The sequence below is a fragment of the Tsukamurella ocularis genome (assembly GCF_965138335.1).
Classification (GTDB): Bacteria; Actinomycetota; Actinomycetes; order Mycobacteriales; family Mycobacteriaceae; genus Tsukamurella; species Tsukamurella ocularis_A.
In genome coordinates this window covers 1-109794 of record NZ_CBCSDV010000011.1, presented here as the reverse complement: position 1 = coordinate 109794, position 109794 = coordinate 1, and the positions used below count along the sequence as shown (strand labels likewise).

General features: G+C 71.5%; 115 protein-coding genes, 1 tRNA gene, 1 rRNA gene and 1 pseudogene. 39 read left to right on the top strand and 79 right to left on the bottom strand.

Going from position 1 to position 109794, the window contains the following annotated elements; all coding sequences use genetic code 11:
• Positions 1-196: 196 nt before the first annotated feature.
• On the bottom strand, positions 197-448 hold the full coding sequence (locus tag ACNAYW_RS12245; protein WP_415849975.1) for an HNH endonuclease: 252 nt from the start codon (positions 446-448) through the stop codon (positions 197-199).
• A 98-nt stretch (positions 449-546) separates the two neighbouring features.
• Positions 547-738: a hypothetical protein gene (locus tag ACNAYW_RS12240; protein ID WP_415849974.1), complete on the bottom strand. Its 192-nt coding sequence runs from the start codon at positions 736-738 to the stop codon at positions 547-549.
• Positions 739-1192: 454 nt separating this feature from the next.
• Between ACNAYW_RS12240 and ACNAYW_RS12235 the strand changes: the two genes are divergently transcribed.
• Entirely contained in the window at positions 1193-1669 is a 477-nt protein-coding gene (locus ACNAYW_RS12235) for a hypothetical protein (protein ID WP_415849973.1), read from the top strand.
• 16 nt (positions 1670-1685) lie between these two features.
• Here the strand turns inward: ACNAYW_RS12235 and ACNAYW_RS12230 are convergent, their stop codons facing one another.
• The 31 genes from ACNAYW_RS12230 to ACNAYW_RS12080 form a co-directional block, all read right to left on the bottom strand.
• Positions 1686-2357 carry a DUF7341 domain-containing protein gene (locus tag ACNAYW_RS12230; RefSeq protein WP_415849972.1) on the bottom strand — a complete coding sequence of 224 codons (672 nt, stop codon included), beginning with the start codon at positions 2355-2357 and terminating at the stop codon, positions 1686-1688.
• Between the two features lie 3 nt (positions 2358-2360).
• Positions 2361-3215 carry an NUMOD4 domain-containing protein gene (locus ACNAYW_RS12225; protein ID WP_415849971.1) on the bottom strand — a complete coding sequence of 285 codons (855 nt, stop codon included), beginning with the start codon at positions 3213-3215 and terminating at the stop codon, positions 2361-2363.
• Positions 3216-3557: 342 nt separating this feature from the next.
• Positions 3558-3896: a hypothetical protein gene (locus ACNAYW_RS12220; RefSeq protein ID WP_415849970.1), complete on the bottom strand. Its 339-nt coding sequence runs from the start codon at positions 3894-3896 to the stop codon at positions 3558-3560.
• The gene (locus ACNAYW_RS12215) at positions 3893-4165 is read right to left on the bottom strand and encodes a pyrophosphohydrolase domain-containing protein (RefSeq protein ID WP_415849969.1); all 273 of its coding nucleotides are present in this window, start codon (positions 4163-4165) and stop codon (positions 3893-3895) included. Before ACNAYW_RS12215 ends, ACNAYW_RS12220 begins: the two co-directional genes overlap by 4 nt.
• The gene (locus tag ACNAYW_RS12210; protein WP_415849968.1) at positions 4162-4728 is read right to left on the bottom strand and encodes a hypothetical protein; all 567 of its coding nucleotides are present in this window, start codon (positions 4726-4728) and stop codon (positions 4162-4164) included. Before ACNAYW_RS12210 ends, ACNAYW_RS12215 begins: the two co-directional genes overlap by 4 nt.
• Positions 4729-5038: 310 nt before the next feature.
• Entirely contained in the window at positions 5039-5485 is a 447-nt protein-coding gene (locus ACNAYW_RS12205) for a hypothetical protein (protein ID WP_415849967.1), read from the bottom strand.
• Positions 5482-6411, bottom strand: a complete 930-nt coding sequence (locus tag ACNAYW_RS12200) for a hypothetical protein (RefSeq protein ID WP_415849966.1) — start codon at positions 6409-6411, stop codon at positions 5482-5484. Before ACNAYW_RS12200 ends, ACNAYW_RS12205 begins: the two co-directional genes overlap by 4 nt.
• Positions 6411-6797 (bottom strand): HNH endonuclease, encoded by a 387-nt coding sequence (locus ACNAYW_RS12195; protein ID WP_415849965.1) that lies wholly within the window; start codon positions 6795-6797, stop codon positions 6411-6413. Before ACNAYW_RS12195 ends, ACNAYW_RS12200 begins: the two co-directional genes overlap by 1 nt.
• Complete coding sequence (locus tag ACNAYW_RS12190; protein ID WP_415849964.1) at positions 6794-7033, bottom strand: hypothetical protein; 240 nt, start codon at positions 7031-7033, stop codon at positions 6794-6796. Before ACNAYW_RS12190 ends, ACNAYW_RS12195 begins: the two co-directional genes overlap by 4 nt.
• Positions 7030-7794 (bottom strand): hypothetical protein, encoded by a 765-nt coding sequence (locus tag ACNAYW_RS12185; RefSeq protein ID WP_415849963.1) that lies wholly within the window; start codon positions 7792-7794, stop codon positions 7030-7032. Before ACNAYW_RS12185 ends, ACNAYW_RS12190 begins: the two co-directional genes overlap by 4 nt.
• A 78-nt stretch (positions 7795-7872) precedes the next feature.
• Positions 7873-8331, bottom strand: coding sequence for a single-stranded DNA-binding protein (ssb, locus tag ACNAYW_RS12180; protein ID WP_415849962.1), 459 nt, complete (start codon positions 8329-8331; stop codon positions 7873-7875).
• Between the two features lie 4 nt (positions 8332-8335).
• Positions 8336-8698 (bottom strand): hypothetical protein, encoded by a 363-nt coding sequence (locus tag ACNAYW_RS12175; protein WP_415849961.1) that lies wholly within the window; start codon positions 8696-8698, stop codon positions 8336-8338.
• Complete coding sequence (locus ACNAYW_RS12170) at positions 8695-9045, bottom strand: hypothetical protein (protein WP_415849960.1); 351 nt, start codon at positions 9043-9045, stop codon at positions 8695-8697. Before ACNAYW_RS12170 ends, ACNAYW_RS12175 begins: the two co-directional genes overlap by 4 nt.
• The gene (locus tag ACNAYW_RS12165) at positions 9042-9317 is read right to left on the bottom strand and encodes a hypothetical protein (RefSeq protein ID WP_415849959.1); all 276 of its coding nucleotides are present in this window, start codon (positions 9315-9317) and stop codon (positions 9042-9044) included. Before ACNAYW_RS12165 ends, ACNAYW_RS12170 begins: the two co-directional genes overlap by 4 nt.
• Positions 9314-9550 carry a hypothetical protein gene (locus ACNAYW_RS12160; protein WP_415849958.1) on the bottom strand — a complete coding sequence of 79 codons (237 nt, stop codon included), beginning with the start codon at positions 9548-9550 and terminating at the stop codon, positions 9314-9316. The genes ACNAYW_RS12165 and ACNAYW_RS12160 overlap by 4 nt, the downstream gene beginning before the upstream one ends.
• The gene (locus tag ACNAYW_RS12155; RefSeq protein WP_415849957.1) at positions 9547-9729 is read right to left on the bottom strand and encodes a hypothetical protein; all 183 of its coding nucleotides are present in this window, start codon (positions 9727-9729) and stop codon (positions 9547-9549) included. The genes ACNAYW_RS12160 and ACNAYW_RS12155 overlap by 4 nt, the downstream gene beginning before the upstream one ends.
• Positions 9726-10484 carry a hypothetical protein gene (locus ACNAYW_RS12150; RefSeq protein WP_415849956.1) on the bottom strand — a complete coding sequence of 253 codons (759 nt, stop codon included), beginning with the start codon at positions 10482-10484 and terminating at the stop codon, positions 9726-9728. The genes ACNAYW_RS12155 and ACNAYW_RS12150 overlap by 4 nt, the downstream gene beginning before the upstream one ends.
• Complete coding sequence (locus ACNAYW_RS12145; protein WP_415849955.1) at positions 10481-11329, bottom strand: hypothetical protein; 849 nt, start codon at positions 11327-11329, stop codon at positions 10481-10483. The genes ACNAYW_RS12150 and ACNAYW_RS12145 overlap by 4 nt, the downstream gene beginning before the upstream one ends.
• A complete protein-coding gene (locus tag ACNAYW_RS12140) occupies positions 11326-11883 on the bottom strand; it encodes a hypothetical protein (protein WP_415849954.1) in 558 nt (185 codons plus the stop codon). The genes ACNAYW_RS12145 and ACNAYW_RS12140 overlap by 4 nt, the downstream gene beginning before the upstream one ends.
• The gene (locus tag ACNAYW_RS12135) at positions 11880-12017 is read right to left on the bottom strand and encodes a hypothetical protein (protein ID WP_415849953.1); all 138 of its coding nucleotides are present in this window, start codon (positions 12015-12017) and stop codon (positions 11880-11882) included. The genes ACNAYW_RS12140 and ACNAYW_RS12135 overlap by 4 nt, the downstream gene beginning before the upstream one ends.
• Entirely contained in the window at positions 12017-12514 is a 498-nt protein-coding gene (locus ACNAYW_RS12130) for a hypothetical protein (protein ID WP_415849952.1), read from the bottom strand. The genes ACNAYW_RS12135 and ACNAYW_RS12130 overlap by 1 nt, the downstream gene beginning before the upstream one ends.
• Positions 12511-12807: a hypothetical protein gene (locus tag ACNAYW_RS12125; protein ID WP_415849951.1), complete on the bottom strand. Its 297-nt coding sequence runs from the start codon at positions 12805-12807 to the stop codon at positions 12511-12513. The genes ACNAYW_RS12130 and ACNAYW_RS12125 overlap by 4 nt, the downstream gene beginning before the upstream one ends.
• Positions 12807-13187, bottom strand: a complete 381-nt coding sequence (locus tag ACNAYW_RS12120; RefSeq protein ID WP_415849950.1) for a hypothetical protein — start codon at positions 13185-13187, stop codon at positions 12807-12809. Before ACNAYW_RS12120 ends, ACNAYW_RS12125 begins: the two co-directional genes overlap by 1 nt.
• The gene (locus ACNAYW_RS12115; protein WP_415849949.1) at positions 13187-13372 is read right to left on the bottom strand and encodes a hypothetical protein; all 186 of its coding nucleotides are present in this window, start codon (positions 13370-13372) and stop codon (positions 13187-13189) included. Before ACNAYW_RS12115 ends, ACNAYW_RS12120 begins: the two co-directional genes overlap by 1 nt.
• Positions 13369-13557, bottom strand: a complete 189-nt coding sequence (locus ACNAYW_RS12110; RefSeq protein WP_415849948.1) for a hypothetical protein — start codon at positions 13555-13557, stop codon at positions 13369-13371. The genes ACNAYW_RS12115 and ACNAYW_RS12110 overlap by 4 nt, the downstream gene beginning before the upstream one ends.
• Before the next feature lie 160 nt (positions 13558-13717).
• Entirely contained in the window at positions 13718-14089 is a 372-nt protein-coding gene (locus tag ACNAYW_RS12105; RefSeq protein ID WP_415849947.1) for a hypothetical protein, read from the bottom strand.
• An 82-nt stretch (positions 14090-14171) separates the two neighbouring features.
• Positions 14172-14429, bottom strand: a complete 258-nt coding sequence (locus tag ACNAYW_RS12100) for a hypothetical protein (protein ID WP_415849946.1) — start codon at positions 14427-14429, stop codon at positions 14172-14174.
• Positions 14426-14632: a hypothetical protein gene (locus ACNAYW_RS12095; protein ID WP_415849945.1), complete on the bottom strand. Its 207-nt coding sequence runs from the start codon at positions 14630-14632 to the stop codon at positions 14426-14428. Before ACNAYW_RS12095 ends, ACNAYW_RS12100 begins: the two co-directional genes overlap by 4 nt.
• A complete protein-coding gene (locus tag ACNAYW_RS12090; RefSeq protein WP_415849944.1) occupies positions 14629-14928 on the bottom strand; it encodes a hypothetical protein in 300 nt (99 codons plus the stop codon). Before ACNAYW_RS12090 ends, ACNAYW_RS12095 begins: the two co-directional genes overlap by 4 nt.
• Entirely contained in the window at positions 14925-15809 is an 885-nt protein-coding gene (locus ACNAYW_RS12085; protein ID WP_415849943.1) for an ORF6N domain-containing protein, read from the bottom strand. The genes ACNAYW_RS12090 and ACNAYW_RS12085 overlap by 4 nt, the downstream gene beginning before the upstream one ends.
• 56 nt (positions 15810-15865) lie before the next feature.
• Positions 15866-16123 (bottom strand): helix-turn-helix domain-containing protein, encoded by a 258-nt coding sequence (locus ACNAYW_RS12080; protein ID WP_415849942.1) that lies wholly within the window; start codon positions 16121-16123, stop codon positions 15866-15868.
• 262 nt (positions 16124-16385) lie between these two features.
• Here ACNAYW_RS12080 and ACNAYW_RS12075 point away from each other — a divergent pair, with 262 nt between their 5' ends.
• The 8 genes from ACNAYW_RS12075 to ACNAYW_RS12040 all read left to right on the top strand — a co-directional run bounded on the left by ACNAYW_RS12075 (position 16386) and on the right by ACNAYW_RS12040 (position 22150).
• Positions 16386-18431 carry a hypothetical protein gene (locus tag ACNAYW_RS12075; RefSeq protein WP_415849941.1) on the top strand — a complete coding sequence of 682 codons (2046 nt, stop codon included), beginning with the start codon at positions 16386-16388 and terminating at the stop codon, positions 18429-18431.
• Entirely contained in the window at positions 18428-19003 is a 576-nt protein-coding gene (locus ACNAYW_RS12070) for a hypothetical protein (RefSeq protein ID WP_415849940.1), read from the top strand. The genes ACNAYW_RS12075 and ACNAYW_RS12070 overlap by 4 nt, the downstream gene beginning before the upstream one ends.
• A gap of 76 nt (positions 19004-19079) precedes the next feature.
• Complete coding sequence (locus tag ACNAYW_RS12065; RefSeq protein ID WP_415849939.1) at positions 19080-19487, top strand: helix-turn-helix domain-containing protein; 408 nt, start codon at positions 19080-19082, stop codon at positions 19485-19487.
• A gap of 41 nt (positions 19488-19528) precedes the next feature.
• Positions 19529-19945, top strand: a complete 417-nt coding sequence (locus tag ACNAYW_RS12060; protein ID WP_415849938.1) for a hypothetical protein — start codon at positions 19529-19531, stop codon at positions 19943-19945.
• A 60-nt stretch (positions 19946-20005) separates the two neighbouring features.
• Positions 20006-20440, top strand: a complete 435-nt coding sequence (locus ACNAYW_RS12055; protein WP_415849937.1) for a hypothetical protein — start codon at positions 20006-20008, stop codon at positions 20438-20440.
• Positions 20434-20760: a hypothetical protein gene (locus tag ACNAYW_RS12050; protein WP_415849936.1), complete on the top strand. Its 327-nt coding sequence runs from the start codon at positions 20434-20436 to the stop codon at positions 20758-20760. Before ACNAYW_RS12055 ends, ACNAYW_RS12050 begins: the two co-directional genes overlap by 7 nt.
• Positions 20757-20975: a DUF3263 domain-containing protein gene (locus ACNAYW_RS12045; protein WP_415849935.1), complete on the top strand. Its 219-nt coding sequence runs from the start codon at positions 20757-20759 to the stop codon at positions 20973-20975. The genes ACNAYW_RS12050 and ACNAYW_RS12045 overlap by 4 nt, the downstream gene beginning before the upstream one ends.
• Entirely contained in the window at positions 20975-22150 is a 1176-nt protein-coding gene (locus tag ACNAYW_RS12040; protein WP_415849934.1) for a site-specific integrase, read from the top strand. The genes ACNAYW_RS12045 and ACNAYW_RS12040 overlap by 1 nt, the downstream gene beginning before the upstream one ends.
• A 200-nt stretch (positions 22151-22350) precedes the next feature.
• On the opposite strand, the gene ACNAYW_RS12035 is transcribed toward ACNAYW_RS12040, so the two are convergent.
• The gene (locus ACNAYW_RS12035) at positions 22351-22884 is read right to left on the bottom strand and encodes a hypothetical protein (RefSeq protein ID WP_415849933.1); all 534 of its coding nucleotides are present in this window, start codon (positions 22882-22884) and stop codon (positions 22351-22353) included.
• 236 nt (positions 22885-23120) lie between these two features.
• On the bottom strand, positions 23121-23363 hold the full coding sequence (locus tag ACNAYW_RS12030; RefSeq protein WP_415849932.1) for an aromatic acid exporter family protein: 243 nt from the start codon (positions 23361-23363) through the stop codon (positions 23121-23123).
• 101 nt (positions 23364-23464) lie between these two features.
• Between ACNAYW_RS12030 and ACNAYW_RS12025 the strand changes: the two genes are divergently transcribed.
• The gene (locus ACNAYW_RS12025; RefSeq protein ID WP_415849931.1) at positions 23465-24685 is read left to right on the top strand and encodes a L,D-transpeptidase; all 1221 of its coding nucleotides are present in this window, start codon (positions 23465-23467) and stop codon (positions 24683-24685) included.
• Here ACNAYW_RS12025 and ACNAYW_RS12020 read toward each other — a convergent pair.
• Positions 24623-25960, bottom strand: coding sequence for an NAD(P)/FAD-dependent oxidoreductase (locus ACNAYW_RS12020; RefSeq protein WP_415849930.1), 1338 nt, complete (start codon positions 25958-25960; stop codon positions 24623-24625). The genes ACNAYW_RS12025 and ACNAYW_RS12020 overlap by 63 nt on opposite strands.
• A 124-nt stretch (positions 25961-26084) precedes the next feature.
• Between ACNAYW_RS12020 and ACNAYW_RS12015 the strand changes: the two genes are divergently transcribed.
• A complete protein-coding gene (locus ACNAYW_RS12015; protein ID WP_415849929.1) occupies positions 26085-26951 on the top strand; it encodes a LysR family transcriptional regulator in 867 nt (288 codons plus the stop codon).
• Between the two features lie 18 nt (positions 26952-26969).
• On the opposite strand, the gene ACNAYW_RS12010 is transcribed toward ACNAYW_RS12015, so the two are convergent.
• The gene (locus ACNAYW_RS12010) at positions 26970-27353 is read right to left on the bottom strand and encodes a hypothetical protein (protein ID WP_415849928.1); all 384 of its coding nucleotides are present in this window, start codon (positions 27351-27353) and stop codon (positions 26970-26972) included.
• Between the two features lie 19 nt (positions 27354-27372).
• Here ACNAYW_RS12010 and bcp point away from each other — a divergent pair, with 19 nt between their 5' ends.
• From bcp to ACNAYW_RS11995, 3 genes are all read left to right on the top strand, one after another.
• On the top strand, positions 27373-27846 hold the full coding sequence (bcp, locus tag ACNAYW_RS12005) for a thioredoxin-dependent thiol peroxidase (protein WP_415849927.1): 474 nt from the start codon (positions 27373-27375) through the stop codon (positions 27844-27846).
• A 16-nt stretch (positions 27847-27862) separates the two neighbouring features.
• Positions 27863-29008 (top strand): acyl-CoA dehydrogenase family protein, encoded by a 1146-nt coding sequence (locus ACNAYW_RS12000; protein ID WP_415849926.1) that lies wholly within the window; start codon positions 27863-27865, stop codon positions 29006-29008.
• A gap of 168 nt (positions 29009-29176) precedes the next feature.
• Entirely contained in the window at positions 29177-29995 is an 819-nt protein-coding gene (locus ACNAYW_RS11995; RefSeq protein ID WP_415849925.1) for a transglutaminase-like domain-containing protein, read from the top strand.
• A gap of 108 nt (positions 29996-30103) precedes the next feature.
• On the opposite strand, the gene ACNAYW_RS11990 is transcribed toward ACNAYW_RS11995, so the two are convergent.
• From ACNAYW_RS11990 to ACNAYW_RS11980, 3 genes are read right to left on the bottom strand one after another with little or no spacing between them, the layout of a single operon-like run.
• Complete coding sequence (locus ACNAYW_RS11990; protein ID WP_415849924.1) at positions 30104-35557, bottom strand: ATP-binding protein; 5454 nt, start codon at positions 35555-35557, stop codon at positions 30104-30106.
• 20 nt (positions 35558-35577) lie between these two features.
• The gene (gene acpS / locus ACNAYW_RS11985) at positions 35578-36003 is read right to left on the bottom strand and encodes a holo-ACP synthase AcpS (protein ID WP_415849923.1); all 426 of its coding nucleotides are present in this window, start codon (positions 36001-36003) and stop codon (positions 35578-35580) included.
• 17 nt (positions 36004-36020) lie between these two features.
• Entirely contained in the window at positions 36021-45317 is a 9297-nt protein-coding gene (locus ACNAYW_RS11980) for a fatty acid synthase subunit beta domain-containing protein (RefSeq protein WP_415849922.1), read from the bottom strand.
• 308 nt (positions 45318-45625) lie between these two features.
• Between ACNAYW_RS11980 and ACNAYW_RS11975 the strand changes: the two genes are divergently transcribed.
• Entirely contained in the window at positions 45626-46444 is an 819-nt protein-coding gene (locus ACNAYW_RS11975; RefSeq protein ID WP_415849921.1) for an SIR2 family NAD-dependent protein deacylase, read from the top strand.
• A 331-nt stretch (positions 46445-46775) separates the two neighbouring features.
• Here the strand turns inward: ACNAYW_RS11975 and ACNAYW_RS11970 are convergent.
• Positions 46776-47720 (bottom strand): annotated as a pseudogene (locus ACNAYW_RS11970) (hypothetical protein); the annotation flags it as partial.
• 78 nt (positions 47721-47798) lie between these two features.
• Between ACNAYW_RS11970 and ACNAYW_RS11965 the strand changes: the two are divergent.
• Positions 47799-48605, top strand: a complete 807-nt coding sequence (locus ACNAYW_RS11965) for a shikimate 5-dehydrogenase (protein ID WP_415850008.1) — start codon at positions 47799-47801, stop codon at positions 48603-48605.
• A 41-nt stretch (positions 48606-48646) separates the two neighbouring features.
• On the opposite strand, the gene ACNAYW_RS11960 is transcribed toward ACNAYW_RS11965, so the two are convergent.
• Positions 48647-52864 (bottom strand): AAA domain-containing protein, encoded by a 4218-nt coding sequence (locus ACNAYW_RS11960; protein ID WP_415849920.1) that lies wholly within the window; start codon positions 52862-52864, stop codon positions 48647-48649.
• A 109-nt stretch (positions 52865-52973) separates the two neighbouring features.
• Entirely contained in the window at positions 52974-54785 is a 1812-nt protein-coding gene (locus ACNAYW_RS11955) for a DEAD/DEAH box helicase (RefSeq protein WP_415849919.1), read from the bottom strand.
• Positions 54786-54885: 100 nt separating this feature from the next.
• Between ACNAYW_RS11955 and ACNAYW_RS11950 the strand changes: the two genes are divergently transcribed.
• On the top strand, positions 54886-56670 hold the full coding sequence (locus tag ACNAYW_RS11950; protein WP_415849918.1) for an AMP-dependent synthetase/ligase: 1785 nt from the start codon (positions 54886-54888) through the stop codon (positions 56668-56670).
• Here the strand turns inward: ACNAYW_RS11950 and ACNAYW_RS11945 are convergent.
• Together ACNAYW_RS11945 and ACNAYW_RS11940 are read right to left on the bottom strand one after the other, a co-directional pair.
• Positions 56612-56851 carry a hypothetical protein gene (locus ACNAYW_RS11945; RefSeq protein WP_415849917.1) on the bottom strand — a complete coding sequence of 80 codons (240 nt, stop codon included), beginning with the start codon at positions 56849-56851 and terminating at the stop codon, positions 56612-56614. The two genes, ACNAYW_RS11950 and ACNAYW_RS11945, sit on opposite strands and share 59 nt — an antisense overlap.
• Positions 56848-57309: a transcriptional regulator gene (locus tag ACNAYW_RS11940; RefSeq protein WP_415849916.1), complete on the bottom strand. Its 462-nt coding sequence runs from the start codon at positions 57307-57309 to the stop codon at positions 56848-56850. Before ACNAYW_RS11940 ends, ACNAYW_RS11945 begins: the two co-directional genes overlap by 4 nt.
• An 85-nt stretch (positions 57310-57394) precedes the next feature.
• Here ACNAYW_RS11940 and ACNAYW_RS11935 point away from each other — a divergent pair.
• A tRNA-Leu gene (locus ACNAYW_RS11935) sits at positions 57395-57476 on the top strand.
• A gap of 103 nt (positions 57477-57579) precedes the next feature.
• On the opposite strand, the gene ACNAYW_RS11930 is transcribed toward ACNAYW_RS11935, so the two are convergent.
• The 4 genes from ACNAYW_RS11930 to ACNAYW_RS11915 all read right to left on the bottom strand — a co-directional run bounded on the left by ACNAYW_RS11930 (position 57580) and on the right by ACNAYW_RS11915 (position 61178).
• Positions 57580-58110, bottom strand: a complete 531-nt coding sequence (locus ACNAYW_RS11930) for a TetR/AcrR family transcriptional regulator (protein WP_415849915.1) — start codon at positions 58108-58110, stop codon at positions 57580-57582.
• Positions 58111-58371: 261 nt separating this feature from the next.
• On the bottom strand, positions 58372-59028 hold the full coding sequence (locus ACNAYW_RS11925) for an isochorismatase family protein (RefSeq protein ID WP_415849914.1): 657 nt from the start codon (positions 59026-59028) through the stop codon (positions 58372-58374).
• A gap of 12 nt (positions 59029-59040) precedes the next feature.
• Positions 59041-59907, bottom strand: a complete 867-nt coding sequence (locus ACNAYW_RS11920) for an NAD(P)-binding domain-containing protein (protein WP_415849913.1) — start codon at positions 59905-59907, stop codon at positions 59041-59043.
• 845 nt (positions 59908-60752) lie between these two features.
• Entirely contained in the window at positions 60753-61178 is a 426-nt protein-coding gene (locus ACNAYW_RS11915; protein WP_415849912.1) for a hypothetical protein, read from the bottom strand.
• 342 nt (positions 61179-61520) lie between these two features.
• Here ACNAYW_RS11915 and ACNAYW_RS11910 point away from each other — a divergent pair, with 342 nt between their 5' ends.
• Complete coding sequence (locus ACNAYW_RS11910; RefSeq protein ID WP_415849911.1) at positions 61521-61877, top strand: hemophore-related protein; 357 nt, start codon at positions 61521-61523, stop codon at positions 61875-61877.
• 73 nt (positions 61878-61950) lie between these two features.
• On the opposite strand, the gene trbK is transcribed toward ACNAYW_RS11910, so the two are convergent.
• From trbK to clpS, 11 genes are read right to left on the bottom strand one after another with little or no spacing between them, the layout of a single operon-like run.
• Positions 61951-62232 carry an entry exclusion lipoprotein TrbK gene (trbK, locus tag ACNAYW_RS11905; protein ID WP_415849910.1) on the bottom strand — a complete coding sequence of 94 codons (282 nt, stop codon included), beginning with the start codon at positions 62230-62232 and terminating at the stop codon, positions 61951-61953.
• Positions 62233-62289: 57 nt separating this feature from the next.
• The gene (locus ACNAYW_RS11900) at positions 62290-63537 is read right to left on the bottom strand and encodes an LCP family protein (protein WP_415849909.1); all 1248 of its coding nucleotides are present in this window, start codon (positions 63535-63537) and stop codon (positions 62290-62292) included.
• Between the two features lie 27 nt (positions 63538-63564).
• Positions 63565-64182: an RdgB/HAM1 family non-canonical purine NTP pyrophosphatase gene (gene rdgB, locus ACNAYW_RS11895; protein ID WP_415849908.1), complete on the bottom strand. Its 618-nt coding sequence runs from the start codon at positions 64180-64182 to the stop codon at positions 63565-63567.
• The gene (gene rph / locus ACNAYW_RS11890) at positions 64179-64961 is read right to left on the bottom strand and encodes a ribonuclease PH (RefSeq protein ID WP_068526358.1); all 783 of its coding nucleotides are present in this window, start codon (positions 64959-64961) and stop codon (positions 64179-64181) included. Before rph ends, rdgB begins: the two co-directional genes overlap by 4 nt.
• 34 nt (positions 64962-64995) lie before the next feature.
• Complete coding sequence (locus tag ACNAYW_RS11885) at positions 64996-65757, bottom strand: cyclic nucleotide-degrading phosphodiesterase (protein WP_415849907.1); 762 nt, start codon at positions 65755-65757, stop codon at positions 64996-64998.
• 28 nt (positions 65758-65785) lie between these two features.
• Positions 65786-66442, bottom strand: coding sequence for a rhomboid family intramembrane serine protease (locus ACNAYW_RS11880; RefSeq protein WP_415849906.1), 657 nt, complete (start codon positions 66440-66442; stop codon positions 65786-65788).
• 36 nt (positions 66443-66478) lie between these two features.
• Positions 66479-67447, bottom strand: coding sequence for a PLP-dependent cysteine synthase family protein (locus tag ACNAYW_RS11875; RefSeq protein WP_415849905.1), 969 nt, complete (start codon positions 67445-67447; stop codon positions 66479-66481).
• Complete coding sequence (locus ACNAYW_RS11870) at positions 67448-67720, bottom strand: MoaD/ThiS family protein (RefSeq protein ID WP_415849904.1); 273 nt, start codon at positions 67718-67720, stop codon at positions 67448-67450.
• The gene (locus tag ACNAYW_RS11865; protein WP_415849903.1) at positions 67720-68160 is read right to left on the bottom strand and encodes a M67 family metallopeptidase; all 441 of its coding nucleotides are present in this window, start codon (positions 68158-68160) and stop codon (positions 67720-67722) included. The genes ACNAYW_RS11870 and ACNAYW_RS11865 overlap by 1 nt, the downstream gene beginning before the upstream one ends.
• Positions 68161-68188: 28 nt before the next feature.
• Positions 68189-68797 carry a DUF2017 domain-containing protein gene (locus ACNAYW_RS11860; protein WP_415849902.1) on the bottom strand — a complete coding sequence of 203 codons (609 nt, stop codon included), beginning with the start codon at positions 68795-68797 and terminating at the stop codon, positions 68189-68191.
• The gene (clpS, locus tag ACNAYW_RS11855) at positions 68798-69145 is read right to left on the bottom strand and encodes an ATP-dependent Clp protease adapter ClpS (protein WP_415849901.1); all 348 of its coding nucleotides are present in this window, start codon (positions 69143-69145) and stop codon (positions 68798-68800) included.
• Between the two features lie 18 nt (positions 69146-69163).
• On the opposite strand from clpS, the gene ACNAYW_RS11850 reads away from it, so the two are divergent.
• Positions 69164-70498 carry a nicotinate phosphoribosyltransferase gene (locus tag ACNAYW_RS11850; protein ID WP_415849900.1) on the top strand — a complete coding sequence of 445 codons (1335 nt, stop codon included), beginning with the start codon at positions 69164-69166 and terminating at the stop codon, positions 70496-70498.
• A complete protein-coding gene (locus tag ACNAYW_RS11845) occupies positions 70495-71043 on the top strand; it encodes an isochorismatase family protein (protein WP_415849899.1) in 549 nt (182 codons plus the stop codon). Before ACNAYW_RS11850 ends, ACNAYW_RS11845 begins: the two co-directional genes overlap by 4 nt.
• Before the next feature lie 16 nt (positions 71044-71059).
• Here ACNAYW_RS11845 and ACNAYW_RS11840 read toward each other — a convergent pair whose 3' ends face one another.
• Positions 71060-72031, bottom strand: a complete 972-nt coding sequence (locus ACNAYW_RS11840) for an alpha/beta fold hydrolase (protein ID WP_415849898.1) — start codon at positions 72029-72031, stop codon at positions 71060-71062.
• A gap of 71 nt (positions 72032-72102) precedes the next feature.
• Between ACNAYW_RS11840 and ACNAYW_RS11835 the strand changes: the two genes are divergently transcribed.
• A complete protein-coding gene (locus tag ACNAYW_RS11835; protein ID WP_415849897.1) occupies positions 72103-72648 on the top strand; it encodes a TetR/AcrR family transcriptional regulator in 546 nt (181 codons plus the stop codon).
• Here ACNAYW_RS11835 and ACNAYW_RS11830 read toward each other — a convergent pair.
• Both ACNAYW_RS11830 and ACNAYW_RS11825 read right to left on the bottom strand, forming a co-directional pair.
• On the bottom strand, positions 72629-73018 hold the full coding sequence (locus tag ACNAYW_RS11830; RefSeq protein WP_415849896.1) for a helix-turn-helix domain-containing protein: 390 nt from the start codon (positions 73016-73018) through the stop codon (positions 72629-72631). The two genes, ACNAYW_RS11835 and ACNAYW_RS11830, sit on opposite strands and share 20 nt — an antisense overlap.
• Entirely contained in the window at positions 73011-73253 is a 243-nt protein-coding gene (locus ACNAYW_RS11825) for a thiamine-binding protein (RefSeq protein ID WP_415849895.1), read from the bottom strand. Before ACNAYW_RS11825 ends, ACNAYW_RS11830 begins: the two co-directional genes overlap by 8 nt.
• Before the next feature lie 113 nt (positions 73254-73366).
• Here ACNAYW_RS11825 and uraD point away from each other — a divergent pair, with 113 nt between their 5' ends.
• From uraD to ACNAYW_RS11785, 8 genes are all read left to right on the top strand, one after another.
• Positions 73367-73888, top strand: a complete 522-nt coding sequence (gene uraD / locus ACNAYW_RS11820; protein WP_415849894.1) for a 2-oxo-4-hydroxy-4-carboxy-5-ureidoimidazoline decarboxylase — start codon at positions 73367-73369, stop codon at positions 73886-73888.
• The gene (uraH, locus tag ACNAYW_RS11815; RefSeq protein WP_415849893.1) at positions 73885-74232 is read left to right on the top strand and encodes a hydroxyisourate hydrolase; all 348 of its coding nucleotides are present in this window, start codon (positions 73885-73887) and stop codon (positions 74230-74232) included. Before uraD ends, uraH begins: the two co-directional genes overlap by 4 nt.
• Positions 74233-74237: 5 nt before the next feature.
• The gene (gene pucL / locus ACNAYW_RS11810) at positions 74238-75143 is read left to right on the top strand and encodes a factor-independent urate hydroxylase (RefSeq protein ID WP_415849892.1); all 906 of its coding nucleotides are present in this window, start codon (positions 74238-74240) and stop codon (positions 75141-75143) included.
• Between the two features lie 12 nt (positions 75144-75155).
• Positions 75156-76529: a nucleobase:cation symporter-2 family protein gene (locus tag ACNAYW_RS11805; RefSeq protein ID WP_415849891.1), complete on the top strand. Its 1374-nt coding sequence runs from the start codon at positions 75156-75158 to the stop codon at positions 76527-76529.
• A gap of 304 nt (positions 76530-76833) precedes the next feature.
• The gene (locus tag ACNAYW_RS11800) at positions 76834-77670 is read left to right on the top strand and encodes a hydroxypyruvate isomerase family protein (protein ID WP_415849890.1); all 837 of its coding nucleotides are present in this window, start codon (positions 76834-76836) and stop codon (positions 77668-77670) included.
• A 58-nt stretch (positions 77671-77728) separates the two neighbouring features.
• Positions 77729-78610: a 2-hydroxy-3-oxopropionate reductase gene (locus ACNAYW_RS11795; RefSeq protein ID WP_415849889.1), complete on the top strand. Its 882-nt coding sequence runs from the start codon at positions 77729-77731 to the stop codon at positions 78608-78610.
• A 23-nt stretch (positions 78611-78633) separates the two neighbouring features.
• Complete coding sequence (gcl, locus tag ACNAYW_RS11790; protein ID WP_415849888.1) at positions 78634-80454, top strand: glyoxylate carboligase; 1821 nt, start codon at positions 78634-78636, stop codon at positions 80452-80454.
• Between the two features lie 8 nt (positions 80455-80462).
• Positions 80463-81605, top strand: coding sequence for a glycerate kinase (locus tag ACNAYW_RS11785; RefSeq protein ID WP_415849887.1), 1143 nt, complete (start codon positions 80463-80465; stop codon positions 81603-81605).
• Between the two features lie 36 nt (positions 81606-81641).
• On the opposite strand, the gene ACNAYW_RS11780 is transcribed toward ACNAYW_RS11785, so the two are convergent.
• From ACNAYW_RS11780 to ACNAYW_RS11770, 3 genes are all read right to left on the bottom strand, one after another.
• Positions 81642-82742, bottom strand: a 1101-nt coding sequence (locus ACNAYW_RS11780; protein WP_415849886.1) for an oxygenase MpaB family protein, incomplete at its 3' end; no start/stop codon positions are given.
• A gap of 66 nt (positions 82743-82808) precedes the next feature.
• Positions 82809-83471: a hypothetical protein gene (locus ACNAYW_RS11775; protein WP_415849885.1), complete on the bottom strand. Its 663-nt coding sequence runs from the start codon at positions 83469-83471 to the stop codon at positions 82809-82811.
• A gap of 32 nt (positions 83472-83503) precedes the next feature.
• On the bottom strand, positions 83504-83863 hold the full coding sequence (locus ACNAYW_RS11770) for a nuclear transport factor 2 family protein (protein ID WP_415849884.1): 360 nt from the start codon (positions 83861-83863) through the stop codon (positions 83504-83506).
• Positions 83864-83933: 70 nt separating this feature from the next.
• Here ACNAYW_RS11770 and ACNAYW_RS11765 point away from each other — a divergent pair, with 70 nt between their 5' ends.
• Positions 83934-84902, top strand: coding sequence for a LysR family transcriptional regulator (locus tag ACNAYW_RS11765; protein WP_415849883.1), 969 nt, complete (start codon positions 83934-83936; stop codon positions 84900-84902).
• Here the strand turns inward: ACNAYW_RS11765 and ACNAYW_RS11760 are convergent.
• A complete protein-coding gene (locus ACNAYW_RS11760) occupies positions 84806-86053 on the bottom strand; it encodes an MFS transporter (RefSeq protein WP_415849882.1) in 1248 nt (415 codons plus the stop codon). The two genes, ACNAYW_RS11765 and ACNAYW_RS11760, sit on opposite strands and share 97 nt — an antisense overlap.
• An 89-nt stretch (positions 86054-86142) precedes the next feature.
• Here ACNAYW_RS11760 and ACNAYW_RS11755 point away from each other — a divergent pair, with 89 nt between their 5' ends.
• The 5 genes from ACNAYW_RS11755 (at position 86143) to ACNAYW_RS11735 (ending at position 93988) form a co-directional block, all read left to right on the top strand.
• Positions 86143-86793 carry a GntR family transcriptional regulator gene (locus tag ACNAYW_RS11755; protein WP_415849881.1) on the top strand — a complete coding sequence of 217 codons (651 nt, stop codon included), beginning with the start codon at positions 86143-86145 and terminating at the stop codon, positions 86791-86793.
• Between the two features lie 50 nt (positions 86794-86843).
• A complete protein-coding gene (locus tag ACNAYW_RS11750) occupies positions 86844-88889 on the top strand; it encodes an ATP-dependent DNA helicase (protein ID WP_415849880.1) in 2046 nt (681 codons plus the stop codon).
• 119 nt (positions 88890-89008) lie between these two features.
• A complete protein-coding gene (locus ACNAYW_RS11745) occupies positions 89009-91009 on the top strand; it encodes an alpha-1,4-glucan--maltose-1-phosphate maltosyltransferase (protein WP_415849879.1) in 2001 nt (666 codons plus the stop codon).
• A gap of 43 nt (positions 91010-91052) precedes the next feature.
• Complete coding sequence (glgB, locus tag ACNAYW_RS11740) at positions 91053-93248, top strand: 1,4-alpha-glucan branching protein GlgB (RefSeq protein WP_415849878.1); 2196 nt, start codon at positions 91053-91055, stop codon at positions 93246-93248.
• Entirely contained in the window at positions 93248-93988 is a 741-nt protein-coding gene (locus ACNAYW_RS11735) for an MBL fold metallo-hydrolase (protein WP_415849877.1), read from the top strand. The genes glgB and ACNAYW_RS11735 overlap by 1 nt, the downstream gene beginning before the upstream one ends.
• Here the strand turns inward: ACNAYW_RS11735 and ACNAYW_RS11730 are convergent.
• Positions 93975-94454 carry a lipoprotein LpqH gene (locus ACNAYW_RS11730; RefSeq protein WP_415849876.1) on the bottom strand — a complete coding sequence of 160 codons (480 nt, stop codon included), beginning with the start codon at positions 94452-94454 and terminating at the stop codon, positions 93975-93977. The two genes, ACNAYW_RS11735 and ACNAYW_RS11730, sit on opposite strands and share 14 nt — an antisense overlap.
• A 63-nt stretch (positions 94455-94517) precedes the next feature.
• A complete protein-coding gene (locus ACNAYW_RS11725; RefSeq protein ID WP_415849875.1) occupies positions 94518-95912 on the bottom strand; it encodes a malate:quinone oxidoreductase in 1395 nt (464 codons plus the stop codon).
• 92 nt (positions 95913-96004) lie between these two features.
• Between ACNAYW_RS11725 and ACNAYW_RS11720 the strand changes: the two genes are divergently transcribed.
• Positions 96005-96880, top strand: a complete 876-nt coding sequence (locus ACNAYW_RS11720; RefSeq protein ID WP_415849874.1) for a LysR family transcriptional regulator — start codon at positions 96005-96007, stop codon at positions 96878-96880.
• 34 nt (positions 96881-96914) lie between these two features.
• On the opposite strand, the gene ACNAYW_RS11715 is transcribed toward ACNAYW_RS11720, so the two are convergent.
• From ACNAYW_RS11715 to ACNAYW_RS11685, 7 genes are all read right to left on the bottom strand, one after another.
• Entirely contained in the window at positions 96915-98333 is a 1419-nt protein-coding gene (locus ACNAYW_RS11715) for an acyl-CoA synthetase (protein ID WP_415850007.1), read from the bottom strand.
• A gap of 38 nt (positions 98334-98371) precedes the next feature.
• Positions 98372-99304, bottom strand: a complete 933-nt coding sequence (locus tag ACNAYW_RS11710; RefSeq protein WP_415849873.1) for an alpha/beta hydrolase — start codon at positions 99302-99304, stop codon at positions 98372-98374.
• A 429-nt stretch (positions 99305-99733) separates the two neighbouring features.
• On the bottom strand, positions 99734-100993 hold the full coding sequence (locus tag ACNAYW_RS11705) for an ABC transporter substrate-binding protein (protein ID WP_415849872.1): 1260 nt from the start codon (positions 100991-100993) through the stop codon (positions 99734-99736).
• A 42-nt stretch (positions 100994-101035) separates the two neighbouring features.
• Entirely contained in the window at positions 101036-101971 is a 936-nt protein-coding gene (locus ACNAYW_RS11700; RefSeq protein WP_415849871.1) for a tetratricopeptide repeat protein, read from the bottom strand.
• Positions 101972-102073: 102 nt separating this feature from the next.
• A complete protein-coding gene (locus ACNAYW_RS11695) occupies positions 102074-105019 on the bottom strand; it encodes an alpha/beta fold hydrolase (RefSeq protein WP_415849870.1) in 2946 nt (981 codons plus the stop codon).
• Positions 105020-105085: 66 nt separating this feature from the next.
• On the bottom strand, positions 105086-105451 hold the full coding sequence (locus ACNAYW_RS11690) for a DUF3817 domain-containing protein (protein ID WP_415849869.1): 366 nt from the start codon (positions 105449-105451) through the stop codon (positions 105086-105088).
• 13 nt (positions 105452-105464) lie between these two features.
• Positions 105465-106691: an acetyl-CoA C-acetyltransferase gene (locus tag ACNAYW_RS11685; protein ID WP_415849868.1), complete on the bottom strand. Its 1227-nt coding sequence runs from the start codon at positions 106689-106691 to the stop codon at positions 105465-105467.
• Positions 106692-106742: 51 nt separating this feature from the next.
• Here ACNAYW_RS11685 and mce point away from each other — a divergent pair, with 51 nt between their 5' ends.
• Both mce and ACNAYW_RS11675 read left to right on the top strand, forming a co-directional pair.
• The gene (gene mce / locus ACNAYW_RS11680) at positions 106743-107258 is read left to right on the top strand and encodes a methylmalonyl-CoA epimerase (RefSeq protein ID WP_415849867.1); all 516 of its coding nucleotides are present in this window, start codon (positions 106743-106745) and stop codon (positions 107256-107258) included.
• Positions 107259-107334: 76 nt separating this feature from the next.
• On the top strand, positions 107335-108393 hold the full coding sequence (locus ACNAYW_RS11675) for a coiled-coil domain-containing protein (protein WP_415849866.1): 1059 nt from the start codon (positions 107335-107337) through the stop codon (positions 108391-108393).
• Here the strand turns inward: ACNAYW_RS11675 and ACNAYW_RS11670 are convergent.
• The 3 genes from ACNAYW_RS11670 to rrf form a co-directional block, all read right to left on the bottom strand.
• Positions 108390-108686, bottom strand: coding sequence for a hypothetical protein (locus tag ACNAYW_RS11670; protein ID WP_415849865.1), 297 nt, complete (start codon positions 108684-108686; stop codon positions 108390-108392). The two genes, ACNAYW_RS11675 and ACNAYW_RS11670, sit on opposite strands and share 4 nt — an antisense overlap.
• Entirely contained in the window at positions 108686-109381 is a 696-nt protein-coding gene (gene nucS / locus ACNAYW_RS11665; RefSeq protein ID WP_415849864.1) for an endonuclease NucS, read from the bottom strand. Before nucS ends, ACNAYW_RS11670 begins: the two co-directional genes overlap by 1 nt.
• Before the next feature lie 185 nt (positions 109382-109566).
• Positions 109567-109683, bottom strand: a 5S ribosomal RNA gene (gene rrf / locus ACNAYW_RS11660).
• Positions 109684-109794 lie beyond the last annotated feature (111 nt).

Below are 109794 nucleotides of genomic sequence, written 5' to 3'. Positions count from 1 at the left end.
CTTCCAACCCGTACAGGCCGGATTCCGCAGTACGTTGCGGCTGCGGCTGGCTGCCGGGGGGCGGGGTGGTGCCCCTGGGGGCTAGCACAGGTTGGCGTCGGGGTCAAGCTTGGGTCGCGTTCTGTTCTGGTCGTTCGATGAGGTTTGATTGTGTCGAACGTTGTTCGATGGTTTGTGTTGTCTGCTGTTCGAGTGTTCAGGCGCGGTCGGTGGTGCGTGCCTTGTGCTCGTTGCATGGCCGGCATGCGGCTTGCAGGTTGTTCGGGTCGAGGCGGGCGCCGCCTCGGGCGGTGGGGACGATGTGGTCGACGCAGGTTGCCTTGGTCGTGCATCGTCCTGGGATCTGGATGCGACATCGGTGATGGTCGCGGTCGAGTACCTCGAGGCGGATGCGCCGGAAGTGGTGGTCCTGCGTGGCCTGGCTGGATGCGGTCTTGGTGCGCCACATCCAGTCTCGGGTGTGCTCGGTGCAGTACTTGGCTGGTGGGTGGATGCGCTCGGTGCAGGTGCCGTTGCCGCCTGGGCATCGGCGTGGTGCGCGTGGCATCAGAGCTGGTACCTGACGATGTGGTCGCGCATGTAACCCTGCGAGTCGACCTCGGCGCGGTGCAGCTGTGCGCGGATCATCTTGCAGGGCATGAAGACCGTGTCGTGGATGGCTTCGATGGGCCAGCCGTTCGCGTGCATCCTCACCGCTGCGGTGGGCTCATGCCACTCGCCGTCGTGCTTGGTGCTCATGGTGCGACCTGCGCTTTCCCGAGTGCCACCTGCGACGACGCCGCATATCTACTGGTCGGTAGCTTGGTGCCCCCGCCTGTGAGCCCGGAGCTCTGGGCGGGGACGGTTGCCAGCCACGGTGTGGTGTGATCCCCCGGCGGGTGCAGCAACCCAGCCTCGCGCGCGTCGCATCAGCCCGGCCCGGAGTAGGGCGGTCGGGATGAGGTGGGGGTCGACGGTGCGCGGGGCCGTGGTGGGGTGCTTACCGTGATGAGCGGCAGGACACCCGGCCGGGAGGATCGTGCTGCACCGTGCGCTGGCTGGCGGCTGTCGGGGCAGCGTCCGCCGGGGGTGACGATGCCCGGGGCGGAAGACACGAATGCGGCCAGGTTTTGAAGACAACTGTGCCGCACCTCAGATACTACCTGATCGAATCCGTACCCGCGCCGCGACACGTCGAACTACCGTGCGTCACGTGGTTGAGAAGAAGCCATCCGCGGCGCGGAATTGGGTCCCTGGACTGTTGGTCGCTGGTGCGATCACCACTGCTGAGCTGTTCGTCTTCCGAGCAACTCCTGAGGTCAGGGAGGTCATCCTCGCCGGCCTCGGGAAGTTCGCGGTCTCCCCCGGGTTCGGTGGCGCGATGGCTCTCGCGGCTGCTGTTGTCGCGTACCAAGGCGTCATGCGGAAAGTCGTAGCGGACAACGAAGCACACGAGAAGACGATCGCCGCCGAACGGGCGAATCACGAAGCGAAGCTTGATCGTGATCGTGCCGAGGCGGAGAACGATCGATGGTGGAAGATCGTCGAGTGGATGAACACCGGAGTTCTCGCGGGTCGTGAAATTGAATGGATCGAGCTACTCGCCGAATCGAGCGGCACGACCCTTCAGGACAAGGTTGTCGACTCGATGATCGCCCAGCAGATGAAGGAGCGAGGTCGTAGCACCTGACCTCGACGTGAGGCGCCTAGTCGAGGACTCCGGCCGGGAGGGCGCAGCCGATGGTGCGGGCGAGGTGGGTGAAGTAGTCCGGCGTCCACGTGTAGTGGCAGCACAGGCAGGTGCAGCCGTCGGAGCTCACCTGCAGCGCGGCAGAGCGCACCGTCTCCCCTGCGCTGTCCCGGCGGTACGCAATGGACTCCCCGCACGCCGGGCACGGTGCGGCGAGGTCGATACGCGGGGGCGGGTCGAGGAGGTCGTCGATCTGCTTTGCCCAACGTTCGAGCGCCTGCGCGGCCACCGTGAGGTCGGTGGTGTTCGCTGGCGCCCACGGTCTGGCCTCGAGGAGGCGGAGGCGGCGGACGGTCTCCGGGGTCGGTGCGTGGGTGAGGTCGCCGTCGAACGGGCCCGGGTCGGGCTGCCACGCGGTGACGGTGGCGTCGATGTCGGCGAGGACGTCGACAGCGTCCGCCCACACCGCGGGGAGGCTGCGGTGTGTGTTCCCGTTGCCGCTCCCCTGCTGGCCGGCGAGGTGGGCGCGGAGCTGCTGATACCGACAGTCCTGCTGGTGGATGCGGTTGGTGCCGTCGTCGAGGGTGAAGTTCTGGAAGCGGGCGCCGATGAGGTCATGGATGGCGTCGCGGAACTGGTGCAGGCGCTGCTTGAACTCCTGCTCGGGGATCTCGTGGGGTGCGGTCACAGTTCAGCTCGCCTTCTCGGTGTTGAGGTCCCAGCGGATGACCAGCCACGCGGCGGGCTCCTGGCCAGGTCGGATCGGGTGCTGCACAGCAGGTGTGCGGGTCATGTGCGCGCGGGTGTCATCCGCGACCACGGGGTGCTTCCAGCCCTTCCCGCGGGCGTGGAGGGCGTCCGCTGCCGCCTTCCACAGGCCGGCGCCCCACACGTTGTCGTCGTCCCACTCGCGGGCGGGGCGGAGGTGGAACTCGACGTGCACGTGGTCGAGGCCGGTGGGGATGCCTGCTTGGCGGGCGCGGAGTGCGACGACGGTGCGGATCTCGTTCACGGCGCGGTTGCGGCTGGACCAGTGGAGTCGGCTGTTCGGGTTCAGGGTGGGCAGGCCGGTGAGGTCGATGACCGCCTCGGTCGGCGGCGCGGGTGCCGGTTTCGGCGGGCGGGGCGCGCGGACCGGGGCGGCGCGCTTCACGGCCGCGCGCGGGATCCTCGGCGTCTTCGGCTTCGGGGGCGTCGGTCCCGCCCACTCGAGGTTCGCCAGACGGACATCGCTGCGGTCGCCGTTGATCACCCTCGGCCGTGCACCCTGCGGTGCGGGGCCGGCGTGCGCCGCGAGCACCAGCGCAGCGATGCGGCGGTTCGTCGGCCGGTCAGCGGCGTCCCGGCGGATCGACACGTACGGGGAACCGTTCTCAGTGGTGAGGCGGGCGATCGGCTTCCCCTCAATGGTTCGGGGGATGCCGTTGCTCGCGACGCTCCTGTGCGTGACCGAGCGGACGTTGCCGAGGTCGGACACCTCGTAGTGGGTGGAGTCGGGGATCGGCGCCCAGGACTCGGCGGGTTCTCCGTTCACAGGCAGGCACATGTGGTCTCCTCGGCGAGTAGGGGCAGGTGTCGGCCGGCGCTCCGTGTCGGTGCCGGCTCGTACCGTCCCGGGCATGCCCGACGCACGACGCCCCACCCGCGAGGCGTGGTCCACCTACCCCGTGACGTGTGTGCGCCTGCCGGGCGGCGGGTGGATCGGGCTGATGCCGCTGTCGTGCCCGCGGTGCGCGCTGCCGTGGTCGCACTACGGGTGGGCGGCGTACCGCGGGAACAGCAGGAGCGGGTGGGGTGCGCGGCCGGATGGTGAGGGGTCGGCGGTGTTCCGGGAGTGCGTGGGGTGTGGGCATCGGGCGTATGGGATCGCGTGAGGGTCATCGGTCGCTCACCGCCTCCGCAGCCCTCGCGGCGGCCAGGATCGCGGCGGCCACACCAATGGCGTCGTCCGCTGTGTGCTCCCAGTCGTGGACCGCACGTCGTCCTCCCCTGTGAAGGCCAGGACTTTGCCGTGCGACGTGCCCCACTGGCTCCACGCTTCGCCGCCGCTGTCCGGCTTGGGCAGCGAGACCACGGCGAGGTCGTCGGCGGAGGCGATCACGGCAGCGACGTGGGCCGGGTGATCGTCGTACGCCACAGTCGGGTCACCGCACGCGCAGATGGAGTGGAACACCCGCCACTGGTGCTTCGCCAGCGTGGCGGCGAGACGGGACTCGACGGCGCTCATCGCTCCACCACCTCGGCCCAGCGGTTCGTGACCACCCGCGAGACGTTGCAGCCGCGAGCCTGGATCGCGCCCATCGCGGCAATGATCGTGTCCGCCAGCTCGTCCAGCACGTCATCGACGGTGCGACGGCCCTCGCGCTCCTTGATCGCGGCACCGACCACCTCTCCCGCCTCCTCGGCGACCTTCGCGGCCTGCGAGAACGGTTCACTGGACGGCCACCTCTGCGAGATGTGACCCCACACGTCGGGGATCTCCATGCGTTCGGTCACTGTCCCGCCTCCTGACGTGCACGCTCAGCACGAATCCCGGCGAGGTGCTCGTCGACGCACTCCCAGTAGTTGGTCGTGTCGAACTCCCACCGCGTACCGGCGTACTCCTCAGCCCGCTTGCGGTCGGCGCCGTCCTGCTCGGCGGCGGCGATCTTGTGACGCAGGGTGACCGCGCCGCTCCGCAGCACCCCTTGCGTCTCCCGCACGTGATGAAAAGCGCTGCCGTTGACCTCATCGGCGACGAGGCTCAAGAAGTCCGCCACCAAGTCCCGGTGTTCGGGGTTGCCCGGGTCCAGCGGGGCGGGCTCGAACTTGAGGTCTGTGATCGTCAGGTACGGCCGGCCAGCGAACCGCGAACGCAGAGCCTCCGACCATGTGGGGATCAGCGGCACCAGGCCCGCGGCCTCGGCCTCCTCCTGCGAGCGCTCGTGGTGCATCCCGTAGGCGTCGAACATCGACCACGGGATGACGTAGTCCATGTGCCGCCGCACCCATGTTCCGCCGTCGGGGTCGGTGCCACGCCAACCCGGCTGGGCGGTGGCGGCGGGGTTCGGCGCGGTCATGACGCGCTCCGGTAGTCCTGGCCCGCCGGGGCGGTCGCCACCGAACACAGAATGCACATTTCCGGGGCCTCAGCCGCCCCGTGGCGGACTTTCCGACCACACACCGGGCACTCACCCCATACCGACTCCGCGAGCGCTTCGCGGGCCGCCTGGTCCACCGCGCGCTGCCGATCCGCACGAGCCGACTCCTCCGCCCACATCAACCCATTCGGGGCGTAAAACCTTGAGCTTCTTCGCATTCCGACCACCTCCGGTCCATTCATTCTATCGGCGCACGCGCCTCTACCCGTTGTCCGAGAACACATTTCGATCACGATTCCGTCCGCGACTTACACGGCCTCCGCGCGAAGATCACCCGGCCCGAGTCCACGTCGATCCGGCACAGCTCCCCCGCCGGCGCCTCGCACTCCGGGCACACCACCGCGAGCGCTGCCGCCGGATACACCTCCGCGCCGTCCGAGCCCGCGCCGATCGCCCGGCGGTCGATGGCTGCGTTCACCCGCCGCGACCGCACCCGCAGACCAGCAGCGATGACCTCCGCCAACTCCGGAGCCGACGCCGACGGATCCGCCATCGCCCGCTCCTCCACGCCGGCCAACGCATCCGCCAGCGACACCCGCCGGTCGTTCAGGGCCTTCGCCCACACGTCCGCGACGAACTTCACTGCGTCCTCGTCGTCCACCCGCGGTGCCGTCCGCGTGTGCCAGCCCGTGATGAACATCTGCACCCGCAGCGCGCCCGCCCGATCCACCGTCATGAGATCCCCTTCTGGTCGTTCGACTCCTCCTCGGCGATGAGCCGCGCGAGGGTCCTGGTCTTGTGCTCCGGTCTGGCCGCCCCGGCCTTGCCGCCCTGCCGGGCCCGCGCCGCATCCGCCACCAGGTGCGGCAGCAGCCCCGGGCCGGCGTCGGATCTTCTGGCCCACTCCGTCAGCGCCGCCTCGAGGTCCCGGCGGTCCACGTTCGGGTCGTTCGCGAGCCGCTGCGCCTGCTCGGCGACCTTCCGCTGCACGTCCTTCGGGATCCCGGCAGGCACGTGCTGGCGGACCAGCGTCTGCACCGACGAGCCGATGTGGACCTTCGGGGCGCGGCTGCCGATCTCCACGACCGGCGCATCGTCGGTGACGAGCACGAGCTCGGCGCGGTCGTCATCCGGCTCCGGTGGGATCGGGGTGCCATCACCGAACGCGGTTGTCCCACCGGGACGCCCACCGTCCGCGCGCGCGTCAGGCAGCACGCCGTTAGGCGTGCTGGGTCGGGTCGGGTCGGGTCGGGTCGGGGAACCGTGACGCCCACCGGGACCACCCCCCGGACTGACGCCAGGTGTCCCACCGGGACGCCCACCGTCCGTCCCTGATCTTTTCGACTCGCGCCACGCAGCCTTACGCTCGCGCTCCTTCCGGCGGTCCTCATCCACCTGGGCCTTCGTCGGCTGATACAGCCGCCAGTCGTGGAACATCCAGCCGCCGTCCGGGTGGGTGTCCCACAGCCCCGCGTCGACCAGGCGGCCGGCGAGCGCCACGCCATCGGGCCACGACTCCACGACCCACCGCTCCACGTACCCATCCGTCAGGTACGCCATGCAATGCGAGCCCGCGAGCGCCCACAACCCGATCGCCGCGAGGCCCGCGCGCCGCGCCTTCGGATGCGAGTGCAGCGCGTCGTCGACCTTGAACCACACCATCAGGCCACCTCGATCCGTTGCCCGTCAGGCAGGTACATCACGCGCCCCCAGAACGACTCGACCTCGATGCCCGCCGGGTCCGCGTCGGGCCCGTGCAGATCCCGCAGTACCGTCCAGCCGTCGGCGGCCGAGGCGCGCGGGTTCTCCGTCACCCAGCCGTGGCACCCGGTGGTCCCGGAGCCGCAGAGGGTGACGATGTTCTCCGGGGACCACTGGCCGCGCTGGGACCGGTTCAGCCGGTGATGCATCGACACCGGGCCCAGCAGCCCGCAGCGCTGGCAGCGACCGTCGTCCCGGGCGGCGACGATCCGCCGGCAGCGCGACTCGGGCATCGAGCGTCGGACGGGCTTCGTCAGGCGGTCCGGCCGCGGCTTGATCTGGCTCACCACAGCACCCCCTGCCCGGCGAGCTCCCCGGGAATGTCAGCGAGCTCAACTTCGGCCGGCGCGGGATGCTCGGCGCGGTGCGTCATCGCCTCGAGTACGGTCCAGCCGCAGCGGACGCACGGGAAGTCGCCGGCCGTCCCGCCCTTGATGTGCCACACGTCCTCGCTGCAGCCTGTGGTGCACACGGGTGCGTCGAGGCGCTCACCCCGGGGGAGGTACTCCCCCTTGGCGGTCATGCGGCGGCCCCCATGCGCAGGCGGGCCTTGTCCCGCTCCACCGTCCGAGCGGTCACGCCGTGCGCCGCCGCGAACTCCTCGACCGTGCCGCGCAGCTGCTCCGGACGCGCGAGCCACTCCTCGAGCGCCGCGACCCGCGCCGCCGCGGCCTGCCGCTGGTTCGGCACCTCGTCGAGCTCCGGGCGCGATGGCCCCACCTTCGGATCGTCGATCGCGTCCTCGTCCCACTCCATCGGCAGCGGCCACCCGAACTCCGCACCACGACGCCGAGCCCACGCATTCGAACCGGGCGTCATCTGCAGCCCGTCGAACAGCGCCGCGACCTTCCGCGCCGTGTCCGCCGACACCTGTCCGGTGCCGTGCACGAGCGGGCTCAGGTTCTGCTGCGACCAGCCGATCGCCGCCGCGAGCTCGAGCTGCGTATGCCCGTCGGCGATGAGCGCCTGCAGACGCCGGCGCGTGCCGGTCGCGTCCACCGGTGTCGCGGCCGCGGCGGACCGCCACGTCACGGCGGGCACCTCGACCGCGAGCAGCTTGTCCGCGGTCGACCGCATGAGCTTCTTCGTCGGCCCAGTGCCGCGATCGGTGCGCCCACGCAGGAGCTGCTGCACCGACTTCCGGCCCACGCCCGACAACTGGGCGATGCGGCGAATACCGATGCCAGCGGCGATGAGCTTCTGCACGTGCTCGCGGGCGGGCTGCGCATCGACGTGGCCGGATTCCCACCGTCCGTATGCGGTCTCCCGCGAGAGCACGGTCATGTAGCAGGGGTTGCAGAGCTTCCGGCTCCGCCACGGTCGTCTTCTGCACCTCGTGCAGATCCTGTCGCCGGTCATGGCCTAGAAGGGGGCGTCGGAGTTGGAGCCGCCGAAGTCGGAGGCGGGGGCCGAGCCCCACGGATCGTCCTGCTGCTGCGACGGCCGCTGGTACTGCCCGCCGCTCCCCTGCTGCTCCCGCGGCTTCCACTTCGGCAGCGGCAACGCCACCTCCTGCACATCCTTCACCTCGTACACCGACCGCTTGTTGCCCTCGCGGTCCTCGTACTCCCGCTGCCGCAGCCGGCCGATCACCGTCACCAACGCGCCCTTGCGGACCTTCTCCGCGCACTCCTCCGCGAGGTGCTCCCACACCTCGACGGGCAGGAACGTGGTGCCGTCCTTCACCCACTCGTTGCTCGAGCGGTCCCGGTGGCCGTAGTCGTCGGCGAGCCGGAACGTGGCGACGGCCTTGCCCGCAGGGGTGAAGCGGAGCTCGGCGTCGGCTACGGCCCGGCCCGTGATCTGGATGGTGTTGCTCATGGGCCTATGCCCCTTCCCCGCGGCCAGCGACCGCGAACATGGATCTGATGGATGCGCCGACGGACTGCATCGCGCGCAACTCGTCGGTGAGCGCGCGGGACTGCCGGACCGCGTACTGATAGGCGGCGTCGGCGTTGTCCTTCGCCTCGCGGAACGTGATCGTCTCGACCATGGCCGCGTACTTCTTCTCGTGCGCCGGCCCGTCGAACGATCGGTAGGCCAGCGCGAACTGGTAGTCGTAGTCCCGCTCGGCGGTGAGGAACGCCTTGTGCCGCTCGGAGCAGACCTTCACGCCGTTGGCGATGCGGTTCGAGATGTCCCGGATCGCCTGCTCCACCGACACCGGGTTCATCACCTCGTCGCTCACGAGATCACCGCCGCGCCGGGGTGCACGTCGTGGAACGTCAGCACCTCCACCCGGCCGGATCCGTCAGTGGAACGGCGGATCACCTGGTCCTTGGCGGCGGTCAGATCCGCGCCCGCGTCGCGCATCCCCCGCAGCCGAGCGGACCGGATGTCGGCGGCGGTGTGCCCGGCCCAGCGGACCGTGTTCACCGTGACGTACTCGTGCTCGCCGTCGGACACCGCGGGCCAGCGGGTGACCACCCTGAGCCAGGCTGTCGCGCCCGGTGACGGGGGCGGTGCGCCGAGGCCGGGTGCGCCGACGCCGATACCGAGGCCCGCGGTCCGCGGCTGTGCTGCATCGCCGGTCACCGGTCGACCTCCTCGTCGAGGCGAACGTGGAAGGTCCGCGACCGCGGGTCCTGGTAGGCGACGCCGCCGACACGATCAGCCGCCCGTTCGGCCTGGGTACGGTTCGCCCACACCTGCAGTCGCCCGCCGCGCGCGAGGTGCGGCACGCCGTCGACGACCACCACGCCCTCGGTGCGGGCGGCACGACGATCCGCCGCGAGGTGCCGGTCGATCTCCGCGTCGACACCTCGGCGTGAGGCCGGGACGTTGATCGCGGCGAGATCGCGGCTCACGACTCGACTCCCATCACCACGCGGGCGAGCGTCAACCACTCCCCCTGCTCCTCCGCGTCAAGGGAATCCCACGCGGGTGCTGCGACGGTGAGGTCCGGTGCGGGCCGGCCGGGGAGGCTGAGGTCGTACGCCTGCTGCGCGCGCTTCGCCCCGGCGAGCACCACCCGGTTCGGCGGCATCGCGTCGTCGCGCTGCATCCGGCCGTGCGACAGCAGATCCTGCGGGGCGGTCATGATGAGGCTCCGGCGACGAGATTGAGCCCGGTCAGGACACCGAGGGCGAGGAGCAACGCAGCGGTGAGGAGCGCGGCCTCACGCCAGGTGCATTGGTAGTGGTGGTGGATGAGCGCGGTCAGGCCGCCGCACAAGATGAGCACGGCAACACACGCCGCGACGACAACGAGGGCGATCATGCCGGCACCTCGGTTCCGCCGAGCTCGCCCTGCACCGCGGCCTTCGCCTCATCCGGCGTCGGCTCCGCGAACCCACCGTCCCGCACCCGCTGCGCCAACGCGTCGAACACCTTCGGATCCGTGCACACGTTCAGCGCGACACCGCCGTTCGGGCCCGACGGGGTGATCGCCCAGTCGATGACCGTCTGCGGCGCCACGCCGGCGGTGCGGCACGCCGCGGCGAGCCGGTCCTTCGCCATCTGCAGCGGATCCGGCGGCGCGGACTGCGGCGCCGGGTCGTCCTGCTGGTTCCGCTGCTCCTCGGCGCCGTGCAGGTCCTCCTTCGACCACAGATCCAGGGCGCATCCGAACCGCATCGCCGCGTTCCGCAGTGCGTCGCCGATCGCCTCCTTCACCGCGTTCCCGCCCGACTTCCCCTGCGCGTCCCCGTAGCCCGGTCTGGTCACGCCGAGCACAGTCAGCCGAATCCACAAGCCGCCGTTGCGGTCGAGGATCGGGGCGCCGAACTGGTCGACCGCCTGGTGCTCCCACGTCCACTCCGGGTCGACCTCGAGGAGCCGCTGCGTCAGCGCGGCGTGGCCGACGTAGTCCAGGTGCACCGCCGGCAGGCCGTGCCAGCCGTTGCACACGTCGCAGCGGCCCTTCGGCGCATCCTTCGATCTCGGCTTCGGGAGCACGCCGATCTGCTCCTTGGGGAACGGATCGCGTAGCCGCGCGAATCCCTCGGCGCGCGGGTCCGTCTTCGTCGCGGTCATTCGCCGTCCCCCGATTCCGAGTCGTCGCCGTCGTCCGACTGCTCGGGCTCATCACCCGGGATCGGAGGCTGATCTGCGGCCTGCACCGGCGGGATACCGAGGCCCTTCATCAGCCGCTCCGACCAATCCGCGACGACCTCCGGGGACTCCTCCACGTCAGACTCGACGTTCAGGTCCGAGGTCGGCTCATCGAGGTCCACCTCGTCCGGGTCGACCGTGCGGGCGAAGATGAACCCTCTCCACTCGTCACCGATCTGCACCAGATGCCGGCCCGTGCCGGGCAGCTTCCACAGCCGCAGGTTCGCGGCCCGGCGCTTCTCCACAGCGAGCAGTGCGCGCATCGCGGCACCAGCCCACGTTGTGTGCGGCGCCTGACGACCATCGTTCCCGGACACCGTGACAGCGCCATCGGCGGTGAGCGCCTGCGCGACCGGACCGTACGGGTAGTCGGCGGGATCCCAACCGCTGAACGCCAGCTCGGAGCCCGCGTCGAACAGCGCCGGGGTCTCACGGACGGTGATGTGCCGTTCCGAATCGACCTCGATGTCGACGGTGTGGTTCGGGCCGTGCAGCTTCACCGCAGGCTTGAACACCGCGATCACAGCCTTCGCGTCGTCGACGCTCCACACCATCGGCTCGAGCGTCCCCGCAGCGAGCGCCCACGTGTGGCCACCGACGACGCCGGACGTCGACACCCCGGCGAGCAGGTTCGTACGACCCGGCTCGTCCCGCCAGTACCCCGCCATCGTCCGGAGGTGCACGGCGCCAAGCGGTCCATCACCTGCCGTCTGGATGAGGTCGATCAGCAGGCCGACCAGATCCTTCGTTGCGATCGTCGCCTTCATGCCGCACCGCCCAGCTCGGGCATCGCGTCACCCTGCAGCAGCGCGCGGGCCCGGTCCGTCGCCGCATCCTCCAGCCGCACCTGCAGCACCGGCGCCTTCTGCGACCGCTTCACGCCCGGCACCACCGCCGACTCACTCGCGGCCGCCGCGGCGAGGACCTTCGCCTCGAACGCCGCCGCCACCGCCGGCACCTGCTCCACGTACTCCACGGCGAGGCCCTCGTCGAACTCGGCGAGCACCGCCGCCACGTCCTCCCACGTCACGCCGGGGCGGGGTCGCCACGACATCACCACCTCCGTCGGGTGGTCCTCGACGACGTGCGCCAGGAACTGCGCCCGGTCCGTCACCGTCGCCTGCCACGACGGGTCGGTCAGGGTGACCGCGCCCAGCTTCACGCCGTCGTGCCGGGCAGCGCGCCGGTCCCCCGGCTGCAGGCTGGACGCCGCGAGCGCGCGGGTCGCGTCGACCTCGCCCTTCACGACCTTCGCCACGGCGGTCTGCATCGCGAGCCGCCCGTACACGTCGAGCGTCTCGACCTCGTTGGTCTCGCTCATCTCTCGTCCTCCTCGTAGTTCTTGGGCGGCAACACGTCCAGCCCCGTCTTCGTCGGCCCCGTCGGTTCCCCCGCCGCAAGCCAGCCCAGGACCAACGCGAACAACAGCCATCCGGCGAACAGCAGATTCCCCATCACGACGCCTCCCGCAACCGCTCCACCGCGTACTCCACCTGCAGATACGTCAGCCCCAGATCGGCAGAGGCCTTCTTGATCGCGCCCCGCGGCAGCTTCCGCAGCGGGTCCACGCCCGCCCCCGTGAAGTAGTCGCCGATCACCGCCGCCCTGGCCGCGATCACCGGGTCCCGCGGGCGGCCCGTCTTCGGCCGGTCAGCGCGATCCGTACGCGCGCGGATGGACCGCATCGACCAGTCGAACGCCTCCACCGACCCGATCCCCAGCGCCGCCATCGCGCGCGGCCGGGTGCCCCTCGGCAGAGCCTCCTGCGGGTCGATTCCCTCGGCGGCGAACCACTCCCGCATCCGCTGCTCACGCACCACGACCTCGGCGCTGCGTTGCTTCCGCTCGTCAACGTGCTCCGACCACTCCGGGCGGTAGCCGATCATCCGCCGCAGCGACTGCACCTCCCGATCGGTGAGCCGGGCGCCGCGGTCGATCGCCGGGGCGGTCATGACACCTCCGGTGCGGGCTCGGGCGCAACGTCGGTGACGACGGGCCGAATGAGGTTCGCGGGGTCGATGTCGACGGCGAGGTCGGCGGTGATCGGCGAGAACACGGCGGGGTCGGTGCCGACGGTGACGCGCACGGCGATCTGGTCGCGTGTGAGCTTCGTCGGCCGGCCCTGCCGGATCGCGACGACCTTCATCCCACACACGGTGGGAAGCTCGCCGGCGCGGACGGTCCACGACGGGCGGCGCTGCGCCTCGATGATCAGGTACGTGGTGGCGGTGACCTGCTCGCTCATCAGCACAGCTCCCGACCCGCGTTGATGCAGTCCCGGTACGCCTTCGCGATCTGCCGCGCCCGTTCCAGCGACTCGGCCTGCGTACGCGCGGACACCTGCGCCTCGTGCGCGGCGAGCGCCTTCGCGTACGCCTCAACCTCCGCGGGCGTCGCGCCCGGCCCCGGCTTCGACGGCTTCTCCCCCACACTCGGGATCGACACCGGGGTGTCGAAACTCGGGCCGGGCGTACCGGATCCGTCCTCGATCTCCGCGCCCACCGACCGCGGTCCCGAACCGTCGTCGATCGGCGCCGGCTCCGCCCACGCCGGGACAGCGCAGCTCGCCGCCACCATCACGCCCGCGGCCGCCAACCACAGCCGGTTCATCGTCTTCTTGCTCATCACAGCTCCTCCGTCGTGTTGCGCCCCTCGGCGCTCGTCAGTACGTGCTCGGGCACCCACACCGGCTGCCCTGTCATCAGTTCGATCGGCCACTCCCGCAGCCGCTTCCGTGTCCTGTGCGGCCCCATCACGCGGCCGTACGTGTGCGGAGCGATCCGCACCAGCTCATGCGTCCGGAACCTCATCTCGGGTGCGTCTCCTCTGCGAGCTCCGCCATCTCCCGGCCCAACCGGGCTTCGACCGCCGCGTCCGCCTCGGCCTCCGCCCGATCCGCGCGCCGCTGCAGCACCGCCATCGCGGCGGACAGCGCTGCCACGACCAGCGCGCCGACGACGAACACCCACAGCGCCAACTGCGCCTCCGCGCTCATGCGTGGTCTCCGTCCGTCGCCTTGGGGCACGCGTGCCGGGTGGTGGGCAGAAGCACCTGGCCGCAGTCAGGGCAGGTAGGGCAGCACGACAGGTGCATCACGTTCTGGCCGCAGAGCATGGGTCGCTTGCACTTCGAGCACGCCGGACCGTTCACGGCCGTCATGACCGAACCGCCTTCAACGCCTCGCCCTGCTTCTGCAGCAGCTCGATCACCGTCTCCACCTGCTGCACCAGCCCGAAGTCCGACAAGTCGTCCGCCGTCCACTGCGTCAGAAACTTCTCGAGGTCGCCGGCCAGGTTGTGCACCCGCCCCGCGATCCGGAGACGCTCCGCCCGCTCGTCGAGCAGCTCCTGCGCCAGCGCGGTCGCCGCGCCCGCGTTCAGCTCGCACCGATCCCACGGGCCGCCGAGCGGCGTCGGCACCGACTCCATCCGGGCCCGCGCGAGAGCCACCAGATCCTGCGCCGTCAGCGCGCGAACCCGGGCCTGCGCCGCGACGACCAGATCCACCTGCTGATCCGCCGGCGTCATCGCCCGGCCTCCCGCTCGTGCAGGCCGTAGATCAGCAGCCACGTCGGGACCAGCGCCGCCAGCCCGAGGAACGTCAGCCCGTTCACGCCGCCACCCCCAGCCCGAGCGCGGCGCGCAGCGGCGCCGTCGGCACCGAATACCGGCCGCCGATCCGCAGCACCGGCACACCCGCCGCCAGAAACCCACGGCCCTCCGCGTTGTCGCACGCCTTCCGCGCCGCCGCGTACATGTGCGTCCGGCCCACACCCAACGCGTCCGCGGTGACCATCAACGTGGTCGCCGCGTACGTCGCCAGCTCGTGCTCGATCTGCGCGGTCGTCATCCGCTCCGGCTCGCTCACGCGATCACCTCGATCCGGTCCGCCGGCAGCGCCATCTCGTACGGCTCCGCGAAGTCCTTGTGGTTCAGCACGACCGCGCCCATCAGCGCGCCGTCCGCGCCGACGAACCAGTGCGCCAGATCGACGACGTTCATCGGCAGATCGAGCTGGTCGTCCGGGCCGCCGTCCTCCCGCGGGAGGGCGCGGACCAGCGCCGCGGTCACCGCGCACCACCCTGCGCGGCGCGTGCCCCGGTCATCGCCGCGTCGAACAGCGCCTCCCGCAGCCACGACGACATGTCCTCCCACGCCGGCAGAACCGTGTGCGGGATCGAGTCCGGCATGAACTTCGCGCGGCGCGGGTCACGGAACTGAGCCGCGACCGCATCACGGACCGCGGTCTCGAACTCGTTGATCCACGTGAGCGCCGCGTTGACCTCGGGAAGCTCGAAGTCGGTGCTGTGGGCCAGGACGTGCCGGGCCTGCTCGTACTCGTCGAACGACGGGATCGTGGTGGTCATGCCGCACCGCCGATCTGGCGCGGCAGCGCGAGAGTGCCGTTCGCGTCGATGTACCGGACACAGCGGTCCCAGGCGTACTCCTGCCCGGTCGGGGTCAGCGTCGACCGGACGTAGTTGTGCCCGTTCGGCGCGGTGTCCTCGTCGTTGTGGGCGAAGCCCTTCTCGATCGCCCACGCGGTCGCCTGCCCGGAGTCCAGGCGATCTCCTCGCGTGAACATCCCGAGCTTGCGGGTGGACAGGAACTCCATCACCTCGGCCTGCTTCACGACCACTCCGTGCGCGTCCTGCGCCCACTGCTTCAGCTCGCGGAAGAACTGCTGCCGCGTCTTGGCGCCGACGCCGGCGGCGTGGGTCTTGGCGCGCTCGACGAGCGGCCGCTCGCGCTCGATCTGCTCGGTGGCCGCGACGAGCTGCCGTGCGGTGGCCGCGAACATGTCGGCCATGACGAGGACGCCGCCCGGCGTGGAGATGTCCGGGAGTGCCGCGGGGCGCTCCGCGTCGAGCAGGTAGGTGCGGACCTCGCGGGCCGTCTCGCTGTCGCGCAGAAGCATCCCCACGCGAAGGACCGCGCGACGGGGGAACAGCGCCAGCGACGGTGCCGTGGCGGGCATCCCCAGGTCGTCGGGAGTGACTGACAGGATGTCAGCAACTTCCCCGCGCCGGATCACGCGGTACCCGTCGGCGGCGACCTCGTCGCGGTTGCGCTTCACGAGCTGGTAGATCGTGTCCACGTCGACGCCGTAGAACTCGGCGGTCATAGCGGTGGTCACGTGCGTCCGATCGGGCAGTGTGCGCAGTACGCCCACCCGGTCGAGCACATCGGTCCGCGAGGCGAGCTGATCGCGCTCGCCCCTCGCGTCCGGTAAGGTCAGGTCCTGCATAGAGACTCCTAGTTCTCGTTGTTCCCGGAAGGCCCGCCCGGCATGGCGGGCCTTCTTCATGCGGCAGAAATCCGCTTATTGCGTGTGCTACGTCCGCTGTCAGCGGATCCGTAGGCCACGAAAAGGAGATCCACGGGCACATCAAGCGCCTCCGCGATACGAACCGCCAACTGCGGCGTACATGTGGTCTTCCGCCCTGAACAGAGGTGCCCGATGAACGACTTCGAGCACCCTGCATAGCGAGCCAGTCGCTGCATCGAGAATCCCCGCTGACGCATCAGCGCCCGGAGCGTCTCGATCGACGTCAACTTCATCCAGCTCCCCTTCGGCCATCGCTGCTGTGCAGCCACTACATCCTCCCTCGGTACACGGTGTGGTGTCAACTGTCTGCGGATGATTCAACCGCAGTTGGTAGACACGGGTCAAGTAATCACATGGCTGTAGTTCCGCACGCTGCGGATATGGGGCACGATTGGGGCGGATCATTGGTAGACGTAACCGGCCCGATCGGACCCGTTCGGCGGTAGACGACACGGTGGGCAAGCGGATTGCACTGCGACGGGAGGACGGAGAAACGTGGCTGAGGTGTCAGAACTGTGGTCGCTCATCCAGAGCCACCTCGACCAGTACGGAGTCACCGATGCCGAATTCGCTCGCCGCATGGGAGTCAGTCCTCAAACCCTCAACTCATGGAAGAAGCGCGGAGTCCGCAAGCTGCCCGATCGCGACAAGCTCGAATCCGTCTCCGAGCTCACGCGAAACACGTATGCCCACGTACTCGATGCGGCGCTGGTTGATTCTGGGTACAAGGACGAGCTCCGCGACGAGCTCGTCGAGATCGGGCAACGGATCCGCGATCTTGACGACCCCGGCAGTTGGGACGCTCTCCGGGACCTTGTTGCGGAGCTCCTGGACGCCTACTACCTGGAGGCGGCGGAACGGCGACCGAAGCTCAGCGAACTCATTGGCAGCGGACCCCGACGGACGACCGTTGCGCCGGCCGCGCCCGCGGACGCCACGTACCCGCCGCGTGCGCTCGAGAAGACCAAGTCGGGGCGCATCGCCCACCCCGCGAACGAGACCGAGCGGCTCAGCCTCCTCGAGTTCTACGGCTTCACACCCGACCGCCTCGACCTCTACAACCTGGGAGACGGCAAGGTCCTCACCGGCTTCCTCATGACGGTGCACACGGACGCTCTCAAGCGCGAGCAGCCGGACCTGTGGGCGAAGGCGATCACGCCCGGGTTCGACGAGCAGTTGAAGGCAGCCGGCGCAGCATCCGTGCGCGGCATTCGATACCTCGCTGCACCCGCGTGGGTCCGGCGCGCGCTCGCGCGTGCGGGCTGGGTTGCGCCGACGCTGCTCTCATCACCACGCCCAACGCCATCGGCTGTCGCAGAGGCTGAGAAGCACCTCCGCTACGACCCTGACGCCGCAGCCGAGTACATCGAACTCACAGATGCCGTGGGGGTGCAGGAGCAAGAGCCGATACACGAGCAGGTCCATTCTGCGGACCAGCCTGCTGCCGCTGCGTCGGCCAGGACCGAGGTCGCCGAGGACCAGGCGAGTGCGCGCGAGAAGACCTGGGTGGTGTTCAGTACCACCATCCGGCCCGGCGGTACACCGGCAATCGCCAGCGACGAAGTGACGGCGCCGTCCTACCGGCAGGTTCTCAACCACCTCGAAGAGGAGCTGAAGGCGCGCGGCTGGGACATCGCGCGGGAGGATGGCCAGGACGCCGGGTACGACCTGCTCGCAGTCGACGACGACGGAACGCCCACGTTCTACGACGTGAAGCACCCCGTACCCGCAGAGAAGCGCGTCGCCCGGAACAACCTGCTGATCCTGTGGACACCTGACGGATGGGATCGAGTAGCCGGCGCCGTCGACGACATCGTCGAGCGCCGGCAACGCCGCGCAGCGACTGGCGGCGGACCAGCGCCCACCCCGCGTGAAGTCGAGAACGTCCTCGTCGAAGCTGACCAGATCAAGCGAAGCTTCGTCGAGGAAGCCTCGACCGTCGACCTCACGAACGTCGACGCGCCGCCGGATCTCGTCAAGGCCGTCGACCTGTACGCCGCACAGATCCGTTACATCGACCCGCCGCAGGCACCGCGCGAACCGTTCATCATCGCCCGCGCGATCGCCGCACCATTCCGCAACGGAGCACAGGTCACGGCCACCATCGACCGGATCGAAAGCGACGTCCCTTGGGACCGGCCCGGGGCCGTCGCGGGCACGCTGTCCGCGTTCCCCGCGATGCTCGAGGCCGCGAGGAATGCCCTGATCGCGCTCGATCACGCCAGCCAGCGGGCACTCAACCTGGCGGCTACCCGCGAGATGGGTCAGCGCCTACGCACCACCCGCACCAGCCAGATCGGGGATGGGTCCGACGCCTATCGCCTGACTGGCGTGGACGTGTCCATCCCGACACCGTGGGTAGAGCTCCCCGCCGACCTGGGCGAGACGCTGGCCGCCTCGGCGCCACAGGACCCGCGCCAGTCCGACTACGCCGGTGCCGCGCGCGACCTCGGTGACGAGCCCGTCGGCCGGAAGCTCCGCCGCCGCCAGGACGAGGCCGGCGAGCTCCCTGATCCCGAGGGGCCGGAGGGCGGCGCGTGAGCAAGCAACGCCGCAACCGCAAGCCGAAGGCTGAGCCTCCCGCGACCCCCGAACAAGTCATCACCAGCCGTATCCACGCGCCTGGGTGTGCCTGGATCTTTACTCATGACTGTGCGGAGGCTCTCGCTGCCCTCCGTTCCGTTGATCACGCCGCGTGCGACCAGCTAGAAGCGCTCCCTCGTGCAGCGGAGCGTTTCGGTCTTCCCGCCGAGAACAACGGCGAGCACCCTGACAGGCATCACGAGAGCCACCGCTGCCCCGTCGGCTCCCAGGTACCGAACCTGAAGGGCTTCGCCTTCTCTGAGACACTCCCCATGCCCTGGGCTGGAGAGCTGAAGACGATCTCCTCGGATGGACGGACTCTCTATCGTCTGTACTTCATCGAGGGTCGACCGGACTGGCCGCCTCCGACCGACCTGATTATCGGGGCTGGCGTCGGTCAGAAGCCGGTCGATGAGAACACTGCCTGGTGCAGCGACGACCAGACCGAGGATATGCACAGCGCGATGGTCTCGGGCGTGACCTACTGCACCAATACCGGGCGGCGTTGGCGACGCTGGAACACAGCTTGATACCGTTTGCGTTATACGTCATGCATAGGCAGCCAGTGTCATGCAAGCTGGTGGAGGAAGAGCCGAGGAGGCCAATGTGGCTACAGACATGTTCCCGAGCATTGCCGAGCCAACACCGCAGGATCGCGTCGGGGCTGAGATCGCGGATGAGCAGATGAACCTCATCTTCGGGCTTCGACAGGTGAGGATGCGCCGCAAGATGTCCATCTCGGATGTCGCTGCGGAGATGGGAGTGGACCCCGCGCAGGTCTCCCGCTTTGAAACTGGCGGCACGAATCCAACGATGTCCACCATCCGCCGGTACGCGAAGGCAGTGCGCGCCGTCTTTCGTGTGCAGGTCCGCGAGTACGAGCTCGACCAGACCGAGCGGATTCGGCACGCCGCAGACTCCGCGCTGAAGAACAACTCTGACGACCCTGTGGGCGGCACGGCGGGCGAGACCAGGGTTGCGAGAATGCGCTACGAACTTGCGGGGCGGTGCTAGTGGAACCAACTGCAGTCGCGTTGCGGTGGCATACCCGCAGCGTGGAGCGGAGGTTTGATGATGAGGTCGCGCAGTGGTCCGCAGACCCGGATGAGGACGGTCTAAGGCTCTCGGTCGGAGCGGCGCTGTCGCACGCGAGTGAAGACGACCACGATGACGAGAGGCCTGTAGGCGCCCCGTCAATCGCACTGCGCGTGGTACTTCAACTCGACAGGGATGACCTCTCTATCAAACTTGACTGCGCGACGCGATTCACGTTCGCGGAGAACATGGACATGACTCCGGAGGAAGCTGCCGACTTCGCGACCACTGCCGGGCTGGCGTATGCCTTCGGGTTCGTGCGCGGGGCTATGTGTGACCTCCCTCGAAGCGTTGGGCTCGCTGGTGTGATGCTTCCCGCGCTCTACCCCGAGGAGATGATCAGCGACATTCGCGAGTGGGTGCTCCGCAGCGAATAACACGGGTGTAGTTCCTGGTCAGAGCGTTTTCTGTCGGTCCGTACGTGTACAACATCGGGCATGACGATCGAACGAGGAACCTGGCACCCGTGGAGGGAGGCTCGCGCCCGGAACTGGCTGGAGATCCGCTTCGGCGACATCGGGCACACCACGCTCGCCGGGTGCATCAACGGCCGCCGGATCCAGCTGGCCGACGACCTCACCCAGGCCGAGCGGCGCTGCACCATCGCGCACGAGCTCGTGCACGACGAGCGCCGCGTCTACCCGCGCGACCCCGTGCTGCAGGCCCGCGAGGAGACCGCGGTCCACGAGATCGCGGCACGCCGGCTCATCGAACTCGAGGACCTCGTCGACGTGCTCCGCTGGGCCCGGCACGCCACCGAGGTCGCTGACGAGCTGTGGGTCGACGTGCCGACGCTCCTCGCCCGCGTCCGCGCACTCACCGACGACGAACGAGCCTGGGTCGACGCCCGGGTGGAGGACCGGCCATGCTGACCAACCACGACGCCCCGCGCCCCGTGAGCACCCCGGACGGCCCGTTCCGCTGGCCCGACGGCGCGATCGTCTTCAGCGACACCTGGTCGCAGTGGTGGACGTGGCAGCGCGCGGGCGCGCCGGCCGACACGTGGCAGGAGTTCCGGGCCGCGACACCGGAGCTCGCTCCCCCGAGCCTGTGCCGCCGCGGCCTCGACTTCAAGGGCGTGGACCTCCGCGGCCTCGACGACGGCGACGAAGGCGGAGCCGACACCAGCGACCACCTGCCGTGGCCGCTCGGCGACGAGCCGGACCCCGACGGCCCGGAGTTCGGCGCATGACCGAGCTGACCGACCGCGAGCGCGCCATCCTCGACTTCGAGGCCGGGTGGTGGCAGCAGCGCGGCGCCAAGGAGGACGCCATCCGCGCCCAGTTCGACGTCTCGCCGATCCGGTACACGCAGCTGCTGAATCAGCTGCTCGACCGGCCCGAGGCGATCGCCTACTCCCCCACCGTCGTGAACCGGCTCCGCCGCATCAGCAGGAAGGCGCCCTGATGGCCCGACCACCGCTCCCCCTCGGCACGTGGGGGGAGATCACCCGCGCCCAGACCGCGTCCGGGCAGTGGCGCGCCCGTGCGAAGTACCGCGACTGGGACGGGCGCACCCGCACCGTCGAGCGGTTCGGCGCCTCGGGCGCGAAGGCCGAGGCCGCGTTGAAGATCGCACTCCGCGACCGCGCCCGCCCCGCCGCCGCGCCAGCCGACGTCACCCGCGACACCAACCTCGCCGACCTCGGGGCCATCTGGCTCGACACGAAACGCCGCCAGAACCTCGCGCCGAAGACGATCGAGCTGTACGAGCAGACCATCCGCACCCACGTCACGCCCGCCGTCGGCGAGCTCCGCGTCGGCGAGGTCACCATCGGCGGCCTCGAGCGGTTCCTCGACACGAAGGCCGGCACCGTGAAGAAGCGCTGCCGCCTCGCCCTGTCCGGGATGATGGGGATCGCAGCGAAGCACGACGCCGCGGACCGGAACCTCGTGCGCGACACCACCCCGGCCGCGGTGCAGCGGAAGAAGCCGCGGGCCATCAGCGCAGCGGAGCTGACGATCCTCCGCGCGCGGGTCGCCGCGTACGCCGGCACCCACGGCGGAGACGGGAAGCCGACCGGCCCGCCGCGCGCCGTCGACCTGCCCGAGCTGTTCGAGGTGTTCATCGGCACCGGCGGCCGGATCAACGAAGTCCTGCCGCTGGCGTGGTCCGACGTCCTGTGGGACTCGAAGCAAGTGGTGCTGAACCGCACGAAGGGCGGCGAGAACATGCTGGTGCTGACCTTGCCGCAGTTCGCGATCGACGCGCTGAAGGCCCAGCGGGCCCGGATGCTGCCCGGAGACCTGGTGTTCCCGTCACGGGCGGGGACGGCGCGCCTGGCGGCGAACGTGCGGCGGCAGCTGCGGGAGGCCCGCAAGCACGTGGTGCGCGACGCTCGCGGGACGGCGGATGGGCCGGCGGGGATGTTCGAGTGGGTGACGCCGCACAGCTTCCGACGGACCGTCGCGACGGTCCTGGCGGAGGAGCTGGGCGAGGAACGCGCCGCCGGACAGCTCGGGCATTCGGGGCCGGACGTGACGCGCGCGCACTACATTGAGCGGAAGGCGGTGGCGCCGGATTCGTCGGTGGAGCTGCAGCGGAGGTTGGCCCCCAGCCCACCTTTTACCCACCCGAAATGAGCGAAATCAGCGGCATTCGGGAGACTGTCCGTCAGTTCGGGTCCACGGAACACCGTACACTCCAACACTTCTCGACATCACCACCCGTCAGCGACAGGGCGGAACGCGGTCAGCGGGTTCGGGGTTCGAGTCCCTGATGGCGCACAACCGAGAAGCCCCCTCCATATCGGAGGGGGCTTTTTCGCGCTTACTCGGTTGATCTACGCAGCCGCCCGACAGCCGCCTTTCATTCGAGCGGAGACCGGCGCCGACCTACCCCTGGGCGCCTGCTCGCGATACAGCGACAGCGTCGCGCGGCACTGGACCGCGCGACCGGCTCCCGTCACCGCGGCGAAGTCGACCAGGTAGTCGAGCCCCTCCCCCTGGTACGGGACGTCGAGCGTGGACCCCGCCACGTGCTCGGAGGGCTGAACCACGATCGCCGTTGCCCTCGTGACCGGCGACGGACGCGCGGAGAGCACCTGGGCCACAACACCATCGGCGTCCACCTTCGCGTGGTTGTCACCGAGGATCGCGTCTGCACCGCCGGCGACCACCGGGATGGCGATGCAGAAGAACCCGACGAAGAAGAGCACCGACTTCCACCACTGCCAGGCGGCGACCCACCGCTCCTTCCACACCATGATCGGCCCGATGAGCAGGAGCATGGCGGCGCCGACGACCACCCATTCCCAGGCACTGGTGTCGGGATTGGTGACTCCGGAGACCTTCGTCCACGAAATGCCGATCAGCACGACCCGCTCGCCTTCACCACTGACGCCAATCGATTCACATCAGTAAATACTACACGATGCGCAGCGGAATCGGACACTCGGCGATGAGTGATCACCCTCGCAGAATTGAACCTTCTAAATTTACCTACGCTAAGTTAAGCTTTGATCCGAGCCTGGGGAGCAACCACCTCACCTGCCGCCCGCAGCGTTCTCCCCAGGCTCTCCCCCAGGTCGGGAGCCCGGCTCCGGAGCCGGGCTCAGTCCTCGTCGTCCTTGCCCGCCCGGTAGCCGAGCGCGGAGGCGAGCGCGATGCCGAGCGCCAGGCCCACCCCGATGCCCAGCGCGGGATTCCCCAGCGCCGTCCCGATGCTCGCGCCGAGAACCACCCCGATGGCGATGCCCAGCGCCAGCTTGTTGTACCCCTTGTCACCCCACGGGCCGACGGGGCGCTCGTCGCCGTCCTGGGCACCGGACTCGGACCGGCCACCGTCGTCGCTCACACCCGCACCGTACCGGCAGGGCCCGCTCCGCGCCCGGTAGAATCGGGAGCAATCGGTCCCTGCGGGCCGAGTCCCGACTGAGCCTTTTCTGGAGCTGAGCCATGCGCAACCGTCCCGCCGTGTATCGACGTATCCCGACGGCGGTGACGGCACTGGTCGTCTCCGCCGCCCTGGTCGCCGGGTGCACGTCGTCCACGGGTGACGCGTCGCTGCCGGACGAGAGCCAGAAGATCACCGACTCGACGCCCTTCTTCGATCTGCTCCGCCCGCAGATCACCTCCAGCGTGCGCAACGGCACGCTGGACGTGCAGCCCGGCGTCCCGGTCAAGGTCACCGCGAGCGGCGGCACGCTGACCCGGGTCGTGATGACGAACCCGGACGGCAAGGAGGTGGCCGGCAAGCTCGCCGAGGACGGCCGCTCCTGGGTCAACGCCGAGCCGCTCGGCTACAACAAGACCTACAAGCTGCGCGCCGAGGCGAACGGCATCGGCGGCGTGAACGTGGCGAACGAGACCTTCAGTACGCAGTCGCCGAACAACCTGGCGCAGGCGTACTTCACCACGGCCGACAATTCGACGGTGGGCGTCGGGCAGACGGTGGGCGTGAAGTTCGACGAGCGCATCGCCGACCGGATGGCGGCGCAGCGGGCGATCAAGGTCGTCACCGATCCGCCGGTCGAGGGCGCCTTCTACTGGATCAGCCCGTCCGAGGTGCGTTGGCGGCCCGAGAGCTACTTCAAGCCCGGCACCAAGGTGAGCGTGGACGTGAAGATCTACGGCGTGGACCTGGGCGGCGGCACCTTCGGCCAGAAGGACGCCTCCACCCGGTTCACGGTGGGCGACGAGGTGATCACGACCGTCTCCGACAAGGACAAGATCGTCCGCGTCACCAAGAACGGCAAGCTCATCAAGACGATGCCCACCTCGATGGGCGGCCCCGGCAACGAGACCCCGAACGGCGTCTACCTCATCGGCGATCACCGCGAGAACATGATCATGGACTCGTCGACGTACGGCGTACCGGTGAACTCCCCCAACGGATACCGCACGCTGGTCGACTACGCCGTGCAGATGTCCTACAGCGGGATCTACCTGCACAGCGCGCCGTGGTCGGTGAACCAGCAGGGCTCCACCAACGTCAGCCACGGCTGCCTCAACGTGAGCACCGAGAACGCCCTGTGGTTCCTGCAGAACACCAAGCGCGGCGACATCGTGAAGGTCACCGACACGTCGGGGCCCGTACTGGAGGGCACGGACGGCCTAGGCGACTGGAACCTGCCGTGGTCCGTCTGGCGTGCCGGTAACGCCAAGTCCGCCGGGTAGCTCCTCCCCCGCGTCCGCCTCCGGGGCTCCGACGGTGACCGTCGGCGCACCGTCGGGCAGCGCGATGGCGGCGAACCCGGGCCGGGCCGTGCCGACGAAGGCGCGCAACCAATCCCGGAGTACGGCGACGCGGTTGCCCATGCCCGCCAGGTAGTACAGGTGCACGGCGAGCCAGCCGGCCCAGGCGAGGATGCCGGTGAGGCCGGGCAGGCCGAGCGGCGGCTGGATCACGGCGTGCGGGGTGTCGATCATCGCCATGCTGCCCTTGTCCAGGTACTGGAAGTGCGTGCCGGGGCCCTTCTTCCCGCGGATCACGTCCGCGGCGTGCCGGCCCTGCTGCATGGCGACGGGGCTCTGCCCGGGCAGGCCGTTCAGGCTCGTCATGTCGCCGAGGGCGAAGACGTCGGCCCGGCCACCGACCGTGAGGTCGCGGTTGATGAGGAGTCGACCGTTGCGGTCGGTCTCGCTACCGGTGGCCTCGGCGATCACCCCGGCGAGCGGCGTGGCCTTGACGCCGGCCGACCAGACGACCGTGCCCGCGGCGATCTCGCGCTCGACGCCCGCCTTGTCCTTGACGGTGACGACGCCGTCCTCGATCGCGGTCACGAACGTACCGGTGTGCACCGTGACACCCGCCTTCTCCAGCGCGGCGAGGGTGTAGCCCGAGAGGGTGCCGCCGTAGAAGGGCAGCACGTCGTCGGCACCCTCGACCAGGTGGATGCGGATCTCGGCGTCGTCGTGGAAGCGGCGCGCGAGCTCGGCGACCTGGCCGGCCACCTCGACGCCCGTGGCGCCCGCGCCGACCACCACGAGGGTGCGCGCGGGGCTCTCGGCCGGGGCGTCGAACGCCGCGCGCATCCGGTTCCGGAGGTTCTCGGCGTCCTCGAGGGTCTTGAGGGCGAAGGTGCGGTCGGCCCACTCGTCGTGGCCGAAGTACGCCTGCGCGGCGCCCGCGGCGACGATGAGGTAGGTGTAGCCGATCTGCTCGATGCCCTCGCCGGTGGCGTAGGTGACGACCTTGCGCTCCGCGTCGACCTCGGTGACGTAGCCCGTGACGACGTCGACGGCGCGGCGGCGCCGCAGGACCTGCGCGATGGGCGGCGCGATGCGCTCGCCGGCGGTCACGCCGGTGGCCACCTGGTACAGCAGGGGCTGGAAGAGGTGGGTGCCGTTCGCCGAGATGAGGGTGGTCTCGATGTTCGATTTGGCGAGCTGCTTCGCGGCGGCGAGGCCGCCGAATCCCGAGCCGATCACCACGACGTGGGTGCTGCGCATGATCTTCTCCTCCTTCAAGACGTCGTTGTCTACTACCAGGTTGGTGCATGGATGAGAACGCTTCAACCTGGTAGATCGCCGTCCTGATGATGCGATCCATCTCTTCTGTTCATACAATGGCGGTATGGAATTCCGGCAGCTCGAGTACCTCGTCGCGGTGGCCGATCACGGCGGCTTCTCCCGCGCGGCGAAGCAGTGCTTCGTGTCGCAGTCGGCGGTCAGTCACCAGATCGCGGCGCTGGAGAAGGAGTTGGGGGCCGAGCTCTTCGAGCGGGCCGGGCGGCGGGTGCAGCTCACGGACGCCGGCGAATCGCTGCTCCCCCGGGCGCGTGAGCTGCTCCGGCAGCGCGACGAGGCGATCGACGCGGTGCGCCCCCGGCCCGACCGGATCCGGCTCGCCGCGAACATGTCGTTCGCCCGGTCCGCACTGGCCGCGGCGTCCGACGTGCGCGAGCGGCACCAGGGCGCGGAGATCGACTTCCTCATCAAGCCCTTCGCGCAGCGCATCGCCGCGGTGCGGTCGGGCGAGGCCGATCTCGCGCTCATCCGCGGCCGCCTCGACGAACCGGGCCTCTACCTGGAGCCGCTGTGGGTCGACAACCCGCTGATCGCCTTCTCCACCCGGCACCCGCTCGCGGCGCTCGGTCGGGCACCGTCGACCGCGGAACTGGCGCAGTACCCGCTGCTCCTGCCGCCCCCGCACCAGCAGGTCCTGCTGCACCGGCTCGTCGACAAGGTCTTCACCGCCGACGGACTGGAGGTGCGGTTCGGCCCCGAGATCCGCGACGACCACCCCGTCGCCTTCGAACTGATCAACCACCCCGAGGGATGGACGCTCCTGTACGAGGACCCGCGCCAGCCCGGCATCGCCAGCCGGCCCGCGCCGGGCTTCACGCTGCCCGTCTCCGCGGTGCTGCGGACCGACGCCACGCCGAACCCACTGGTCGCGGAACTGCTGGTCGGGCTGTCGAACGGCTACCGCCGAGGCTGATCCGGTCCGACGGTGCGGTCAGGGCTTGCCGCGGAACCGCTTGGTCACCTCGGTGGGCACCGCGAGCACCCGCTCGGCGACGGTGACCGCCGCCCCCGGCACCGAGAGCAGCGCGTTGAGCTTCTCGAGCGCCGCGTCGGTCTTCTCCAGGGTGGCGGAGAACCGGGCGGTGAGCTTCTCGAACTCGTCGAGGTTGCGGTTCACCCGGGCCACCGTCTCGTCGAAGGTCGACATGGTGGTGCTCATGTTGTCCATGGTCACCGCCATGCCCTCGAGCATCGTCGTGGCCTGGTCGATCGTCATATCGGCGTTGAGCGCTGCGCTCGCCAGGTTGCGGATGCGCGCGCGTCCGCGGCCACCCGCGCCGCCGGAGTACCCCGAGCCCTCGTCCTGTGCTGCCATGACCGTTACGGTAACCGGCATGACTACTTCGACGCGGCTGGAGCCGGGAGTTAATGCACCTTCTTTCACTTTGCCGGACCAGGACGGGAAGCCTGTTTCGCTCTCCGACTACCGTGGCCAGCGGGTCGTCCTGTACTTCTACCCGGCGGCGATGACGCCCGGTTGCACGAAGCAGGCCTGCGACTTCCGCGACAACCTGGCCGACTTCGGCGACGCCGGGCTCGCCGTGCTCGGCATCTCCCCCGACAAGCCCGAGAAGCTCAAGAAGTTCCAGGAGCGCGACTCGATCACATTTCCGCTCCTCTCCGACCCGGATAAGCAGGTGCTTACCGAATACGGGGCCTTCGGTGAGAAGATGATGTACGGCAAGACCGTGACGGGCGTCATCAGGTCGACGTTCGTCATCGGCGCGGACGGCACCATCGAGGTGGCGCAGTACAACGTGCGCGCGACCGGCCATGTCGCCAAGTTGCGCCGCGACCTGAAGCTCTAGAGAGGAACCCACCGACGTGGAACGCACCATCTACTCCGAGGACCACCTGCAGTTCGGCTCGGCGGTCCGGGACTACCTGCAGAAGCAGGTGCTGCCGCACGCCGAGCAGTACATCGACGACAAGCTGATCTCCCGCGACGTGTGGCGCGGCCTCGGCGAGCAGGGCGTCCTCGGGCTGGAGATCCCCGAGTCGTACGGCGGCGGCGAAGCGGAGGACTACCGCTTCAACGCCATCGCGCAGGAGGAGCTGGCCGCAGTCTCGATGGCCTTCGCGAGCTCGGTGGGCATCGACTTCGACATCACCACGCCGTACATCGTGCGGCTGGGCACCGACGAGGCGAAGCAGCAGTGGCTGCCCGCCATCGCCGCCGGCGAGGCCGTCGCGGCGATCGGCATGACCGAGCCCTCCGCGGGGTCCGACCTGGCCGGCATCAAGTCGACCGCGGTGCGCAGCGGCGACGACTGGATCCTCAACGGCTCCAAGACCTTCATCACCAACGGCTACACCTGCGACGTCGCGGTGATCGCCGCGAAGACGAATCCGGACGCCAAGGCCCGCGGCATCTCGCTGTTCGCCGTGGACTGCACGCTGCCCGGCTTCGAGCGCGGCCGCAAGCTCGACAAGGTGGGCCAGCCCGAGGCCGACACCGCGGAGCTCTTCTACTCCGACCTGCGGGTGCCCGCCAGTGCCCTGATCGGCGAGGTCGACCGCGGCTTCTACCACATGATGGAGAAGCTGCCACAGGAGCGCATCGGCTCCGCGGTGGGCAACGTGGCGCACGCCAAGCAGATCCTGGCCGAGACCATCGAGTACGCCCGCGAGCGCAAGGCCTTCGGCGCGTCCATCGGCTCGTTCCAGCACAACAAGTTCCTGCTGGCCGACCTGGTGACCAAGATCGAGATGGCGCAGGCCTACGTGGACCAGGCGGTCGTCGCGCACGCCGAGGGCACGCTGACCGCCGTCGACGCCGCGAAGGTCAAGTACATCTCGGCCGAGATCCAGAACCAGGTGCTCGACTCCTGCGTGCAGCTCCACGGCGGCTACGGATACATGCGCGAGTACCGCGCCGCCCGCGCGTGGATGGACGCCCGCGTGACCCGCATCTGGGCGGGTTCCTCCGAGATCATGAAGGAGATCATCGGGCGCGACCTCGCGCTCTAAGTTCTTCGACGGTGACGGCCGGGTTGCGCTCCGCGCGGCCCGGCCGTTCGTCGTCTCCCGGGTTCGACGGGTAGTGACACTGTTCGCCGCACGACTCTCGGATTCTGTCCGTTCCGGACAGCGCCGTCCGGCGGACCTTTCGGTACCGAGCTGGTTACGCTCGTCGGTGTGACGATCGCGTACGACCGGCCGGGACGACTGACCGACCTGAACGGAGTGCACTCAGAAGCGATCGGGCTACTCGCCACCGAACCGGTGGCGATCTGCACGCCGGTGCAGGGGTTGGTGATTCAACCGACCGATCCGGGGGCGCGTGATCTCCCCGAGGATCGTCAGGCGGAGAATCAGGTCCGGCCGGCCGCCGACCTCGTCGCCCGGCTGTACGAACTCGCTCCGAAACCGATCGCAGAGCCGCGGGAACCGCACCTGCGCGTGGTCGGCACATGTCGCCATTTCGCGGTTCTCGCGTGTTCCCTACTGCGCCATCGCGGAGTGTCCGCCCGGGTCCGCTGCGGATTCGCCACCTACTTCGTGACGGACCGAGCAGTCGATCACTGGATCGTCGAGTACCGCGACCACGGTGATGGCCGGTGGATCCGCCTGGATCCGGAAGTTCTCGGGCAGGGAGTGGTCGAGCATCCCGAAGATCTTCCACCAGGCCACTTCCTGTCCGGGGCCGAAGCGTGGATCGCCTTCCAACGCGGGGAGAGCAACGCAGACCGGTTCGGCGTATTCGGCACTGAGAACTGGGGGCCCGCCGAGATCCGCGGAAATCTGGTGAAGGATCTCGCGTCCCTGAACAAGGTCGAGATGCTCCCCTGGGACGAGTGGGGGCGGATGACCGAGGCCTACGAGGGAACGACCGGACCGGACTACGACTCCCTCCTCGACGACGTCGCCGCAGTCTGCGTCGCCGACGATACGGCCGCGATCGCCGCCATCTACGAGCATCCGGACCTCACGGTTCCGGATCCCCTGATCCGCTGAAGGGCCTGCCGGGCTCGGCGAAGCACGGCCAGCGGTTTCGCTTCGAGTGGCCGTCCATGCCGAAGGGCACCGCCCGGATGTCCCGACGGTGCCCCTCGTACGCGAAAACTACTGCGCGGCCTCGATCACCGAGATGATCTTGGGGCGCAGGTCGGCGGCGGCGATGATCTCATCGACCGAGCCGACCTCGACGGCGCGACGGATGCTGTGCACCCCGTCGAACTCGGAGGCGACCTCGCCCAGCTTCTCGGCGCGGACGGAGCCCCGCACCTCGTCGAGCTCGGCGAGCAGTGCCGCCCGCTCGGTGCCGGTGGCCTCGGCCACCTGCGCCTCGAGGTCCTTGACCCGCGCGTCGCCGGCGGTGCGCGCGTTGACCTCGCCCGAGAACACCACGGCGGCCGCAGGGGCGCCGCCGAGCACCGAGGCGAACGAGCCCTCGATGGCCAGCACCGTCATGTTCGGGTTCAGCTGCTTGCTGAACACCACGAACGCGCCGCCGTGGTACCGCGAGATCACGCAGAACACGATGGGGCCCGAGAAGTTGACGATCGCGCGGCCGATCTCGGCGCCGTACTCCAGCTGGAGCTTGCGCAGCGACTCGGGCGAGCCGTCGAAGCCCGAGAGGTTGGCGAGCACGACCAGCGGGCGGTTGTCGCTCGCCGCGTTGATCGCGCGGGCCGCCTTCTTCGACGACTGCGGGAACAGCGTGCCGGCCGTGTAGGTGTCCGGGCCGTCCGTCGCCGGGAAGCCCAGGCGCGGCACCGACTTCGACTCGATGCCCAGCAGGCAGACCGGGATGCCGCCGATGTGCACGTCCTGCACCACCGCGGTCTCGGCGTCGGCCATGCCGGCCCAGCGCTCGAGCACCTCGTGGTCCTGGTCGGACAGCGCGCGCATCACGGTGCGGATGTCGAAGGGCTTCTTGCGATCCGGGTTCTTCTCCGCGGAGAAGATGTCGCCCACCGTGGTGAAGTCGCTGTCGGCCAGGACGTGCGGGAACTCCGTGATGTCGCGGTCCGACGGGTCGGTGGTCGCGGCCCGGCGCGGTGCCTGCTCGCCGGGGGCGATGTAGGTGTGCGCGTAGTGCCCCATCAGGATCTGGTGCGCGCCCATGAGATCCGCGGCCCAGTACTGCGCCTGGCCGTTCGGGCCCATGATGCGGTCGTAGCCGCCGATGCCGAAGTTGTCCTCCGCCGAGACGCCGCCGGAGAAGTCCAGCGACTGCTTGCCCGTGAGCACCATCGCCGACTCCGGCGTCATGATCAGGACGCCCTTGGTGTGCATGAGCATCGTGGCCTCGGCGTTCCAGTACGGCTGCGCACCCACGTTGATGCCGGCGGAGACGATGTTGATCTCGCCGCCCTGCTGGGTGAACTCGACGATCTTCTTCAGCGCCGCCGCGACCCAGTCCATGTTCTCGGTGCCCGAGTCCATGGAGATGCGGGCACCCGCGGAGAGCGCGTACCACTCGACGGGCAGCTCCATGCGGTGCGCGAGGTCGATCGCCGCGCTGATCCGGCGGCACTCCGCCTCGGCGAGCGCGCCCAGCGACTTGGTCGGATCGCCGAGCAGCAGAACGCGCTTGACGCCCTCGGGGTACAGCTCCGTCGCGGTCGAGATGACACCGACCACGATGCCCGCGGTGTTGCGGCCCTTCGGCCGGTCGGTGGGCACCAGCACGTCGGCGATGTCACCCTCGGCCAGCTCGTACTCGACGAAATCACCCAGCGCGGAGGTCAACTCGTACGGGTAGACGGTGTTGCGGCTCGCGGCGCGCAGCACCTTCTGCCGGTAGCCGTCGATCGGCTCGACGGTGTCCTCGATCGGCTCGCCGATGTGCAGGTCGGCCCGGCCGGTGGGGCTGAAGGACACCCGCACCTCGGTCTTGACCAGCTCGCCGGTGGCCGCATCACGACGCCGGCCGATCAGCAGCACCTCCTCGAGGCCCGCGCCGACCGTGGTCGACCCGATGTGGCCGGCGAGCGCCTCGAGCTCGGCGTCGCTGAGGTCCACCGGCGGCCAGATGTACATGACGATCCGGTTGGTGGGCAGCCGCTTCGCGCTGGGGCGGGCGGCCTGCGCCCGGCGGATCGAGTCCACGCACGTGGCGAGGGCGATCTCGGCGGTCGGCAGGGCCAGCAGGCGACCCTCGCCGTCGCGCACGGCGGCCAGGTCTCGGACCTGGGCGAAGGCGACGAGGCGGTCGTCGGCCGGGTTCTCCTTGGCGACGGCGCGGTACAGGTACACCTCCTCGTCGTCCGACGAGGTGAGGCGCGTCAGGTCGAAACGGCGCAGCCGCTCCAGCTGCATGCGCTGCGCGATGTACGGATGCAGGCCGCGGATCAGGCGATCCTCGACGACCCCGTTGGTGGCCGCGCGGAACGTGAAGTGGTGGTGCATGACCGCGCCGCCACTGCCCGCGACGGTGATCGTCACGCGGCGGACCTGCGCCGGCAGCGGGTGCGCCGACAGCACGCTGTCGAACGCGGCCACCATCTCGTCCTGGTCCTCCGGCTGCTGCTCCCAGCTGAGGTAGATGTCGGCGTCCACCGACGCCGCGCCCTCGGCGACCTGGGCCAGCCCGGCGACCGCGTCGCTGAGGCCGTCGTAGGCCACGGCGGCGGAGGCGAGGAGCGCACCGTCGCGCTCGGCGACGACCCACTCCGTGCCGGCGACGTCCTGCGTGCGGACCTCGGTGAGGCCCTTGTTGCCGTAGTAGCGACGGGTCAGGACCTCGAGCATGACCGCGTTGTCCGTCGGGTGATCCCCCGCCAGGCGCTCGCCCAGCAGCAGCACCAGCGGCTCGGTGCTGCGCACCATCTCCGCGACCCGCTCGGAACGATCGGCGGCCGTGGGGTTCTCGTCGAGGTGCGTCAGGTGGGCCCGGACCGCCGAGTACACGCCCTCGCGGTTCCCGCGGAGCAGCGGCTGCCCGAACCAGGCGAAGACCACGCCGCGGGCGAGGTCGGCGATCACCGGATAGCGCGACTGCGTCGCGTCCATGAGCCGCTCGAGCACGGCGCGTGCGTCGCCGCCCTCCTCGGCCGACGGTGCCGGCTCGCGCAGCCACTTGCGCAGCAGCGCCGTGAGGACGCGGACGCCGACCTTGGGCCGCTGCTGCGCCAGGAAGATGCGGAAGACGGCGGACTCCAGGTCCGCGGTGCGGTCAAGCTCGGCCACGCCGTAGTGGCCGAGCGCCGCGGCGAGCTTGGCGCGGTACGAGTCCGGCAGGCCGGCGCGGTCGGCGTCCAGGCTGCGCAGGTAGGTGTGGAAGTGCTCGCGGGGGCTGTGCACCTCGTCGTCGCCGCCCACGGAGCGGCGCAGGCCCAGCTCGGCGAGATCGGCGAAGACGCTCGCCAGTGCGAGCTCGGCGCCCGCCGGGGCGGCACCTTCGAGCTCGGCGGCGACGCGGTCCACGAGGTACTCGTCGAGCAGGCGGCTCTCGTCCGCCGGGTCGACGTCGAAGCCCAGCAGCTGGCTGCGGAGGGCGTCGCGGCCGGCGGCGGCCCGCTCGACCGCGCCGACCTGAGCCGGCTCCTCGGGCAGGTCGATGGGGCCGGCGGCCGAGCCGGCGGCCTCTTCGTCGCCGTCGCCGAGGGGCTCGAGGCGCAGCATCGCGGCGCCGGCCTCGACCTGGCTGCCGACGGTGACCGCACACTCCTTGAGGCGCGCGGAGAACGGCGCGCGGAGCACCGTCTCCATCTTCATCGACTCGAGCACGAGGAGCGGCGCGCCGGCCTCGACCTCGTCGCCGACGGCGAGCGGCACGGCCACCACCAGGGCCGGCGCGGGCGAACGGACCACGCCGCCCTCGTCGCGGCTGACGCGGTGGGTGACGCCGTCCACGTCGACCACGTGGACGGGGCCGTGCGTGCCGGTGGTGAGCCGGTACCGGACCCCGTTGACCACGGCCTGGCCGGTGTGGTTGTCGAAACGCTCCAGATCGACGTCGGCGGTGCGGGTCTCGGCGCCGGTGTCGATGACGAGCCGGAAGCTGTGCGCGCCGGTGCGGGCGACGCGGACGCGGTAGCTCGCGCCGCGCAACTTGAAGTCCAGCGGGGTGCCGCTCTCGTGCTGCACCTGCGGGCGGCCGCCCGACGCGGTGGTCAGCAGGCGGGTGAGCTCGGTGCGCTCCTCGTCCTCGTAGGCGTCGATGGCGGCCGAGGCCAGGGCCACCGAGGTGTGCCGGTCGGCGACCAGACGACCCTCGCCGCGGACGCGGTCGATCCAGCCGGTGTCGGCGCTGCCGTCGATGACCTCGGGCTGGTTCAGCAGGTCGAGCACGAAGCTCTTGTTGGTGGCGCCGCCCTCAATGATGACGCGGGTCTCGTTCATGGCGCGCCGGAGGCGGCCCAGGGCCTCGTCGCGGTCGCGGCCGTAGGCGATGACCTTGGCGATCATCGAGTCGAAGTCGGCGGGGATGGTGTCGCCCTGCGAGACGCCGGTGTCGATGCGGATGCCGGGGCCGGCGGGCAGGTCGAGCAGCGCGATACGGCCGGGGGCCGGCGCGAAGTCGCGATCCGGGTCCTCGGCGTTGAGGCGGGCCTCGATCGCATGGCCGCGCTCGACGGGGCGCTCGCCGTCGAGCTTGCCGCCCGACGCGACGTGCAGCTGGGCGCGGACCAGGTCGAAGCTGTTGGTGACCTCGGTGATCGGATGCTCCACCTGGAGGCGGGTGTTCACCTCGAGGAACGCGAGCAGGTCGTCACCCGGGTGGTAGAGGAACTCGACGGTGGCGGCGCCCCGGTAGCCGACCTTGATGGCGAGGCGCTCGGCCGACTCCTTGAGCTGCTGCACCTGCGCGGCGCCCAGCACGGGCGACGCGGACTCCTCGATGACCTTCTGGTTGCGGCGCTGCACGGAGCAGTCGCGCACACCGAGGGCCCAGGCGGTCTCGCCGTCGGAGATGACCTGCACCTCGACGTGGCGGGCGCCGGTGACCAGGCGCTCGAGGAAGACGACGCCGCTGCCGAAGGCGCGCTCGGCCTCGTCGCGGGTGCGCAGGTAGGCGTCCTCGAGGTCGGCGTCGGAGGCGACCATGCGGATGCCGCGGCCGCCGCCGCCGGCGGTGGCCTTGAGCATGAGGGGGTAGCCGATGTCCTTGGCCTTGGCCTTGGCGTCCTCGAGGGTCTCGACGGGGCCGCGGCTCCACGGCGCGACGGGGACACCGACCTCCTCGGCGATGAGCTTGGCGCCGATCTTGTCGCCGAGCTGACGCATCGCGTCCGGGCTCGGGCCGACGAAGACGACACCGACCTCCGCGCACTTCTCCGCGAAGACGGGGTCCTCGGCGACGAAGCCCCAGCCGACCCACGCCGCGTCGGCGCCGGTCTCCTGCAGGGCCTTACCGAGCAGCTCGTAGTTGAGGTACGGCCGCGCCGCGGCGGGCCCCAGGTCGTACGCGATGTCGGCCTCGCGGACGAAGGTCGCAGTGCGGTCGACGTCGGTGTAGAGGGCGACGGTCTCGATCTGCTGCCCGGTCTCGGCGGCCAGGTCGCGGACCGCATGGATGAGGCGCATCGCGGCCTCACCTCGGTTCACGATGGCGATTCGGCTGAACACTCGCTTGTTCCCTTTCGGCTCTATCCGGTGCGCTCTTGCAGTCCGTTCGGACCGCCGCGCTCTTCAGTTCTCTCGATCACCGCGAACGCCGCCGCGGTGTCACCGTCGTGGGTGAGTGACACATGGATCGTCGCATCCGGCCCGAGGTCGGCCGCCATGCGGCCGTACACCCGTACCGCCGGCCGTCCCCAGGCGTCGGAGACGACCTCCACCTCCCGCGCGCCGATCTCCTTCTCGGCCGGCCGCTGGGCGTAGAACCCCGACGAGAACGCCTTGAAGACGGCCTCTTTGGCCGCCCACCGGGCGGCCAGAGAGCGCACGTCGCCCGCGGCGTCCCGTCGTTCGGCGGGACTGAACGACGAGAGCATCGTGGTCCCGGGCTGCGCGAGTTGTTCCGCGAACCCGGGCACGTGCACCACGTCGATCCCGACTCCCACCACGGCCATGGCGGAAGCCTAGCGGGCTACCGGCATCCGTCGGCGCAGTACGTGCCGTCGGGCCCGAGCCGCACCGCCTCGTCGAGCAGCAGGGCCGCCTCGGTGCGGTCCGTCGCCTCCGACGTGGCGTCGGCGCCGAAGCGTCGGCCCGCCGGGGGCTTGCGGTACAGGCCCGAGCGACCGCACATGGCCGAGAGCACCGCGCGGGCACCCGCGACCTCGCGCTCCCGCGCCGCCGCCAGGTACTCGGCGCGTGCCGCCGGCTCCAGCGACGCGAGGAAGGCGTCGCGGTGCACGACCGCGATGAGGCCCGAGACGTGGCCGAAGCCGAGCGAGGTGAGCAGGCCCGCCTTGGGGCGGAAGCTCTCGTCGAACCGGTGGCTCTCCCGCAGCCACACCAGGTGCGGGAACTTGCGCATCTCGTCGTCCACGCAGTCCAGGCTGCGGTTGGGCGGGAGCACCTGAGCGTTGAGCATCTGGCACATGCCGATCAGCTGGAAGGCGGCGGCGCCGCCCTTGGCGTGACCGGTCAGCGACTTCTGCGAGACCACGAACATCGGGGCGCCCTCGGACCGGCCGATCGACGCGGCGATCCGCTCGTGCAGGTTCGCCTCGTTCGGGTCGTTCGCGTTGGTCGACGTGTCGTGCTTGCTGATGATCGAGACGTCGTCCGCCGCGACACCGAGCTGCCGCAGACTGCGGGCCATCGGGGCCTCCGGGCCGCCGGCAGCCACGGACAGCGCGCCCATGCCCGGCGCCGGGATGGAGGTGTGCACGCCGTCGCCGAAGCTCTGCGCCCAGGCGACCACGCCCAGCACCGGCAGGCCCATCCGCGCCGCGACGTCGCCGCGGGCCAGGAGGACCGTGCCGCCGCCGTTGGACTCGACGAAGCCGCCGCGCCGCCGGTCGTTGGCGCGGGAGAAGCGGCGCGGGCTGATGCCCTTGGCCAGCATCTTCTCGCTGTCCGCGGTGGCCTGCATCATGCCGAAGCCGGTGATGCCCTCGATCGACAGGTCGTCGAAGCCGCCGGTGACCGCGAACAGGGCCTTGCCGACCTTGATCTTGTCGACGCCCTCCTCGACCGAGACCGCCGCCGTGGCGCACGCCGCGACCGGGTGGATCATCGCGCCGTAGCTGCCCACGTAGCTCTGCACGACGTGCGCGGCGACGACGTTCGGCAGCGCCTCCTGCAGGATGTCGTTCTGGTTCGGCTCGCCGAGCAGCGTGTTGATGAACAGGTCGCGCATGGAGCTCATGCCGCCCATGCCCGTGCCCTGCGTGTTGGCGACGTGCGAGGGGTGCACGTACTCCATCAGCTCGGCCGGCTCGAAGCCCGCGGAGATGAAGGCGTCGACGGTGGCGACCAGGTTCCACAGGGCCAGGCGGTCGACCGACTCCATCATCTCGGGCGTGATGCCCCAGTGCGTGGGATCGAAGCCGTCCGGCACCTGCCCACCCACGCTGCGCAGCAGCTTGGTGCGGCGCGGCACGCGGATCTCGGTGCCCGCCTTGCGGGTGATCCGCCACTCGCCCGACTCCATCGGCACCGCGACCGTGTTCTCCGGGTCGGCGTCCGAGAAGGCGCGGGCCTCGGCCTCGTTCGCGACCACGAAGGACATGTCCTCGGGCAGGAAGACCGACACCAGCAGCGGCGCGGACTGGTCGACGATGTCGCCGTCGTCGCTGAACTCGCGGATGCCGCAGCGCTCCACGACCGCGTCGTGGTACTTGTCGGCCAGCTCGGCCTCGGGCACCAGGTCGCCCGACTCGGCGTCGTACCAGCCCGGCTCCGGGTCGTTCTCCCACGTGATCATGCCGGTGACCCAGGCGAGCTCGGCGACGCCCGCGGCGGAGAGCCGCTCGTCGACCTCCATCTCGAAGCGGGTGCGCGAGCTGCCGTACGGGCCGACCTCGCCGGCGCCGACGATGACGACCATGTCCTCGGGCCGGGCCTCGATCGAGCCCCAGTCCGGTTCGCGCAGGGTGGCGACCGGGGCACCGGGCAGGGCTGCGATGGTGCCCTCGTCCTCGGCCTCGGCGGCCTCCGCCAGCCGGGCCTCCATGGCCTGCTCGGCGAGCGCCTTCATGTCCAGGCTGACGCCGCCCAGACCACCGGTGAGGTCGTCGAACAGCGGGGCCGTCGCGGCCCGCTCCCGCGACTCGGCGCTGGCGTTGGCGAGCAGCTTGTCGGCCATCTCGAAGGTGGACCACGTGCGCACCCCGGCCGCCTCGACGGCCTCGACCAGCGGGTCGTTGCCGCCCATGAGGCCCGTGCCGCGCACCCAGCCGATGATGGCGTGGGCCAGGGTCACGCGCTCCGACCAGGACTTCTCGGCGTTCCAGCGGGTGACGAGGGCATCGAGCGAGGCCTTCGCCTCGCCGTAGGCGCCGTCCCCGCCGAACATGCCGCGGTTCGGGGAGCCCGGGAGCACGACGTGCAGCCGCGAGGCCAGGTCGGTGTCCTTGCCGATGGCGGCGAGGCCGGCGATGAGCCGCTCGACCGACCACAGCAGGATCTTCATCTCGAGCTCGGCCCGCGGCCCGGCGTCCGACATGTCGCCGGAGACGCGGGGCGCCGCGAACGGGAACAGCATCGTCGGGACCAGGGCCTCCTTGTGGACCGTGGTGTACGGGCCCACGGTCTCGGCCTGGCGCTGGCCGATCCACTCGACGAGCCCGTCGACGTCGGCGTAGCTCCCCATGTTCGCCGGGACGACCCACAGGGCGGCGTCGGTCCGGGCGCTGGTGCGGTAGAGCTCCTTGAAGAAGTCGAGCCGCTTGTCGTCGAGCCGGCTGGTCGTCGCGATCACCGTCGCGCCGCCCGCGAGCAGTCGCGCGGCCACGGCCGCGGCGATCGATCCGGCGGAGGCGCCGGTGACCACGGCCACCTCACCCGCGTAGACGCCCGGTTCCGGCGTGGACTCGGCGAGCCCGGCCAGGAAGGCGTACGCCCGAGCGTGCTCCGGCCGGCCGGCCGCGGTGGCCTTCTTCTCCCACCAGCGCGCCTGGTTCACGAGCACCGGGCCGGCGCCCTTGGCCGTCTCCAGGATGTGCTTGCTGTAGGTCGGGAAGGTCGACGGGTCCATGTTCCACACACGGAGCAGGTCCTCGCGGGCGCTGGCCCACCGGTCGTCGATGAGCACGGCCTTGTTGGCGTCGAAGGCCGGGGCGACGGCGTTCGTCCAGTCGTCGCCCAGCTCGGTGGCGATCAGCGCGGCGAGCCGCTCCGACTCGTCGTCGAGCGAGGGCAGCGCGCCCTCGGCGGTCTCCAGGCCCAGCTTCTGCAGCAGCACGCGGGCCGATGCGGCGAGCGCGCCGTCCTCCCCCGTGATCGCGGAGGTGAACTCGGCGAGCGCCGCGGCGTCGACGGTGGCGCCGCCGCCACCGCCGCCGGCGGAGGGCTTGCCGACGGGCACGCCCTGCGCGGCGCCGACCTCGGCGACCGCGCGGTCGATCAGCGCGTCCAGCGCGGCCGCGTTGGAGACGGGGCCGTCGAGCAGCGTCGCGAGGTCGCCGCCGCGGACCGAGGCGCCCTCGCGGGTGCCGGTGGCCAGGGCGAGCACCGTGTGCTGCGCCCAGCCGGGGCCCAGCTCCCAGGTGCCGGTGACGTACTCGGTGATGTAGTTCGGGCGCTTGCCGGTGGAGCCCAGCAGCTTGCGCAGCTGGTTGCCGACGGTCTCCGAGAGCACCGGGCCGAGCGGCTTGTAGGTGCGCGCCAGCTTGGTGACGGTGCCGGCCAGCGTGGGCAGGTCGGCCTCCGCGGCACCGTCGATGGCGCCGAGGTTGAGCTCCGAGCCCAGGTCCAGCAGCAGCTGGTTGCGGCGCGAGCTCACGCCGTCGCACAGCGTCTCGATGGTGTCGGTCTTCTCCAGCTGGTCCGGACGCATCTTGGTCCAGATCGCGATCATGGCGCGCGTGGCGTCCGCGGCGTCGAAGCCGAGGTCGGCCGGGCGGGGGCCGCCCGACGGTGCGCTCGCCACCGGCGCCGCGGCCGGCGCCGCCGCGGGGCTCGCGGCGGGGGCCGCGGCCTCGGCGGGCGCGTCGTCGCCCTCGTCCTCCGGCACGTCCTCGTCGGTCGCGAAGACCTTCGCGGCGTCGCGCTCGGCGTTGAGCACGGTCGCGGCGGCCCGCTGGTACGAGGCGAGCGCCAGGGTGCGGCTCGCGAGGTTCGCCAGGGTCGGCGCGGACGCGAGGCCCACCTCGATGAATCGCTCGACGCCCAGGCCGCCGTGATCGGTGTCGATGAGCAGCTGGTCCTGCGTCTCGATCCACCGGACGGGGCTGGCGAACTGCCACGCGAGCAGCTCGATGAGCAGCGTGCGGGCCGTGGCCATCGGGTTCGCGGCGGCCGCGTCCCAGTCGGCGACGAGCGCGCGGACGGGCTCGCTCGGCACCACGTCGAGGATGGAGACCGCGAAGTCGGCGGTCAGCTCGAACGGGCGGGCCACCAGGTTCGGCAGGTACTTGCCCACGAGCTTGGTGTAGTCGAACTCGGCGGGCACCAGCTCCTGCAGGCGGGCCGCGAACTCCGGCACACCGTCGCGCAGGACCGAGGAGTGGAACGGGATGTCGATGCCCGGCACCAGCTGGAAGGCCTTCGGGCTGCCGGTGCGCTCGGCGATCGCCCTCTCCAGCGCGTCGAGGCCCGCCTTGTTCCCGACGACGACGTACTGCGCGCCACGGAGGTTGAGGTTCACGATCTCGGCGAACTCGTCGGCGCCCTCGAGGTTGCCCTCGACCCAGTGGGCGATCTCGGCGTCGTCGACGTCGAACAGCTCGGGGCGGAGCGCGGCCATCGCGTAGGGGCTGCGGCCCTGCTCGTCGCGGGGCACCAGCTGCTGCATGATGCGGCCGCGGTGGAAGACGGTCTCGAGGATCGTTCCCAGCGGCAGCACGCCGGCGGAGGCCAGCGCGTTGTACTCGCCCACGGAGTGGCCGGCGATGATCGGATCGTCCACGCGGGCGCCGATCTCGGTGAGCTCGGCGAGCTGCGCGCACGCCACGGTGGCCATGGCGACCTGCGTGAACTCGGTCAGGTACAGCACACCGTCGGGGTGGGTGTAGACGGTGCCATTGGCGCGGATCGAGAGCGGGTTGTCGCGGACCACGGCGAGGATGGAGAAGTCGAGCTTCTCGCGGGTGTGGGCGTCCGCGGCGTCCCAGACCTCGCGCGCGGCCTTGCTGCGCGAGCGCTGGTTCAGGCCCATGCCCTTGCCCTGGATGCCCTGGCCGGGGAAGACATACGCGGTGACGGCCGGGAAGGCCACGGCCGAGGCGGCCATCACGAGGTCGTCGCCGACCCGCGCGGTGACCTCGAGCAGCTCGCCGCCGCGGTCGATGCCGACCCGCTCGACTGTGAACTGCACCTCGTCGCCGGGGAGGACCATGCCGAGGAAACGGGTGGTCCAGCCGCGGATCTTGCGGTGCATGACGTCGCCGTTGGATGCGGACGCCACCTGCTGCGCGGCGGCCGAGAGCCACATGCCGTGGACGATCGGGCCGGGCAGGCCGGCCAGGCTCGCCGCGACCTGCGAGGTGTGGATCGGGTTGTGGTCGCCGGAGACGGCGGCGAAGCCGCTCATGTCCTGCGGAGCGTTGACGACGGCCTGCCGGACCCGCTTGCGCGGGGTCTCGGTGGCGGTCTCGCCGCGCGCGCCGCCCGCGGGCTGCGGGTCGGCCAGTTCGGCCTCACCCGTACGGCCGCGGATCGCGAAGCGCTCGGTCATGACGACGGCGGGGGCGTCGGCGCCCGGCGTCCGGACGTCGATGCCGACGGTGACCACGGTGCCGATGTCGGTGGCGGTCACGTCCTCCAGGCGCGCGGTGGCGCGGTAGGCGCCCGGCGTCGGGTTGGTGGCCAGTTCGATCGCGTGATCGAGGTGCACGAGGTCGAGCATGCCCTCGACGACCGGACGGCCCTCGGCGGTGGTGGCGGCGCCGACCACGGCGAAGGAGGCCGGCCAGCACAGGCCGACGAAGGCGTCCGGCACGGCGAGCTGCTCGTCGCCGTAGAGGGCCGACAGCCCCACGGGGAGGCTGTCCGCCGTGATCGCCGCGTGATCGGCGGCGTCCTCGGCGCGGAACTCGAAGTCGATGGTCGCGGCACCGTCGGTGACGGCGGGCAGGTTGCCCGCGGCGGCGAGGGCGACGAGCTTCGACATGGCCTCGCTGGCCGCGCCGAGCTCGATGACGGGCACGCCGCCGTCGGCGCAGCTGTCCGGGACCTGGATCGGGATGACGAGATCGGTGCCGGCGACCGGGATCTCGAGGACCACGGCGTTCGCGCCCGTGACCCGCAGACGGGCGCCGGTCGCGGGCTGCACGGCGGAATCACCGTCGGCATCGACGGTCCAGGTGCTACCGGCGCCCAGGCGGGCGATGGGGCTGTGCACGAGCCGGCCGGCCCAGAGCACGTTGGTGGCGGCCAGCGCCCGCGCCAGCGGCACGGACTCGACGCCCGGCACGACGCGGCGACCGGCGACCGCCTCCGCGACGGCGCCCTCACCGAGGCGGCGGCGGACCAGCTCGGCCTCGAAGCGGTCGAGCAGATCGCCGACGGGCTCGTCGACGCGGGTGATCCCCGCGACGGCCTCCGGGCCGGGGATGATGCAGACCTCGTCGGCCGAGTAGCGCGGCGAATGCGCCTGCCACAGCGAGTCGGAGCGCCACCAGCGGCGGACGTCCTTGTCGACGACGGGCACGAAGTTCACGGGCTTGCCGGGGGTGCGGCACAGCGAGACGAAGAAGGGCACGTCGGCCGGGTGCAGGCGGGTCGAACCGGCCTCCGGGTAGCGCTGCAGGAGCCGATCGAGCGCGGCGTAGGCGTCGTCGGTGGCGGCGACGCCGGCGAAGGCGGTCTCGATGGGGCCGCGGTCCTCGGGCGCGAGGCGGGCCTCGGCACGGTGCAGCATCGACAGGAACCGGTCCTGGTGCGTGATGTCGAGCCAGCCGTAGTCGCCGAAGCGGCTCGGGTCGGCGGCGGCGACCTGCTCGCGGGTGCCGACCGACAGCTCGAGGTAGCGCTCGAGCCACTGCGCGTAGGTCATCGCATCCGCATCGCCGAAGTAGGGCTTCGCGGTGCCGGCCATCGCGGCGACGATCTCGTCGCGGCGCTCGGCGACGGCATCGCCGTCCCCGGCGACCTCGTCGAGCAGGCGGCCGCACGCGGAGGCGGTGTTGTCGATCTCGTGGATGTCGGCGCCCAGCTGGCTGCGGCCCGACGCCATGCCGCCGCCGGCGTGGCCGGCGCCGATCCAGGCGGGGGTGCCGGGGATCTCGGCGAGCAGGCGCTTGACGTCGTCCGACGTCGTGGCCTCGAGCGTGGCCATCGCGGCGGTGCCGACGAGGATGCCGTCGACGGGCATCGCGGGGGCGCCGTACTTCCGCGACCACTCGCCGGAGAGGTACTGGGCCGCCAGCTCGGGCGTGCCGATGCCGCCGCCGACCGCGAGCACCACGTTGTTGCGGTCGCGCAGCTCGGCGTAGGTGACGAGCAGCAGCTCGTCGAGGTCCTCCCAGGAATGGTGTCCGCCGGCTTTGCCGCCCTCAACGTGCACGATCACGGGGAACTGCGGGACCTCGGCGGCGATCCGCGCGACCTGGCGGATCTGCTCGACGGTGCCGGGCTTGAAGGCGACGTGCCGCATGCCGGCCTCGGTGAGCTCCTCGACGAGGGCCGTGGCCTCCTCGAGCTCGGGGATGCCGGCGGTGATGATGACGCCGTCGAGCGGGGCGCCCGCGGCGCGGGCCTTCTGCACGATGCGCTTGCCGCCGAGCTGCAGCTTCCACAGGTACGGGTCGAGGAAGAGCGAGTTGAACTGCGCGGCGCGACCCGGCTCGAGGAGCGCGGTCAGCTTGGCGATGTTGTCGGCGAAGATCGGCTCGGTGACCTGGCCGCCGCCGGCCAGCTCGGCCCAGTGGCCGGCGTTGGCGGCCGCCGCGACGATGCCGGGATCGACGGTGGTCGGCGTCATGCCGGCGAGCAGGATGGGGCTGCGGCCGGTGAGCTCGGTGAAGCGGGTGGACAGCACGGTGCGGCCGTCGGGCAGGGAGACCAGCCGCGGCGAGAACTCCGACCAGGCGAGCGGCAGCTCCGGCACGCCGCCCGGCGAGAAGAGGTTGCGGGCGCCGCGCAGCGTGGTGGCGGGCACGAGGCCCACGCCGCGACCGCGCGCGGGGGCGGCGGAGAGCTTGGTGGCGATGTCCTCGGGGCCGAGGTCGATCAGCCAGCGCGCACCCTTGCCGATCGCGCCCTCGACCTCGGCGACCCAGTCGACCGGCTCGACGAGCACGGCGGCGGCGAGGCGGGCCGCGGTGTCCACGTTGAGGCCGCAGCGCTCGGCCCACTCGGTGACCAGGCCGACACCGTCGGCGAGCGCCGGGTGGTGGAAGCCGATGTCGACCGCGACGTCCTCGAACTTGGGGGCGAAGGCGGCGCCGCCGGTGAGCTTCTCCTTGCGCTGCTCCTCCTCGGTCTCGGCGACGGACTCGCAGAACTCGCGGAAGCCGGCCAGCAGCTTCGGGGTGCCGGTGAGCACGAACGAGTTGCGGTTGTTGCGCACGGCGAGCACGGGGCCGCAGGCGTCGAAGGAGACGGTGGCGGTGAAGTCGGCGAGCAGGCTCTCGAGCTTGTCCTGGCGGACCCCGGCGACGGCCATCATCGGGGTCGCGCCGCCGAGGGCGACCAGGCCCTTGCGGCGGGCGACCACGCGGCCCGCGGCGCCGATGAGGCGCGCGATGGCGAGCAGGTCGCCCTCGTTGCCGCGCGAGGCGAACGCGGAGACGGCGAGCTGGCCCTGCGAGTGGCCGATGGCGGCGACGGGCGGCACGTCCCACGGATCGAGGCCCTGCGCCTCGAGGCCGTACAGCGCGACGAGCTGGCTGAACAGGACGCCGGGGACGGAGAACACGGCACCGTCGACCTGCGGGGCGAGCAGCCGGCGCGACGGGGTGCCCGCGGCGGCCTGCCCCGCCTGCTCCTCGTCCTCGTCGGTCGTCTCGGCCTCGGAGGCGGCGATCGAGGCGTCGCGCCAGCGCAGCGGGTCGAAGGTCAGGGCCTGCGCGCGGAGCAGCTCGGCACGGACCGGCTCGAGCACGCTGTCGGCGCGCGCGACGAAGCCGTCGAAGAGGTCGCGGTACTCGGGATCGTCGGCGAGGCCGGTCTGCTCCAGGAGCGAGACGAGGCCGGGCAGCCACGGGCCGCCCTGGCCGCCGAAGGTCAGCGCGTACTGCTCCCCCGCTGCCAACCTGTCCACCAGCGCGTCGTTGCTCCGCGGTCCCTTCGCGGTGCGTGCATTGGCGGTGACGAAGTCGTCGACAGTCATGAATCTCCTCGGATCAGCTCGCTGCGCGCCGCTATGACGGCACGTCCGCGGCAGGCCCGCGGAAAACCCGTATTCCATGAGACCACAGGATTCGCACCAGCTCTGACGTGCAGATATGTAACCAGTCGGTATACCGGCGAGTAGCTTGGAGATATCGATTCACGGGTGTATCCGACTGCCGATACACGCATGAATCCACGCAGGTCCACCGGCAGGTGACGGCGATCACCGATGTTTCCCGCGAGTAGCAGTTGTTATCGAATCGTTACCTGCCGCCTCGCCCCGTCGGCGGTCGGTAGTCTGTGCCGATGCCGCCCGGAATGCACCCTTCCGACCGCCCCGCCGCAATCGACGTTCCCGCCGCCGTGCTGGAACTGGTGCGCTCCGCCGAGTCCATCGCGGTGCTGACGGGCGCGGGCATGAGCCGCGAGTCCGGCATCGCCACCTTCCGCGAGGCGCAGACCGGCCTGTGGGAGCAGTACGACCCGGAGGCGATCGCCTCGGTCGACGGCTGGCACCGCGACAACGCCCTGGTCTGGGGCTGGTACCAGTGGCGCGCCCACGTCGCGCGGCAGGCCGATCCCAACGACGGCCACATCGCGCTCGCCGAGCTGGCCGCGCAGCGCGCCGTCTCGATCGTCACCCAGAACGTCGACGACCTGCACGAGCGGGCGGGCTCGCAGGTGCTCTCCCACCTGCACGGGAGCCTCTTCGCCCCGCGCTGCGAGCACTGCGGCACCCCCTACCTCGGGTCGGACGCCTTCCTCCCCGACGACGCCGAGGTCGCGCCTCAGCTGCGCGCGACGCCGCCCACCTGCATGCACTGCCTCTCGCTCGTCCGCCCCGGGATCGTCTGGTTCGGCGAGGCGCTGCCGATGGACGCCTGGAGCCGGGCCGAGGCCGCGGTCGTCATGGCGGACGTGGTTCTGGTGATCGGCACGTCGGGGATCGTCTACCCCGCGGCGCGCCTGCCGGAGACGGCGGTCGCCGCCGGGATCCCCGTGGTCGAGATCAACCCGGAGGCCACGCCGCTCAGCGAGGCGGCCTCGTACCACTGGCGGGGCACCGCCGCGACGACGCTGCCCGCCCTGGTCGCCGCGATCAACGCGGGCGCGGCGCACTCGTAGCCGGCGGCGACGCCGGGCGCGGCGCGTCGGGCGGACCGTCGGACCTCCACTGGCCGATCACGCCCGGCCCGACGAGCGGCATGCCGCCCACCAGCTCCTCCCCGTTCTTCCGGTCGATGAGGTAGGCGGGTACCCGGTGGCGGCCGTCGCCCTGGCCGCGCTGCGCGCCCGCGCCGGCCGCGGGCATACCGTACGGCCCCGTCGAGGGCCGCGCGCCCGTCGTGGTCGTTCCCGTGCCGACCTGCGGCGCCGCGGACCGCGCCACCGCGGTGTCCTGCCGCAGGCCGAGGGGCGAGGCGGNNTGCGCGACNTCGCCCCGCCCGCCGCCGCNCGAGAGGCCGACGCCGGTCCGGTTCGCCGCGGTGATCGGGACCGCGGCGGACGGCGAGAGCAGCGACGACGGCGTCTCGGGGTCGGCCGGCGCGTCGACGGTGCCGTCGTCGAGCGCGGGGTCGGTGCCCGCGCCGGTGTCGAGCCCGTCGCCCGCACCCTGGTCGCCCGCCCCCGTTCCCGTCCCCGTGCCGGCGCCCGCGTTCGTCCCCGTGCCCGCGCCGCCGGTGCCGGTCCCGTTGCCGGTGCCGGTGGTGGACTCGTCGGAGACGGTGTCCGCTCCGGTCGTCGCGGTGTCGACGGTGCGCGTATCCGTCGTCCCGGTGCCGGTACCCGGGTCCGTCGTGCCGCCGCCAGTGCTGGCACCGTCGGTCGGCGAGACCGTTCCCGGGTCCGTCGGCGCGCCGGTTCCGGCGGCGTTCCGCCTCGTGATCCCCGGCCCGATGTGGTGGAAGACCGTCGTCCCGCTCGCCTCCCCCAGCGGCAGCGTGGACGCGGACGTCTGCACCGGCGAGGTGTAGGTGCTGCGCACCTCGCCCGCCACGGTGTTCCGGTAATCGGACGCCGCCTCGCCCGACCAGCCCCCTCGGGACGGCGGATCGGGCAGGTCGCTGAACCGCTGGTTCGTCTCGGTCGCGGTGGCCGACAGCGCGTCGACGTTGCCCACCAGGCGGCGCAGCGCGACGGCGTTGGTGTACGACCGTCCGACGTAGTCGCCGAGCTCGACGTACGACCGGTCCTTCGCCTCACCGCGCCACCGCTCGCTCAGCGCCGCGGTGTCGCGCTCCAGCTCGGCGAGGCTGTCGGCGTGCGAGTTCCCGGCGCTGCCGATCGCGCGCGCGTCCGCCGCGACGCCCGATCCGGAGAGCCCGCGCGCGAAGTGCCGCACCTCGGAGGTCGACATCCGCTCCCACGCGGTCTGCCCGATGCCCTGGAAATCCGTCACATCAATTGGACGCACCAGGTACGTCCGCGGTTCCCGGCACACCGGATTAGGGTGATCGAGGTGAACGATTCGATCGCGATGCCCGACCGCGACACCGTGCTGTGCATGTCGCTGTCCGGCCGCCCCAGCAGCATCGGCACCCGATTCCACAACTACCTGTACCGCGAGCTCGGCCTGAACTACCTGTACAAGGCCTTCACCACCACCGACCTGGCCGCGGCGATCGGCGGGGTCCGGGCGCTCGGCGTGCGGGGCTGCGCGGTGTCGATGCCCTTCAAGGAGGCGGTGATCGAGCTCGTCGACGTGATGGAGCCGTCGGCGAGCGCCATCGACTCGGTGAACACGATCGTCAACGAGGCCGGGGTGCTCCACGCCTACAACACCGACTACGCGGCGGTCGCCTCGCTCCTGGATTCACACGGCGTCGACCCGGCCCTGCCCGTCGCTGTGCGCGGCTCGGGCGGCATGGCGAAGGCGGTGGTCGCGGCCCTGCGCGATCACGGCTGCAGCGACGTGACCGTCGTGGCCCGCAACGCCGAGGCCGGCTCGGCACTCGCGGGGCTGTACGGCTTCGAGCACGCGACCGACGCGCCCGACGGTGCGCGGGTGCTCGTCAACGCCACACCCGTCGGCATGACGGCCGGCCCGGCCGCCGAGGACCTCTCCTTCCCCGCGGCCCTCGTCTCCGCCGCCGATACCGTCTTCGACGTGGTGGCGGTGCCGCCCGAGACGCCGCTGGTCCGCGCCGGCCGCGCCGCGGGTACGACGGTGATCACCGGGGCCGAGGTCATCGCGTTGCAGGCGGCCGAGCAGTTCGTGCTGTACACGGGCATCCGCCCCGACCCCGAGCTGGTGCGGGTCGCCTCGGAGTACTCGCGCTCCTAGCCGCGCCTCGGCCGGCCGGTGTGCGACCTCCGGCGAATCCGCTACTCGGTGTCGATGTCGAGGCCGACGGGCTCCCACAGCTCGACGGAACCGTCGGACGCGCGCTCCCCGACGGTGAGCGCCCGCTGCAGGGTGAGCGGGTGCACGCCTCGCCGGTTCAGCGCCTGCACCACGACGGACATCGCGGCGTCGGCGTCGGTGGCGAAGACGGACTCGCGGACGCGGACGAACTCCCAGCCGCACCGTCGCAGCTCCCGCTCGCGCTCGATGTCGGACCGGGCCTGCTCGGGCGTCGACGCGAAGTCGGCGCTGTCGCACTCGACGGCGAGGCGACCCTGCTCGCCCGTCACCACGAGGTCGATGGAGCGGTTGTTCACCACGACCTTCGGGTTGACGTGGTAGCCCATGTCGCGCAGCCGCACGAAGACCTGCTGCTCGAAGAGGTTGTCGAAGGGCTCGACGCGACGGTCGGTCGGCACGTCGACGGGCATCGGCTGCGCCACCTCGACGTCCGCGCGCGTCACGTACCGCAGCAGGGAGGCACGCAGGTCGTTCGCCTTGAGGTCCTGCTCGTCGACGGACGTGAACAGCCACAGCTGATCCCGCGCGCGGGACGCGGCCACGTTGAACCGACGCTGGAAGTCGCGACCGGTCAGTGCGCGGAAGCGGTAGTCGGGCGCCACGACCATCGACAGGAGCATCACGTCGCGCTCGTCGCCCTGGAAATCGGGTGGCGTGCCCACGCGCAGGCGGCGGGCGTCCCACTCGTCGGGGTCGATGCTCTCGCGCAGCCGGCGGTACAGCTCGTCGACCTGGCCCTGGCCCTGCAGCGCGATGACGCCGAAGGTGCGCCCGGCGTACAGCGGGTCGGCGAAGCACCGCACCAGCTGATCGACGACGGCCTGTGCCTCGGTCGGGTTGCTGATCCGCGCGCCCTCGCCCACGACCTTCGCCTTCGGCACGTGCGTCACGCGCAGCGGGACGGGACGGTCGGCGCCGTAGTGCCGCACGGGGATCAGGGGCGCGTCGCTGTAGAACTGCCGCGAGCTGAAGTCGATGATCTCGGGCATGCACCGGAAGTGCTCGCGCAGCCGCACCGTGTGCCCGAACCGCGTGCGCAGCAGGGTGAACAGGCTCGACCGCGGGGTCAGCGAATCGCGCAGGTAGGGAGGAACGTCGGGCAGCTGGGCGTCCAGCCGCGCGAACACGTCGTCGAGGCTGACGCCGGTGAACGCCGAGGGCGCGCACTGGTTCTCGTCGCCCACGACGATCACGCGCGGCGCGAGCCACAGCAGGAACGAGCTGGTGATGTCGGCCTGGCTGGCCTCGTCGACGATCACCACGTCGAAGGCGTTGCGCTCCGGGGAGATCGAGGCGACGACCTGCGAGATCGGCATGATCCACGCGGGCACGGCCGACTGCGCCTGGCGCATCGCCTCGCGGGCCGCGACGCGGAAGCGCTCCGCGTGGCGGCCGGAGCCGCGCCCGATCGAGGAGACGTGGTCGCGGTAGGCGTGCAGTGCCTGGATCTCGTCGAAGGTCATGCGGCGCAGGCACTGCCGCCACGCGCTCGCCGTCGCGATGCGGGTGGTGTAGTGCGCGACGTCCTGCTCCGCGGCCTGGAGGTCGGCCTCGAGCTGGGCGTCGTCGCCGGGGTGCACGCGGGACGCGGCCCAGGTGACCGCCCGCCGCCACGACCAGGCCGCGGCCAGCTCGGGCACCCGCACGTCCCACACGGGATCGTCGGCGGTACGGGCGACGAGGTCGAACAGCGCCGGTGCCTTGGTCCGCAGGCGGAGCGCGAGGAGGTCGAGCGCGCCGCGGTCGTCGCGCTCGGCGCGGGCGGCGTCCCAGGCGCGGCGGGCGTCGCGGATGGCGGCGTACTTGTAGCCGCGCAGGGCCGCGACCATCGCGTCGCCCTCCGGCGAGGGACCGCGCTCGACCATCTCCTGCACCTGCACCCGGACGGCGTCGAGCCGGCTGTGCGCGTCGCGCGCGCCGGCGGCCGCGGAGATCGCGATGACCTGGCGCGCAGTGCGATCCGTCTCGGCGAGGTCCTTCGGCCGCGGGGCGTGTTCGGAGATCCCCTGCATGGCGTCCACGAGGCGGTCGCGCTCGGCGACGAGCCGCACGACGGTGCGCGCACGCAGGAGCTGGTCGGCGGCCTGGCTGAGTCGCTCACTGCGGCCGCGCGTGGCGGTGCGCCCGGACGGATCGGTCGCGGGCGCCTCGAGCCCCAGGGCCCGGAGCACGTCGCCGACCCGGCCGATGACGTCCTCGACCTTGAGGTGCTGCGCGGCCGCCCGCAGATGCGCCTTGTCGGCACCGTCGACGCCGTCGACGACGATGCCGAGCCCGGTCTCCTCGAACTGCTTCTGCTCGGGCTTGCGGAACCGCTTGCGCGGCTCGTTGCCCAGCGCGAGATGGCGGGCGTAGTCGTCGATCGCGGCGCGGTCGTTGGCGTCCGGGGTGTCGCTGAGCTCGACGACGACGCCCTCGAGCTCGCTGTCGGCGGTGCGGGCCGTCGCGATCTGCTCCTCCAGGCCGGTCAGGCGGGAGGCGAGGTGCGCGCGGTCGCCGATGAGCATGTCCTCGGCGAGCAGCTGCGCGGACGGCGGGTAGCGGCGCACCCGCTCCACGAGCTCATGGATCAGGTCGGCGCGCGCCCGGATCACGGCGAGGCGGTCGGCGTCCACGCCGCCGAGGACGTGCGTCAGCGCCCCGCTGTCGGTGCCCGCCAGGGGGGAATCGGCGAGCGTCGCGCACAGCGCCTCGAGCTCGTCGGCGTCGGGGACCTCGGCGAGGTCCGGCAGGTTGTGGGCGAGGCGCCGCGAGAAGAGCTCGTCGTTGCGGCGGAGCAGGGCGACGAGGCGGTCGAACTCACGGGTGTCGAGCGGGGGCACGGCGCCGTCGACGGGTCCGGGCAGCCACGAGTACTTGTCGGCGTCCCGGCGGACCTGCGCCACGATCTCCGCGGGCTTGCCCGAGTACGCCGACGCCAGCCAGTCGGATTCCTCGCTCTCGGCGGTGCGCAGCGACCAGACCTCGCGGACCAGCTCCTCGCGACGCTCGATCGCCCGGTCCCGCTTGGCCCGCAGGTCGCGGATCTCGGCGTCCGCGAGAGCCTCGGAGTAGGTCGACTTGCGGGTGGCGATCTCGGTGACCGACGCGGCGAGCGAGGCCGAGCCGTCCTTCGTCACGTCGGTGACCGAGACGACGAGCTGGCGCACCTCCGGCGGCAGCTTCTCCTCGAGCACGGCCAGTGCCTGCGCCTTCTCGGACACGACGAGTACCCGCTGGCCCTTCGCGAGCAGCGCGGCGAGCAGGTTCGCGATGGTGTGGGTCTTGCCGGTGCCGGGCGGGCCCTCCACGACGACGCCGGAGTCGGCGCCCATGTGCGCCAGGATGTCCCGCTGCTCGACGTTCGACGGCAGCACGTAGTACGCCTCGTCCAGCAGGTCGAGCGGGCTCATCGCGCCGTCGGCGGCGAGCCGGCGGATCCGCTCGTCGGAGCCCACGCTGTCGACAAGCTGCGCGAGGCCGATCGGCACCTCCCGCGCGGGGTCGGAGACGTCGGCCTTCATCGCGTCGTAGAAGCCCAACAGGGGCGCGGAGCCGCGGGTGCGCAGCACCAACGCGGGCGCGAACTCGACGTGCGCTCCCCCGTCCTTCGCCGCGGCGCCGAGCCACGTCTCGGTGAACTCCCGGCACGCCGGATCGAGCACCGTGCGGGCGTTCTCCCGCAGCTCGGTCTGCAGTTCGGCGGAGCCCGAGAGGTCGAACGACGGGAGCCCGGCGAGCAGCAGCGAGTCCTCGACGCGGGGCACCGAGTCGCGCGGCAGCACGACCGTCAGCCGCTTGCCGCGCCGGTCGCGCTCGAGCAGCACGGGCTGCGTGAGCAGGTGGGCGCGGATCGCGGTGTCGCCGTCGCGGGCGGTGAGCAGCCCGGAGGCCAGCACCAGCTCCACCGACTCCGGATGGTCCGCCAGCTCGTCGAAGACACGCAGCAGCCGCGCGTGGGGCGAGTCGGGTGCGTCGTCGCGCGGCACCGTGAAGATGGTGCCGCCAGGCTTGGCGTCCGCGTCCCAGCTGTCGGTCAGCGCGCCCTCGCCCGTGAGCGGCAGCACCGCGAGGTGATCGTCGAGGTCCCGGGTCACCACGGACCGCGAACGGATCAGCTCGTCCAGGTACTGGAGCAGGCGGACGACGCGATCCCGACGGCCACCGGGGCCGTCGCCCTGGTCACCGGCGGCGGTCATGCGCTCCTCGAGTCTCTCGGGTCGGCCGCAGCCGACAGTCGGCGCGCCCGGGTCGAGCTACACCTTGACTAAAGGTTAATACATCTGTGAGCAAACGCCGACCGGGTCGTCAGCGCTTGCGGCCCGCCCGGAACCGCTGCTTGCCCGCGGCGGGCCGCCCCGACGGTGCGCCGGGGTCCCGCTCGAGGTTGATCAGCTGTCCCGAGATGCGGGTCCGCTCCAGCGCGTCGAAGACGTCGCGGTCGAGGTCGTCCGGCAGCTCGACGATGCTGTGGTCCGGCCGGATGCTGATGTGTCCGAAGTCGCTCCGGCGCAGCCCGCCCTCGTTGGCGATCGCGCCCACGATCTGCGACGGGGTGGCGTGCTGCCGCTTCCCCACCGCGATCCGGTACGGCACCATCGGGCGGCCCGTCTTGCGGTGGGTCGACGGCTCGCGGTCGCGATCGCGGTCCCGGCCGCGCGCGGGACGCGCATCGCGGTCGCCGAAGTCGCGGTCCTTGCGGTCGCGGGCGTTGCGCTCGCGCTCCGGCGGATCCGGCTTGAGCAGGAAGGAGGCACCGTCGCGCGACTGCAGCGCCAGCGCCGCGGCCACGTCGACCAGGGGCACGTCGTTCGCGCCGACGTAGTCCTCGATGAGCCGGCGGAACATCTGCAGGTGATCGTTGGAGAGGTTCTCGGTGATCGACTCGCCGAACTTCTCCACGCGGTGCGCGTTGACGTCCTCGACCGACGGCAGGCCGATCTCGGTCAGCGGCTGGCGGGTGGCCTTCTCGATGGCGCGCAGCAGGTGCCGTTCGCGCGGGGTCACGAACAGCAGCGCGTCACCCTTACGGCCGGCGCGGCCCGTGCGGCCGATGCGGTGCACGTAGGACTCGGTGTCGTGCGGGATGTCGTAGTTCACGACGTGACTGATCCGCTCGACGTCGAGGCCGCGGGCCGCGACGTCGGTGGCGACCAGGATGTCGATCTTGCCGTCCTTGAGCTGGCCGATCGTGCGCTCGCGCTGCGCCTGCACGATGTCGCCGTTGATCGCGGCGGCGGCGTGCCCACGCGCCCGCAGCTTCTCGGCGAGCTCCTCGGTGGCCGACTTCGTGCGGACGAAGATGATCATCCCGTCGAACTCCTCCACCTCGAGGAGGCGGGTGAGCGCATCGAGCTTGCGCTGGTGCGCGACCTGCAGGTAGCGCTGCGTGATGTTCGAGGCGGTCGCGGTCTTGGCCTTGACGGTGACCTCGACCGGGTCGTGCAGGTACTTCTTGGAGATCTTGCGGATCGCCGGCGGCATCGTGGCCGAGAACAGGGCGACCTGCTTGAACTCCGGGGTGTCGGCGAGGATCCGCTCGACGTCCTCCTGGAAGCCCATGGTGAGCATCTCGTCGGCCTCGTCGAGCACCAGGAACTCGAGGTTCGACAGGTCGAGGGTGCCCTTGGCGAGGTGGTCGATCACGCGGCCCGGAGTGCCGACGATGATCTGCGCGCCACGGCGCAGGCCCGAGAGCTGCACGCCGTAGCTCTGGCCGCCGTAGATGGGCAGCACCGTGATGTTGGGCATGTGCACGGCGTACTTGCCGAAGGCCTCGGACACCTGGAGCGCCAGCTCACGGGTGGGCGCCAGGACGAGGGCCTGCGGCTTGCGGCTCTCGCCGTCGATCTTGGACAGCACGGGCACGGCGAACGCGGCGGTCTTACCCGTGCCGGTCTGCGCGAGGCCCACGACGTCGCTGCCGGAGAGCAGCGGCGGGATCGTGGCGGCCTGGATCGGCGAGGGGTTCTCGTAGCCGACCTCGGCGAGGGCGCGCAGCACGCGCTCATCGATTCCGAGGTCGAGGAAGGTCACCTGTTCGGCTTCGTTCTCCGGAGCCTGCGCGTCTTCGACGACGGCGGCGGGGGCGGTGCGCTCAGCACCGAATTCATCAGACATTGTTTCCCCAGCATATGCGGTATCCGCCGCGCACGCGAAACACTATCGGAATCGGACATCCTCCGATAGGTTGTGCTCATTCCACTATCTGCATGAGGAGATGAAGTTGCGCATCGAGTCCACGGAACCGACCCGGACCCACGCACCATCGGACAATCTGACCACCCGGGTCCGCGATCTCGCCGCGTCCGCGCCGTCGACCGAGCTGTTCCTGCGCCCCTCCGGCTCCGGGTGGTCCCCCGTGACCGCCGCGCAGTTCAACGAGCAGATCACCGCGGTCGGCAAGGGCCTCATGGCCCGCGGCGTCGAAGCCGGAACGCGGATCGCGATCATGAGCCCCACCCGCTACGAGTGGGCGCTCATCGACTACGCGAACTGGTCCGTCGGCGGCTCGACGGTGGCGGTCTACGAGTCCAACTCGGCGGCCCAGGTGGAGCACATCCTCACCGACTCCGCGTCGATCGCGCTCATCACCGACTCGCGCGCGACGGCCGACCGGATCGCCGAAGGCGTGCCCGCGGCCGCGCAGGTGTGGGTGATCGACGAGGGCCTCATCGACGCCCTGGTCGCCGACGGTGCCGGCGTCTCGGACGAGGACTACCTCGCCCGCGCGACCGCCGTCGAGGCCGCAGCCGAGGCCACGCTGGTGTACACCTCGGGCACCACCGGCAAGCCGAAGGGCGTGGTGCTCACGCACGACAACCTGCTCAGCGAGTACGACGCCATCCACGAGGGCCTCGACAAGATGGCCGGGAAGAACGCCAGCACGGTGATGTTCCTGCCGTTGGCCCACATCTTCGCCCGCGCGATCTCGGTGGCGGCCGTGCAGCACTCGATCCGGGTCGCCCACACCGCCGACCTCTCGAACCTGACCGGGCTGTTCGGCGAGCTCAAGCCGACCTACATCCTCAGCGTGCCCCGGGTCTTCGAGAAGGTCTACAACACGATGAGTGCCAAGGCCGAGGAGGGTGGCAAGGGCAAGATCTTCCACGCCGCCGTCGAGACGGCGATCGAGTTCAGCAAGGCCCAGGAGACCGGCGGCGCCGGTCTCGTCCTCAAGCTCAAGCACGCCCTCTTCGACAAGCTCGTCTTCTCCAAGCTCCGCGAGGCGCTCGGCGGCAACTGCACCTGCGCCGTCTCGGGCGGCGCCCCGCTCGGCGCGCGCCTGGGCCACTTCTTCCGCGGCGCCGGCGTCACCGTCTACGAGGGCTACGGCCTCTCCGAGACCAGCGCCGCCATCACCTGCAACACCCCGACGGAGCAGCGGGTCGGCACCGTCGGCCGGCCCGTGCCGGGCAACGAGGTGGCGATCGCCGACGACGGCGAGATCCTGCTGCGCGGCCCGGTCGTCTTCGGCGGCTACTGGGGCCTGCCCGAGGCGAACGCCGAGGCGCTGCAGGACGGCTGGTTCCACACCGGCGATCTGGGCTCCCTCGACGCCGACGGCTACCTCTCGATCACGGGCCGCAAGAAGGAGATCCTGGTGACCGCGGCGGGCAAGAACGTCGCGCCCGCGCAGACCGAGGACGCGCTGCGGCAGCATCCGCTGGTCTCGCAGGCCATGCTCGTCGGCGATAAGCAGCCCTTCGTCGGCGCACTGATCACGCTGGATCAGGAGGCGCTGCCGGGCTGGCTCTCGGCGCACGGTCTGCCGGCGGGGATGACGCTGGAGGAGGCCGCCTCGAACGAGACGCTGCTCGCCGAGATCGCGTCCGCCGTGGCGACGGCGAACGCGCTGGTCTCCAAGGCCGAGCAGGTGAAGAAGTGGAGCGTGCTCGCCACGGACTTCACCATCGAGGGCGGCGAGCTCACTCCGACGCTCAAGGTCAAGCGCAACGTGGTGATGGACAAGTACGCCGACGACGTGGCCGAGATCTACGCCTGAGCCACTCCCCTAAGTCGAACGCCGGGGCCAGCAGGTACTTGTAGATCATCTCGGCGCACAGGATCAGCAGGAAGTAGCCGGTGAAGTTCGCCATGAAGCGGTAGCGCTTGAGCGCGCCGCCCACCTGGTCACGGCGCTTCGCCGCCAGCTTCTCCGCCGTCGGCGCGGGTGCGTCGGTCACTTCTTCTCCTCGGTCTGCTCGCTCCCCGCCAGTTCGGCGAGGAGCTTGTTGTACTCGTCGTGCGCCGGGTCGTCCGGCGCGGTGTCCGGGGCCGACGGTGCCGTGGCCCGGCTGGGCAGGAAGCCCTCGGGGATCGCGGTGAGCGTGCGGGCCGTCTGCGCCGCGGGCATCGCCGCGGCGGGCTGTTCCGGTGCCGCGTCGGCGGGATCGGCGGCGATCTCCCCCTCGGCGACGAGTCGGTCCTGCAATTCCGCCTCGTCCTCGAGCTGGACGAACCGGCGGTAGCCCCAGACGGCCGCGACGGCGAACAGCGGCCACTGCAGGGCGTAGCCGAGGTTGCGCGCGGACCCCGCAGTGGACTCGAAACGACCCCACTGCCACCAGCCGAGCGCCAGGAACGCCGCGGCGGCGACCACCACGAACGCGATCAGCGCGGGACGATGGCGACGACGATTCACGACCTCGACGGTACCCGTCAACCCGGCGGTGTCCGAATGCCGGTATCGTGACCTGCGCCGCAGCGACGTTCCGCCGCTGCCGCATGCGCCCGTGGCGGAATTGGCAGACGCGCTGGATTTAGGTTCCAGTACCTCAGGGTGTGGGAGTTCAAGTCTCCCCGGGCGCACCGCACTCGCCCCTGTGCCGACGCAGCCCCGTCTCCGACCGTCGCTCCGGTTCACGAACTCCGTGACGCCTGCGTCCCGCCCGTCCGCGCTGGCGCGGCGCGATCACCTGATGGCGCGGACGAGGATCCGATGCACGCGTTCGACGTCCGGCGGAACGGTCCCCAGGAGGACGGCGGTCGAGAGCCCGTCCGCAGTCGCGGTGAACGCGACGATCGTGTCCGGGTCGGAAGTGACGGTCGCGGCGAGACGTTCCACGTTCGCACGCCATCGTCCCGCGACCGGAAGGAGGGCGGGACGACGGACCGAGAGCGTGCACAGTTCGCGTTCGGCCAACGCACGTTCCCGGCCTTCGCCGGCGCATTCCACGATGAGTTCGGCCAGTCCGCGCAGATTGTCGCCGGGTCCGTCGAGTATCGCTTCGATCCTCGACGCGTACTCGTCAGCCACGGAGGACAGGGCCGCGACCAGCAGATCGTCCAGCGACGCGAAGTAGTAGACGCTGAGCCCGACCGCGATTCCGGCCTCCTGGGCGACCGCCCGGTGAGTGACCCCGGAGACTCCGTCCCGGTACACCACCGCGAGCGCTGCATCGACGATCTGGGCGCGCCTTCTCTCCCCGCGGAGGCTGCGCATCGGGCCGCGCTCCCCCTTGACGTGATCCATAGCAGTTCAGGATAGGCGAGGTACCCGGCACCCGGTCCGCCATCAGCCGCCGGGTTCTTCTGATGAACGGGCGACCGTCCGCCGACCGCCGTCGGCAGGAACGGAATCCGGAGCATGTACTTCCGCGTCGACGACGCGCCCGGCGCCCTCGCCCGAGGGATCATGGACGACGGTGCGTGTGACCTCCGCGAGGTGGTCGGGAGTCGGTGATCGCATACGCAGCGCCTTCCGTTAGTGGAACAGCTCGCCCGTGGCCTGTCCCGATGCGCGCTTCCGACCGAAGTAGTCGTTGATGACGGCGCGGTAGAGATCCGCGTCCGAGCGCGCCCAGTTGCGCATCAGTTCACATCCGAAGGCCAGCGACGTGATCGGTTGCGCCCCCGCCTGGATCATCCGCTCGATCGCCGTCCGATGCGTCACCTCGGATACTCCGCCGACCGCATCGATCACCGGATAGATCTCATACCCCTCGAGAAGCATGTCGATGGCGGGGAACGCCAGACACACCTCGGTCCACAGTCCCGCCATGACGATCTTCTTGCGGCCGGTCGCTTCGATAGCAGCCCGGAAGTCGGCGTCCTCCCACGAATTCACCCCGGTCCGATCGATCTCGGGCACTCCGGGCAATTCCCGAGCGATGACGTCGACGGTGGGCTTGTTGACACCCATCTCGACGGCGACCGTGGTCAGGACGGTCGGAACGGCATAAGAGGCGGCCAACTTCGCGAGCGTCACCGCGCCGAGATCGATCTCTGCTCGACTCGCCGACCCGATGGTCGCGTACTGCCCCTCCTGATAGTCGATGAACGCGACGGCACAGTTCTGCGGCGTCAGGAGGTGATCGGCTTCCGGATCTCGGATCGGCTCCGGCGCTGTCTTCTTCGTCATGTCGTGGTGTCCTCAGTTCGTTTCGGTCGTACGGAACTCTGCGCGCGATGTGGTCTTCCGGGTCAGGTCCACGAAGTCCGGTTCGCACCCTGGGGCGACGGTGACGGCGTCCCACAGCCGTCGTCGACCGGCGCTGGAGATCGGAAGAACCGCGTCCGCATCGACGACCGCCGAGAGCAGCGTGTCGTCGTCCTCCGCAGACCGACGCAGCGGGCGCGGATTGGACTCGTCGAGCGACCTTTCCACGACGGCCTTCATCGGGCCGTTCGACATCAGCCGCAGCGCGGTCTCGTAGTCACGACCGAGGACGTCCGTGAGGTCGAGTGCTTCACGTAGTCCGGCCTCCGCCGCCATGATGGCGACGTTGGTGATCAGCTTGTAGTCGACCCCTGCACCGAAACCGCCTACGTGCACCGGCTTCCCGGCGACTTCGAGTACGGCCGCCACGCGATCGAAGACTCCCTCGGGTGCCCCCACGAGGAACGTCACCGATCGTTCCCGCGCGTATCGCACGCCGCCCACGATCGGTGCGTCGACGACGATGACGCGATCCGGCGCGGCGGCGGCCACCTGCGCGGCCAGGGCCGGCGTCGTCGTCGAACAGACGACCACGACGGCGCCCGCATCCACCCCCGCGAGCACTCCGTCCGCTGCAAGGTAGGCCGCTGGAATGTCCTGCGACATCACCAGGCCCAGTACGAGATCGGCACCGTGGGCCGCAGCCGCAGCCGATGCCGCCGTCGCGAAGCCCGCTGCACCGGCCGCGCTCTGCCGGGCCGGATCGGCGTCGAAGACTGTGACGGCGTGCCCTCCCTCACGGAGATGGGGGGCGATCTCTGCGCCCATGTCGCCGAATCCAATGATCGCTATCTCACTCACTGTCAGCTCCCAGCTGTCGACCGACCATCGATCATCGATTTTGAACATTAGTTCAAAATGATCAACGGGTCAACAGCTCAGCCCAGGTGAGGTTTACCTATGCGGTTCGCGCACGTCGTCACCGTCGCCCTCCCTCAACTCCCGATTCCGACCGTCGCACTGTTCGCCTGCGCCACCTGGGGCCGAGCGGCGCCGGCGGGCGACTGCGCCGACGATGTGCGCTCTGATGCCCGAGTTCACCGCGAGGGAGCGGCGCCGCGGCACTGGTTCTCGCGGCCGTCTTCCTCGCCTCGCTGCTCGCGACGATGTTCGTCGCCACCTGGACCTGGATCGACGGAGTCCACGCGTCGGGATTCCTGCAGGCCTACGGGATGGCCTTTGCGACGCTGTTCGCGTTCCACCTCGTCGATCTGGTCGTCGTCGACTGGATCGTCGTGTGCTGGTGGCGCCCGTCCTGGGTCGTCATCCCGGGAACCCTATCGGCTGCGGACCGGGGCGACTACCTGTTCCACGTGCGAGCAGCTGAGCCCGACGGGGCTGGCCGCGATATTCGGCCTCCCGCTCGTGATCGCCGGGCAGCATCGGCGCTGCGTTTGCTGCTCCGACGTCGAGTTGCCGCCCCATGGGAAGGCCCCTCCGGCTCGGGCGACCCGGCCGGTGCAGCGAAACGCTCCGGGCATCGATCAGCTCATGCTCCACAACAGCAGTACCGCCGTGAGCCCGCCCACGATCCACGGCCACCTGCGTCTGCGTTTCGGCGCAGTACCGTGCTCGTCCACCATCTCCCCTGTTTACCAGTCCTGAACGCTCACCGCTGTGCGCCGCCGAAACACGCGGCGGCGCCGTCAGGCCTCGCGCGACGGTGCTCCGTCGCCGCTCCCGGGTCGAGCGACAGTCGCCAGGCGGACCACGAACGCCACACCGGCGGCCGCCAAAGCAACCGCCACCACCTGACCGAGCCCGACGGCGAAGCCGGGCACCTCGCCGCCCGTGATCGCCGACAGGGCCGATGCGCCGGCGATCATCGCTCCGATGTCGCAGAGCCCGAGCACGACGGCGACGGAGCCGAGGATCCCAGCACCTCGACCGAGCGACAGCAGGCCCACCCCGCCCAGCGTGCAGACCGCCAGGCCGATCAGCACCAGGTCGATGCGCACCTTCGACACCAGCTCGGAGCTCACGCCGTCGAAGCTGGACAGCAGCACCATCGCGACGAGAGGCGAGGAGAACGCCGAGGCCGCAGCGACCTCCGACCGATGACCGTGATTCATGATGATCAATCGAACCCAACACACCAGTGAATACAGCAGGTGAGGGGCCCTACACCTCGGCGAAACGGCGCGTCTCACCGCCGGTTCTCGCCACCGGCTACCACACCTCGCGTCAACAACCGGCGGACAAAGCACAACACAGGATGCCGTTCGAAGAGATCTCGCCACCGATTCTCATGAAGGAAACTCCAGGCAGCGCGTCGTTTTCCCGCCACCACGTCCCGCAGTCTGTGAATGCCTGTGAAATCTCTTCGCCGGTACTCAGATTCGCGACGCTACGTTCGAAGAAGTGGCTCGGACCGCCCACCGGCGGCAACCGCGTCACGACGAAGGGAGAACGACATGCTCACACGATGGAAGATCGCCGCCACCGCCGGCGCTGCCGGCGCCCTCGCCCTGGCGCCCGCCGCCATGGCCCAGGCGGCACCGTCCGACCCGGTGCCCGGGACGAACTGCACCGTGGCCCAGGTCGAGCGTGCGCTGGTCGCCACGGCACCGGAGGCGGCCACGATGGTCGATCAGGTCCCCGGCGGCCGCGCCGAGGCGGAGCGGATCCTGACCCTGCCGCCCGCCGAGCGCACCGCCCGGATCCACGAGCTCGGCCGGCAGAACCCGCAGCTCGCGGCGTACTACAACCAGAATCAGGGGAAGATCAACCAGACGATCGGCGTCGTTGCGAAGACCTGTTCGCAGTACTGATCGACCCGAACCGAGTAACACCGAAGGCGCCNACTCCCGAAGGAGTCGGCGCCTTCGCCGTGTGCGCGGGCTATCAGGAGATCGGGATCTCCTTGATCTTCGAATCGGGCTTCCCCGCGGTCTTGCAGTAGACGACCGCCTGCTGCTGCAGACCCGAGATCACGAGCGCGGAGGGCTCATCGCCGTGCTTGTCCTTATACAGCTTCGTCACCTGCTCGCGCTGGTCCGCGTCGGACATCTTCTGGTAGTTCTCGCAGGTGGTGTCGCCGCCCTGCTTGGTGCAGCCGGTGAGGGTGAGCGCGGCGACGGCGAGGACCGCCGCACCGAGACGGATTCCGTTCGTGGACTTCGACATGAGGCACCTTCCGGCTGGATGACGGGACTGCTCGACCCTACCCAGGGACGGCCGCGGTCAGTCGACGCAGGGGATCTCGCCGCCGCGCAGGGTGGTCCCGGCGTCCGGCACGGGGCCCGCGGCGGCCGTCGTCGGCATCGACGTCGTCCCCGGCGCGCGGGGCGCGGTGAAGCCCACGGGCTTCGGGGCGGGCGTCGCGCCGGACGCATCCGCGTCGTCCGCGGGCTCGTCGGCGTCGTCGGGCTCGGGGACGGACTGTCCGAACGCCTTCTGCACCTGCGCGCGAATGGCCTTCGGGTCCACCAGGTTCACGGCCTGCTGGTCGATCATGTCGTACCCCAGCACCGGCAGCGTGGTGAAGGTGAGGTTCGTGCCCGCGATCTGGCCGGCCTGCTGGGCGAACTCCTGCAGGTCCCAGCCGTCGGAGACGACGACGTCCTTCTGCGCCACCGCGATCAGCGACTGCAGCTTGCGGACGTCGCCGAAGACGCCCTGTTTCTGCAGCTGCACCATGACGCCGGCGATGAAGGCCTGCTGCCGGTGCGTGCGGTCGAGGTCGCCGTCGGCGAGGCCGTGCCGCTGCCGCACGAAGGCCAGCGACTGTGCGGCGTTCAGCTTCTGCCGCCCGGCGGGGAAGGCCGCGCCGGAGTAGCTGTCGCGCACGGGGTTGTTGAGGCACACCTCGACGCCGCCCAGGGTCTGCGCGAGGTCGTAGAAACCGACGAGGCTGACCTCCGCGAAGTGGTCGATCGGCACCCCCACGAGCCGCCCGACGGTGGCGATGGTGGCGGCGCGCGCCGACTCCCGCGCCCGGCTCTCCAGCTCCTTGCGGTCGGAGACGCCCTTGGCGGCCAGTTCGTCCTCGACCTCGGCCTTGCGGGTGCCGTAGGCCTCCTTGATCTTCCCCTTCTTCCGCGACTCGACGCCGACGAAGGTCACGTAGTCGTCGCGCGGAATGGAGAAGGCGGTCACCTTCTTCCCGTCCGCCGGCACGTGCAGGAGGATCAGGGTGTTGGTGTTGTAGCCGCCGTTGTCACTGGTACCGGCGTGCAGCTGTTGGAGGACGTCGGCGGGGAGCGGGTCGCCGTTCTGGTCCCGCCGGGTGTCGAGGCCCATCAGCAGGATGTTCTTCGCTCCGCCCGTGGACTTCGCGACCTTCGCCTCGGCGAGCGCGCGGGAGACGTTGAAGCCGCCGATCACCAGATTGGTGCTCCACCAGACGGTTCCGGTGACGGCGAGGACGACGGCCGACAGCAGCGCGATGGCCACGCGGCCACCCCGCGCTCCCGACGGTCTGCGCTTCACGCGGCGACATTACCGCGCGAACCGCGCCTACTCGGGGACGCGCGCCGCGAGCGCCCGCAACGGCTCCACCAGCTGGGCCAGCGCCCGAGCGCGGTGGCTGATCGCGTTCTTCTCCTCCGCGGTGAGCTCCGCGGCGGTGCGGTCCGAGCCGTCCGGCAGGAAGACGGGGTCGTAGCCGAATCCGCCCTCCCCGCGGGGCTCGCGCAGCACGGTGCCCCGCCATGTGCCGCGCACCGTCAGCTCACCACCGCCGTCCACGAGCGCGCAGGCCGAGACGAACTCCGCGCCGCGCCGCTCGTCGGGGGTGTCCGAGATCTGCGCGAGCAGCAGCGCGGTGTTCGCCGGATCGTCGCCGTGCCGGCCGGACCAGCGCGCGGAGAGCACCCCGGGCATGCCGTTCAGGGCGTCCACGCAGATCCCGGAATCGTCCGCGAGGCACGGCAGTCCGGTGCGCTCGTAGCCCTGCCGGGCCTTGATCAGCGCGTTGCCCTCGAACGACGGTGCGTCCTCCGGCAGCTCCTCGAAGGCGGGGACCTCGTCGAGCCCGACGACCTCGAGGCCGACGATCCCGGCGTCGGCGACGACCTGCCGCAGCTCCCGGAGCTTCTTCGCGTTCCGGGAGGCCAGGAGCAGCCGCACGGTCACTGCCCGAACTTCTTCTTCTGTTCGCCCTCGAACTCCGGCAGCACGCCGGGGTACGGCGCCGCGAGCGCCTCCTTCTGCACGGCGAAGAGCTTCTCCGTGCCCGCGATCGCGGAGTCGAGCATCCAGTCGAGGGTGGTGCGCGCGAAGGTCGCGCCCTCGCCGGTGCCCTGCACCTCGACGAGGGTGCCGGTGTCGGTCGCGACGACGTTCATGTCGACCTCGGCGCGCGAATCCTCCTCGTACGGCAGGTCCAGCCGGACCCGGCCGTCGACGACGCCCACCGAGACCGCGGCGATGGCGCACGAGATCGGCTGCGGGTCGGTCAGTTTGCCCGCGGCGCCGAGGTACGTGACGGCGTCGCACAGCGCGACGTAGGCACCGGTGATCGACGCGGTGCGGGTGCCGCCGTCGGCCTGGAGCACGTCGCAGTCGAGAGCGATCGTGTTCTCGCCCAGGGCCGCGAGGTCGATGCAGGCGCGCAGCGACCGGCCGATGAGCCGGGAGATCTCGTGGGTGCGGCCGCCGACCTTGCCCTTCGTGGACTCGCGGCGACTGCGCTCGTGCGTGGCGCCGGGGAGCATCGAGTACTCGGCGGTCAGCCAGCCCTGGCCGGAGCCGCGGCGCCATCCGGGCACCCCCAGCTCGACGCTCGCGGTGCACAGCACCTTGGTGTTGCCGAACTCCACCAGCACCGAGCCCGCGGGGTTCTGCGTGAATCCCCGGGTGATGGTCACGGGGCGGAGTTCGTCGTCGGCCCTGCCGTCTGCGCGTCTGCTCACGCGCCCAGCCTATCGCCTCCGGTCGACGGCGGCGTCAGAGCTCGAAGACGTCGCCACCCGTGACGGCGTGGACCGGGCCGTCGTACACGGAGCGGGCCTCGGCGAGCACCGCCTCACGGGAGGTCCAGGGCGGAATGTGGGTGAGGAGCAGTCGGCCGACTCCCGCGTCGGCAGCGGCCTGCCCGGCCTCCACGCCCGAGAGGTGCACCCCGAGCGGGCGGTTGCCGGGATCGTGCGTCCAGCTGGCCTCGGCGAGCATCACGTCGGCACCGCGGGCGAGTTCGACCAGGTTGTCGCACACCCCGGTGTCGCCCGTGTAGGCGAGCACCCTGCCGCTGGGCGCGGTGATCCGCAGGCCGTGCGACTCGGGCGGGTGGAACATCCGGAAGGGCCGCACCGTGAACCCGCCGACCGCGTGGTCCTCGTCCTCCGCCCACGCGGAGAAGTCGAAGGTGTCGGAGATGTCGTCGAGCATGTCCGCCGTTTCGGCGGAGGCGCGCCCCAGCCGCTCCGGGGTGTCGGCGGGTCCGAGCAGGCGGGCCCGGCCGGCGGCGGGCACCGGATGGTAGCGGCGCCACACGAGCAGCGACGGCACGTCGAGGCAGTGGTCGGCGTGCAGATGCGAGAGCATCACCGTGACGGTGTTGGGGTCCACTCGCTGTTGCAGCTCGCCCAGTACTCCGGGGCCGAAATCCATGACGACCGGATCGTGTCCGTCCACCTCCAAGAGGTATCCCGAGCAGGCCGCCCGAGGACCGCCGACGCTGCCGGAACACCCGAGGATGGTGAGACGCATGAAGCACATGCTGCCAGATGCGCGATCGTCACGTGGCGATCGCGCCGACCTGACGAGAATTGCCAGGTCCGGACTCGCTGCGGGCGCGGCGCCCGAGGAGCACCGCCGCGAGGACGCCGCCGACCGCGCCCCAGAGGTGCGCCTGCCAGGACACTCCGGGCTGACCGGGCAGCACGCCCCAGAGCATGCCGCCGTAGAGCACCATCAGCGTCACGCCGACGATGAGGTCCAGGGGCTTGCGGGTGAACAACCCGCGTGCCGCGAGGTACGTCATCCAACCGAACAGCACCCCGGACAGTCCGATCACCACGGTGCCGGAACCGCCGGTGACCCAGACCCCGATGCCCGACACCAGCCAGATGATGGCGGTGGCGAGCAGGAATCGGCCCGCGCCGGCGATCAGACCGAGGAAGCCGAGGATGAGCGCGGGGACGCTGTTGGCGGCCAGGTGCTCCCAGCCGCCGTGCAGGAGCGGGGCGGCGGCGATCCCGCGGACCGCGTCCGCGCCCTCGCGCGGGTGGATGCCCCACTGGTCGAGGGAATTACCCGCGACGCTGTCGACGACCTCGATGCCCCACAGCGCGGCGACGAAGACCGCCACCACGATGGCGGACCGTCCGGCCGTGCTCCCCGCCATCCGCCGCGCGGGCGAGCGCCCCGCACCGTCGTTGCCGGATACCGTCATGGCGACCTCCTCGCGCGAGCGGAGGCGACGCTGCACTCACGCCCAGAGCTGGCCGTCGAGGGCCTCCTCCGCATCTTCCAACGTACCGTCGTACGCGCCGGTCGACAGATACTTCCATCCCGCATCGGCCACGACGAAGGCCACGTCGGCCCGCTCCCCCGCCGCCAGGGCCTTGTTCGCGACGCCCAGGGCGGCGTGCAGCACCCCGCCCGTGGAGACCCCGGCGAAGATCCCCTCGTCGTCGATGAGCTGCCGCATCCGGCGCACCGCGTCGTAGGAGCCGACCGAGAACCGACGGGTGAGGACGGACTCGTCGTAGAGCTCGGGGACGAAGCCCTCGTCGAGGTTGCGCAGCCCGTAGACGAGCTCGCCGTACCGCGGCTCGGCGGCGACGATCTGCACGTCCGGGACGTGTTCACGCAGGTAACGGCCGGTGCCCATGAGGGTGCCGGTGGTGCCGAGGCCGGCCACGAAGTGCGTGATCTCGGGCAGGTCGGCGAGCAGTTCCGGTCCCGTGCCCGTGTAGTGCGCGCGGGCGTTCGCGGGGTTGCCGTACTGGTAGAGCATCACCCAGTCGGGGTGCTCGGCCGCGAGCTTCTTCGCCTCCGCGACGGCGCGGTTGGAGCCGCCCGCGGCGGGGCTGGGGATGATCTCGGCGCCGTACATGGTGAGCAGCTGGCGGCGCTCGGCGGAGGTGTTCTCGGGCATCACGCAGACCAGCCGGTAGCCCTTGAGCTTCGCGGCCATGGCCAGGCTGATCCCGGTGTTGCCGGAGGTCGGCTCGAGGATGGTGTCGCCGGGGCGCAGCCGGCCGTCGGCCTCCGCCTCGGTGATCATCCGCAGCGCCGGGCGGTCCTTGATCGAGCCCGTCGGGTTGCGGTCCTCGAGCTTGGCCCACAGCCGCACGTGCGGCGCACCGTCGGAGTCCTCCCAGCGGGGCGAGAGGCGCGGCAGCCCGACCAGCGGCGTCCCGCCGAGCGAGTCGAGCAGCGAGTCGTAGCGCACCTATCCGCCTGCCACGGCGGGCAGCACCGTGACGGTCCCACCGTCGGCGACGGGGGTGTCGAGGCCGCCGGTGAACCGCACGTCCTCGTCGTCGACGTAGACGTTGACGAACCGGTGCAGCGCGCCGTCGGCGATGAGCCGGTCCCGGATCCCGGCGTGCCGGGTCTCGAGGTCGTCGATGACGGCCGAGAGCGTCGCCCCGTCGGCGGGCACACGCTTCTGATCGCCCGTGAGCGGGCGCAGGATGGTCGGGATGGACACGGTGACGGACATCAAACCTCCAGGATGTGGACGGGCTCTTCGGTGATCACGGCATCGACGATGCGGTAGCTGCGGACCTCGGCGTCCGGCCCCAGCTCGTCGCGGGTGGAGATCAGGACGTAGTGGGCGTTCGGCTCGGACGCGAACTTCACATCGGTGCGCGAGGGGTACGCCTCGGTGGCGGTGTGCGAGTGGTAGATCACCACCGGCTCCTCGTCGGCGTCGTCCATGCCGCGCCACACGCGCAGCTGCTCCGCCGAGTCGAACCGGTAGAAGGTGGGCGAGCGCTCCGCGTTGAGCATCTCGATGAAGCGCTCGGGGCGGTCCGATCCCTCGGGCCCGGCGATGACGCCGCACGCCTCGTCGGGGTGGTCGCGCCGCGCGTGCGCGATCATCCGCTCGATCAGGTCGCGCCTGATCCTCAGTCCGCCCGGCGGGCCCGGCTCCGTCATGTGCCGTGCAACCGCGCCCGGGCGCGGGCTATTCCGGCTCGCGGTCGAGCATCACCGAGACGAGCACGTCGAGCATCGCCGAGAGCCAGTGGTAGACGTCGACGTGCCCGGCGCGGGCCGGGTCCTCCGAGGACGGCCCGTCGGGCAGGTCGGCGGTGATGCCGAGCAGCGTGCCCAGCGCGAGCCGCAGGTCGTTGATGCAGGTCAGCCAATCCTGGGCCTCGGACTCGGTGAGGGTCACCGTGCCGGCCCGCTCGGGAAGCGTGGCGAGCACGGTCTGCGCGGCGTCGCGCTTGGCGTCGATCACCTCGGGCTCGTTGAGCGACCGGAGGGCGCCGTTGAGGTCGCGGGCCAGTTCGCCCGACGGTGCCTCGCTCGCGCCCGGGGCGTTCGCGTCGGGGCGGTAGAAGTCGGGCAGCAGCCGCTGCAGCACGGTCTCCTGCGGCGGCTCGGCGTGGCCCGTGCGCAGCCCCGTGAGCTCCGCGAGATCGTCGTGCGGGGCCGAGTCCTCGCGCTCGTCGAACAGCTCGACGAGTGAGCCGACGAGGGACCGGACGAGGCCGACCTCCTCCGGATCCATTTTCGAGACGAAGCGGACATCGCCGCGCACGCCCCGCTTGACCTGCCAGTTACGCACTCAGTCGTCTCGCTGCATCGTCGCCCACAGGCCCGCCGCATGCAGCTTGCGGACGTCGGCCTCCACCTTGTCGCGGTCGCCCGTGGAGACCACGGCCTTCCCCTCGGTGTGCACCTGCATCATCAGTTCCTTGGCTTTGGCCGTGCTGTAGCCGAACAGCTTCCGCAGCACGAAGGTCACGTACGACATGAGGTTCACCGGGTCGTCCCAGACCACGGTGACCCAGGGCTTGTCGAGCGCCTCGTCGGTCTTGCGCTCGAGCACCGCGGACGTGCCGGGCTGGGCAGCAGTGGATCCTCCGCCCGGACCACCGTCACTTCCCGGGGCCGCTGCGCTGCTGTCGGTCATGGTTCTAGGGTACCCAGTGTGACGGTAGATGAAAACGGGGCCGACTCCTCCTGGCGCAGCTCCGCCCTGCTCACGGATCAGTACGAACTGACCATGCTGGCGGCGGCCCTGCAGGACGGCACGGCGCACCGGCCGTGCGTCTTCGAGGTCTTCGCGCGGCGCCTGCCCGCGGGGCGCCGGTACGGCGTGGTGGCCGGCACCACGCGAGTGCTCGACGAGCTCCGCCGGTTCCGGTTCGGACCCGCGGAACTCGCGGTCGTCGAGCGCTTCCTCGATGCGGAGACGCTCGCGTGGCTCAAGGACTACCGATTCACCGGGGAGATCGACGGCTACCGCGAGGGCGAGCTGTACTTCCCCGGATCCCCGCTGCTGACGGTGCGCGCCACCTTCGCCGAGGGCGTGATCCTGGAGACCCTGATCCTGTCGATCCTCAACCACGACAGCGCGATCGCGTCCGCGGCCGCGCGCATGGTCTCCGCCGCCGCGGGGCGGCCGCTGATCGAGATGGGCTCGCGACGCACGCACGAGCGCGCCGCCGTGGCGTCCGCGCGCGCCGCCTACCTCGCCGGGTTCGCGACCACGTCGAACATGGAGGCGGCCCGGACCTACGGCGTCCCGTCGGGCGGCACCGCGGCCCACGCCTTCACCCTGCTGCACACCGGCCCGGACGGCCCCGACGAGGAGGCCGCCTTCGCGGCCCAGGTGGCGGCGCAGGGCCCCGGCACGACGCTGCTGGTGGACACCTACGACATCACCGAGGGCGTGAACCGGGCCGTGCGCGCCGCGGGGCCGGAGCTCGGCGGCGTGCGGATCGACTCGGGCGACCTGGGCATCATCACCCGCCAGGTCCGCGCGCAACTCGACGGCCTGGGCGCGACGAGGACCAAGATCGTGGTCTCGGGCGATCTCGACGAGTACGCGATCGGCGCGCTCCGCGCGGAGCCGATCGACGTCTACGGCGTGGGCACCTCGCTGGTCACCGGCTCGGGCGCGCCGACCGCCGGCATGGTCTACAAGCTCGTGGAGGTCGACGGGCTGCCGGTCGCGAAGCGCAGCTCGCACAAGGAGACCCAGGGCGGGGAGAAGCGGGCCGTGCGGCTCGCGCGGAGCACCGGCACCATCGTCGAGGAGCTCCTGCATCGGCCCGGCGCGACCCCGACGGTGCCCGCGCATCTCACCGCCACGCCGCTGCAGATCCCGCTGGTCCGCGGCGGCGAGCAGGTGGACGGCCTGCCCGGCCTCGAGGATGCGCGCGCGCACCTGCGCGACGCGCTGGTCACCCTGCCGTGGGAGGGCCTCGGGCTGTCCAACGGCGAGCCGGCGATCCCGACCCGGTTGGAGGAGAAGCGATGACGACGGCCCTGATCGTCGTGGACGTGCAGAACGACTTCTGCGAGGGCGGCTCGCTGGCCGTCGCCGGCGGCGCGCAGGTCGCGCGGCGCATCCACGACGACCTGCTGGAGTCCGCTCCGCTGATCGTCGCGACCCGCGACTGGCACATCGATCCGGGCGCGCACTTCTCCGCGACCCCCGACTTCGTCGACTCCTGGCCGGTGCACTGCCGGGCGCGCACGGAGGGCGCCGAGTTCCACCCGAACCTGCGCCTGCCGCTGCGGGTTCCGGTGTTCAGCAAGGGCGCGTACTCCGCGGCCTACTCGGGCTTCGAGGCCCACGACGCCGACGGCGCCTCGCTCGCGGAATGGCTCGCGGCGCACGATGTCTCGTCGGTCGACGTGGTGGGCATCGCCACCGACTACTGCGTGCGCGCCACGGCACTCGACGCGCTGGCCGCCGGCCTGGCGGTGCGCGTGCTCGCGGATTACACCGCGGGCGTCGCCGAGGACTCCACCCGCGCCGCGCTGGCGGAGTTCACCGCCGCCGGGATCACGGTGGCCTGAGGGGGTTCGGCGGCGACTACGACGGTTGCCGGGCCTGCACGGCCGACAGTTCGGCGAGCAGCTCGTCGGGGTACTCCATCGGCAGGGAGTGCGTCCCGTCGGGCCAGACGCGGACCGTCGCGTTCGGGAGGGAGCGGGCACGGTCCGCGGCCGCGGCGGTGTCCGTCACGGCGCTCCGGCCGCCCAGGCCGACGAACACGGGCATCGTCAGCCGCGCGAGCGCGGCGTCCTCCGGCTGCGCGGGCGTCGGGAGCGCGGCGCGGTAGCCCGCCGCGCCGGCGTCGATCATGGCGCCGATCGGGCTGCTCGAGGCATCGGCCTCGTCGGCGCCGCCGATGGACGCGAGCCCCTTCCGGCGCCACGAGTCGGGCAGGAAGGGCAGCGCCGTGGGCAGCGTCGCGATGTACATCTGCCAGCGCAACCCGGCGAGGACGAGGATCGGCTCCCACAGCGTCAGCGTCGCGACCCGGCCGGGGTACCGGGCCGCGAGGTTCGCCGCGCTCCACGCGCCGAAGGAGTGACCGACGAGGTGCGCGCGTCCCAGGCCGAGCGCCGTCATCGTCTCCGCGAGCCACGCCGCCTGATCCTCCGCGCCGGTCAGGGGCCGGTCCTGCACGCTCATGCCGGCATCGCCCAACGCGTCCACGGCGTAGACCTCCTGATCACGCAGGCGCGCCAGCACGTCCGCCCACATCGGAACACCGGACGAGCGGCCCGGCACCAGCAGCACGGGCGCCGTCCCGGGCCGGGGCGCGCCGAACCGGTAGGCGCGGACGATGCCGAATCCGGTGCGCACGTCCCGCGTCTCGGCGGGGATCGGTAGGTCGCGGAAGGCACGGTCGTACCGCTCCACGTACGCGGCGCGCGCGCCGGCCGACCGCCAGTATCCGACGGGGCTCGGGTCGCGCACCAGGTACGCGCCGATGCCCGCGAGGACCGTCGCCGCGCCCAGTCCGACCGCGGCGACGCGGCGGCACCGTCGTCCCATGGGACACCTCCTTCACAATGCATACGCATTGTAACAGCGATGCAATGCGACCGCATTGCTACTATCGGCGGATGCCGAAGCAGGTGGACCACGAGGAGCGACGCGCGGAGATCGACCGGGTGGTGTGGACGATCATCGCGGAGGACGGCATCGCGGCCGTCACCCTGCGCGCCATCGCGGCCCGCGGCGGGATCTCGATGGGGCGCGTGCAGCACTACTTCCCCACCCGCGAGGCCATCGTCGCGCACGCACTGACCTCGTACCTCACCCTCGCCGAGCAGGCGAACCCCGTCCCCGACGACCGCGATGCCGCCCTGCTGATGCTGCTCACGCACGCGATTCCACGGGACGGGACGCAGCGGCTCGGCGCGAAGGTCTGGTACGCCTACCTCGCCGAGGCGGTCACCGACCCCGGCCTCCGCACGATCGTCAACGAGGCACTCCGGGGCGCAGAGGATCTCGCGACCGGGTTGCTCGCCGGGGACCGCGACCGGGCGCGGGTCCTGCTCGCCGCCGCGGACGGCCTGGCCTACCGGGCGCTGATCGGCGTCGTCACCGCGGACGAGGCCGAGGCGGCCGTGCGCGCGCTCGCCGGCGTCAGCCCCGGATCCGGTTGAGGTAGTTGTAGACCGTGAAACGGGTGACGCCGAGCGCCTCGGCCACGGCCTCCGCCGACTTGCGGTAGGCGAACGCGCCGCGCTCCTCGAGCAGGCGCACCGCGCGCTGCTTCTCACCGCGCCCGAGCTCGGCCAGCGGCGAGCCCAGCTCGTCGGCGACGCTCGCGAGCAGCGCATCCAGGTCGCCCGCGGGCGCCTCGGCCGGCGGGAGGCGGACGCCCGCCACCGTCTCGCCCTCCCACACCAGAGGAACATCGCCGCGCCGCAGGGCATCGGGCCCCACGATCTGGGCGTCGAGCCGCACCGCGAGCTCGCGAACGGCCTCGACCAGGGGATGATCGGGCACCCGGCGGACCCCGCGTTCAGCCATCGGCGCGGTCGATCTGCACCGTGACCCGGGTGGCTCCGCCGGCGAAGGCGCCGGCCAGCGCCTCACGGAGCGCGTCGAGCACCGCGCCGGCCTCCCCCTCCACGGAGGTGCCGAGCGGCCCGAAATCGTGGTCGAGACCGCGGGCGCGGAGCACCCCGACCGCGCGCTCGGCGTGCGAGGGCACCGACCCCTCGCCCTCGAAGGGCTCGCTCGTGAACTCCGCGGTGAGACGCATGTCCGCATGGTAGCCCCCACGAATTTTCAACAAACTGTTGACGTGACTCAGATCACATGTCATTCTTCGATGAGTGGAAAACCTCTTCCGCAGACCGAAAGAAGGCAGGTCAGATGGACCTCGAAGACTTCAACTCGGCGCCTGAGGCCGATATCCGGGCGACTCTACTCGCGTGTTGCGATGTGCGCGCGTGGAGCGACGCGGTCCTGGCGGGGCGGCCCTACGCCGATGCCTCGGACGCGCTCCGCGTGGCCGGCACTGCGGCCCTGGCGTTCACCCCGGCCGACGTCGACCGCGCCCTCGCCTCCCACCCCCGGATCGGCGAGCGCGCCGCCGGCGCCTCCACGGAGGCGGGCTGGTCCCGCAAGGAGCAGTCCGGGGTCGCCACCGATGCGCACACGCAGGCCGCCCTGCTCGCCGGTAACAGCGCCTACGAGGAGCGGTTCGACCGCGTCTTCCTCATCAACGCCGCCGGCCTGGACGCGACGACGGTCCTCGCCGAGCTGCACCGGCGCCTCGAGAACTCGCCGGACGCCGAGGCCGCCGAGGTGGCCCGCGAGCTGCGCGGCATCGCGCTGCGCCGCCTCGCCCGCGTACTGGAACTGGAAGACGAACTCGCAGAGAGGCGCTCATGAGCACCGTCACCACCCACGTCCTCGACACCGCGCGCGGCGTCCCCGCCGCCGGGGTCCCGATCCGGATGGACCGCCTCACGCCGGACGGCACCGTCGAACCCGTCGCCGGCGGCGTCACGGACGACGACGGCCGGATCCGCGACCTCGGCCCGGACGACCTGGCCGCCGGCGTCTACCGCCTGACCTTCGACACCGCGAGCTACTCCGCCGCCACCGGCCAGGAGAACTTCTTCCCCGAGGTCGCCATCACCTTCCGCCTGCGGGCCGAGGGCGGCGCCGTCCCGCACCACCACGTGCCCCTCCTCCTCAGCCCGTTCCACTACTCCACCTACAAAGGAAGCTGACCACCATGGCAATCCACTTGGGCCCCAACCAGTACGGCAAGGCGGAGAACCGCGTGGTGCGGATCTACCGCGACACCGCCCGGCACACGATCCGCGACCTCAACGTCTCCTCCGCGCTGCGCGGCGACTTCACCGACGCGCACATCAGCGGCGACCAGGCGGCGGTGCTGCCCACCGACACCCAGAAGAACACCGCCTTCGCCTTCGCCAAGGAGAAGGGCATCGGCGCGATCGAGGACTACGCCCTCGCGCTGGGCGATCGCTTCCTCGGCTGCACCCCGAACGCCACCGGCGCCCGCATCGAGGTGCACGAGTACCCGTGGGACCGGATCCAGGTCGACGGCGCCGGCCACGACCACGCCTTCGTCCGGTCGGGCGGCGGCGTGCGCTCCACCGTCGTCAACGTCGACGGCCGCGGCGCCGACCGGCGCGCCCACGTGGTCTCCGGCATCCACGACCTGACGCTGCTCAAGTCCACGGGCTCGGAGTTCCACGGCTTCCTCAAGGACGAGTACACGACGCTGCAGGAGACCGACGACCGGATCCTCGCGACGTCGCTCGTGGCCAAGTGGCGCTACGACCACACCGACGTGGACTGGGACAAGTCGTTCGAATCGATCCGCGCGATCATGCTCCAGCGATTCGCGGAGATCCACAGCAAGGCGCTGCAGCAGACCCTCTACGGCATGGGCCAGTCCGTACTCGAGCAGCACCCGGAGGTCGCGGAGATCAAGTTCTCGGCGCCGAACAAGCACCACTTCCTGGTGGATCTCTCCCCCTTCGGCACGGAGAACCCCGGCGAGGTCTTCATCGCCGCCGACCGGCCGTACGGCCTCATCGAGGCGAGCGTGGTGCGCGACGACGCGTCCGACGCCGGCTCGGCGTGGCACGGCGTCCCCGGATTCTGCTAGTCAGGCGCCGACATGACCACAGCCACCGAGGTACGCCCCGAGGACGAACGGCTCCCCCTGGGCAAGACCTTCGTCTACGGCCTCCAGCACATCCTCACGATGTACGGCGGCGTCATCGCGCCCCCGCTCATCGTGGGCGGTGCCGCGGGCCTCTCCGCCACGGACATGAGCCTGCTCGTGACCGCCGGCCTGTTCGTCAGCGGCCTCGCCACGATCCTGCAGACGATCGGCATCGGCCCGCTCGGCGCGCGCCTGCCGATCGTGCAGGGCCTCTCGTTCGCGAGTGTCTCGACGATGACCGCCATCGCGCAGGACGGCGGCGTGCGGCCCATCTTCGGCGCGATCATCGTCGCCGGGCTCATCGGCCTCGTCCTGAGCTCGGTGTTCGCGAAGCTGGTGCGGTACTTCCCGCCGGTGGTGACGGGCACGATCATCACGGTGATCGGGCTCTCGCTCCTGCCCGTGACGTTCAACTGGGCGCAGGGCGGCAACGCGAAGGCCTCCGACTACGGTTCGATGGCCAACATCGGGCTGGCCGGCGCCACGGTCCTGATCATCCTGGTGATCAGCCGGCTGTTCCAGGGCGCCATCTCGCGGCTGTCGATCCTCATCGGCATCGTCGTCGGCACGGTGATCGCCGCCTTCATGGGCAAGCTGGACTTCTCCAAGGTCGGCGACGGTCCGATCTTCTCGCTGCCGCCGGTGATGCACTTCGGCAGCCCGACCTTCCAGATCGGCGCCATCATCTCGATGACGATCGTGATCCTGGTGATCATGACCGAGACCACGGCCGACATCCTGGCCATCGGCGAGATCGTGGGCACCCCCGTCGACTCGAAGCGGGTGGCGAACGGACTGCGGGCCGACATGCTCTCCACTGCGGTCGCCCCCGCCTTCAGCGCGTTCCCGTGCAGCGCGTTCGCGCAGAACGTGGGCCTCGTGGCGCTCACCGGGATCAAGAGCCGGTACGTCGTGGCGATGGGCGGCGGCATCCTCGCCTTCCTGGGGCTGCTGCCCGTCGTCGGCCGCGTGATCGCCGCGATCCCCTATCCCGTCCTCGGCGGCGCGGGCCTGGTGCTGTTCGGCTCGGTGGCGGCGAGCGGCATCAAGACACTCTCGCGCGTCGACTTCGACGGCAATCTCAACATGGTGATCGTCGCCGTCTCCATCGGCATGGGAATGATCCCCGTTGCGGCACCGGACTTCTGGCACGCATTCCCGACCGCTGTCGGCACCGTGATGCATTCGGGGATCAGCGCAGCGGCCGTGGTGGCAGTGGTCCTGAACTTCCTGTTCAACGAGATCACCACGGGCAACCGACCGGACGTCTCGGTGTTCGCCGCCGCGCCCGACGAACGCGGCAACCCGATCCCGAACGGCGAGTGACGGCCGCCCGGCGCAGCCGTGGATCCCGAGCCCCGAAGCCCGAAGCCGGAGCGCGCCCCGCGCGCTCCGGCTTCGCCGTNTTCGGGCCGGCCGGCCCACCGCTCGGGCCCGTCGATCCGACGGTCCGCGCAGCCGCCCCCGCGCTCGCCGCCGAGCCCCCACGGGGGGGTTGACGTGACCGCCATCACATGGAACAATTCCATAGTACGGAAATGAACTTTCCAACAGGCGAAAGCTTGCAGGTCGTACCGGACCTCGCCAGAACCTGCATCGCCCGTACGTCCTGCCTGACGAAGGAGCCCCCATGAACGCGAACGCCCCCGCCAAGTACACGGTCAACTGCTCGATCCTGCTCGCCGACACCCCGATCTTCGAGCGGCCCCGCGTGGTCCGCGACGCGGGATTCGACGCCGTGGAGTTCTGGTGGCCCTTCCCCAGGTCCGTGCCGAGCGACCGTCAGGTCGACGCCTTCGTCACGGCGATCGAGGACGCCGGCGTCCGGCTCACCGGCCTCAACTTCTCCGCGGGCGACATGCCCGGCGGCGAGCGGGGCATCCTCTCCGACCCCGCTCGGGTCTCCGAGTTCCGCGACAACATCGACGTCACCATCGGCATCGGCGAGCGCCTCGGTACCCCGGCCTTCAACGCCCTGTACGGCAACCGGATCGACGGCGTCGACCCGGCCGAGCAGGACGCCGTCGCCGCCGAGAACCTCGCCGCTGCGGGTCGCGCGGCCGCCCGGATCGGCGCCGTCGTCCTGATCGAGCCGGTCAGCGGCGCCCCGCGGTACCCGCTGCTCACCGCCGCCGATGCGGTGACCGTCATCGACCGGGTCCGGGAGCAGACCGCCGTCGATTCCCTGCGCCTGCTCGCCGACCTCTATCACCTTCAGGTCAACGGCGACGACGTCGCCGCGGCCATCGACGCCCACGCCGATCGGATCGGCCACGTCCAGATCGCGGACGATCCCGGCCGCGGCGAGCCGGGCACCGGCACCCTCGACATCGACGGCCACCTGGCCCACCTCGAGCGCGTGGGCTACCGCGGGCCGATCGCGCTGGAGTACAAGCAGACCCAGGACGATCCCTTCGCCTGGCTCCCCCGCGAGCAGCGCAGCGCCCGGGTCTCCGCCGCGTCCTGAGCCGGCCTCCGCCCACCCGAACCCCGATCCCCGATCGACGACCCCGACAAGGAATCTCATGACGAACATCGCCTTCATCGGACTCGGCATCATGGGCAGCCCCATGGCCGTGCACCTCGCGAATGCGGGCCACACGGTGGCCGGCTTCAACCGCACCCCGGAGCGGGCCAAGCCCCTCGTCGACGCGGGCGGCCGCGCCGCCGCCTCGATCGCCGACGCGGTGGCCGACGCCGAGGTCATCGCGGTGATGGTGCCCGACTCCCCCGACGTGCAGGCCGTGCTCGCCGGCGAGGGCGGCGTCTTCGACCACGCCCCTGCGGGCGCGCTGATCATCGACTTCTCCAGCATCCGGCCCGACGTGACGACCGAGCTCGCGCGGCAGGCCGCCGAGCGCGGCCTCCGCCTCATCGACGCCCCGGTCTCGGGCGGCGAGGCCGGCGCGATCAATGCCGCGCTGTCGATCATGGTCGGCGGGACGCCCGAGGACTTCGCGGCGGCGCGTCCGGTGCTGGACGTGGTCGGCAAGACGATCGTGCACGTGGGCCCCAACGGTTCCGGGCAGACCGTCAAGGCCGCGAACCAGCTCATCGTGGCGGGCAACATCCAGCTCCTGGCCGAGGCGATCGTCTTCCTCGAGGCGTACGGCGTGGATACGGCCGCCGCCGTCCAGGTGCTCGGCGGCGGGCTCGCGGGCTCCGCCGTCCTCAACCAGAAGGCGCAGAAGATGCTGGACCGCGAGTTCGAGCCCGGCTTCCGGATCGAGCTGCACCACAAGGACCTCGGCATCGTGACCGCCGCGGCCCGCGAGGCCGGCGTCGTCGCGCCGCTCGGCGGACTCGTCGCCCAGTTCATGGCCTCCGCCCGCGCCAACGGCGACGGTGCGCTCGACCACTCCGCGCTGCTGCGCGGCGTCGAGCGGCTGTCGGGCCGCACGTCCTAACCCGAAGACATTGGAGAACTGACATGGCTCGTATGCGTGCCGCCGAAGCAGCGGTCAAGATCATGGAGCTCGAGGGCGCCACCCAGGCGTTCGGTGTGCCCGGCGCCGCCATCAACCCCTTCTACGCCGCGATGCGCGCGCACGGCGGCATCGGCCACGTGCTCGCCCGGCACGTCGAGGGCGCCTCGCACATGGCGGAGGGCTACACCCGCGCCGAGGCCGGCAACATCGGCGTCTGCATCGGCACGTCGGGCCCCGCCGGCACCGACATGATCACCGGGTTGTACTCGGCGATGGCCGATTCCATCCCGATCCTCGCCATCACCGGCCAGGCGCCCGTCGCACGCCTGCACAAGGAGGACTTCCAGGCGGTCGACATCGCGTCGATCGCGAAGCCCGTCACCAAGATGGCCGTCACCGTGCTCGAGCCCGCGCAGGTGCCGGGCGTCTTCGCGCAGGCCTTCCACCTCATGCGTTCGGGTCGGCCCGGCCCCGTCCTCATCGATCTGCCCATCGACGTGCAGCTCGCCGAGATCGAGTTCGACCCGGACACCTACACCCCGCTGCCCGTGCACAGGCCCGCCGCGACCCGCGCGCAGGCGGAGAAGGCGCTGGACATGCTGGCCGCGGCGGAGCGCCCGCTCATCGTGGCCGGGGGCGGCATCATCAACGCCGACGCCGCGGATCGGCTGGTCGAGCTCGCCGAACTGCTGGACGTGCCCGTGGTCCCGACCCTGATGGGCTGGGGCACGATCCCCGACGACCATCGCCTCGCCGCCGGGATGGTGGGGCTGCAGACGGCGCACCGCTACGGCAACGCGACCATGCTGGCGTCGGACTTCGTGCTCGGCATCGGCAACCGCTGGGCGAACCGGCACACCGGCGGGCTCGACACCTACCGCGAGGGCCGGACGTTCGTCCACGTGGACATCGATCCCACTCAGATCGGCCGGGTCTTCCCGCCGGACTACAGCATCGTCTCCGATGCCGGCGCGGCGCTCGATCAGCTCGTGGAGATCGCGCGCGAGCGCCGCTCCGCGGGCACCCTCGCGGACCGCTCGGCCTGGGTCGAGGCCTGCGCCGAGCGCAAGCGGACCATGCAGCGCCGCACGCACTTCGACGACGTCCCGATCAAGCCGCAGCGGGTCTACGAGGAGATGAACAAGGCCTTCGGCCGCGACACCCGGTACGTCAGCACGATCGGCCTCTCGCAGATCGCCGGCGGGCAGTTCCTGCACGTCTTCAAGCCGCGGCACTGGATCAACTGCGGGCAGGCGGGCCCGCTCGGGTGGACCATCCCCGCGGCGCTCGGCGTGGTCAAGGCCGTGCCCGGAACCGACGTGGTGGCCCTGTCGGGCGACTACGATTTCCAGTTCATGATCGAGGAACTGGCGGTCGCGGCGCAGTTCAACCTGCCCTACGTGCACGTCGTGGTGAACAACTCCTACCTGGGACTGATCCGGCAGGCGCAGCGCGCCTTCGACATGGACTTCCAGGTCCAGCTCGGCTTCGACAACATCAACTCCGATGTCGACGACGCCCACAGCACGAACGGCTCGGACCCGATGCCCCTGGCCCCCAAGGGGTACGGCGTCGACCACGTCAAGGTCGCCGAGGGCCTCGGCTGCAAGGCGGTGCGCGTGACCGATCCGGCGGACATCGCCTCGACGCTCACCCGCGCGCAGCAGATGGCGCGGGAGCACAAGGTGCCCGTCGTGGTCGAGATCTTCCTGGAGCGGGTCACCAACATCGCGATGGGTACCGAGCTCGACAACGTCGCCGAGTTCGAGGACCTCGCCACCGTCGGCACCGACGCGCCCACCGCGCTCCTGCTGCTGGATTAGGGGGCGACGTGACCCGCCGAACCACCACGGTGCTGCTGGCGCCCGACAAGTTCAAGGGCTCGCTCTCCGCCGCGGGCGTGGCCGACGCCCTCGCCCGCGGCATCGCGGACGTCGCGCCGGACTGGGTGTGCGTACGCGCCCCCATCGCGGACGGCGGGGACGGCACCGTCGACGCCGCCGTGGCCGCCGGGTGGGAGCGGGTCGAGGTGGAGACGACCGGCCCGACGGGGGTACCGCACACCACGTCGTACGCCCGCGGCGGCCCGACGGCGGTGGTCGAGCTCGCCTCCGCCGTCGGCCTGGAACTCCTGCCCGGCGGCGAGCCGGACGCGCTCGGCGCCACCACGTTCGGGCTCGGCACGGTGATCCGGCACGCCCTCGAACACGGTGCGCAGGACATCGTGCTGGGCCTGGGCGGCAGCGCCTCGACCGACGGCGGCGCCGGCATGCTGCAGGCGCTCGGCGTGACGATCACCGACCGCGCGGGCGAGCCCGTCCGGCCCGGCGGCACCGCGCTGCTGCAGGCCGCGCGGGTCGACCTCGCGGGCCTGCTGCCCGCAGCCCGCGCCGCACGGTTCACGCTCGCCTGCGACGTGGACAACCCGCTGCTCGGCTCCCACGGGGCGGCCGCCGTCTACGGCCCCCAGAAGGGCGCCACCGCCGCCCAGGTGACCCTGCTCGACGGCGCCCTGCGCACGTGGGCCGACCTGATCGCGGAGGCGACGGGCACCGACCTGCGGGACACCCCCGGGGCGGGCGCCGCGGGCGGCACGGGCTTCGGCGCGATGGCGGTGCTCGGCGCCGTGCCGCGACCGGGCGTCGACATCGTGCTCGAGCTGGCCCAATTCGGTGACAAGGTCGCTGCGGCCGACCTCGTGATCACGGGCGAGGGGTCGCTCGACGAACAGTCGTTGCACGGCAAGGCGCCCGTCGGCGTCGCGGCGGCGGCCCGTGCCGCGGGGGTCCCCGTCATCGCGGTCGCGGGACGCAGCGTGCTCACCGCGGAGCAGATCCACGCGGCCGGGTTCCGGCGCGCGCTGGCGCTGTCCGACATCGAGCCCGACCCCGCCCGGTCGATGGCGAACGCCGCCGACCTGCTGCGCCGGGTGGGTCGCTCCATCGCGACGGGCACGGCCGACCTGCAGGGCTGATCCGCTCGCCCAGGTCGGGCCGGCGCGCCNGGCGNNGGGCGACAGCCGGGCCGCGACCTGCACCGGCAGGTGATTCGCCCAGGCGACGGGGACGGCCCAGGGCGCCGCGGCGGGCAGGCCGAGGTCGCGCAGGCCCTGCGGGCCGGCGAAAACGCCCTCCAAGCTGCCCAGATAGCGCTGATAGAAGGCCCGCCGCAGCCCCTGGGCGAGCGGGTAGTCGTGCCGGCCCCAGTTGCCGTAGAGCGCGCGGCCGAGCACCGCGGAATCCGCGTCCGGCCCGGGCGTGTACTGGCCGATCTGGACCATCCGGCGCCGGCCCTCGGCCTCGGTGGCGGGGAGGACGTGCTCGTCGATGCCCAGGAGCCAGCCGATGTACCGCCAAAGGGCCATCACGTCGCGCCCCTCGGCCGCGGAGACCGGCATGCCCAGCGCGCGCACGCCGAGCAGGAAGGTCGTGGAGAACAGCCCGAGCGTGCCGAGCTGGTCGGACTGGTTGATCGGCACGCCCCATTCGGCCACGTCCCAGTCGTCGCGCCGCAGCAGGGTCGTGTTGGCGAGGCCGTGGATCACGCGGACCTTCACGGCCGACCGCCACGCGAGGCCGTGCGGGCGGACGTCGCCGCCGATGATCTCCGACCACCACTGCGTGGTCTCGTGGATGCGGGCGTCCACCCCGTCGACGAGGCGGCCCGTCGCGACGAGCTGGCGGGTGGTCGCCGAGGTCGTGTAGCCGGTCATGAGCGACGCCGTCGCGAGAACGTCGAGCCCGAGCGAGCCCGAGCGCCGGCACACCGCGGCCCCGCGTTCGCAGGCCTCGACGTCGACCCATGAGGGCGTCGCGGCGGGGCCGACCGCATCGAGCAGCTCCCGCAGCAGAGGGTGCGTCGTGGTGCCGGACTCGAGCGCGGCGTCCACGTCGCGCATCGTGACAGCGCGGTCGTCGATCATCGCGCGCCCGAGCCGGTTGCCGAGCTCGTCGCCGCGGTTCACCGCCTCCCGCGCCCAGGTGATCTCGTCGGGGGTGAACGGGCGGCGGTCCTTCTGCAGGATCCGGAGGACCCGCACGCTCCCCGCGGCCCACTCGGGGTCGCGGTCGAAACGTGCCGGGGTATCGACGGTGCGGACGGCAGGGGTCATGACCCGAGCGTATCTCAATCTGGCCACAGTATGTAGCCAGAAATCTTTCCCTTCCGTGTCGCCGCCCTATTCGGACCCCGCGCGCAGTCGTCCGAGCACGCCGCGCAGGTCGCGATTGCTGAGGATGCCGGCGACCATGATCTCCTCGACGAGCTGCGGCGACGCATCCACGCGCCCGGCGCGCGCGGCGATCGCCAGATGCATGCCGCCGACGGTGATCAGCCGGGCCGACAGCCGCGCGTCCGCGGGATCGGGCGGATCGTCGAGAAGCTCCTCCGCCTGGGCCACCATGGCCGCGGCGAGCAGGTCGGTCAGCGCCTCGCGCCGCTCCCACAGGCCGGGGTGCACATCCGCGCTCATGAGCAGCGCGGCGCGGCGCGGGTCGTCGCCCAACGGCCGGAGGGAGCCGTGCACACCGGCCCGGACCTTGCGTTCCACGGCGTCGGCGGCCCCGGTCGGCACGGCCGCGATGGAGTCGGCCGCCCCCTGCAGGACCGCCGCGGCCATCGCATCGAAGGCCTCGGTCAGCACCTGATCGGGAGTGTCGAACGCCTCCCGGAAGTAGCGTGCGTGCAACCCCGTTTCGGCGCACAGGGACCGCGCACTCACGGCGGCGACGCCGTCTCGGGCGACGACGGTCAGCGCCGCGTCCAGGAAGCGCGCCCGCCGCTCGTCGCGGCGGGCAGCCGCACTCGCGCCGCTGTACCGCCGCCCCTCGGTCTCGGTCATCGGACCAGCGTATCGCCCGTCGCGGCGCCGGCTCAGGAGGTGGCGGCGAGGATCTCGCGGGGGTCGAAGGTGACGTTCACGGCGGTGATCAGGCCGTTCGCGACGCGCGTCCAGTTCGCGACGGCGGTCGCGGGGGCGCCGCCCATGCCCAGGTCGAACCACGTGATGACGTCGCGGTCGTCGGCCAGGCGGGCGCGGACCGCCAGCGAATCGGTGGCGGCGGCCATACCGCTGAGCCCCTGGAGGAACTCGTCAGGACCGTGTGCGACGCCGAAGACTCCGGTGAAGGTGCAGTCGTCGGCCAGGTAGGGGCGAAGGGGAGCGAAATCCTTCGCCTCCCAGCAGCGGAAGTAGGTCTCGGCGATGGCGCGGGGTGTCGTGTTCTCGGTCATGACTCCACCCTGCGGCGCGCGACCCCATAAGTCCAACAGCTGGATCTGATGGTGGCTATCATCATCAGTGATGGAACTGCACCAGCTGCGCTACCTCGTCACCGTCGCCGATCACGGCTCCTTCACCGCCGCCGCCGAGGCACTGCACGTCGCCCAGTCCGGTGTGTCCGCACAGGTCGCCAAACTCGAGCGGGAACTCGGCCACCGCCTGCTCGAGCGCGGCGCGCGAGCCGTCGCCCTGACGCCCGAGGGCGCCGAACTGCTCCCGCACGCCCGGGCCGCGCTCGCCTCCGTGGACGCCGTGCGCACCGTCGCCGACGAGCTCACGGACGTCGTCCGCGGCCACGTCCGGCTCGGCACCGTCATCGGCTGCACGATCCCCGGCTACCTCGCCGGCTTCGCGGCGTTCCGGGCCGCGCACCCGACGGTGACCGTCGAGGTCGCGGAGGGCAATTCGGACGACCTCATCACCGGGCTCACGACGGGCGCGGTGGACGTCGCCCTGGTCGCGCACGCGCAGCCACTGCCGGAGGCCCTCGCGGCGCACCGCCTGATCCGCGAGCCCCTGGCCGCCGTCGTCCCGGACGACCACGAGTGGGCCCACCGCGACGCCGTGACCTGCGCGGACCTCGCGAGTCGGACGGTGCTCTGCCTGCCGCCCGGCACGGGCGTGCGCGCCGCGCTCGAGATCACCTGCGCCGCCGAACGCGTCGCCGTCGAGCCCGCGGTGCAGGCCCACTCCCCCGAGGCGCTGCTCGCGCTCGCGGAGCGCGGCGCCGGCGTCGCGGTGCTCACGGCCTCGATGGCGGCCGGGCGCCGGGGATCGACGACGGTGCCGATCGCCCGGTCCGCCCGGACGAACCTGTCGCTCGCGACCCGGGCGGCACCGTCGGCGGCGGCGGCCGCGATGACCCGCACCCTCCGCGAGCACCTGACGACCGATCAGGCGGCCGCTCCGGCCGCCGGACGCCAGCGGGCGACGGCGGCACCGAGCGCGACCACGGTGAGCGCGGCGACGCCGAGCCCGAGCGCGGGGTAGGTCCACGCGGAGACGACGACACCGGACGCCAGACCGCCGCCCGCGCCGGACAACGCGATCAACACGTCGACCTTGCCCTGCACCCGGGCCCGATCCGCGAGCTCGGTCCCGTCGACGACGAGGGCCGTTCCGGCGACCAGGCCGAAGTTCCAGCCGATCCCGAGCAGGACCAGCGCGACGATGTTCGCCCACAGCGTCTCGCCCGGGCCGAGCGCCGCGAGCAGACCGGCCGCGGCGAGCACGACGCCGGACGCGACCACCATCGGTATCCGCCCCACCCGATCGACGAGCACGCCGGTGATCGGCGAGGGCAGGTACATCCCGGCGACGTGCAGTCCGATCACCATGCCGACGGCGCCGAGCCCGTGATGATGCGCCTGCATGTGGACCGGCGTCATCGTCATCACGGCGGTCATCCCGATCTGGGTCACGACCATCACCGCCGCGCCGAGGTACACCGCGGGGCCCACGCCCGCGGTCGTCCGGTCCCGGACGGCCTCGGGCACCGCGCCGAGCTCGCGCGCCAGCAGCAGCGGGTCGGGCCGGAGCAGGAGGAACAGCACGGCGCCCGCGGCGGCGTAGGCGACCGCCGCGAGGAGGAAGGGGCCGGCCAAGGGCGGGAGCCCGAGGTTCCGGGCGAGCGCGCCGAGCGGCGCCACCAGGTTCGGGCCGGCGACGGCGCCGACCGTCGTCGAGACGAGCGCGAGGCTGATCGCGGTCGCACGACGCGCCGGCGTCGCGAGATCCGTACCCGCGTAGCGCGCCTGGAGGTTCGTCGCGGTCCCGGCGCCGTAGGCGAGGAAGGAGGCGAACAGCAGGGGCACGTTCCCGATCGCCGCGGCGAGGACCACCCCGGCCGCGCCGGCCGCACCCGCGGCGAAGCCCGCCGCGAGGCCGATGCGCCGGCCGGCGCGCTGGCTGATCCGCCCCACGAGGTACGCCGCGAACGCCGAGCCGAAGGTGAACATCGCGATCGGAAGCCCGGTGAGCGAGGCCGAGCCGAGCATGTCCTGCGCGAGCAGCGCACCGACGGTGATCCCGGCCGCGAGCCCCGCCCCGCCGAGCACCTGCCCCGCCATGACCACCGCCAGCGTCCGGCGCTGCACCCGCTCCCGCGACGACGCGACTCCGCCTTCGACGTCCACGCTCATGTCCCGCCCTTCCCAACTGGTATCCCAGTTGTATCCCACCGACCCGGGTACTGTCCAGAGGTCCGACGACACCGCAGCGAAGGAGCGCCATGCCCGCATCCGACGGCGCCCCGACCGCGGCCGAGCGCGCCCACGCCCACATCCGCGACGCCATCGTGGGCGGCGGGCTCGAGCCGGGCACGATGCTCAGCGAGAACGCGCTGGCCGGCGAGCTCTCGATGAGTCGCACCCCCGTCCGCGCCGCGCTGGCGCGGCTCCAGGAGGAGGGCTGGGTCCGCATCTACCCCCAGCGCGGCGCGCAGGTGCAGGGCCTCTCTCCGCGCGAGATCCGGGAGTCCGCGCAGCTGCGCCTGGCGCTGGAGTCCGCGGGCGTCTTCCACTCCACCGAGGCCGCGCGGCGGCACCTCGACGAGCGCATGCGGCCGAACCTCGCGGAACAGGAGCGGGCCCTGCGCGCCGGCGACTTCCCGGCCTTCGCCGAGGCCGCGATGGCCTTCCACAACGCCTTCGTCGATCTCGCGGGCAACGAGCTGATGTCGGCGACCTATGCGCGGCTGCGGGACCGCCAGCGGTTCTCCCTGACCCACCACGCGGGCCGGATCATCGGCGACGCGGACCACACCATCGCCGACCACCGCGCCGTCCTCGCGGCCGCCGTCGCGGGCGATTCCGTCGAGTTCACGCGGCTCCTCGACGCCCACCAGCGCGACAGCTACGGCACCGGCGGCCCGCACCTGTAGGCACCGAGGGCCTCCCCGGCGCGGAGCGCCCCGGCGGCTAGACTCCCCGGGTGACCGAACCGCCGATCGTGCCGAAACTGCTGGACACCGCGGTCACCGCGCTCGGCGGCAGCAAGCGCGAGGGCCAGGTGCGGATGGCCGCGGCCGTCGCCCACTCCCTCGACACCGGCGAGCACCTCGCCGTGCAGGCGGGCACCGGCACCGGCAAATCGCTCGCCTACCTCGTCCCCGCGATGCGGCACGCCGTCACCTCCGGCAAGACCGTGGTGGTGAGCACGGCCACCATCGCGCTGCAGAGCCAGCTCGTGGACCGCGACCTGCCCCGGCTGGCGAAGGCGCTCACGAAGGACCTGGGCCGCGAGCCCGAGTTCGCGATCCTCAAGGGCCGCGGGAACTACCTGTGCCTCAACAAGTTGCACAGCTCGGTGGCCTCCGAACCGGACAGCGAGGAGCTCTTCGACCCCTTCGCCGCCTCGCGGCTCGGCCGGGAGATGAAGCGGCTGCGCGAGTGGAGCAGCGACACCGAGACGGGAGACCGGGACGAGGTGACCCCGGCGGTCTCCGACCAGTCCTGGCGCCTCGTCAGCGTCGGCGCGCGGGAGTGCCTCGGCGCCACCAACTGCACCTACGGGCAGGACTGCTTCGCGGAGGCCGCGCGCAAGCGCACCGGGCAGGTGGACGTGGTCGTGACCAACCACGCGCTGCTCGCGATCGACGCCATGACCGAGGTCAAGGTGCTCCCCGACCACGACGCCGTCATCGTCGACGAGGCGCACGAGCTGGTGGACCGGGTCACCTCGGTCGCCACCGCCGAGCTCACCGGTGCCACCGTCGCGGCCGCCGCCCGCCGCGCCGGGAAGCTGGTCGAGGAGGAGATCGCCGACTCCCTCGTCGCGGCCTCGGAGGGCCTGACCCGCCTGCTCGACGATTCCGGCACGCGCCGCTGGCTCGGCCTTCCCGACGGTGCCGGCCCTGCCCTCGCCGCGGTCCGCGACGCCGCCTGGGCGACCCGCACCGCCGTCGGACCCGCGCGCGGCGGGGGCCTCGACTCCGACGCCGCGGCGGCCCGCAGCGCCGCCCTCACCGCGCTCGACGACGTGCACGACACCGCCGTCCGGGTGCTCACCGCCTTCGACGAGCCCGACGAGTCCAAGCGCCGCGACGTGGTGTGGACCTCCGACGTCCCGAACCGCGGCGGGGGCTTCCGCCGGACGCTGTACGTCGCGCCCCTGTCGGTCGGCGGCCTCCTGCGCACGCGCCTGTTCGGCGAGTCGACGGTGGTCCTCACCTCCGCCACGCTCGCGGTGGGCGGCGCCTTCGACACCGTCGCCGGATCGTGGGGCCTGCCCCGCGCGGGCGGGGACGTGCCCGCGGCCGAACCCGACCGGGACCCCGCGCTCGCGACCGGCAAGAAGCCGGACGCGAAGCTCGAGTGGAGCCACATCGACGTCGGCTCGCCCTTCGACTACGGCAGGTCCGGCATCCTGTACGTCGCGACGAAGCTGCCGCCGCCCGGGCGCGACGGGACGGCGCCCGCGATCCTCGACGAGATCGAGACCCTCCTCACCGCCGCCGGCGGCCGCACCCTGGGGCTGTTCAGCTCGACCCGCGCCGCGAAGGCGGCGGCCGAGGCGCTGCGCGAGCGGGTGGACACCCCCATCCTGTGCCAGGGCGAGGGCAACACCGGCCAGCTGGTGCGGGACTTCGCCGCGGATCCGGCGACGTCGCTGTTCGGGACGCTCAGCCTCTGGCAGGGCGTCGACGTGCCGGGTCCCTCGCTCTCGCTCGTACTCATCGACCGGATCCCGTTCCCCCGCCCCGACGACCCGCTGCTGACCGCCCGGCAGCGCGCCGTCGAATCGCGCGGCGGCAACGGCTTCATGGCCGTCGCGGCCACCCACGCCGCCCTGCTGCTGGCGCAGGGCGTGGGCCGGCTGCTGCGCTCGACCGAGGACAAGGGCGTGGTCGCGGTGTTGGACTCGCGGCTCGCGACGGCGCGCTACGGCGGCTTCCTGCGGGCCTCGCTCCCACCGTTCTGGGAGACCGCGAACCGGGACACCGCGGTCGCGGCGCTGCAGCGTCTCGCGCAGTCCTGAGCCCGATTCCGGACCCGCCCGGACACAACTGGAAAGACCCGCAGGCAGGGCGGCACGCGGGCCCGCACGAGCCGGGAGTACTCGCCCGTAAACCGGCCGCTTCGACTACCGTTGACCCGGTGACAGGGCGCATCGGCATCGACGACATCGAACCCGTGGTGTCGGGCGGGCAGTACCCGGGCAAGGCGGTCGTCGGCGAGGTGGTGCCGGTGTCCGCGACCGTCTGGCGCGAGGGCCACGACGCCGTCGCGGCGTCGGTCGTGGTGACGGGGCCGGACGGCGCCTCCACCTACATCCGCATGTCGCCCGCGGCCGAACCGGACCGCTTCCACGCGGTGTTCCGCCCCGATCTCACGGGCTACTGGTCGCTCCGGATCGAGGGGTGGTCGGATCCCGCCACCACGTGGCGCAGCGCGGTGCAGAAGAAGCTCGCCGCCGGCCAGGGCCCCGCGGAGCTGGCGAACGACCTCGAACTCGGGGCGCGCCTGCTCGAGCGCGCCGCGGCCGGGGTGCCCGACGGTGACCGGGGCCCCGTCCTCGCCGCGGCCGCCGCGCTCCGCGACGGTGACCGCAGCCTCGTCGAACGGACCGGCGCCGCACTGCATCCCGATATCACCCGGCTGCTGCAGCAGTACCCCGTGCGGGAGCTGATCACCAAGTCGCGCACCTACCGGATCTGGGTCGATCGCACCCGCGCGCTGTTCGGCTCGTGGTACGAACTCTTCCCGCGCTCCACCGGCGGCTGGGACGCCGAGGGCCGGCCCGTCCACGGCACCTTCCACACCGCCGCCGAGGAGCTGCCGCGGATCGCGGAGATGGGCTTCGACATCGTCTACCTCCCGCCGATCCACCCCATCGGGAAGGTGAACCGCAAGGGCCGCAACAACACCCTCACCCCCGACGAGCACGACGTCGGCGTCCCGTGGGCGATCGGCTCCGACGAGGGCGGGCACGACGCGGTGCATCCCGCGCTCGGGACGCTGGACGATTTCGACTACTTCGTGCAGCGCACCCGCGACCTGGGCATGGAGGTCGCGCTCGACCTCGCCTTCCAGGCCGCGCCGGATCACCCCTGGGCGAGGGAGCATCCGGAATGGTTCACCGTGCTGCCCGACGGGACCATCGCCTACGCGGAGAACCCGCCGAAGAAGTACCAGGACATCTATCCGATCAACTTCGACGAGGACCGGGTGGGCATCTACCGGGAGCTGTTGCGGGTCACGCTGTTCTGGGTGCAGCGCGGCGTCGAGATCTTCCGGGTGGACAACCCGCACACCAAGCCGCCGGACTTCTGGTACTGGTTGATCGCCGAGGTCAAGAAGGTCAACCCGAACGTCCTGTTCCTCGCCGAGGCCTTCACCCGCCCGGCGCGCATGTACGGACTCGCCAAGGCCGGGTTCACCCAGAGCTACACGTACTTCACGTGGCGCACCGCCAAGTGGGAGCTCGAGGAGTTCGCGCGGGAGCACGCGGCGCAGGCCGACGTGTGCCGGCCGAACCTGTGGGTGAACACGCCCGACATCCTGCACGAGAGCCTGCAGCACGGCGGGCCGGGCATGTTCGCGATCCGGGCCGCGCTCGCGGGCACCCTGTCCCCCAGCTGGGGCATGTACTCGGGCTACGAGCTCTACGAGCACGTCCCGCTCCGTGAGGGCAGCGAGGAGTACCTCGATTCCGAGAAGTACGAGCTGCGCCCGCGCGATTACAAGTCCGCGCAGAGCCGCGGCGAATCGCTGGAGCCGTGGATCACGCGGCTCAACGAGATCCGCCGCCGCCACCCGGCCCTGCAGCAACTGCGGAACCTGCACTTCCACGCCGTCGACAACGACGCCCTGATCGCCTACAGCAAGCACGACGCGACCACCGGCGATCTGGTCCTGGTGGTGGTGAACCTCAACCCGTTCGCGGCCGAGGCGGGCAACGTCTGGCTGGACCTGCCGGCGCTGGGCCGGGACTGGCACGAGCGCTTCCCCGTGCGCGACGAGGTCTCCGGCGAGGTGTACCACTGGGGCCAGGCGAACTTCGTCCGGCTGGAGCCCTGGCGCAACGTGGCCCACATCCTCGCCCTCCCGCACCTCGACCCGCAGCAGCGCCGGGAACTGTCCTACCGGGAGCCCTAGCGGCGCAACGGCCCTGCACACCTGCTGAGGAAGGCCCCATGCAATGACCGAGAACCCCGCCGCGGCTGCGGCCGTCGATCCCGATACCGCCGCCCGCCTGCTCTCCGGCACCCACCACGATCCGCATGCGATCCTGGGCGCGCACCCGACGCCGCGCGGCACCGTGCTGCGCGCGCTCAAGCCCGGCGCCACCGCCGTCGCCGCCGTGATCGGTGGCGAGAGCTACCCGCTGGCGCAGCTGCAGGGCGCGCTGTGGGGCACGGAGGTGCCGATCACCGACCTCGCCGACTACCGGTACGAGGTGCTCTACCCCGCGGGCAGCACCGTCGTGGCCGACGGCTACCGCTTCCTGCCGACGATCGGCGAGCTCGACCAGCACCTGATCGCGGAGGGCCGGCACGAGCGGCTGTGGGACGTGCTCGGCGCGCACCTGCGCAGCTACACCACCCCCGACGGCGAGGTATCGGGCACCTCGTTCGCGGTGTGGGCGCCGAACGCCCGCGGCGTCACCGTGATCGGCGACTTCGAGTACTGGTCCGGCGAGTCCTACCCGATGCGCACACTCGGCTCGTCGGGCGTCTGGGAGGTCTTCGTCCCCGGCGTCGGCGACGGCGCGGCCTACAAGTTCCGGATCTTCACCGAGGGCGGCGGCACCGTCGAGAAGGCCGACCCGATGGCGCGGCGCACCGAGGTGCCCCCCGCCACGGCGTCGATCGTCACGCACAGCGTCCACGAGTGGCGCGACGCCGCGTGGATCGCCGAGCGGGCCAAGCAGATCCCCACGGACCGGCCGATGAGCACCTACGAGGTGCACCTGGGCTCGTGGCGGCAGGGCCTGAGCTACCTCGACCTCGCGCGCGAGCTCGCCGACTACGTCACCGAGACGGGCTTCACGCACGTCGAGCTGATGCCGGTCGCGGAGCACCCCTTCGGCGGATCCTGGGGCTACCAGGTCACCTCGTACTACGCGCCCACCTCACGGTTCGGCACCCCGGACGAGTTCCGCGAGTTCGTGGACGTACTGCACGCGCGCGGGATCGGCATCATCGTGGACTGGGTGCCCGCCCACTTCCCCAAGGACGCCTGGGCCCTCGCGCGGTTCGACGGCAAGGCGCTGTACGAGCACGGCGACCCGCAGCGCGGCGAGCAGCTGGACTGGGGCACGTACGTCTTCGACTTCGGGCGCCGTGAGGTGCGGAACTTCCTGGTGGCCAACGCCCTGTACTGGTTCGACGAGTTCCACGTCGACGGCCTGCGCGTGGACGCCGTCGCGTCGATGCTCTACCTCGACTACTCGCGCCCCGAGGGCGGCTGGACCCCGAACGTCTACGGCGGCCGGGAGAACCTGGAGGCGGTCGAGTTCCTGCAGGAGATGAACGCCACCGTGCACAAGCTCTTCCCCGGGGTCGTGACGGTGGCCGAGGAGTCGACGAGCTGGCCGGGCGTGACCCGCCCGACGAATCTGGGCGGCCTCGGTTTCACCATGAAGTGGAACATGGGCTGGATGCACGACACCCTGGGCTATCTGGGGCGCGACCAGGTGCACCGCAACTTCCACCACCACGAGGTCACCTTCTCGCTGATGTACGCGTGGAGCGAGAACTTCGTGCTCCCGATCAGCCACGACGAGGTGGTGCACGGCAAGGGCACGCTCTGGACGCGGATGCCGGGCGATGCGCACACCAAGGCGTCGGGGGTGCGCGCGCTCCTGGCGTACATGTGGGGCCATCCCGGCAAGCAGCTGCTGTTCATGGGCCAGGAGTTCGGGCAGGTCCGGGAGTGGTCCGAGGAGCGTTCGCTCGACTGGGACAGCCTCGACGGCTGGGAGGGCGAGCTGCACGCCGGGATCCAAGCGCTGACGCGGGATCTCAACGCCGCGTACCGCGCGCATCCCGCGCTGTGGAGCCAGGACACCACCCCGTCGGGCTACGAGTGGGTGGATGCGAACGACTCGCAGAACAACGTGCTCAGCTTCCTGCGCTGGGGCAGCGACGGTTCCGTGGTGCTGTGCCTGTACAACTTCTCCGGGCAGACGCACGAGCGCTACCGCGTGGGCGTGCCCTTCGCGGGCTCCTGGCGCGAGATCCTCAACACGGACTCCGCGGACTACGAGGGCACGGGCGCCGGCAACATGGGCGGCGTGACCGCGGAGGCGCGGTCCTGGCACGGCCGCGAAGCCTCCGCGGAGGTCGTGCTCGGCCCCAACTCCGCCCTCTGGCTCACTTTCGACGGGCAGTGATGCGCGAGCTCGCGCCCGGCGTCTGGTTCGGCGCCGGCACGCACGTCAACTTCCTCGCCCTGGTCGACGGTGCCGACGTCACCCTCATCGACGCGGGATGGACCGGCGACGTCGACCGCGTCGAGGCGCAGCTGGCGTCGATCGGCCGCCGCCCGCAGGACGTGCGGGCGATCCTGGTGACCCACGCGCACATCGACCACGTGGGCGGCATCGCGCAGTTGCACGAGCGGTACGGCACGCCCGTGCTCGCGCACCCCGACGAGCTGGCGCACGCGCGCGGCGAGACGCACGAACAGGTCGCGCCCGCGCAGATGCTCCCGATCGCGTGGCGGCCCCGCACCTGGCGCTGGATGGCGGACGTCGCCCGCGTCGGCGTCCTGGGGCACGTGGAGATGCCCTACGCCGAGGCGTTCCCGGTGCCCGCGGACGGCGCCGCGCTGGATCTGCCCGGCGCCCCGGTGCCCGTGCTCTGCGCGGGCCACACCTCGGGCCACACCGCCTACCTGCTGCCGGGCGGCGTCGTCGCGACCGGCGATGCGCTCGTGACCGGCCACCCGCTCGCGGGGACGACGGGGCCGCAGCTGCTGCCGGGCTTCTTCAGCCACGACGTGCCCCGCACGCTCGCGACGCTCGACGCGATCGCCGCGCTGGACGCCGACCAGCTGGCCCCCGGCCACGGCGAGCCGTGGCGCGGGGACCCGGCCGACGCCGTGGCCCGGGCGCGCGCTACTTACAGGTGACGTCGATCTCGAAGTCCTTCGAGACCATGCCCGCCATCGGGTTCGACACGCTGGCGCCGGTCGCCGTACCGGTGATGGTGTAGCGGTCGCCGTCGACCTTCACGGTCGCCTTGCCCACGCCCGGACCGACCGCGAGGGCGGTGCCGTCCACGGTGATCCCGACGGTCTCGACGGTGGGCGGGTTGCCGTCCTTGATCGTCGCGCCGACGCCGCCGGAGGCGCCGCCCGCGCCGACCGCGAAGCGGTCGCCCTGCTTGGTGCAGCCCACGTTGCTCAGGTCGACGCCGGTCAGGTCTTTGCCGTCCACCTTGACGACGGTCTTGGCGTCGGTGCTCGCGGACGCGGTGTTCGTGGCCGCGGTGTTCGTGGCCGCGGTGTCCGAGCCCTTGCCCGACCCGCCGCCACAGGCGGTGAGTCCGATCGACGCGAAGACCACCGCCGAGGCGATGACGAGGGAGCGATTCATAGCGGGCCTCCTTAGGCACGGAACCGGATTCGGGCGTATCGCCCGAGAGGAGGAAAGCACACCTCAGTGCGCGACGGGCGACTTCTCGGAGTTGTTGTGCAGTCCCACAGGCGCGCTGATCCCCCACCGGACGAGCAGATCCTGCATGATCGGCACCGCGGTACTGGCGCCGGGCGAGGCGCCGAGCAGGCCCGCGATCGTGCCGTCCGCACCGGTCACGAGCTCGGTGCCCTGCTGCAGCACGCCGATGCGGCGGCGGTCCGGGGTCACCAGCTGGGCGCGCTGTCCCGCGGCGACGAGCTCCCACTGCGCCGGATCGGCGGCCGGGTAGAACCGCTGCAACTGCGCGAACCTCGCCCGCCTGCTCGCCGTCAGCTGCCCGATGAGGTACCGCACCAGGCCCAGGTTCTGCAGCGCGGCGGCGGCGACCACGTGCAGGTTGCCGGGCCGGAGCGTGGTGAAGAAGTCCGTGAGCCGGCCCCGCTTGAGCAGCTTCGTGCTGAACGTCGCGTACGGGCCGAACAGGAGGTGGTCGGCACCGTCGACGTAGCGCCGGTCCAGGTGCGGCACCGACATGGGCGGCGCGCCGATCTCCGCCTGTCCGTACACCTTCCCGTCGAGGCGGCGGGCGACGTCGGGGTCCGAGCAGCGGAGGAAGGCGGCGCCGACGGGGAGCACGGCGTAGCCGCGCACCTCGGGCAGGCGGGCGCTCTGCAGCAGGCGCAGGGCCTTGCCGCCGGCGCCCACGAAGACGCGCCGGCTGCGAAGGGCGAAGCGTCCCTCGGGTCCCCGGCCGCGCACCGTCCACCCCGCGAGAGTGCGGCGCAGCCGCGTCACCTCGTGGCCGAGGCGCACCTCGCCGCCGGCGTCCGTGATGATCGCCGTGAGGCCGCGGGTGAGCGCGCCGAAGTCGACGTCGGTGCCGTCGGGATGGCGCGTGGCGGCCATGCGGCCCCACAGGGAATCGGGTCCGCGCCCCTCCATCACCAGCGGCGCCCACGACCGGATGGTCTCCGGGTTCTCCGTGTACTCCATCGCCGCGAACTCCGGGTGCGCGCGCAGGGTCTCGTAGCGCTGCCGCAGGTAGGCCATGTCGCGCTCGCCGAAGACCACGTCGAGATGCGGGACCGCGTGCCGGAATCCGTCGTCGAGCAGGCCGTCCGCGACGAGCCCGTCCCACCAGGCTCGGGTGCGCCCGAACTGCTCGACCATCGACAGCGGCTTGCTGCCGTCGGTGGGGTCGGGCATGTAATTGAGTTCGCAGAAGCCGCTGTGGCCGGTGCCTGCGTTGTTCCACGGCCCGCTGCTCTCGGTGGCGAGCGCGTCGGCGCGCTCCAGCAGGAGGATCCGCCAGTCCGGCCGCTCCTGGGCGAGCATCGCGCCGAGCGTCGCGGACATGATGCCGCCGCCGATCAGGACGACGTCGGCATCGAATCCCTGGGTGGAGTGCGTGACCATCGGAACCTCCTGGAGAACTGTGCGTACCGGTCCAGCATCGGTCGCACACCAACCATCCGTCCAATGAAGTAATGCGGCGATATGATCCGCATATGGATCAATGGATGAGCCTGCTCGCCCCGCAGCTGCAGGCACTCGCCGAGCTGGCGGCGCACGACGGCCACATGACGCGGGCCGCCGCCGCCCTCGGGGTGCCCCAGTCCTCCATGAGCCGACGGATCCACGCCCTCGAGACCGATCTGCGGACGCCCCTCCTCGTGCACTCCGGCCGCACGGTCCGGCTCACTCCGGCCGGCGAGGCGCTCGCGGTGCGGATCCGGGAGCCGCTCCACGAACTGGCCCTCGCCATCGACGCGGTGGTCGGCACGGGCGACGGCGAGCACGGCACCGTCCGGTTCGGCTTCCCGCTCACCATGGGCTCGGGCCACCTCCCGGACCTGCTCTCCGCGTTCCGCCGGGCATACCCGGGCATCACCGTGACCCTCAAACAGGGGCACGGCTCGGAACTGGTCCGCGACCTCGGGACGGGGGCGCTGGACCTCGCCGTCACCATCCCGCCGCCGGAGCGCCTGCCGCACACCGTGATCGGATCCCAGGAGATCCTCGCCGTCCTCCCCCGCACGCACGCCCTGGCCGGGGCCCAGCGGATCCGGCTGGCCCGGTTGCGGTCCGAGACCTTCATCGCCAACCCGCCCGACTACCACCTGCGCGGCACCACCGAGCGCTGGTGCGCCGCGGCCGGTTTCACGCCGGAGATCGCCGTCGAGGTCACCGAGTTCGCGACGATCCGCGAGCTGATCGCCCGCGGGCTCGGCGTCGCCCTGCTTCCGCACGACGACCGCGCACCGTCGGGCGTGGTGGAGGTGCCGCTGGCGGGCGAGCACCGCCGCGCCGTGGCCCTCGCCCGCGCGACCGCCACCCTCGCCCCGGCCACCCGGCACCTGCACGATTTCGTGCTGTCGCACTGAGGACAGCGGTGCACGACGGTCGTCGCGGCGGCGATCAGCCCAGGAGCAGCTTCTTCTGCACCTTGCCCATCGGATTGCGCGGGAGGTCGTCGACGAAGCGGATCTCCCTCGGACGCTTGTGCTTCGACAACGTCTCCCCGACGAATTCGACGATCGCGGCCGCGGCCGCGTCGTCGCGCGGACCGTCGGCGACCAGGAAGGCGACGAGGCGCTGCCCGAGGTCGTCGTCGGGCAGGCCGACCACGGCGGCCTCGCGGACGTCGGCGTGCCCCAGCAGCGCCGCCTCGATCTCGCCCGCGCCGACGCGGAAGCCGCCGGTCTTGATCAGGTCGGTGGACGCCCGGCCGACGATGCGGTGGAAGCCGGACGGGTCGATCACCGCGACATCGCCCGTGTCGAACCAGCCGTCGCCGATCCACGATTCGGCGGTGGCCTCCGGGCGGCCCAGGTACTGCGTGCCGACCATCGGGCCGCGGATCTGGAGGGCGCCGATGGATTCGCCGTCGTGCGGCGCATCCTCGCCCGATTCCGCGATGATCCGTGACTCCACGCCCGTGATGGGCACGCCGACCCAGCCCGGGCGGCGCTCACCGTCGACGCGGGCGCTCACGGTGATCAGGGTCTCCGTCATGCCGTAGCGCTCCACGATCTCGTGACCGGTGAGCTCGCGGATCCGCTCGAAGACGGGCGCGGGCAGCGGCGCGCTGCCGGAGATCAGGACGCGGGCCCCGCGCAGCGCCGCTGCGGATTCCGGGTCGCGCGCGACGCGCGACCACACGGTGGGCACCCCGAAGTACATCGTTCCGCCCGCGGCCGCGTAGGCCTCAGGGGTCGGCTTCCCGGTGTGCACCAGTGGGCTGCCGATGCGCAGCGGACCGAGGACGCCGAGGATCAGGCCGTGAACGTGGAACAGCGGGAGACCGTGCACGAGAGTGTCGCTCGCGGTCCAGGCCCACGCATCGGCGAGGCCGTCGATGCAGGCGGCGATGGCGGCGCGGCGGATCGGCACGCCCTTCGGCGCGCCCGTCGTGCCCGAGGTGTACATGAGGAGCGCCGTCGCGGCGGCGGGCGGCTCGGGCAGCGCGTGCCAGCCCCGGGCGTGCTCGCGGACCGGGACCGCGGGCAGGCCGTGCGGGTCCTCCGGCGTGGCACCGAGCCACGCCTGCGCGCCGGAATCCGTGAGCACGTGCGCGATCTCGGCGGTGCCCGAGTCGGGCGGGACGGGGACGACGGGGACGCCCGCCCGGAGCCCGCCGACGATGGCGATCACGGTGGCGAGCGTGGGCTCGGCCCACACCGCGACCGGGCCGCGCACGCCGAGTCCGTTCAGCCGCTCGGCGACGGCCGTGGAGGCGCCGATCAGCTCGGTCCGGGTCAGCGTGCGGCCGCCGACGGTGACGGCCGGCTCACCGTCGGAGCCGGGCGGGACGGGCGTGATGGTGTGCGGCAGCAGCATGGGCCCAGCCTATGCTGCCCGCTGTAGCGGCGCGGTCAGGCGGCGCGGTACTGCAGGCGGGCGTCGAACGCCGCCTCGAGGAACAGCGTGGTGATCTGGACGGCCTGCTCGCTCTCGGGCGTCGCGCCCGCGAGTACGGGGAAGGCGTGCACGCCGCCCTGGTAGAGGTGCAGCTCGCACGGCCTGCCCGCGCGGTCGAGGCGGGCGTGCAGGCGCTCGGCGTCGACGCGCAGCATCTCGTCGGTACAGGCGATGACGAGCGCGGGCGGGAACGCCGACGGCTCGATCTCGGTGGCGTCGTCGTGGCCGCGGGCGGCGACGGGGCCGCGGTCGAAGAAGTCGCGGAGCCCGGCGAGCTTGCCCGCGGTGAGGTAGGCGTCGTCGATGTCGTGCCTCGGGTCGTCGTCGGTGACGGTGGGCGTGAGCAGCGGCGAGAAGCCGAAATAGGCGGCCGGGGTGTGCGCCGCGTCGAGATAGGCCAGCTCGACCACCTTGGCCGAGATGTAGCCGCCCGCGGAATCGCCGCCCACGGCGACCTGGGCATAGCGCCCGGAATCCGCGACGGCCCGGTACACGCGGTACCCGTCGTCGACGGACGTGCCCACACCCACGGCCGGCAGCTGGCGGTAGTCGACGTTGAAGACGGTGACGCCCAGCGCACGCGCCAGGGCGGCGGCGACGCGGCGATGCGTACTCGGCCCGCCGGCGAGGAAGGCCCCGCCGTGGTAGTAGCAGATCGCGACGTCGGGCCGAAGATCGCCCGCGGTGGGCACGAGCCGCTCCACGGGCACGCCGGCGAGCTCGATCCGCTCCACCTCGACATCGTTCGGCATCCACCCGATCAGGTTCGCCAGGCTCTCACCCATCGCGAGCGGAGCGAACGACCAGGCGCGCACCGGGTACAGCGCGATCAAGGGCTTGAGCAACAGGCGTGCGCCCGCGATGGCCAACGCCGACTGGACGCTCACACCGCGATGTTCGGTGACCGACATCATCGTCTCCTCTCGCCCGGCCGGCGGAGGGCCGAACAGAACCGGTTCAGACTAGGCCGATGCATCCGATAGATCCAGCGAATCCGCCTATCAGCGCTCTCGGCGTGTCCCGGTCGGCGGCGCTCCCGTGGCCGTGACGCAGGTCATGCACGGCCCGCCGGAGCCGCCGTCCGTTGCCCGACGAGGACGATCCATCGATCCGCTACCAGGTACAACGCCACCGGCGGGGCTATCGATACCGTCGCGGCCGCGCCGATCGCGGGCACGGTCGCCGATGGCGCCGCAACGCGGCTCACGACCATCGACGACCGGCGGCGGAGCCGCTCGCTCACGCTCGGCCGGAGGAACGCGTTCCAGGTCCCGACGCGGGACCCGTCGCGAACGGCATCGTGCTCGGCCCCGTCCTCAGCGCGGGAACCGCTCGAGTTCCTGCTCGACCACCGACGCGACCCCGCGCAGCTCGGCCATCGGGTCGGCACCGCCGCGGATCACCCGGTCGAGCGCGTCGCGGTAGGCGGCGGCGCTGCGCGAGGTCCAGAGCAACGGGGTCTGCGGATGCCCCACGGTGTTCACCAGGTCGGCGGCCTCGTTGAACAGGCCGGTCGCCAGTTGCGTGGCCTGCGGCACCAGCGAGCGCCGCGACGGGACGTGCAGACCGTAGGTCTGCGCCCAGTCGAGCTGCAGGTCGGTGCGTTCGACCCACAACCACCGCACGAACCGCTTGGCCCGCTCGACGTCGCCGTGCGCGTTGACCGCGGCTCCGTACGCACCGAACGGCACGCTCGTACCGCCGTTCGTGCCGATGGCCGGGAAGGGCCGCACGCCGACGTCGTCGCCGAGCGCCGCCCGGATCGCGGGCAGCGCCCACAGGCCCGTCCACTGCATCGCCGTCCGTCCCGCGATGAAGGCACCGGGATCCGGCCAGTCCTGGGGCTCCCCGAGCAGCAGATCCCCCGAGGTGAAGAGCCCGCGCATGGTTGCCAGGCCGGCCGCGACCTCCTCGTCGACGAAGCCCGGCCTGCGGTCGGGCGTCAGGTAGTCGTGACCGGACGACCACAGCAGGACGCCGCCGAGGACGTCGACTCCGCCGCTGTTGCCGAGGAAGAGCCCCTTGACCGTGCCGCGGTTCAGCTCCCGCGCGCCCGACACCAGTTCGTCGAGCGTGCGGGGCGGCACCACACCGGCTTGGGCGAGGAGGGACTTCCGGTAGACCAGCAACTGCATGTCGGTGACCTGCGGGATGCCGTACACCCGGCCGTCCAGGGTCATCCGGTCGAGCAGCGCGGGGGTGAAGTCGGAGCGCGCATCGCCCAGGAGGTCGGTGAGATCGGCGACCTGGCCGGCGGCGATCATGTCGATCGTGGGGCCGTTGGGGAACTCGAAGACATCGGGCCCGTCGCCGCTCACCAGCGCCGAGGAGAGCTTCTGGTCGTACTCGCCCGGGAAGCTGCTGACCCGCACGCCGCCCCCCGGGTAGTCGGACGCGTACCGGGCGAGCGCCTCCGTGGCGCCGCGCTCGCCGTACTGGTGGAACCACGCCCGCAGGTCACCCCGTGCGGCGTCGCCGCGGCCGGTGTCGTCATCGCACGCCGCGAGCGCGCCCGCGAGCGTCAGGCCACCGAGACCCGCGAGCAACGCGCGCCGGGACACACCGTCGTCAGACACGGAGTAAGTATCGCAAACCTGCTGCCTCGGGGAACCCGGCCGTCAGAACAGCGCGCCCGCCAGGTCGCGCCGCGCCGCGAGGACCACGGGATCCGCCGGATCGAAGAGTTCGAAGAGCTCCAGCAGCCGGGTGCGCAGCGCCGAGCGGTCGTCGCCCGCCGTGACGCGGATACCGGCGATCAGCCGGTCGAAGGCGCCCTTCGGCGAGCCGGTGAGGAGTTCCTCGTCGGCGGCGGCGAGTGCCAGCGCGACCCTCTCCTCACCCGTCGCCCCGGCCGCCGCATCGGCCCGCGCGATCGCCCCCGGCTCGCCGCGGGTGGCGCGGGCGAAGAAGGCCATCTGCTTGACCGCCGCTGCCGCCTCGGCGTCGCCCGGATTCGCGTGCAGGATCGCCTCGTAGGCCGCGCGCGCGCCGTCGTAGTCCCCGTCCGCCGCGAGCTGCTCGGCGGCCTCCCGCCGCGGGTCCGACGGGGCCTCGCCCGCCGTCGCCCCGCCGCCTCCGAACTCGGGCGGGAGCTGGGCGAGGACGTCGTCGAGCCACTGGCGGGCCGCCGGCTCCGGCTGCGCGCCGGCGAACGCCGTCACCGCACGGCCCCCCGCGACGGCGACCACCATGGGAACGGACTGCGCCCCGAAGGCCTGCGCGACGCCCGGCGCGCCGTCGACGTCCGCGCGGGCGAGGGTCCACCGGCCGGCGTCGTCCGCCGCGAGCTTCTCCAGGACCGCGGACATCGCCTGCGACTGTTCGCTGTACGACGCGGCGAGCAGCACCACGACCAGCTGGTTCGCGGAGCGGTCGATGACCTCCGCCGGAAAACTCTGGTCCGTCACGTCGACCACGCCGGGCCCGGGTGCGCCGCCGGCCTCCCCGCCCCCGCCCGACGGTGCCGGCCGGGACTGCTGCGCGGCCTTCGCCTCCGCGCGGGCCTTGAGGCCCGAGAGGTCGACCGCTCCCGCCATGGCTGCGGCGGTGCGCAACGCCCGTTCCTGATCCTGCCTGGATGCGCCTCGAGGTGTAGTCACCCCTCCATCTTGGCACGCCCCGTCCGGTGGCCGCCCGGGGCGATCACCCGCCCCGGATCAGTGGTAGCGCTGCTGGTCCGGGTCGAACCGCCAGGAGGTCGGGCCCGGTTCGGGCATCCCGGCGGCGGCGAGCGCGGCCCGCCGCGGTCGGTACCAGCTGGTGAGCGGCACCTCGTCGACGATGTGCACCGCGTCGGGGTACTGGCCGTGCCGGCCGGCGAAGGCGTCGCTGATCTCGTCGGCGCTCAGTTCCGCGTCGGACCGGACGGTGACCGCGGCGACGACGCGGGGGGCGTCGTCGGCCCCGTCGCCCGGCACCTGGTACACGACGGCCTGCTCGACCTGCCCGAGTTGCTCCAGGACGTCCGTGATCGGGATGGAGTAGACGGGGCCGCGCTCGGTGACGGCGACGGTGCGGACGTCGTCGACCAGCCAGTAGTCGCCGTCCTCGTCGCGGCGGAAGAGGTGCCCCGTCGAGAACCAGGCGTCGCCCGGCCGGAAGACGCCCCGCAGCAGCACGTCCCGATGGGTGACGTCGGGATCGGCGCGCCCGATGAGCACGCCCACCTCGCCGTCGCCGACCGCCTGGAGGAAGCCGTCGCCGTCCTCGACGAAGCGGCCCGAGTCGAAGTAGTAGTCGACGAGGGCCACATCGGCGCTGCCCGGGAGACGCCTGCCCTTCGCGCCCGGTTTGCCGCCCCGCACCTTGGCGAGCACGATCTCACCCTCGGTGGACGCGTAGAACTCGATCACCTGCGCGTCGAAGGTCTCGCCGACGCGGCGGGAGAGCTCCGCCGACATGCCGGAGCCGATGAAGGCGCGCACCGGGTGGTAGCGCGGGATCTCCAGTCCGGGGGTGTCGAGCACCGCCCGCATGAGGTTCCACGTGTAGCAGACCACCGTGACCCCGTAGCGCTGCACCTCGACCATGAACCGCTCCGGGTCGAAGTCGCGGGTGAGGGCGATGCGTGAGCCGCCGGCGAGCGCGCCGCCGAGGCTGGTCATGAGGCCCGAGCTGTGGCTGAGGGGCGTGAGGCAGTAGACGGTGTCGCTCTGCGAGAGCCGCGCCGCCGAGGCGGTGCCGAAGGCGGAGAGTGCCCACCGGCCGTTCGTGACCCGCTTGGCCCGCAACCGGCCGCCGACCTCGGAGAACATGACGAAGGCCAGATCGCGGCCCAGCCCGGCGTCGGGCCGGTACCACCGCGGGATGCGCACGTTGTCCGGATCGACCTGCTCCAGGTCGACCAGCTCCGCCCCGAGGTCCTGCCGGGCGGCACCCGGCCGGTCGCGACGGTCGCCGCCGCCGACCACGAAGACCCGCTCCGCGACGGCCGCGGCGTCCCGCGCGTGCTCGGGGTCGGTGACCACCGCGGTGGCCTCCCCCAGCCGCAGCGCGGCGGCGTAGTCGGTGCCCGGAGGAAGCAGCACCGCCACGGCGCCGAGCCGCGACAGCGCGGCCATCGCGACGAGCGCCGACGGACGGGTGTGCATGAGGACGCCCACGTGCTCGCCCTGGCGCACCCCGACCTGGATCAGGCCGCTGACGACGCGGTCGATGCGCTCGTTCACGGCGTGCTTGGTGTGCACGCGGTCCTCGTAGAGGAAGAGTTCGCCGTGCGGATCGGCCGCGGCCTGTTCGGCGAGCAGCTTGCCGAGCGAGACCTGGGTGTGCGCCTGGAGCTGGCCGAGTCGGGCCAGCTTGGGCAGGCCGCGGGTGACCTCGCGCGCCACGGCGGAGGCGCCCGCCGCGGCACCCGACGCCGCGTCGAGCACGTCGCGCGCCGCGACGAACCCGACGGTGGCGATGCCGCCCAGCCCGGCGACGAGCGGGTTGACGCCGACGTCGCGCCCGTCGTCGGGCTGCATCACGGCGACGTTCTCGGGCTGCGGGCCGCGGCCCTCCTGCCAGTTGATCCACTGCGTCACCGTCGGATAGGTGACCGCGCCGGCCGAGCTGCCGACGACGAGGCCGAAGTGGCCGGCCGAGACCTGCGCCTCGTAGACCTTCGCCTTGGGAGCGGCCTGCAGGATGCCGCGGACCGCGCTGGGCCGGCCGATCTGGTCGGAGAGGCCGACGAAGGCCAGCACAGGGCTGGTGATCGAGGCCAGCGAGACGGCGTCGCCGTCGATCGCGAACCCACCCGTGAGCATCCGGTTGTGCACGACGAACTGCTTGAGCAGGTCGGCGACCGCGGGCCCGGCGTACGCGACCCAGCCGTCGGCCTCGAGGAACCGGCGCTGGTCCTCCCGAGGGAGCAGGGCGTCGCGGTCGTGCAGCTGCCGCACGAAGTCGAGCCGCGAGCGGACCGCCTTCACCGGATTGAGCATCTCGAAACCGCGCTGCACCATCCAGCTGGGCAGGTAGAAGCGGTTGAAGACGTGGTCGGCGACGAACTCGGCGCCCTTGTTCACCAGCGCGGGCGGGGCGCCGAGAGGCAGGCCCGCCGAGATGTCCACGGGGCTGCCGAAGGTCACCAGGCTCGCGATGGACCGCGACTGCCGGTACGCGGCCACCTGGTAGCAGAACATGCCGCCCTGCGAATAGCCGCCGATGTGCACGTCGCGGCCGCGGAACGCGGCCACCTGCTCGATGGCCCTGGAGATGGCGACGACGTGGTCGGCGAGGTTGCGCTCGAGGCCGCCCTCCTCGCGGTCGGGGGCGCCGAAGTCGATGACCCACGGGTCGAGGCCCGCGCGGTGCAGCACCGAGACGGCGCCGTTGTTCTCCGTGACGTCGAAGACGTTGGCGTCGACCATCATCGGCGGCACCAGCAGGATCACCGGACGGTCGTCGACGGCGGGCGCCGGCGCCCGGTCCGCGAAGTACCGCCGGAGCCGGTACATCGGGGACCGCTCGACGACCGCGAACTGCGAGGGCTTCGCCCCCGTCTCGAGACCGCCCTGCGTGAGCACCTCGAAGCCGTTGCGCGCCGTCGCCGCCAGGCGGTTCACCGACGCCTCGAGAGCCTTCCCGCCGGGCAGCCCACCCAGGATGTCCACCATGTGCCCCACCTCTCCACAGCTTCCGTCAGCGAGTCAACGTACCGGCAGGCGGGGCGTCACGGCGTCCTAACCGCCGATCGCGTCGGCCGGCTCGGCCTTCGCGGCCGCCGCCGGGGCGGCGGGCGCGTCGAGCTTGCCGGCGCGCTGCGCCCACACCTCGAAGACCACGGAGCAGAAGGGCAGGACGGTGGCGAGCAGGCCGAGCGCCAGGGTCTTGATGTCCCACTTGCGGGCGTACGCGGCGGCGAGCGTCAGCACGACCAGCACCATGAACACGATGCCGTGGGTCATGCCCGGCTTGGCGACGGCCTCTTCGTTCCCGCCGACCCACTTGCCGTACATGCCGATCAGGAGCCAGACCCAGGTGAGCGCCTCCGCGAAGGCGACCACCTTGAAGGCGGTGATGATCTTGGACGCGAGGGATTCGTTCATCGGTGGTGCTTCTCTACTTCCCGGGGACGGTGATGATGAGCGCGTCGCCCTGGCCGCCGGCGCCGCACAGGCCGGCGGCACCGGTGCCGCCGCCGCGGCGGGCGAGCTCGAGCGCGAGGTGCAGGACGATGCGGGCGCCGGACGCGCCGAGCGGGTGGCCGATGGCGATGGCGCCACCGTCGACGTTGACCTTGTCGGCGTCGACACCGAGGTCGGCGGTGGACGCGAGGCCGACGGCCGCGAAGGCCTCGTTGATCTCGAGGAGGTCGAGGTCGGCCGGCGTGATGCCCTGCTTGTCGCACGCCTTCTTGATGGCGTTGGACGGCTGGTGCTGCAGCGAGGAGTCGGGGCCGGCGACGACGCCGTGGGCGCCGATCTCGGCGAGGTAGTCGAGACCCAGCTCCTGGGCCTTGCTCTTGCGCATCACGATGACCGCGACGGCGCCGTCGGTGAGCTGGGAGGCGTTACCGGCGGTGATGCTGCCGTCCTTGGCGAAGGCCGGGCGCAGCTTGGCGAGGGATTCGGCGGTCGTGTCGCCACGGACGCCCTCGTCCTCGGTGACGCGGATCGGCTCGCCCCGGCGCTGCGGGATCTCGACGGGGACGACCTCGTCGGCGAACTTGCCCGCGGCCCAGGCCTCGGCCGCCTTGCGGTGCGAGTCGGCGGCGAAGGCGTCCTGCTCCTCGCGCGAGTAGGTCACCGCATCGGTGGTGTTGAGCTGCTCGGTGAGGCCGCCCATCGGCTGATCGGTGAAGACGTCGTGCAGGCCGTCGTAGGCGGTGTGGTCGAGCATCTCGACGCTGCCGTACTTGTGGCCCTCGCGGCTGCCGGTGAGGATGTGCGGCGCCTGCGTCATCGACTCCTGCCCACCGGCGACGACGACCTCGTACTCGCCGGCCCGGATCAGCTGGTCGGCGAGGGCGATGGCGTTGATGCCCGACAGGCACATCTTGTTGATGGTCAGCGTGGGCACGTCCCACGGGACGCCGCCCGCGATCGCGGCCTGCCGGGCGGGCATCTGCCCGGCGCCGGCGGTGAGGACCTGGCCCATGATCACGTAGTCGATCGTCTGCGGGTCGACGCCGCTCTTCTCGAGCGCGCCACGGATGGCGACGGCGCCGAGGTCGGTGCCCGACTGCGACTTCAGCGCGCCGAGCAGCTTGCCGAAGGGCGTCCGAGCGCCGGCGACGATGACCGTCGGATCATGACCGGCGTCCTGGGCGGGTGCGTTCGGGGCCACTTCGTTCCTCCTCGTGGGCGTGGATCTTCCCCTCAAAGCTACATTCGAGGCATGACGGAGAGCCAATCGCGACAAACAGATCACACCGCCCACGGCGAGCACCCCGCCGCGCATGCGGTCCCCGCCGAATTCGTGCTGGGCATCGACCACGTCGGCGTCGCCGTGTCCGATTTCGACGCGGCCCTCGAGTGGTACGCCCGCGTGCTGGGGATGGTCTGCACGCACGAGGAGATCAACGAGGCGCAGGGCGTCCGCGAGGGCATGCTCTCCCCCGCCTCGCTGCCGGCGGCCGGCGGCGCACCGTCGAGCGCGGCGCAGCTCCAGGTTCTCGCCCCGCTGACCCCCGAGTCGACCATCGCGAAGTTCCTCGACCGCAACGGCCCGGGCATGCAGCAGCTGGCGTACCGGGTCTCGGACCTCGCGGCGGTCACCGCGCACCTGCAGGAGCAGGGCGTGCGCCTGCTGTACGACGCGCCGCGGGCCGGCACCGCGGGCTCCCGGATCAACTTCGTGCACCCCAAGGACGCCGGCGGGATCCTGGTCGAACTGGTCGAACCCGCATCCTGACCGGGGCGGACCACAATTCGGACCATTTGCGACTGCTGACGCCGCGTGCGCGGGCGGCCCACGTACCATTCGGAGCATGGCGAATACGGACAACAACCCGGGCGGCCCGGCGCCCGCACCGTTCGCGGTGGTCCTGCGTGGTTACGACCGGGACCAGGTCACCGAACAGTTCCACCGGTACCAGGCCGAGCTGCGGGTTCTCGCCGCCGACCGCGACGCGGCGTCGGCGCACGCGCGCGAACTGACGGACCTCCTCGACGAGGCGCAGGACGAGATCGATAACCTGCGCCGCGAGGTGGACCGCCTCAGCGTCCCGCCGACGAGCGCCGAGGGCATGAGCGATCGCATCGCCCGCATGATGCGCCTCGCCTCCGACGAGGCCTCGGAGATCCGGGCGGCGGCCGAGAACGAGTCCGCCGAGGTCCGGTCCCTGGCGCGGCAGGAGGCCGAGAGCACGCGTCGCGAGGCCGACCGCCTGCGCGCCGACATGACGTCGCGACGCGAGGCGATGGAGGCCGAGCACGAGAAGACCATGAAGGAGGCGCACGCCGAGGCGGAGCGCATCCGGGCCGAGGCGGAGGCCGAATCGGAGAAGCTGGCCCAGTCCGCGGCGCAGAACCGCGAACGCGTCCAGAACGACTTCGACATGGCGATGTCCATGCGCCGGGACAAGGCGATCCGCACGATCACCGAGCTCGAGGACGCGTCGAAGGAAGAGGCGCGGGAGCGCATCGATTCGGCGAACGAGCGCGCGGAGCAGACCCTCAACACCGCGAACGCGACCGCCGAGCAGAAGCTCGAGGACACCAACACCCGGATCGCCACGCAGGTGGCGAACGCCCGCCGGATCACCGAGGACATGCAGTCGCTGCGCGCGTCGATCCTCGATCAGCTGGAGACGGTGCGCCGCCAGCTCTCGCTGGTGCCCGAAGCGCTCGCGACGGGCGACGGCGAGCCGCAGGTCGTCGAGCAGCGGCTCGATCCCGCCCCGTTCACCGCCGCGCCGGCCCCCAAGGCGGCGCACGTCACCGACGACGCCCCCACCGCGGCGCAGCGCGCGCAGCAGGTCCTGGGCGCCGACGACTTCGCCGCCGACGAGGCGGTCACGGAGCAGGTCACCATCGACAAGCGCTAGGAGCGGCCGCGCCGGCCGGCCTCCCGGGACCAGCACCCGCGGTGCCAGTGCCGTCGGTCGGCGACGCCCCCGCTCTCGGCCGACGGCCACACCACCACGTGCGCCGTCCCCGCGGCGATCACCTGGTGGCATCCCGGGCACCGGTAGTCCTTGACCGCGCCCGTCCCGGTGACGGTGCGCACCTGGTAGGCGGCGTCGCCCAGTTCCATCCGGGTGCCGAATCCGCCGGCGCTGAGCGGACGGTGCCCGTCGCGCGCGGCCGCGCGCTTGCGGGACACGGGCCTGCGGCCCATCAGAAGAGCTTGTAGGACGTGTCCTCGGTGCCGCGCAGCACGTCGTAATCGACGGTGACGCACCGGATGCCGCGATCCTCCGCGAGAGTCCGGGCCTGCGGCTTGACCTGCTGGGCCGCCAGGATGCCCGTGACGGGCGCGATCAGCGGATCCCGGTTGAGGAGCTCGAGGTAGCGGGTCAGCTGTTCCACGCCGTCGATCTCCGCGCGCCGCTTGACCTCCACCGCCACCGTGCCGCCGTCGGCGTCCCGGCACAGCAGGTCGACGGGGCCGATGGCCGTCATGTACTCGCGCCGGATCAGCGTGTAGCCCTCCCCGAAGGTGTAGGTGTGCTCGGCCAGGAGTTCCTGCAGGTGCGCCTCGACGCCGTCCTTCACCAGGCCCGGATCGACGCCCAGGTCGTGGCTGCTGTCGTGCTCGACCGCGCCGATAAGGATGCGGAGCTGCTCCTCCGCCTTGTTCCGGACGATCCAGAGCTGATGCCCCTCCGGCACGTCCTTCGCGTCGTCCTCGGGCGGCGAGGTCTCGAGCCAGCAGGGCGGGCTCATCCAGTTGAGGGGCTTGTAGGCGCGATCGTCGGCGTGGATGCTGACGGAACCGTCGGCCTTCACCAGGATCAGGCGCCGCGCCATCGGGAGGTGGGCGGTGAGCCGGCCCACGTAGTCGACCTGGCATTCGGCAATCACAACACGCACGAGCTCCACCTTACGGTACGGGTCCGACGGTGCCGCGGCGCCTCGGCACCCCCTCCGCCGGCGCGGCGGGCTGATTCGAGCGAGGTCCGAGGTGTGCCGCGACGATTTCCGGAAACGAAGAAAACCCCCGTGCCGGGAGCATTTCTGCTCACCGACCCGAGGGTCTTCTCCTGTATCTAATTTTAGTCCGGCGGTGTCCTACTCTCCCACACCCTCGCGAGTGCAGTACCATCGGCGCTGGAGGGCTTAGCTTCCGGGTTCGGAATGGAGCCGGGCGTTTCCCCTCCGCTATGACCGCCGTAACACTGCGAAACAACACACTCGTGTGCTGTCTCAGACATTGCATAGTGGACGCGAACCAGACCACGGTCTGGTTTCTGTTGTTGTTACACGCTTACATTCTGTGAGCTACG

What these genes read in the sequence shown, in the direction of transcription:
- ssb (WP_415849962.1), bottom strand. Translation starts at nt 8,331, where the DNA reads ATGAGCAACACCATCCAGATCACGGGCCGGGCCGTAGCCGACGCCGAG.
- ACNAYW_RS11915 (WP_415849912.1), bottom strand. Translation starts at nt 61,178, where the DNA reads ATGAATCACGGTCATCGGTCGGAGGTCGCTGCGGCCTCGGCGTTCTCC.
- ACNAYW_RS12105 (WP_415849947.1), bottom strand. Translation starts at nt 14,089, where the DNA reads ATGACGCCGGCGGATCAGCAGGTGGATCTGGTCGTCGCGGCGCAGGCC.
- ACNAYW_RS12145 (WP_415849955.1), bottom strand. Translation starts at nt 11,329, where the DNA reads ATGAAGGCGACGATCGCAACGAAGGATCTGGTCGGCCTGCTGATCGAC.
- ACNAYW_RS12040 (WP_415849934.1), top strand. Translation starts at nt 20,975, where the DNA reads ATGGCCCGACCACCGCTCCCCCTCGGCACGTGGGGGGAGATCACCCGC.
- ACNAYW_RS12015 (WP_415849929.1), top strand. Translation starts at nt 26,085, where the DNA reads ATGGAATTCCGGCAGCTCGAGTACCTCGTCGCGGTGGCCGATCACGGC.
- ACNAYW_RS12090 (WP_415849944.1), bottom strand. Translation starts at nt 14,928, where the DNA reads ATGACCACCACGATCCCGTCGTTCGACGAGTACGAGCAGGCCCGGCAC.
- ACNAYW_RS12010 (WP_415849928.1), bottom strand. Translation starts at nt 27,353, where the DNA reads ATGGCAGCACAGGACGAGGGCTCGGGGTACTCCGGCGGCGCGGGTGGC.
- ACNAYW_RS12085 (WP_415849943.1), bottom strand. Translation starts at nt 15,809, where the DNA reads ATGCAGGACCTGACCTTACCGGACGCGAGGGGCGAGCGCGATCAGCTC.
- ACNAYW_RS11720 (WP_415849874.1), top strand. Translation starts at nt 96,005, where the DNA reads ATGGATCAATGGATGAGCCTGCTCGCCCCGCAGCTGCAGGCACTCGCC.
- ACNAYW_RS12220 (WP_415849970.1), bottom strand. Translation starts at nt 3,896, where the DNA reads ATGAGCGCCGTCGAGTCCCGTCTCGCCGCCACGCTGGCGAAGCACCAG.
- ACNAYW_RS11910 (WP_415849911.1), top strand. Translation starts at nt 61,521, where the DNA reads ATGCTCACACGATGGAAGATCGCCGCCACCGCCGGCGCTGCCGGCGCC.
- ACNAYW_RS11695 (WP_415849870.1), bottom strand. Translation starts at nt 105,019, where the DNA reads ATGGTGGACATCCTGGGTGGGCTGCCCGGCGGGAAGGCTCTCGAGGCG.
- ACNAYW_RS11675 (WP_415849866.1), top strand. Translation starts at nt 107,335, where the DNA reads ATGGCGAATACGGACAACAACCCGGGCGGCCCGGCGCCCGCACCGTTC.
- ACNAYW_RS11670 (WP_415849865.1), bottom strand. Translation starts at nt 108,686, where the DNA reads ATGGGCCGCAGGCCCGTGTCCCGCAAGCGCGCGGCCGCGCGCGACGGG.
- ACNAYW_RS12140 (WP_415849954.1), bottom strand. Translation starts at nt 11,883, where the DNA reads ATGAGCGAGACCAACGAGGTCGAGACGCTCGACGTGTACGGGCGGCTC.
- clpS (WP_415849901.1), bottom strand. Translation starts at nt 69,145, where the DNA reads ATGACCGACAGCAGCGCAGCGGCCCCGGGAAGTGACGGTGGTCCGGGC.
- ACNAYW_RS11690 (WP_415849869.1), bottom strand. Translation starts at nt 105,451, where the DNA reads ATGAACGAATCCCTCGCGTCCAAGATCATCACCGCCTTCAAGGTGGTC.
- ACNAYW_RS11775 (WP_415849885.1), bottom strand. Translation starts at nt 83,471, where the DNA reads ATGACCGAGACCGAGGGGCGGCGGTACAGCGGCGCGAGTGCGGCTGCC.
- gcl (WP_415849888.1), top strand. Translation starts at nt 78,634, where the DNA reads ATGGCTCGTATGCGTGCCGCCGAAGCAGCGGTCAAGATCATGGAGCTC.
- ACNAYW_RS12120 (WP_415849950.1), bottom strand. Translation starts at nt 13,187, where the DNA reads ATGAGCAAGAAGACGATGAACCGGCTGTGGTTGGCGGCCGCGGGCGTG.
- ACNAYW_RS11925 (WP_415849914.1), bottom strand. Translation starts at nt 59,028, where the DNA reads ATGACGAAGAAGACAGCGCCGGAGCCGATCCGAGATCCGGAAGCCGAT.
- ACNAYW_RS12150 (WP_415849956.1), bottom strand. Translation starts at nt 10,484, where the DNA reads ATGACCGCGACGAAGACGGACCCGCGCGCCGAGGGATTCGCGCGGCTA.
- mce (WP_415849867.1), top strand. Translation starts at nt 106,743, where the DNA reads ATGACGGAGAGCCAATCGCGACAAACAGATCACACCGCCCACGGCGAG.
- ACNAYW_RS11885 (WP_415849907.1), bottom strand. Translation starts at nt 65,757, where the DNA reads ATGCGTCTCACCATCCTCGGGTGTTCCGGCAGCGTCGGCGGTCCTCGG.
- ACNAYW_RS11800 (WP_415849890.1), top strand. Translation starts at nt 76,834, where the DNA reads ATGAACGCGAACGCCCCCGCCAAGTACACGGTCAACTGCTCGATCCTG.
- ACNAYW_RS12135 (WP_415849953.1), bottom strand. Translation starts at nt 12,017, where the DNA reads ATGGGGAATCTGCTGTTCGCCGGATGGCTGTTGTTCGCGTTGGTCCTG.
- uraH (WP_415849893.1), top strand. Translation starts at nt 73,885, where the DNA reads ATGAGCACCGTCACCACCCACGTCCTCGACACCGCGCGCGGCGTCCCC.
- ACNAYW_RS12210 (WP_415849968.1), bottom strand. Translation starts at nt 4,728, where the DNA reads ATGACCGCGCCGAACCCCGCCGCCACCGCCCAGCCGGGTTGGCGTGGC.
- ACNAYW_RS12190 (WP_415849964.1), bottom strand. Translation starts at nt 7,033, where the DNA reads ATGACCGCCAAGGGGGAGTACCTCCCCCGGGGTGAGCGCCTCGACGCA.
- ACNAYW_RS12020 (WP_415849930.1), bottom strand. Translation starts at nt 25,960, where the DNA reads ATGCGCAGCACCCACGTCGTGGTGATCGGCTCGGGATTCGGCGGCCTC.
- ACNAYW_RS11765 (WP_415849883.1), top strand. Translation starts at nt 83,934, where the DNA reads ATGGAACTGCACCAGCTGCGCTACCTCGTCACCGTCGCCGATCACGGC.
- ACNAYW_RS12025 (WP_415849931.1), top strand. Translation starts at nt 23,465, where the DNA reads ATGCGCAACCGTCCCGCCGTGTATCGACGTATCCCGACGGCGGTGACG.
- ACNAYW_RS11880 (WP_415849906.1), bottom strand. Translation starts at nt 66,442, where the DNA reads ATGACGGTATCCGGCAACGACGGTGCGGGGCGCTCGCCCGCGCGGCGG.
- acpS (WP_415849923.1), bottom strand. Translation starts at nt 36,003, where the DNA reads ATGGCCGTGGTGGGAGTCGGGATCGACGTGGTGCACGTGCCCGGGTTC.
- ACNAYW_RS11825 (WP_415849895.1), bottom strand. Translation starts at nt 73,253, where the DNA reads ATGCGTCTCACCGCGGAGTTCACGAGCGAGCCCTTCGAGGGCGAGGGG.
- ACNAYW_RS12185 (WP_415849963.1), bottom strand. Translation starts at nt 7,794, where the DNA reads ATGACCGTGCTCTCGCGGGAGACCGCATACGGACGGTGGGAATCCGGC.
- ACNAYW_RS12205 (WP_415849967.1), bottom strand. Translation starts at nt 5,485, where the DNA reads ATGACGGTGGATCGGGCGGGCGCGCTGCGGGTGCAGATGTTCATCACG.
- ACNAYW_RS12115 (WP_415849949.1), bottom strand. Translation starts at nt 13,372, where the DNA reads ATGAGGTTCCGGACGCATGAGCTGGTGCGGATCGCTCCGCACACGTAC.
- ACNAYW_RS11755 (WP_415849881.1), top strand. Translation starts at nt 86,143, where the DNA reads ATGCCCGCATCCGACGGCGCCCCGACCGCGGCCGAGCGCGCCCACGCC.
- ACNAYW_RS11730 (WP_415849876.1), bottom strand. Translation starts at nt 94,454, where the DNA reads ATGAATCGCTCCCTCGTCATCGCCTCGGCGGTGGTCTTCGCGTCGATC.
- ACNAYW_RS11845 (WP_415849899.1), top strand. Translation starts at nt 70,495, where the DNA reads ATGACGACGGCCCTGATCGTCGTGGACGTGCAGAACGACTTCTGCGAG.
- ACNAYW_RS12130 (WP_415849952.1), bottom strand. Translation starts at nt 12,514, where the DNA reads ATGACCGCCCCGGCGATCGACCGCGGCGCCCGGCTCACCGATCGGGAG.
- trbK (WP_415849910.1), bottom strand. Translation starts at nt 62,232, where the DNA reads ATGTCGAAGTCCACGAACGGAATCCGTCTCGGTGCGGCGGTCCTCGCC.
- ACNAYW_RS12240 (WP_415849974.1), bottom strand. Translation starts at nt 738, where the DNA reads ATGAGCACCAAGCACGACGGCGAGTGGCATGAGCCCACCGCAGCGGTG.
- bcp (WP_415849927.1), top strand. Translation starts at nt 27,373, where the DNA reads ATGACTACTTCGACGCGGCTGGAGCCGGGAGTTAATGCACCTTCTTTC.
- ACNAYW_RS11930 (WP_415849915.1), bottom strand. Translation starts at nt 58,110, where the DNA reads ATGCGCAGCCTCCGCGGGGAGAGAAGGCGCGCCCAGATCGTCGATGCA.
- ACNAYW_RS11805 (WP_415849891.1), top strand. Translation starts at nt 75,156, where the DNA reads ATGACCACAGCCACCGAGGTACGCCCCGAGGACGAACGGCTCCCCCTG.
- ACNAYW_RS11725 (WP_415849875.1), bottom strand. Translation starts at nt 95,912, where the DNA reads ATGGTCACGCACTCCACCCAGGGATTCGATGCCGACGTCGTCCTGATC.
- ACNAYW_RS11760 (WP_415849882.1), bottom strand. Translation starts at nt 86,053, where the DNA reads ATGAGCGTGGACGTCGAAGGCGGAGTCGCGTCGTCGCGGGAGCGGGTG.
- ACNAYW_RS11865 (WP_415849903.1), bottom strand. Translation starts at nt 68,160, where the DNA reads ATGACGGAGCCGGGCCCGCCGGGCGGACTGAGGATCAGGCGCGACCTG.
- ACNAYW_RS12080 (WP_415849942.1), bottom strand. Translation starts at nt 16,123, where the DNA reads ATGAAGTTGACGTCGATCGAGACGCTCCGGGCGCTGATGCGTCAGCGG.
- ACNAYW_RS11965 (WP_415850008.1), top strand. Translation starts at nt 47,799, where the DNA reads ATGCCCGACCGCGACACCGTGCTGTGCATGTCGCTGTCCGGCCGCCCC.
- ACNAYW_RS11960 (WP_415849920.1), bottom strand. Translation starts at nt 52,864, where the DNA reads ATGACCGCCGCCGGTGACCAGGGCGACGGCCCCGGTGGCCGTCGGGAT.
- ACNAYW_RS12225 (WP_415849971.1), bottom strand. Translation starts at nt 3,215, where the DNA reads ATGTGCCTGCCTGTGAACGGAGAACCCGCCGAGTCCTGGGCGCCGATC.
- ACNAYW_RS11735 (WP_415849877.1), top strand. Translation starts at nt 93,248, where the DNA reads ATGCGCGAGCTCGCGCCCGGCGTCTGGTTCGGCGCCGGCACGCACGTC.
- ACNAYW_RS12125 (WP_415849951.1), bottom strand. Translation starts at nt 12,807, where the DNA reads ATGAGCGAGCAGGTCACCGCCACCACGTACCTGATCATCGAGGCGCAG.
- uraD (WP_415849894.1), top strand. Translation starts at nt 73,367, where the DNA reads ATGGACCTCGAAGACTTCAACTCGGCGCCTGAGGCCGATATCCGGGCG.
- ACNAYW_RS11870 (WP_415849904.1), bottom strand. Translation starts at nt 67,720, where the DNA reads ATGTCCGTCACCGTGTCCATCCCGACCATCCTGCGCCCGCTCACGGGC.
- ACNAYW_RS11795 (WP_415849889.1), top strand. Translation starts at nt 77,729, where the DNA reads ATGACGAACATCGCCTTCATCGGACTCGGCATCATGGGCAGCCCCATG.
- ACNAYW_RS11840 (WP_415849898.1), bottom strand. Translation starts at nt 72,031, where the DNA reads ATGGGACGACGGTGCCGCCGCGTCGCCGCGGTCGGACTGGGCGCGGCG.
- ACNAYW_RS12245 (WP_415849975.1), bottom strand. Translation starts at nt 448, where the DNA reads ATGTGGCGCACCAAGACCGCATCCAGCCAGGCCACGCAGGACCACCAC.
- ACNAYW_RS11980 (WP_415849922.1), bottom strand. Translation starts at nt 45,317, where the DNA reads ATGACTGTCGACGACTTCGTCACCGCCAATGCACGCACCGCGAAGGGA.
- ACNAYW_RS11770 (WP_415849884.1), bottom strand. Translation starts at nt 83,863, where the DNA reads ATGACCGAGAACACGACACCCCGCGCCATCGCCGAGACCTACTTCCGC.
- ACNAYW_RS12200 (WP_415849966.1), bottom strand. Translation starts at nt 6,411, where the DNA reads ATGGTGTGGTTCAAGGTCGACGACGCGCTGCACTCGCATCCGAAGGCG.
- ACNAYW_RS11975 (WP_415849921.1), top strand. Translation starts at nt 45,626, where the DNA reads ATGCCGCCCGGAATGCACCCTTCCGACCGCCCCGCCGCAATCGACGTT.
- pucL (WP_415849892.1), top strand. Translation starts at nt 74,238, where the DNA reads ATGGCAATCCACTTGGGCCCCAACCAGTACGGCAAGGCGGAGAACCGC.
- ACNAYW_RS12160 (WP_415849958.1), bottom strand. Translation starts at nt 9,550, where the DNA reads ATGACCGCCCCGCAGGATCTGCTGTCGCACGGCCGGATGCAGCGCGAC.
- ACNAYW_RS11955 (WP_415849919.1), bottom strand. Translation starts at nt 54,785, where the DNA reads ATGTCTGATGAATTCGGTGCTGAGCGCACCGCCCCCGCCGCCGTCGTC.
- ACNAYW_RS12045 (WP_415849935.1), top strand. Translation starts at nt 20,757, where the DNA reads ATGACCGAGCTGACCGACCGCGAGCGCGCCATCCTCGACTTCGAGGCC.
- ACNAYW_RS11830 (WP_415849896.1), bottom strand. Translation starts at nt 73,018, where the DNA reads ATGGCTGAACGCGGGGTCCGCCGGGTGCCCGATCATCCCCTGGTCGAG.
- ACNAYW_RS11950 (WP_415849918.1), top strand. Translation starts at nt 54,886, where the DNA reads ATGAAGTTGCGCATCGAGTCCACGGAACCGACCCGGACCCACGCACCA.
- ACNAYW_RS12050 (WP_415849936.1), top strand. Translation starts at nt 20,434, where the DNA reads ATGCTGACCAACCACGACGCCCCGCGCCCCGTGAGCACCCCGGACGGC.
- ACNAYW_RS12055 (WP_415849937.1), top strand. Translation starts at nt 20,006, where the DNA reads ATGACGATCGAACGAGGAACCTGGCACCCGTGGAGGGAGGCTCGCGCC.
- glgB (WP_415849878.1), top strand. Translation starts at nt 91,053, where the DNA reads ATGACCGAGAACCCCGCCGCGGCTGCGGCCGTCGATCCCGATACCGCC.
- ACNAYW_RS12110 (WP_415849948.1), bottom strand. Translation starts at nt 13,557, where the DNA reads ATGAGCGCGGAGGCGCAGTTGGCGCTGTGGGTGTTCGTCGTCGGCGCG.
- ACNAYW_RS11835 (WP_415849897.1), top strand. Translation starts at nt 72,103, where the DNA reads ATGCCGAAGCAGGTGGACCACGAGGAGCGACGCGCGGAGATCGACCGG.
- ACNAYW_RS12155 (WP_415849957.1), bottom strand. Translation starts at nt 9,729, where the DNA reads ATGATCGCCCTCGTTGTCGTCGCGGCGTGTGTTGCCGTGCTCATCTTG.